At 59.7% G+C, this 112860-nt stretch carries 111 protein-coding genes (2 of these 111 running past the window's edge); 49 read left to right on the top strand and 62 right to left on the bottom strand.

The annotated features are described in order from the left end of the window. Positions 1-222, bottom strand: the beginning of a protein-coding gene (gene meaB / locus ACR0LL_RS09960; RefSeq protein WP_209598140.1) for a methylmalonyl Co-A mutase-associated GTPase MeaB. It extends 750 nt beyond the left edge of the window; the window shows 222 of its 972 coding nt (coding positions 1-222); the start codon lies at positions 220-222; the stop codon falls past the left edge of the window. Between the two features lie 173 nt (positions 223-395). On the opposite strand from meaB, the gene hrpB reads away from it, so the two are divergent. From hrpB to ACR0LL_RS09945, 3 genes are all read left to right on the top strand, one after another. After that, positions 396-2849: an ATP-dependent helicase HrpB gene (hrpB, locus tag ACR0LL_RS09955; RefSeq protein ID WP_480586260.1), complete on the top strand. Its 2454-nt coding sequence runs from the start codon at positions 396-398 to the stop codon at positions 2847-2849. Between the two features lie 192 nt (positions 2850-3041). After that, positions 3042-3500, top strand: coding sequence for an NUDIX hydrolase (locus tag ACR0LL_RS09950; protein ID WP_480586259.1), 459 nt, complete (start codon positions 3042-3044; stop codon positions 3498-3500). Positions 3501-3589: 89 nt separating this feature from the next. Further along, positions 3590-5068: an inorganic phosphate transporter gene (locus tag ACR0LL_RS09945; protein WP_480586257.1), complete on the top strand. Its 1479-nt coding sequence runs from the start codon at positions 3590-3592 to the stop codon at positions 5066-5068. 9 nt (positions 5069-5077) lie between these two features. Here ACR0LL_RS09945 and ACR0LL_RS09940 read toward each other — a convergent pair whose 3' ends face one another. Beyond that, positions 5078-6052 carry a 2-dehydropantoate 2-reductase gene (locus ACR0LL_RS09940; protein ID WP_480586255.1) on the bottom strand — a complete coding sequence of 325 codons (975 nt, stop codon included), beginning with the start codon at positions 6050-6052 and terminating at the stop codon, positions 5078-5080. A 45-nt stretch (positions 6053-6097) separates the two neighbouring features. Next, on the bottom strand, positions 6098-7093 hold the full coding sequence (locus ACR0LL_RS09935) for a pirin family protein (protein ID WP_480586254.1): 996 nt from the start codon (positions 7091-7093) through the stop codon (positions 6098-6100). 274 nt (positions 7094-7367) lie between these two features. On the opposite strand from ACR0LL_RS09935, the gene ACR0LL_RS09930 reads away from it, so the two are divergent. Next, entirely contained in the window at positions 7368-7856 is a 489-nt protein-coding gene (locus ACR0LL_RS09930; RefSeq protein WP_480586252.1) for a twin-arginine translocation pathway signal, read from the top strand. 3 nt (positions 7857-7859) lie between these two features. Further along, on the top strand, positions 7860-8456 hold the full coding sequence (locus ACR0LL_RS09925; protein WP_480586250.1) for a ferric reductase-like transmembrane domain-containing protein: 597 nt from the start codon (positions 7860-7862) through the stop codon (positions 8454-8456). A gap of 28 nt (positions 8457-8484) precedes the next feature. Here the strand turns inward: ACR0LL_RS09925 and ACR0LL_RS09920 are convergent, their stop codons facing one another. From ACR0LL_RS09920 to ACR0LL_RS09905, 4 genes are all read right to left on the bottom strand, one after another. Then, entirely contained in the window at positions 8485-8829 is a 345-nt protein-coding gene (locus tag ACR0LL_RS09920) for a 5-carboxymethyl-2-hydroxymuconate Delta-isomerase (protein ID WP_480586247.1), read from the bottom strand. A gap of 58 nt (positions 8830-8887) precedes the next feature. Beyond that, positions 8888-9814: an ornithine carbamoyltransferase gene (gene argF, locus ACR0LL_RS09915; protein WP_480586244.1), complete on the bottom strand. Its 927-nt coding sequence runs from the start codon at positions 9812-9814 to the stop codon at positions 8888-8890. A gap of 75 nt (positions 9815-9889) precedes the next feature. Beyond that, complete coding sequence (locus ACR0LL_RS09910) at positions 9890-11077, bottom strand: acetylornithine transaminase (RefSeq protein ID WP_480586242.1); 1188 nt, start codon at positions 11075-11077, stop codon at positions 9890-9892. Positions 11078-11319: 242 nt separating this feature from the next. After that, positions 11320-11580, bottom strand: coding sequence for a zinc ribbon domain-containing protein (locus tag ACR0LL_RS09905; protein WP_480586240.1), 261 nt, complete (start codon positions 11578-11580; stop codon positions 11320-11322). Positions 11581-11654: 74 nt separating this feature from the next. On the opposite strand from ACR0LL_RS09905, the gene ACR0LL_RS09900 reads away from it, so the two are divergent. From ACR0LL_RS09900 to ACR0LL_RS09890, 3 genes are all read left to right on the top strand, one after another. Next, complete coding sequence (locus tag ACR0LL_RS09900) at positions 11655-12020, top strand: MerR family transcriptional regulator (RefSeq protein ID WP_480586237.1); 366 nt, start codon at positions 11655-11657, stop codon at positions 12018-12020. Between the two features lie 52 nt (positions 12021-12072). After that, on the top strand, positions 12073-12957 hold the full coding sequence (locus ACR0LL_RS09895; RefSeq protein ID WP_480586235.1) for a DMT family transporter: 885 nt from the start codon (positions 12073-12075) through the stop codon (positions 12955-12957). Between the two features lie 106 nt (positions 12958-13063). Then, a complete protein-coding gene (locus tag ACR0LL_RS09890) occupies positions 13064-14299 on the top strand; it encodes an MFS transporter (protein WP_267363481.1) in 1236 nt (411 codons plus the stop codon). Here ACR0LL_RS09890 and ACR0LL_RS09885 read toward each other — a convergent pair. Next, entirely contained in the window at positions 14296-15099 is an 804-nt protein-coding gene (locus tag ACR0LL_RS09885; protein WP_209598149.1) for an ABC transporter permease, read from the bottom strand. The two genes, ACR0LL_RS09890 and ACR0LL_RS09885, sit on opposite strands and share 4 nt — an antisense overlap. Positions 15100-15225: 126 nt before the next feature. On the opposite strand from ACR0LL_RS09885, the gene ACR0LL_RS09880 reads away from it, so the two are divergent. Both ACR0LL_RS09880 and ACR0LL_RS09875 read left to right on the top strand, forming a co-directional pair. Further along, positions 15226-15795, top strand: coding sequence for a GcrA family cell cycle regulator (locus tag ACR0LL_RS09880; protein ID WP_267363457.1), 570 nt, complete (start codon positions 15226-15228; stop codon positions 15793-15795). A 315-nt stretch (positions 15796-16110) separates the two neighbouring features. Then, complete coding sequence (locus ACR0LL_RS09875) at positions 16111-17958, top strand: amidohydrolase (RefSeq protein ID WP_480586232.1); 1848 nt, start codon at positions 16111-16113, stop codon at positions 17956-17958. 87 nt (positions 17959-18045) lie between these two features. On the opposite strand, the gene ACR0LL_RS09870 is transcribed toward ACR0LL_RS09875, so the two are convergent. Further along, entirely contained in the window at positions 18046-19122 is a 1077-nt protein-coding gene (locus ACR0LL_RS09870; RefSeq protein ID WP_267363459.1) for a DUF2235 domain-containing protein, read from the bottom strand. Then, complete coding sequence (locus tag ACR0LL_RS09865; RefSeq protein WP_480586230.1) at positions 19100-21391, bottom strand: xanthine dehydrogenase family protein molybdopterin-binding subunit; 2292 nt, start codon at positions 21389-21391, stop codon at positions 19100-19102. Before ACR0LL_RS09865 ends, ACR0LL_RS09870 begins: the two co-directional genes overlap by 23 nt. A 164-nt stretch (positions 21392-21555) precedes the next feature. Between ACR0LL_RS09865 and ACR0LL_RS09860 the strand changes: the two genes are divergently transcribed. The 4 genes from ACR0LL_RS09860 to ACR0LL_RS09845 all read left to right on the top strand — a co-directional run bounded on the left by ACR0LL_RS09860 (position 21556) and on the right by ACR0LL_RS09845 (position 27403). Next, positions 21556-22455: a phytanoyl-CoA dioxygenase family protein gene (locus ACR0LL_RS09860; RefSeq protein ID WP_480586227.1), complete on the top strand. Its 900-nt coding sequence runs from the start codon at positions 21556-21558 to the stop codon at positions 22453-22455. Positions 22456-22549: 94 nt separating this feature from the next. Next, entirely contained in the window at positions 22550-25732 is a 3183-nt protein-coding gene (locus ACR0LL_RS09855; protein ID WP_480586224.1) for a valine--tRNA ligase, read from the top strand. Positions 25733-25867: 135 nt separating this feature from the next. Beyond that, positions 25868-27031: a benzoate/H(+) symporter BenE family transporter gene (locus tag ACR0LL_RS09850; protein WP_480586222.1), complete on the top strand. Its 1164-nt coding sequence runs from the start codon at positions 25868-25870 to the stop codon at positions 27029-27031. Between the two features lie 39 nt (positions 27032-27070). Then, positions 27071-27403: a DnaJ family domain-containing protein gene (locus ACR0LL_RS09845; protein ID WP_480507803.1), complete on the top strand. Its 333-nt coding sequence runs from the start codon at positions 27071-27073 to the stop codon at positions 27401-27403. Here ACR0LL_RS09845 and ACR0LL_RS09840 read toward each other — a convergent pair whose 3' ends face one another. Then, positions 27404-28186: a crotonase/enoyl-CoA hydratase family protein gene (locus ACR0LL_RS09840; RefSeq protein WP_480586219.1), complete on the bottom strand. Its 783-nt coding sequence runs from the start codon at positions 28184-28186 to the stop codon at positions 27404-27406. 66 nt (positions 28187-28252) lie between these two features. Continuing rightward, positions 28253-29323, bottom strand: coding sequence for an SMP-30/gluconolactonase/LRE family protein (locus tag ACR0LL_RS09835; RefSeq protein ID WP_480586216.1), 1071 nt, complete (start codon positions 29321-29323; stop codon positions 28253-28255). A gap of 90 nt (positions 29324-29413) precedes the next feature. On the opposite strand from ACR0LL_RS09835, the gene ACR0LL_RS09830 reads away from it, so the two are divergent. Next, on the top strand, positions 29414-30529 hold the full coding sequence (locus ACR0LL_RS09830) for a pyridoxal phosphate-dependent aminotransferase (RefSeq protein WP_480586213.1): 1116 nt from the start codon (positions 29414-29416) through the stop codon (positions 30527-30529). A 126-nt stretch (positions 30530-30655) separates the two neighbouring features. On the opposite strand, the gene ACR0LL_RS09825 is transcribed toward ACR0LL_RS09830, so the two are convergent. From ACR0LL_RS09825 to ACR0LL_RS09800, 6 genes are all read right to left on the bottom strand, one after another. After that, entirely contained in the window at positions 30656-31846 is a 1191-nt protein-coding gene (locus ACR0LL_RS09825; protein ID WP_480586210.1) for a pyridoxal-phosphate-dependent aminotransferase family protein, read from the bottom strand. 51 nt (positions 31847-31897) lie between these two features. After that, positions 31898-32530: a bifunctional 4-hydroxy-2-oxoglutarate aldolase/2-dehydro-3-deoxy-phosphogluconate aldolase gene (locus ACR0LL_RS09820; RefSeq protein WP_480586208.1), complete on the bottom strand. Its 633-nt coding sequence runs from the start codon at positions 32528-32530 to the stop codon at positions 31898-31900. A 4-nt stretch (positions 32531-32534) separates the two neighbouring features. Next, complete coding sequence (edd, locus tag ACR0LL_RS09815; protein WP_480586205.1) at positions 32535-34340, bottom strand: phosphogluconate dehydratase; 1806 nt, start codon at positions 34338-34340, stop codon at positions 32535-32537. 2 nt (positions 34341-34342) lie between these two features. Beyond that, the gene (gene zwf, locus ACR0LL_RS09810) at positions 34343-35788 is read right to left on the bottom strand and encodes a glucose-6-phosphate dehydrogenase (protein WP_480586202.1); all 1446 of its coding nucleotides are present in this window, start codon (positions 35786-35788) and stop codon (positions 34343-34345) included. 149 nt (positions 35789-35937) lie between these two features. Then, positions 35938-38181, bottom strand: coding sequence for a phosphoenolpyruvate--protein phosphotransferase (ptsP, locus tag ACR0LL_RS09805; RefSeq protein WP_480507789.1), 2244 nt, complete (start codon positions 38179-38181; stop codon positions 35938-35940). A gap of 46 nt (positions 38182-38227) precedes the next feature. Further along, on the bottom strand, positions 38228-39466 hold the full coding sequence (locus tag ACR0LL_RS09800) for an aspartate kinase (RefSeq protein WP_480488466.1): 1239 nt from the start codon (positions 39464-39466) through the stop codon (positions 38228-38230). 165 nt (positions 39467-39631) lie between these two features. Here ACR0LL_RS09800 and ACR0LL_RS09795 point away from each other — a divergent pair, with 165 nt between their 5' ends. After that, positions 39632-39988: a hypothetical protein gene (locus ACR0LL_RS09795; protein ID WP_480488468.1), complete on the top strand. Its 357-nt coding sequence runs from the start codon at positions 39632-39634 to the stop codon at positions 39986-39988. On the opposite strand, the gene ACR0LL_RS09790 is transcribed toward ACR0LL_RS09795, so the two are convergent. The 5 genes from ACR0LL_RS09790 to ACR0LL_RS09770 all read right to left on the bottom strand — a co-directional run bounded on the left by ACR0LL_RS09790 (position 39982) and on the right by ACR0LL_RS09770 (position 43044). Continuing rightward, positions 39982-40620: an SDR family NAD(P)-dependent oxidoreductase gene (locus tag ACR0LL_RS09790; RefSeq protein WP_480586200.1), complete on the bottom strand. Its 639-nt coding sequence runs from the start codon at positions 40618-40620 to the stop codon at positions 39982-39984. The two genes, ACR0LL_RS09795 and ACR0LL_RS09790, sit on opposite strands and share 7 nt — an antisense overlap. A 3-nt stretch (positions 40621-40623) precedes the next feature. Continuing rightward, entirely contained in the window at positions 40624-41079 is a 456-nt protein-coding gene (locus ACR0LL_RS09785) for a DUF1178 family protein (RefSeq protein ID WP_480546425.1), read from the bottom strand. Positions 41080-41151: 72 nt separating this feature from the next. Then, positions 41152-41613, bottom strand: coding sequence for an NUDIX hydrolase (locus ACR0LL_RS09780; protein ID WP_480586196.1), 462 nt, complete (start codon positions 41611-41613; stop codon positions 41152-41154). Positions 41614-41753: 140 nt separating this feature from the next. Further along, positions 41754-42497, bottom strand: a complete 744-nt coding sequence (locus tag ACR0LL_RS09775) for an EcsC family protein (protein ID WP_267363077.1) — start codon at positions 42495-42497, stop codon at positions 41754-41756. Between the two features lie 52 nt (positions 42498-42549). Continuing rightward, complete coding sequence (locus tag ACR0LL_RS09770) at positions 42550-43044, bottom strand: GNAT family N-acetyltransferase (protein ID WP_480586193.1); 495 nt, start codon at positions 43042-43044, stop codon at positions 42550-42552. A 72-nt stretch (positions 43045-43116) separates the two neighbouring features. Between ACR0LL_RS09770 and ACR0LL_RS09765 the strand changes: the two genes are divergently transcribed. Beyond that, positions 43117-43722: a flavin reductase family protein gene (locus ACR0LL_RS09765; RefSeq protein ID WP_480586190.1), complete on the top strand. Its 606-nt coding sequence runs from the start codon at positions 43117-43119 to the stop codon at positions 43720-43722. Between the two features lie 135 nt (positions 43723-43857). Here the strand turns inward: ACR0LL_RS09765 and ACR0LL_RS09760 are convergent, their stop codons facing one another. After that, positions 43858-45492, bottom strand: coding sequence for a SulP family inorganic anion transporter (locus tag ACR0LL_RS09760; protein WP_480507780.1), 1635 nt, complete (start codon positions 45490-45492; stop codon positions 43858-43860). 165 nt (positions 45493-45657) lie between these two features. On the opposite strand from ACR0LL_RS09760, the gene ACR0LL_RS09755 reads away from it, so the two are divergent. The 4 genes from ACR0LL_RS09755 (at position 45658) to ACR0LL_RS09740 (ending at position 48098) form a co-directional block, all read left to right on the top strand. Then, complete coding sequence (locus ACR0LL_RS09755) at positions 45658-46218, top strand: invasion associated locus B family protein (RefSeq protein ID WP_480586188.1); 561 nt, start codon at positions 45658-45660, stop codon at positions 46216-46218. 66 nt (positions 46219-46284) lie between these two features. Next, on the top strand, positions 46285-47157 hold the full coding sequence (locus ACR0LL_RS09750; protein ID WP_480586186.1) for an S-methyl-5'-thioadenosine phosphorylase: 873 nt from the start codon (positions 46285-46287) through the stop codon (positions 47155-47157). A gap of 74 nt (positions 47158-47231) precedes the next feature. Continuing rightward, positions 47232-47378, top strand: a complete 147-nt coding sequence (locus tag ACR0LL_RS09745) for a hypothetical protein (RefSeq protein WP_480586183.1) — start codon at positions 47232-47234, stop codon at positions 47376-47378. Between the two features lie 90 nt (positions 47379-47468). Beyond that, entirely contained in the window at positions 47469-48098 is a 630-nt protein-coding gene (locus tag ACR0LL_RS09740) for a LysE family translocator (protein WP_480586180.1), read from the top strand. Between the two features lie 8 nt (positions 48099-48106). Here the strand turns inward: ACR0LL_RS09740 and ACR0LL_RS09735 are convergent, their stop codons facing one another. After that, positions 48107-48280 (bottom strand): hypothetical protein, encoded by a 174-nt coding sequence (locus ACR0LL_RS09735; RefSeq protein ID WP_209505622.1) that lies wholly within the window; start codon positions 48278-48280, stop codon positions 48107-48109. Positions 48281-48605: 325 nt separating this feature from the next. Here ACR0LL_RS09735 and ACR0LL_RS09730 point away from each other — a divergent pair, with 325 nt between their 5' ends. Beyond that, a complete protein-coding gene (locus ACR0LL_RS09730) occupies positions 48606-49145 on the top strand; it encodes an adenine phosphoribosyltransferase (RefSeq protein WP_480586177.1) in 540 nt (179 codons plus the stop codon). A 42-nt stretch (positions 49146-49187) separates the two neighbouring features. Here the strand turns inward: ACR0LL_RS09730 and ACR0LL_RS09725 are convergent, their stop codons facing one another. The 11 genes from ACR0LL_RS09725 to coxB form a co-directional block, all read right to left on the bottom strand. Continuing rightward, positions 49188-50603 (bottom strand): FAD-binding oxidoreductase, encoded by a 1416-nt coding sequence (locus ACR0LL_RS09725; RefSeq protein ID WP_480586174.1) that lies wholly within the window; start codon positions 50601-50603, stop codon positions 49188-49190. A gap of 38 nt (positions 50604-50641) precedes the next feature. Further along, positions 50642-51460, bottom strand: coding sequence for an MBL fold metallo-hydrolase (locus ACR0LL_RS09720; RefSeq protein WP_480586171.1), 819 nt, complete (start codon positions 51458-51460; stop codon positions 50642-50644). A gap of 102 nt (positions 51461-51562) precedes the next feature. After that, on the bottom strand, positions 51563-52147 hold the full coding sequence (locus ACR0LL_RS09715; protein WP_480586169.1) for a GNAT family N-acetyltransferase: 585 nt from the start codon (positions 52145-52147) through the stop codon (positions 51563-51565). Continuing rightward, complete coding sequence (locus ACR0LL_RS09710) at positions 52147-53409, bottom strand: M16 family metallopeptidase (protein ID WP_480586168.1); 1263 nt, start codon at positions 53407-53409, stop codon at positions 52147-52149. The genes ACR0LL_RS09715 and ACR0LL_RS09710 overlap by 1 nt, the downstream gene beginning before the upstream one ends. Next, positions 53406-54794: a threonine synthase gene (gene thrC / locus ACR0LL_RS09705; RefSeq protein ID WP_480586165.1), complete on the bottom strand. Its 1389-nt coding sequence runs from the start codon at positions 54792-54794 to the stop codon at positions 53406-53408. Before thrC ends, ACR0LL_RS09710 begins: the two co-directional genes overlap by 4 nt. Then, complete coding sequence (locus ACR0LL_RS09700; RefSeq protein WP_480586163.1) at positions 54791-55468, bottom strand: SURF1 family protein; 678 nt, start codon at positions 55466-55468, stop codon at positions 54791-54793. Before ACR0LL_RS09700 ends, thrC begins: the two co-directional genes overlap by 4 nt. A gap of 156 nt (positions 55469-55624) precedes the next feature. Continuing rightward, positions 55625-56440, bottom strand: a complete 816-nt coding sequence (locus ACR0LL_RS09695) for a cytochrome c oxidase subunit 3 (RefSeq protein WP_209505605.1) — start codon at positions 56438-56440, stop codon at positions 55625-55627. Between the two features lie 22 nt (positions 56441-56462). Further along, complete coding sequence (locus tag ACR0LL_RS09690) at positions 56463-57038, bottom strand: cytochrome c oxidase assembly protein (protein WP_480586161.1); 576 nt, start codon at positions 57036-57038, stop codon at positions 56463-56465. After that, a complete protein-coding gene (locus tag ACR0LL_RS09685) occupies positions 57038-57199 on the bottom strand; it encodes a hypothetical protein (RefSeq protein WP_267363054.1) in 162 nt (53 codons plus the stop codon). The genes ACR0LL_RS09690 and ACR0LL_RS09685 overlap by 1 nt, the downstream gene beginning before the upstream one ends. Next, entirely contained in the window at positions 57196-58146 is a 951-nt protein-coding gene (gene cyoE, locus ACR0LL_RS09680) for a heme o synthase (RefSeq protein ID WP_209505591.1), read from the bottom strand. The genes ACR0LL_RS09685 and cyoE overlap by 4 nt, the downstream gene beginning before the upstream one ends. A gap of 88 nt (positions 58147-58234) precedes the next feature. After that, entirely contained in the window at positions 58235-59146 is a 912-nt protein-coding gene (gene coxB / locus ACR0LL_RS09675; protein WP_267363050.1) for a cytochrome c oxidase subunit II, read from the bottom strand. 176 nt (positions 59147-59322) lie between these two features. Here coxB and tldD point away from each other — a divergent pair, with 176 nt between their 5' ends. The 6 genes from tldD (at position 59323) to ACR0LL_RS09645 (ending at position 67013) form a co-directional block, all read left to right on the top strand. Further along, entirely contained in the window at positions 59323-60744 is a 1422-nt protein-coding gene (gene tldD, locus ACR0LL_RS09670; RefSeq protein ID WP_480586158.1) for a metalloprotease TldD, read from the top strand. Between the two features lie 239 nt (positions 60745-60983). Next, positions 60984-62111, top strand: coding sequence for a DNA-processing protein DprA (dprA, locus tag ACR0LL_RS09665; RefSeq protein ID WP_480586156.1), 1128 nt, complete (start codon positions 60984-60986; stop codon positions 62109-62111). 180 nt (positions 62112-62291) lie between these two features. Beyond that, positions 62292-64919: a type I DNA topoisomerase gene (gene topA / locus ACR0LL_RS09660; protein ID WP_480586153.1), complete on the top strand. Its 2628-nt coding sequence runs from the start codon at positions 62292-62294 to the stop codon at positions 64917-64919. Between the two features lie 123 nt (positions 64920-65042). Continuing rightward, positions 65043-65570 carry a superoxide dismutase family protein gene (locus ACR0LL_RS09655; RefSeq protein WP_267363042.1) on the top strand — a complete coding sequence of 176 codons (528 nt, stop codon included), beginning with the start codon at positions 65043-65045 and terminating at the stop codon, positions 65568-65570. Positions 65571-65682: 112 nt separating this feature from the next. After that, positions 65683-66387: a CoA transferase subunit A gene (locus tag ACR0LL_RS09650; RefSeq protein WP_267363040.1), complete on the top strand. Its 705-nt coding sequence runs from the start codon at positions 65683-65685 to the stop codon at positions 66385-66387. Further along, a complete protein-coding gene (locus ACR0LL_RS09645; RefSeq protein ID WP_267363038.1) occupies positions 66387-67013 on the top strand; it encodes a CoA transferase subunit B in 627 nt (208 codons plus the stop codon). The genes ACR0LL_RS09650 and ACR0LL_RS09645 overlap by 1 nt, the downstream gene beginning before the upstream one ends. Positions 67014-67051: 38 nt before the next feature. Here the strand turns inward: ACR0LL_RS09645 and ACR0LL_RS09640 are convergent, their stop codons facing one another. Beyond that, the gene (locus ACR0LL_RS09640; protein ID WP_480488501.1) at positions 67052-67918 is read right to left on the bottom strand and encodes a lytic transglycosylase domain-containing protein; all 867 of its coding nucleotides are present in this window, start codon (positions 67916-67918) and stop codon (positions 67052-67054) included. 353 nt (positions 67919-68271) lie between these two features. Here ACR0LL_RS09640 and ACR0LL_RS09635 point away from each other — a divergent pair, with 353 nt between their 5' ends. The 15 genes from ACR0LL_RS09635 (at position 68272) to pdeM (ending at position 83931) form a co-directional block, all read left to right on the top strand. Then, positions 68272-68499 (top strand): Flp family type IVb pilin, encoded by a 228-nt coding sequence (locus tag ACR0LL_RS09635; RefSeq protein WP_171724432.1) that lies wholly within the window; start codon positions 68272-68274, stop codon positions 68497-68499. Positions 68500-68802: 303 nt separating this feature from the next. After that, positions 68803-69030 carry a hypothetical protein gene (locus ACR0LL_RS09630; protein ID WP_171724433.1) on the top strand — a complete coding sequence of 76 codons (228 nt, stop codon included), beginning with the start codon at positions 68803-68805 and terminating at the stop codon, positions 69028-69030. A gap of 293 nt (positions 69031-69323) precedes the next feature. Then, complete coding sequence (gene cpaB, locus ACR0LL_RS09625) at positions 69324-70202, top strand: Flp pilus assembly protein CpaB (protein WP_480586150.1); 879 nt, start codon at positions 69324-69326, stop codon at positions 70200-70202. Between the two features lie 193 nt (positions 70203-70395). Beyond that, positions 70396-71802, top strand: a complete 1407-nt coding sequence (locus ACR0LL_RS09620; protein ID WP_480586147.1) for a type II and III secretion system protein family protein — start codon at positions 70396-70398, stop codon at positions 71800-71802. Positions 71803-71819: 17 nt separating this feature from the next. Continuing rightward, positions 71820-72452 carry an OmpA family protein gene (locus ACR0LL_RS09615; protein WP_480518846.1) on the top strand — a complete coding sequence of 211 codons (633 nt, stop codon included), beginning with the start codon at positions 71820-71822 and terminating at the stop codon, positions 72450-72452. A 199-nt stretch (positions 72453-72651) separates the two neighbouring features. Further along, positions 72652-73887 carry a CpaE/TadZ family protein gene (locus tag ACR0LL_RS09610; RefSeq protein ID WP_480586144.1) on the top strand — a complete coding sequence of 412 codons (1236 nt, stop codon included), beginning with the start codon at positions 72652-72654 and terminating at the stop codon, positions 73885-73887. A 23-nt stretch (positions 73888-73910) separates the two neighbouring features. Next, the gene (locus ACR0LL_RS09605) at positions 73911-75356 is read left to right on the top strand and encodes a TadA family conjugal transfer-associated ATPase (RefSeq protein WP_480586141.1); all 1446 of its coding nucleotides are present in this window, start codon (positions 73911-73913) and stop codon (positions 75354-75356) included. An 11-nt stretch (positions 75357-75367) separates the two neighbouring features. Continuing rightward, complete coding sequence (locus ACR0LL_RS09600) at positions 75368-76336, top strand: type II secretion system F family protein (protein WP_267363023.1); 969 nt, start codon at positions 75368-75370, stop codon at positions 76334-76336. 10 nt (positions 76337-76346) lie between these two features. Beyond that, the gene (locus ACR0LL_RS09595) at positions 76347-77327 is read left to right on the top strand and encodes a type II secretion system F family protein (protein ID WP_480586138.1); all 981 of its coding nucleotides are present in this window, start codon (positions 76347-76349) and stop codon (positions 77325-77327) included. A gap of 9 nt (positions 77328-77336) precedes the next feature. Then, positions 77337-77921: a tetratricopeptide repeat protein gene (locus ACR0LL_RS09590; protein ID WP_480586136.1), complete on the top strand. Its 585-nt coding sequence runs from the start codon at positions 77337-77339 to the stop codon at positions 77919-77921. 29 nt (positions 77922-77950) lie between these two features. After that, a complete protein-coding gene (locus ACR0LL_RS09585) occupies positions 77951-78802 on the top strand; it encodes a tetratricopeptide repeat protein (RefSeq protein ID WP_267363020.1) in 852 nt (283 codons plus the stop codon). Between the two features lie 3 nt (positions 78803-78805). Beyond that, entirely contained in the window at positions 78806-79351 is a 546-nt protein-coding gene (locus tag ACR0LL_RS09580; protein ID WP_480586133.1) for a prepilin peptidase, read from the top strand. Positions 79352-79468: 117 nt separating this feature from the next. Next, positions 79469-80776, top strand: a complete 1308-nt coding sequence (locus ACR0LL_RS09575) for an ATPase (RefSeq protein WP_209505546.1) — start codon at positions 79469-79471, stop codon at positions 80774-80776. A 40-nt stretch (positions 80777-80816) separates the two neighbouring features. Beyond that, positions 80817-83228, top strand: a complete 2412-nt coding sequence (locus ACR0LL_RS09570) for a ligase-associated DNA damage response DEXH box helicase (RefSeq protein ID WP_480586130.1) — start codon at positions 80817-80819, stop codon at positions 83226-83228. Positions 83229-83268: 40 nt separating this feature from the next. Continuing rightward, entirely contained in the window at positions 83269-83931 is a 663-nt protein-coding gene (pdeM, locus tag ACR0LL_RS09565) for a ligase-associated DNA damage response endonuclease PdeM (protein ID WP_480586127.1), read from the top strand. A 2-nt stretch (positions 83932-83933) separates the two neighbouring features. Here pdeM and ACR0LL_RS09560 read toward each other — a convergent pair whose 3' ends face one another. From ACR0LL_RS09560 to ruvC, 18 genes are all read right to left on the bottom strand, one after another. After that, positions 83934-84527 carry a LytTR family DNA-binding domain-containing protein gene (locus tag ACR0LL_RS09560; protein WP_480586124.1) on the bottom strand — a complete coding sequence of 198 codons (594 nt, stop codon included), beginning with the start codon at positions 84525-84527 and terminating at the stop codon, positions 83934-83936. A gap of 386 nt (positions 84528-84913) precedes the next feature. Then, positions 84914-85804 (bottom strand): bifunctional methylenetetrahydrofolate dehydrogenase/methenyltetrahydrofolate cyclohydrolase FolD, encoded by an 891-nt coding sequence (gene folD / locus ACR0LL_RS09555; RefSeq protein ID WP_209505538.1) that lies wholly within the window; start codon positions 85802-85804, stop codon positions 84914-84916. A 51-nt stretch (positions 85805-85855) separates the two neighbouring features. Continuing rightward, positions 85856-86161, bottom strand: coding sequence for a chorismate mutase (locus ACR0LL_RS09550; protein ID WP_480473724.1), 306 nt, complete (start codon positions 86159-86161; stop codon positions 85856-85858). A 55-nt stretch (positions 86162-86216) separates the two neighbouring features. Next, on the bottom strand, positions 86217-87893 hold the full coding sequence (locus tag ACR0LL_RS09545; RefSeq protein ID WP_480586122.1) for a formate--tetrahydrofolate ligase: 1677 nt from the start codon (positions 87891-87893) through the stop codon (positions 86217-86219). Positions 87894-88037: 144 nt separating this feature from the next. Continuing rightward, positions 88038-88634, bottom strand: coding sequence for an MOSC domain-containing protein (locus tag ACR0LL_RS09540; protein WP_480484072.1), 597 nt, complete (start codon positions 88632-88634; stop codon positions 88038-88040). A gap of 101 nt (positions 88635-88735) precedes the next feature. Further along, on the bottom strand, positions 88736-90652 hold the full coding sequence (gene ftsH / locus ACR0LL_RS09535; protein ID WP_267367030.1) for an ATP-dependent zinc metalloprotease FtsH: 1917 nt from the start codon (positions 90650-90652) through the stop codon (positions 88736-88738). 75 nt (positions 90653-90727) lie between these two features. After that, positions 90728-91987, bottom strand: coding sequence for a tRNA lysidine(34) synthetase TilS (gene tilS / locus ACR0LL_RS09530; RefSeq protein ID WP_480586119.1), 1260 nt, complete (start codon positions 91985-91987; stop codon positions 90728-90730). Further along, positions 91978-92802, bottom strand: a complete 825-nt coding sequence (ybgF, locus tag ACR0LL_RS09525; protein WP_480586367.1) for a tol-pal system protein YbgF — start codon at positions 92800-92802, stop codon at positions 91978-91980. The genes tilS and ybgF overlap by 10 nt, the downstream gene beginning before the upstream one ends. Before the next feature lie 4 nt (positions 92803-92806). Continuing rightward, positions 92807-93316: a peptidoglycan-associated lipoprotein Pal gene (pal, locus tag ACR0LL_RS09520; RefSeq protein WP_480586116.1), complete on the bottom strand. Its 510-nt coding sequence runs from the start codon at positions 93314-93316 to the stop codon at positions 92807-92809. A 72-nt stretch (positions 93317-93388) separates the two neighbouring features. Further along, positions 93389-94708, bottom strand: a complete 1320-nt coding sequence (gene tolB / locus ACR0LL_RS09515; protein WP_267364105.1) for a Tol-Pal system beta propeller repeat protein TolB — start codon at positions 94706-94708, stop codon at positions 93389-93391. Next, positions 94705-95808, bottom strand: a complete 1104-nt coding sequence (locus tag ACR0LL_RS09510; protein WP_480586113.1) for an energy transducer TonB — start codon at positions 95806-95808, stop codon at positions 94705-94707. The genes tolB and ACR0LL_RS09510 overlap by 4 nt, the downstream gene beginning before the upstream one ends. Before the next feature lie 9 nt (positions 95809-95817). Next, entirely contained in the window at positions 95818-96294 is a 477-nt protein-coding gene (tolR, locus tag ACR0LL_RS09505) for a protein TolR (RefSeq protein ID WP_480483970.1), read from the bottom strand. 2 nt (positions 96295-96296) lie between these two features. Continuing rightward, positions 96297-96992, bottom strand: a complete 696-nt coding sequence (gene tolQ, locus ACR0LL_RS09500; protein ID WP_209505518.1) for a protein TolQ — start codon at positions 96990-96992, stop codon at positions 96297-96299. A 109-nt stretch (positions 96993-97101) separates the two neighbouring features. Next, positions 97102-97485, bottom strand: coding sequence for a tol-pal system-associated acyl-CoA thioesterase (gene ybgC / locus ACR0LL_RS09495; RefSeq protein WP_480586110.1), 384 nt, complete (start codon positions 97483-97485; stop codon positions 97102-97104). Continuing rightward, on the bottom strand, positions 97482-98105 hold the full coding sequence (locus ACR0LL_RS09490; protein ID WP_480586107.1) for a hypothetical protein: 624 nt from the start codon (positions 98103-98105) through the stop codon (positions 97482-97484). The genes ybgC and ACR0LL_RS09490 overlap by 4 nt, the downstream gene beginning before the upstream one ends. A gap of 64 nt (positions 98106-98169) precedes the next feature. Next, on the bottom strand, positions 98170-99189 hold the full coding sequence (ruvB, locus tag ACR0LL_RS09485; protein ID WP_267364110.1) for a Holliday junction branch migration DNA helicase RuvB: 1020 nt from the start codon (positions 99187-99189) through the stop codon (positions 98170-98172). A 4-nt stretch (positions 99190-99193) separates the two neighbouring features. Further along, positions 99194-99871, bottom strand: coding sequence for a Holliday junction branch migration protein RuvA (gene ruvA, locus ACR0LL_RS09480; protein ID WP_480586105.1), 678 nt, complete (start codon positions 99869-99871; stop codon positions 99194-99196). Beyond that, positions 99868-100365 carry a crossover junction endodeoxyribonuclease RuvC gene (gene ruvC, locus ACR0LL_RS09475; protein WP_209598197.1) on the bottom strand — a complete coding sequence of 166 codons (498 nt, stop codon included), beginning with the start codon at positions 100363-100365 and terminating at the stop codon, positions 99868-99870. The genes ruvA and ruvC overlap by 4 nt, the downstream gene beginning before the upstream one ends. A 333-nt stretch (positions 100366-100698) precedes the next feature. Here ruvC and ACR0LL_RS09470 point away from each other — a divergent pair, with 333 nt between their 5' ends. Continuing rightward, positions 100699-100914, top strand: coding sequence for a DUF1127 domain-containing protein (locus tag ACR0LL_RS09470; RefSeq protein ID WP_480586103.1), 216 nt, complete (start codon positions 100699-100701; stop codon positions 100912-100914). Positions 100915-101020: 106 nt separating this feature from the next. On the opposite strand, the gene ACR0LL_RS09465 is transcribed toward ACR0LL_RS09470, so the two are convergent. The 4 genes from ACR0LL_RS09465 to ACR0LL_RS09450 form a co-directional block, all read right to left on the bottom strand. Beyond that, positions 101021-101365, bottom strand: coding sequence for a hypothetical protein (locus tag ACR0LL_RS09465; RefSeq protein WP_480586100.1), 345 nt, complete (start codon positions 101363-101365; stop codon positions 101021-101023). Positions 101366-101466: 101 nt separating this feature from the next. Then, positions 101467-102345, bottom strand: a complete 879-nt coding sequence (locus ACR0LL_RS09460; protein WP_267364117.1) for a 50S ribosomal protein L11 methyltransferase — start codon at positions 102343-102345, stop codon at positions 101467-101469. A gap of 66 nt (positions 102346-102411) precedes the next feature. Beyond that, a complete protein-coding gene (locus ACR0LL_RS09455; RefSeq protein ID WP_480488206.1) occupies positions 102412-103644 on the bottom strand; it encodes an MFS transporter in 1233 nt (410 codons plus the stop codon). 79 nt (positions 103645-103723) lie between these two features. Beyond that, positions 103724-105919 (bottom strand): primosomal protein N', encoded by a 2196-nt coding sequence (locus ACR0LL_RS09450; protein ID WP_480586097.1) that lies wholly within the window; start codon positions 105917-105919, stop codon positions 103724-103726. An 88-nt stretch (positions 105920-106007) separates the two neighbouring features. Here ACR0LL_RS09450 and fsa point away from each other — a divergent pair, with 88 nt between their 5' ends. From fsa to ACR0LL_RS09430, 4 genes are all read left to right on the top strand, one after another. Further along, positions 106008-106661 carry a fructose-6-phosphate aldolase gene (gene fsa / locus ACR0LL_RS09445; RefSeq protein WP_209505487.1) on the top strand — a complete coding sequence of 218 codons (654 nt, stop codon included), beginning with the start codon at positions 106008-106010 and terminating at the stop codon, positions 106659-106661. Between the two features lie 197 nt (positions 106662-106858). Beyond that, positions 106859-107566 (top strand): DUF484 family protein, encoded by a 708-nt coding sequence (locus ACR0LL_RS09440; protein ID WP_209505485.1) that lies wholly within the window; start codon positions 106859-106861, stop codon positions 107564-107566. Continuing rightward, positions 107563-108483: a tyrosine recombinase XerC gene (locus tag ACR0LL_RS09435; protein ID WP_480586095.1), complete on the top strand. Its 921-nt coding sequence runs from the start codon at positions 107563-107565 to the stop codon at positions 108481-108483. Before ACR0LL_RS09440 ends, ACR0LL_RS09435 begins: the two co-directional genes overlap by 4 nt. Before the next feature lie 69 nt (positions 108484-108552). Then, positions 108553-109248 (top strand): CDP-alcohol phosphatidyltransferase family protein, encoded by a 696-nt coding sequence (locus tag ACR0LL_RS09430; RefSeq protein ID WP_480586092.1) that lies wholly within the window; start codon positions 108553-108555, stop codon positions 109246-109248. A gap of 22 nt (positions 109249-109270) precedes the next feature. Here ACR0LL_RS09430 and ACR0LL_RS09425 read toward each other — a convergent pair whose 3' ends face one another. After that, a complete protein-coding gene (locus tag ACR0LL_RS09425; RefSeq protein ID WP_480586089.1) occupies positions 109271-109738 on the bottom strand; it encodes a hypothetical protein in 468 nt (155 codons plus the stop codon). A 76-nt stretch (positions 109739-109814) separates the two neighbouring features. Beyond that, positions 109815-110270, bottom strand: coding sequence for a methylated-DNA--[protein]-cysteine S-methyltransferase (locus ACR0LL_RS09420; protein ID WP_480586086.1), 456 nt, complete (start codon positions 110268-110270; stop codon positions 109815-109817). 132 nt (positions 110271-110402) lie between these two features. On the opposite strand from ACR0LL_RS09420, the gene ACR0LL_RS09415 reads away from it, so the two are divergent. Next, positions 110403-112373 (top strand): hypothetical protein, encoded by a 1971-nt coding sequence (locus tag ACR0LL_RS09415; protein ID WP_480586083.1) that lies wholly within the window; start codon positions 110403-110405, stop codon positions 112371-112373. Between the two features lie 42 nt (positions 112374-112415). On the opposite strand, the gene ileS is transcribed toward ACR0LL_RS09415, so the two are convergent. Then, positions 112416-112860, bottom strand: the 3' portion of a protein-coding gene (gene ileS, locus ACR0LL_RS09410) for an isoleucine--tRNA ligase (protein WP_480586081.1). It continues 2468 nt past the right edge of the window; the window shows 445 of its 2913 coding nt (coding positions 2469-2913); its start codon lies off the right edge, out of view — the gene reads right to left on this strand; it ends in the stop codon at positions 112416-112418.

Here is a 112860-nt window from a genome sequence, read left to right as displayed (position 1 = left end):
CAGCATCATGCCAAAGCTTTCGATGAAGGTGGACTTGCCCACGCCGGGCGTGCCGGACAGGCCGATGCGCAGCGCCTGACGGCCCGAACCGGCAAGCTGTGCCAGAAGGTCGCTGGCCTGTGCCCGGTGATCGGCGCGGTTGCTTTCAACAAGGGTGATCGCACGCGCCAGCGCCCGACGCTCGCCCTTCAGAATTCTGTCGCTCAGGCTGTCTGTCTGCATTCTTGTCCCGATCCTAGAGGCAGGAACAGTTGCCGTGCTTGGGGGGTGTTTGTCCAGACCGGAGGCGGCAGGAAGTGCGAAGATCGCGCAGCCTGCGTCATTTCGTGCGGGGCGATTTGCTGATGTGAGCGCGGAAACTGGACGCCACCTGCGGGATCGCGGATAAGGGCCGGATGACCCTACGCCTGCCCATAGACGATGCCATACCCGGCCTGCTGGACACCCTGCGCGCGCAGGGGCGGGCCGTGCTGCAAGCACCGCCCGGTGCGGGCAAGACCACGCGGGTTCCGCTGGCGATGCTGGAGGCGGGTCTGTGCGGCGGCAGGATCGTGATGCTGGAGCCCCGGCGACTGGCTGCACGGGCCGCGGCAGAGCGGATGGCAGAGACACTGGGAGAGCGCGCAGGCCAGAGTGTTGGCTATCGCGTGCGGGGCGACGCGAAAGTGTCAAAAGACACAAGGATCGAGGTGGTGACCGAGGGCATTCTGACCCGGATGCTGCAATCGGACCCTGACCTGCCGGGCATCGGCGCGGTGATCTTTGATGAATTCCACGAACGCTCACTCAACGCGGATCTGGGGTTGGCGCTGTGCCTTGAGGTCACGGGCGCGTTGCGGGACGATCTGATTCTGCTGGCCATGTCGGCCACGCTGGACGCAGACCCGGTGGGGCGCCTGATGGCTGCGCCGCTGGTTACGTCGGAAGGGCGGAGTTATCCCGTCGAAATGCGCTGGCTGGATCGGCCATTGGGGCCACAGGCGCGGCGGCTGGATGCATTGGTCGATCTGGTCGTTGAGGCCGAGCGCGAGACCTGCGCCACCGGTGGCGGGATGTTGGTGTTTCTGCCCGGTGAGGGTGAAATCCGGCGGGCTGAGGCAGCCTTGACCGGACGCCTGCCCGCCAGTTGCACGGTGCGCCCGCTGTTCGGGGCCATGCCCTTTGCGGCCCAGCGCGCGGCGATTGCCCCGGTTGAGACCGGGCGCAAGGTGGTGCTGGCGACGTCGATTGCCGAAACCTCGCTGACGATCCCCGATATCCGGGTGGTGGTGGATATGGGGCAAGCACGGCGGGCGCGGTTCGATCCGGGCTCGGGCATGTCCCGGCTGGTGACCGAGCGGGTAACACGGGCCGAGGCCACGCAACGCGCAGGTCGTGCGGGCCGTGTGGCCGAGGGGCTGTGTTACCGGCTGTGGTCAAAGGGGGAGGATGGCGCGCTGGCCGCGTACCCGCCTGCCGAGATTGAAGCCGCCGATTTGACCGGGCTGGCGCTGGAGCTGGCGCTGTGGGGCGCGGATGCCGCCGATCTGGCCTTTCTGACCCCGCCACCCGAAGGCGCGATGGCCGAGGCGCGTGCCCTTCTGGCGATGCTGGGCGCGCTGGACAGCAAGGGGCGGATCACCGAACACGGGCGGGCGCTGGCGGCGCTGCCGTTGCATCCCCGGCTGGGGCATATGCTGGTGCGGGCCGGACCGAGTGCCGCGCCTTTGGCCGCCTTGATGGCCGAGCGCGACCCCCTGCGCGGCGCGCCGGTGGATATCGCCTTGCGGCAAGAGGCACTGCGGGATGTGCGCACCTTTCAGCGCAACCGGGTCTGGCAGGTGAACTTGGGGGCCGTGGATCGGATCAACGCCGAGGCCAAGCGGTTGAGGAAACAGGCCGGAAGCAAGACGGATGATCTGAGCGCTGCTGCCATGGCCGCCCTCGCCTATCCCGACCGTATCGGACAGCGGCGCAAGGGCGATGCGCCGCGTTATGTGTTGTCGGGGGGTAAGGGTGTCGTGCTGGACAGCGGCGATTCGCTGGCCGCCGCGCCTTTTCTGGTTGTCACTGACACCGATGGCAACCCGCGCGAGGCAAAGGTGCGGATGGCCACCCAGATTTCGGAACGCGAGATCCGCGAACTGTTCGCCGATCAGATCGATTGGGTCGAGGTTTGCACCTGGTCGAAACGCGAACGGCGGGTCGTGTCCCGGCAGCAGGAGCGGTTCGGGGCGATCACGCTGGACGACCGCATCTGGAAGGATGTCCCGGACGACGCCTTGGCGCGCGCGATGCTGGACGGGGTGCGCGATCTGGGGTTGCGGCTGGACGGGGCCGCCGCACGGCTGGCCGCGCGGGTGGAACTGGTGCGTGCCGACGGGGTGGACCTGCCCGACTTTTCGGTCGAAGGTCTTATGGCCGAGCTGGACGACTGGCTGTTGCCGATGCTGTCCGGTGTCAAAAGCGCAGAGGACTGGAAACGGTTCGACCTGCTGCCCGCCTTGCGCGCGCGGTTGGACTGGACCCAGACCCAGGAGCTGGACCGCCGCGCGCCGGGATCGTTTGAAACACCGCTGGGGCGAAAGGTGCCGATCGACTATGGCGCGGCGGTCCCCGAAATATCGGTTCGGTTGCAGGAGCTGTTCGGCGTGACCCGGCATCCGGTGGTCGGCGGACAGCCCCTGAAGATCACCCTGCTGTCCCCGGCGCAGCGCCCGATCCAGATTACCCGCGATCTGCCGGGGTTCTGGGCCGGGTCTTATGCGGATGTGCGCAAGGATATGCGGGCGCAATACCCCAAACACCTCTGGCCCGAAGACCCGACACAGGCCGACCCGACGCTGAGGGCCAAACGCAGGCGGGATTAGACCCATTACTGCGTCGCTTCCGGCAAGCGGCTCGGGCTTTCGGGGCTGTTGCGCGAAATCTCACAAATCACAGTAAATTGACCGAAAATCCGGTCATAATCAGAAATAAGCGGACATTTCATTGAAGTCTGGCATTATTGTTGTTACGTCACACAGGTTTCGAAGACAGAAACAGGATTTGAAGAACATCACATGAGTGCTTGGCTGCGAAATATCTGGGAAGAGGTCGGACGCCCCTTGTTCCTGCGCCCTCAACGGGTGCAGTTTGCGGCCCTGTGTACACGCAGGCATGAGGATCGGGACGAGGTTCTGCTGATCACCAGCCGCGAAACCGGGCGCTGGATCATCCCGAAAGGCTGGCCTGTCAATGGTCTGGACGGGTTGGAGACGGCCCTGCTGGAGGCATGGGAAGAGGCTGGCGTGCGCGCAGAAGCGGTCGACAAGGAGCCCGTCGGCCAATTCACCTATGACAAGATCTTCAAGGGCGGGTCGGCACAGTCGGTCCTGACCCGTGTCTACCGGGTTTCCGTGCACGAGCTGGCGGATGATTTTCCCGAAGTGGACAAGCGCAAACGTCAGTGGTTTTCACCGGCAGAAGCCGCCAAACGGGTTCAGGAGCCCGAGTTGCAGGCGCTGCTGCGACAGATGTAGCCGTTTCGCAACAATTTGATGGCTGCGCGCTTGCCCCTGAACCGGGAAACCGTTAGCTGCGGGCGATCTGCCAATCTTTGACCAAGCCCATGTCTGACACAAATTCAAAACCGCGCTGGCAGTCGCTTGACAGCGACCTGCAACGCATCTCGCGCGTAGAAATCGCCAATCTTCACGTCGCCCGCCCGCTGCTGGCGCCGGGAATTGCACTGGCGTTCATGGTGCTTGCCGGATTGATGGCGGCGGTGCTGTTCGGTCGGGCCGACGGCACCTATGTCGTCGTGGCTGCGGCCGCGTTCGGGGCCTATATGGCGATCAATATCGGCGCCAATGACGTCGCCAACAACATGGGCCCCGCGGTGGGTGCGAACGCGCTGACCATGGGCGGTGCCATCGTGATTGCCGCCGTTGCCGAAAGCGCGGGCGCGTTGCTTGCGGGAGGCGATGTGGTCTCGACCATCTCGAAGGGGATCATCGACCCGGCCTCGGTGCAGAACAGTAACGTGTTCATCTGGGCCATGATGGCGGCGCTGATCTCGTCCGCCATGTGGGTCAATCTGGCGACCTGGATCGGTGCGCCGGTGTCGACAACGCATTCGGTTGTGGGCGGGGTCATGGGCGCGGGGATTGCCGCTGCCGGTCTGAGCGCGGTGAGCTGGGGCACGATGGGCGCGATTGCGGCCAGCTGGGTGATCTCTCCGGTTCTTGGGGGCGTCATTGCGGCGGCATTCCTGGCGCTGATCAAGACCAAGATCCAGTATCAGGACGACAAGATCGCCGCCGCGCGGCGTTGGGTGCCGATCCTTGTGGCGGTGATGGCGGCAGCGTTCGCCACCTACCTGTCGGTCAAGGGTCTGAAGCGGATCGTCAAGATTGATCTGCAGATGGCGCTGCTGATCGGTCTGGGCAGCGGTGTGCTGGTCTGGGCGCTGACGGTTCCCTGGGTGCGTCGCAAGTCCGAGGGGCTGGAGAACCGGACCCGGTCGCTGAAAACCCTGTTTGGCCTGCCATTGGTGATATCGGCCGCGTTTCTGAGCTTTGCCCACGGCGCCAATGACGTGGCCAACGCGGTCGGCCCCCTGGCGGCGATTGTCCACGCGGCAGAGTTCGGGGATTTCGCCCAAAAGGTTTCCATCCCGCTATGGGTGATGATCATCGGCGCGTTCGGGATATCGTTCGGCCTGTTCCTGTTCGGGCCCAAGCTGATCCGGATGGTCGGCAGCCAGATCACCAAGCTGAACCCGATGCGGGCGTTTTGCGTGGCGCTGTCAGCGGCGATCACGGTCATTGTCGCCAGCTGGCTGGGCCTGCCGGTCAGTTCCACGCATATCGCCGTTGGCGCAATTTTCGGCGTCGGGTTCTATCGTGAGTGGCAGTCGGATCGCAGGCGGAAACAGAACAATGGGCGAAACGCGACAGCGCAGAAGCTGGCCCCGGAAGAATACCGGCGGCGCAAGCTGGTGCGGCGGTCGCATTTCATGACGATCGTTGCGGCCTGGGTCGTGACCGTGCCTGCCGCAGCCGCCATGTCGGCCGTGATTTTCTGGACATTGACCAGATTCGTCTGACGACCGCGATCAGAGCCTGATCTGTTCCGGGGACAACGGATGATCTGGCGCGTGCTTGATCAGGTCTGACACTTTTGTGCAAAGGGGGGTGGGCACCCCGGTTTCATGCCCCAGCCGAATGATATGGCCCTGAAGGCTGTCAATTTCCGTTTGCCGCTCGGCCATCAGGTCATAGGCCATCGAGGTTCGGGCGGCGGGATCAATGGTGAGCATCCGCGCTGCGATCCGGCTGAACAAAGGTGTCGGCAGGCGCAGGATATGCGGCATCATCCACGCCGGAAGCGGCGTTGTCGAGGCCACCGGATGCCCGGCTGCCTTGAGAACCAACAGCGCCTCGGCCATCTGGTCGGCCATGAGGTTGCGCCAGTCACGGCTGAGCAGCTGATCCACAAGCGGCTGGCCCGACAGCGCGTTCAGCGCATTGTTCAGATTGATCACCAGCTTGCCCCATTGCACCGCCTCAATCCGGTCAGTTGCGATAACGGGCAGGTCCGGGCTGCTGAGGGCGGTGGCCAGATCGCCAGGGCCGTTCTGGATGACAATTTCGCCTGATGTGGCCCGGTGATAGGTGGCGGAGCCGTTCGGGACCACGTTGAAGGGGACCATACCCGCGCGCACATCCCGACCGGGCAGCGCCTTGCGCAGGGTTGCCGCATTCTCGATCCCGTTTTGCCAGGACAGGACGGGCGCGTCCCGACAGGCGGCGTCCGCGATATGACCGGCCATATCCGCCGTCGCCCCGGATTTGACGGTGACAATGACCAGCTCGGCCTGATCCAGGCAGGCAGGATCGGTGCTGAGTGTCAGGGCTTCCGCCGCAACATGGGCATTGAGGTCATCGTAATCCGTGACCGTCAGCCCATGTTCGCGTATGGGGTCCAGTACACGGGCACGCCCCAGCAAGGTCACCGCGTGCCCTGAGCGGGCCAGTAAACCGCCGCAGTAGCAGCCGATGCTGCCCGCGCCTGCGATGACAAGTTTCATGATACCCCCTCTGGTATACCAGAAAGGATCACCGCAAACGGACGGTTACACAAGCCCACCCGGCCCCGACGCCGTACGCGGGCGGGCCAGCCGAGGCTTAGTACGCTCAAACTGTTCTGAAATGGCGATAAACTCGCGGTCATCCCCTGTCGGAAGGTGGAAGGCGCCATTGACCCAATCGGCGCTTTTCCACTCATGAATCGCCGTCTCGATCTTTTCTTTCGAGGATGAGACGAAGTTCCACCAGATATAGCGATCCTTATTCAGGGTCGCGCCGCCCAGCAGCATCAGCCGCGCGCCCTGCGGGCCTGCCCGGGCCGATAGCCTGTCACCGGGGCGGAACACCATCATGCGGCCTTCGTCGAACATGTCGCCTGCAATCTCGATCGATCCTTGCGTGACATAGACACCGCGATCCTCGTGGTCGTCGGGCAGCGGGAAGGACGCGCCGGGGGCAAGCTGAACATCCAGATAGAAGGTCTCGGACAGCATCGTCACGGGGCTGGTTTCGCCATAAGCGTTGCCGAGGATCAGCCGTGCGCTGACGCCCTTGTCTTGGATATGGGGCAGCGCGCCTTGCTTGTGGTGTTCGAACTCGGGGGCCATATCCTCCTGCGCTTCGGGCAGGGCAAGCCAGGTCTGAATGCCGAACAGCTTGTGGCCTTTGCCGCGCGTTTCTTCGCTGGTGCGCTCGGAATGGGTCACGCCACGGCCCGCAACCATCCAGTTGACCTCGCCGGGGTAAATCATCTGGTGAGTGCCGAGGCTGTCGCGATGTTCGAATTCGCCCTGATAGAGGTAAGTGACGGTTCCCAGCCCGATATGCGGGTGCGGACGCACATCAATGCCGCCTTCGGTGACGAATTCTGCCGGGCCGACCTGATCGAAGAAGATGAATGGGCCAACCAGTTGACGTTTGACCGAGGGCAGCGCGCGGCGCACCTCGAACCCGCCCAGATCGCGGGCGCGGGGAATGATGAGCGTTTCCAGCGCATTTTTTTCGGAGGCGCATTCGGGGTCATAGGTGGGGTTCCAACTCAATCCTGATCTCCTTTTATTGGTCCTGCGAGACGGGCTCATGTTCGCCCATACTCAAGGTATTGGGAAAGTGTCGCATGAAAAGTGCATTATTGCACAATGATCGTGAAGCGCACGGAACGATTTGCAGATACTCACAAACGTGTGGAAGGGTGTATTTGGTTTGCTCCTTCGCGACTCTCGGAATCATGAACAATCGTGCTATCTTTAGACATCGGGTGTCGCCGGTTCAGGGAAGCCAGTCGAAGATGGGATTCAACCGACAGGAGTGGATGCAATGGCCCGACTTGAAATCAACCGCCGCAAGCTTGTTGCGACCGGGATTGGTACAATTGCAGCCGGTATGGCCGGTTTTATCACACCTGCGCACGCCGCCGGTCTTGCGCCGACACCGTCGATGCGGGGCGGGTCGAACAATTACAGGCCCGGTGCGCCGATCGTGGAGCGCATCGGCGGTGGCGGGTTCTGGATGACCGGCACCGTGCGGCGTGCGGGCGACGGAGCCCCCCTGCCCGGCCAGCGCATCCAGATATGGGCCCACACGACCGAAGGGCATGAACGTGACCAGCGCAGCCATGGGGCGACACTAACCGATGCGAACGGAGAGTTCCGGTTGGAAATGCCTCAGATTGTGCCTGCTTTTGGTCAACCGCACGGGCATCTGGCCTATGACAGCGGTGAATTTGAGACTGTGTTCCTGCGCCCTGTGATGTCGAGCGCGAAGGACAAAACCCTTGCTGCACATTTCGTGCTGCAACCTGTCTGACAGGTGTTAAAGCGCGTTGCGATCTGGGCGGCATTGATCGCCGCACTTCTGGTGCCGGTCGTCGCAGCGGCTTTCAGCCCCTATCTGGCGTGGCGAGAGCCGATTTACATCGTCGCCGGGTTTGCAGGCATCATCGGGATGTGTCTTCTTCTGCTGCAACCCTTGCTGGCCGTGCGCTGGCTGCTCGGACTTTCTCCGGTCAACAGCCGCCATTGGCACAGGCGGTGTGGCTTGGCCCTTGTTGCAAGCATTATGATCCATGTGACCGGCTTGTGGATTACAAGCCCGCCTGATGTGGTGGACGCGTTGTTGTTCGTGTCTGCAACACCTTTTTCGACATGGGGGGTCATCGCCATTTGGGCGGGATTTGCGGCAGCGGCAATGGGGATTTTTCGGCAGCGACTAAACTTGCGGTTTCGGGTCTGGCGCTTGGGCCATGCAGGACTGGCCATGGTAACCATTTTGGGTAGCGTTATTCACGCTCTGCTGATCGAAGGTACGATGGAGACGATGACCAAGGTCGCTCTGTGCGCGCTGGTGGTATTGGTGAGCGTGGGAACACTCGCCAGGTTGCGGATTTGGGAGGTGCAACGGCGTTAAACCCCCGAGGCACGCTGCCGGGTCCGCGTCAACCTGCCAGCCGCTTTGCATAGGTGGCGCGAGTCATCTCGACATCCTGCACGGTGATGCTGCCGACCTCGGGCAAGGTCTGGGCCAGAACGTCCAGAATGATGGCGTTAAGCTCGGCCCGCGTGGGCTCATCGCGGCCACGCATCAATAGCAGCGTGGCATGCACGAAGGTCTGCGGTTGCGTTCCGATGTAGGAATAGGCAATCGGCGCAGCGCGGATCTTGAGCGCTGAGGCGTCGATTTCATCATGTTTTGCGAGAACGGCGTGCAGCCGCTCGCAAATCATCTGGAAATCATGGGTGTCGTCCAGAGATTTGGAGAATTCCAGCGTTACGTGAGGCATTCAGTGCTCCGGGGGTCATGAGAGAGCCTGATGGCCCTCTCGAAACTGCATGATGATCCTAAACGCCAAGACACCAGCGCATTACGGCCTTTTGTGCGTGCAGGCGGTTTTCGGCCTCATCGAAGATGACCGAGTTCGGGCCGTCCATGACCTCGGAGGTTGCTTCTTCCTCACGATGCGCGGGCAGACAGTGCATGAACAGCGCGTCGGGTTTGGCATGTGACATGAGTTCCGCGTTGACCTGATAGGGGCGCAGCATGTTGTGGCGGCGTTCCTTGGCGGATTGGCTGTCATGCATCGAAACCCAGGTGTCGGCCACCACCAGATCGGCGCCCTCGACCGCTTTGTGCGGGTCCCGTTCGACGACGACTCTGGACCCCTTCTGGCGGGCAAACCCCATGAATTCTTCTTCGGGGTCAAGCTGGGCCGGGCCGGAGAAGGTCAGATCGAAGCCGAACTGACCGGCGGCGTGCAGGAAGGAAGCGCAGACATTGTTGCCATCGCCGGTCCAGACCACTTTCTTGCCCGCAATGGGGCCGCGGTGTTCCTCGAACGTCAAAACATCGGCCATGATCTGGCAGGGATGGGTGCGGTCGGTCAGGCCGTTGATGACGGGCACGTCGGAATATTCGGCCATCTCGGTCAGGATGGTTTCATCGAAGGTGCGGATCATGATCATGTCGACATAGCGCGACAGCACACGGGCGGTATCGGCAATGGTTTCACCGTGACCCAGCTGCATGTCCTTGCCCGACAGCACCATGGTCTGGCCACCCATCTGGCGCACTCCCACGTCAAAGGACACACGCGTCCGGGTCGAGGGCTTTTCGAAGATCAGCGCGACCATACGGTCTTTCAGCGGCTGTTCGTCGTCAGGGGCGGCCTTGGGACGGCCCAGACGCGCCTGTTTCATCGCGCCCGCCTGATCGATCATGGACCGCAGCGCGGTGGCATCGGTTTTGTGGATGTCGAGAAAATGGTTCATATCGCTTCGCTTTTGGCTAGTCGGGCGGTGGGGGCCAGCCCCCACACCCCCGGAGTATTTGGGAAAAGATGAAGCTCAGGCAGTTGCGAGCTGGGTTTCGATCTGATTGGCGGCCTTTTCGAGGCGGATCATGGCCTGGGCGATGTCATCCTCGGTCAGGGTCAGGGGGGGCAGCAGGCGGATGACGTTGTCGGCGGCGGGGACGGTGATGACCAGATTGTCATAGCACGCATTGACCACATCTATATTTGGCGCCTTGCATTTCAGGCCGAGCATCAGGCCCGATCCGCGCACCTCTTCGAAGACCTCGGGGTGATCGGCGACCAGGCCTTCGAGTTTCTGGCGCAACAGGCCAGCCTTGCGGTTGACACCTTCGAGAAAGGCGGGTGTGGCGACCTGATCGATCACCGCACAGCCCACGGCGCAGCCCAGCGGGTTGCCGCCATAGGTGGAGCCATGCGTGCCTGCAGTCATGCCGGACGCCGCGTCTTCGGTTGCCAGCACAGCGCCGAGGGGGAAACCACCGCCGATGCCTTTGGCGACCATCATGATATCCGGGGTGATCCCCGCCCATTCATGGGCGAAGAGCCTGCCGGTCCGACCGACGCCGCATTGCACCTCGTCAAGGATCAGCAGCAGACCGTGTTCGTCGCAAATGGCACGCAGGGCCTTGAGTTCGGCATCGGGTACGGGGCGGATGCCACCTTCGCCCTGAATCGGTTCGATCAGGATGGCTGCGGTATTTTCCGTGATGGCGTCGGTGACACCGTCGAGATCGCCAAAGGTGACGTGGACAAAGCCCGGCAAAAGCGGGCCAAAGCCTTTGGTCATCTTCTCGGAGCCGGCCGCTGCGATGCCCGCCGACGACCGGCCATGGAAGGAACCATCGAAGGTGATGATCTCAACCCGTTCGGGCTGGTCTTTGTCATAGAAATACTTGCGGGCCATTTTCACGGCCAGTTCACAGGCTTCGGTACCGGAATTCGTAAAGAATACCGTATCCGCAAAGGTGTGTTCGACCAGCTTGTCTGCCAGTGCCTGCTGTTGCGGGATGTTGTAGAGGTTCGAGACATGCCACAGCGCATGGGCCTGTTCCGTCAGGGCGGCCACCAGCGCCGGATGGGCGTGGCCCAGCGCGTTCACCGCGATCCCTGCGCCGAGGTCCAGAAAACGTCGGCCATCCGCCTCGGTCAGCCAGGCGCCTTCGCCCTTTACAAATGACAGGGGCGCGCGGTTATAGGTCGGCAGAACGGACGGGATCATTGGATCATCCTTTTCGGGTCGTTTGAGCCTCGTGAGTGATACACGAAAGCCCGGTTCGTCAACAGATTTGGTGAGATTTGTGCCAATTTGGCAGGCACATGGGATCAAACAGGCCGATTACGCAGAGAGGCGTCGGCGTCGGAGCAGCTGGATATGTGCGCGTTTGATCATGGCCGCTCTATAGACGTGAAAAGACAGCCTGAAAACCCTATTATTGCCGCAGGGTCAAAATTGCCGCCGGATCATCCCGCCGAGCGCCAGCGGTCGAGCTTGCCCATACCGCGGGTGAAAGCCCAGGCAAGGATGCGGGGCATGCCTTTTGCGACGAGGGCATCGACGCAATGAGACTGAAACTCTTCCAGCGAAGCGTCGGGGTGGCGGAACGCACCGTTTTCGTAACACAGCGAGCAGTAACGCGTGCTGCGCCCGCCGTCAGCTTGGGACCCGCCGCCCTGAGGATCTTTTGACAGCGGCATGCCGCAACTTTGGCATTTGGGACCCATGATGCTTGTCCTTGCAGAGAATGACTGTCTGACATAGGATCAAAACCATGGAGTTGAGTCAACGGTTTTGAAACATGCGGATCGGGGAACTTGCGCGGCGCAGCGGGCTGAGCCGCGACACGCTGAGGTTTTATGAACGGCAGGGGTTGATCCGGTCAGGCCCGGGTCCGGACAACACCAACAGCTACCGCGACTATCCCGAAGACGCGCTGATCACGCTGGAGCAAGTTGCCGATGCACAGGCGGCAGGCATCAGCATTGCAGAACTGGTCATGTTGCTGGGGCAGTTGGAAGCCGCCGATCCCGACAGCTTTGACGGCGAGGCGTTTTTGCAGGACCGGATTGACGAGGTCGAAGCACGGATTGTGCGTGCGGAGCGGTTTCTGGACAGCCTCAAACAAGCCAAGGCGGCGCTGGCGGCCGCTCCGGTTTTGCGCTGAGCGCTGAATTGCGTCTTGCCAAGGCCCCCGTTTTGGCGCACCGCTTTCGCCCATGTTCACCCCGAAGGCGCAAAATCCTGCTTTGGCCGCAGGGCTGATTTTTGTCGCGACCGCCTTTATCGCGGCGACGACGCTGTTGGCCAAGGCCTTGGGGACGGATACAATCGGGCCTCCCTTGCACGCGATGCAGATCAGTCACGGACGGTTTCTGTTTGCTCTGCTTGCCATCCTGTCGGCAGTCGCAGTGTTTCGTCCCCGGCTGGGGCGGCCCCATTGGGGGCTGCATGTCGGGCGAACCAGCTTTGGCTGGGCCGGAGTGACGTTGATGTTCGCGTCTGTTGCGTTCATTCCGATGGCGGATGCGACGGCGATCTCCTTTCTGAACCCGGTCTTTGGCATGGTCCTGGCCATTCCGCTATTGGGGGAACGCGTTGGCCCGTGGCGCTGGCTGGCGGCGGCCGTGGCCCTTGTGGGTGCGGTAATCCTGCTGCGCCCGACACCTGCAAGTTTTCAGCCCGCCGCCCTTCTGGCGCTGGCTGCGGCGGCGTTTATCGGGATGGAGCTGATCTTTATCAAGAAACTGTCGGGGCGCGAGGCCCCGATCCAGATTCTGCTGATCAACAACACGATGGGGCTGGTGATCGCCACGGTCGCGGTCAGCTTTGTGTTTCACATGCCTACGCCACAGCAATGGGTTGCGCTGGTGGGGATCGGCCTGCTGATGGCCTGCGCGCAGGTTTGTTTCATCAACGGCATGGCACGTGCGGATGCGTCATTCGTGGCCCCGATCAGCTATGCCACACTGATTTTTGCCGCGCTGTACGATTTTGCGGTGTTTGATGTGATCCCTGACCGGATCAGCCTGATTGGCGCGGTCACGATTCTGACCGGAGGGCTGATCCTGGTCTGGCGCGAGGCGGTAAACCGCCGGACCTGACTGAAAAATCCGCCCCTGCGGTTCAGGGGCGACCTTTGTGTCGCAAATCCCCATGAACGGCAGCTCGGCCGGCGCATTCTGGGCTGAGTTGATTTGCGAGTTTGTTATGCATGAACGCCGAATACCTGAATGGGTACGCCACGCACCTGCCCCATCGGTGCGCGATTTCGGGATTCTGGCCGGAATCGAAGCCGTGGTGCGCGGTATTCTGATTTCGGTCTTTCCGCTGGCGATGTACCGGGCGCTGGGCGATGCCTCGTCCGTGTCATTCCTGTATTTCCTGATTGGCATCCTGTCCCTGCTGGTCGGGTTGATGGTGCCGTTCCTGATCCGTTTTGTACCGCGCAGATGGGCCTATTCCACCGGTTGCGTCATGTTCATCTGCGGTGCATCGCTGGCGATCGTGGGCAGCCCCGAGGCCGTGGTCGGCGCATTGGCCCTGAATACCATGGCCGCGGTTGTCACTTTCATCTGCTTCAACACCTATGTGCTGGATTACATCAGCAAGATCGAACTTGGCCGGTGCGAGACCAGCCGCATGTTCTACAGCGCTTTGGGATGGACGGGCGGCCCAATGGCCGGTGTTCTGCTGATGGAGCTTTGGCGCCCTGCCCCGTTTGTCATCAGTGCCGGAGCGGCGCTGGTCATGCTGGCGCAGTTCTGGCGCATGCGTCTGGGCAATGGCAAGCTGATCACCAAGGCTCGTGGTCCGGCCAACAACCCGTTGGCCTTTCTTCCCCGGTTCTTTGTACAACCCCGACTGGTAGCCGGATATCTGTTTGCAATGATCCGGTCCTGCGGGTGGTGGATATATGTGGTCTACCTGCCCATTTTCGCCATCCAAAACGGGCTGGGAGAACAACTGGGCGGCATCCTTCTGTCATGCACTAACGCCATGCTGCTGGCCGCCCCGTTGATCCTGCGCTGGGTCCAGACGCGGTCGCTCAGGTCGGCTGTTCGCATCGGGTTTGCAGCCGCGGGAGGCTGCTTTTTCGCAGCCGGTCTGGTGGCGGGATGGCCGGTCGCCTCGGTCGCTGCGCTGGTTCTGGGGTCTGTCTGGCTGATCGTTCTGGATATCTGCGCCGGATTGCCCTTCCTTATGGCCGTTAAACCGTCTGAGCGAACCGAGATGTCGGCGATTTATTCCAGTTACCGCGATGTCTCGGGCATTCTGACGCCCGGTGTTGCAGCTCTGGTCCTGCTGGTGGCACCGGTGGCCGGTGTGTTTGCGGCAGGCGGGATTGCCTTGTTCGGGGCATGGGCTGTCTCGGCCCGCTTGCATCCGCGGCTGGGCGAACCCAAACCTGCCCTGCCGCCCGACAGGCTGGCAGAGACCGGTTAAGCCTTAAGCCGATAACCGGTACGCAGCATTTGCCAGGTGATCAGCCCGATGGCCAGCGTGGCAAAACCACAAACCGCCATGCCCAACCACGGAGAGCTGTCGGACACGCCGATCATGCCGTAACGCAGCCCATCGATCAGGTAGAAGACCGGGTTCAGATGGGTCAAACGGTTCAGGACAGGAGGCAGCGCCTCGACCGAATAGAAGGTGCCCGACAGGAAAGCCAGAGGTGTGACGATGAAGTTGGTGATCGCGGCCATCTGATCGAACTTGTTTGCAAAGATCCCGGCAAACAGGCCCAGCGCGCCCATGAAGGCGCCCCCCAGAACAACAAAGATCAGTGCAATCAACGGGTGCTGGGGCGCGATGGACAGCAAAACCAGCAACGCAACCGAAATCACCAGCGCGATCATCAGGCCACGGGCGATGCCACCGGCAAGATACCCCAGCAGGATCTCGAGCGGGGACAGCGGCGGCATCAGCGTGTCGACGATATTGCCCTGCACCTTGGCAATCACCATCGAAGAGGAGGTATTGGCAAAGGCGTTCTGGATCACCGTCATCATCAGGATTCCCGGTGCCAGAAAGACCACAAACGGCACGCCCATGACGTCAGGGCGGCTGGGCCCGATGGCGATGGTGAAGATCAGCAGGAACAGGCCAGCCGTGACCAGAGGCGCCAGAACGGTCTGAGTCCAGACCGAAAGAAAGCGCCGGATTTCGCGCTGCGCCAGCGTGTAAAGCCCCATCCAGTTGACCGCCCCAAAGCTGCGTGCGGTCTGTTCTGCGGGATTCTGCATGCTTTGCCCTCAACCTGATTCGAAGACAGCTTGTAACTCGGGCTGCAGTGTTTAGAATAGGGGGCTGAGACGAATTCCCAAGGCGGCCCGAATCCGGGGCCGCTTTCCGCTTTTGAAAGGCTGACGATGTCCTGGACAGACGAGCGCGTAGAACTGCTGAAGAAGATGTGGGGCGAAGGCCAGTCGGCCAGCCAGATCGCCAAGGAACTGGGCGGCGTGACCCGTAACGCGGTGATTGGCAAGGTCCACCGCCTGGGCCTGTCCAACCGGACAGCAGGCGCAGCCCCGGCCAAGTCCGAACCGAAAGAGAAACCGGCGCCCGCGCCCAAGGCCGAAGCCAAGCCCAGACCCATGCCAAAGACAGAACCGGCGCGCCCGGCTGCTGCTGCCGAGGCGAAACCCGCCGTTCCGGCCCGCCGCCAGATCATCCCCGCCGGTCAGCCGCTGCCGCCACAGCCCTCGGCCAACGAGATCAGCCCCGAGGCGCTGGCCAAGGTCAACGAGATCGAGAAGAAAGCCAAGAAGCTGACGCTGATGGAACTGACCGAGAAGACCTGCAAGTGGCCCGTGGGCGACCCCGCGACCGAGGATTTCTGGTTCTGCGGCCTGCCGGTTGAGGCGGGCAAACCCTATTGCGAGGCGCATGTGGGCGTGGCCTTCCAACCCATGAGCTCGCGCCGCGACCGGCGGCGGTAATTGCGAACACCAGAACCTAAATCATGTCTATAGAACGTGAAAAGGGCGCAGGCGTTTCGCCACGCCTCTTGCCGGAAGCGTTGCATAGTCAAGACCGACGCAAGACGTAACGAGCTCTTACAAAGAAAACACCCTCGCTGAATGCTGCGAGGGTGTTTTAGTTCGGAGCGTCAACTTTGCGGACGAAGCTGCCTTTGACTTTCCAAATGATTATAGCGTTAACTCGTCGCCAATCGTCTGCCAAACTGCGGCGACCACCCTGCTGCGGTTTCTAGGCGCCACGTCAAATTGAGAAGTTACTGAGAGCCGATCCAAATGGCCAAACATGTTTATGGATGCGCTTGTTGTAGCGCGGATTTCGGAAAGCTGTTTCGCTCGAATGTTGCTGTCGGCGACCTCAGGGAGAAGGCAGCATCGGGCGACGGCTGGTCCTGCAATTGGGGCTTTGATCTGGGCAGCCTCGGGCGGCGCGACTTCCTGAAAGGCGGTACGGCAGCGGCAGGCCTCGCGGCGATTGTGCCCGCACAGGTTCAAGCACAATCCAACACGACGATCGTCTTCACTGGAGGCACTATCCTGACCGTGGACGATAACTTCTCCGAGGCCGAAGCGATCGCCATCCGCGGCAACCGTATTCTGTCTGTCGGAACCGATGGCGAAGTCCGGGCCGTCGCCGGTGCAGATGCGCTTGTCGTCGATCTGGCCGGCAAGACCGTATTGCCCGGTTTTGTCGATCCGCACACCCATGTGATTGCCGGGTCAGTCGTTGACGCCGTGATGGAATATGTCGGGATGGCGCGGTTCGCCACGGTGGCTGAGGTTCTGGACCATATTGGCCAGCGGGTCGCCGAAACGCCCGCCGGGGAATGGCTCGTCTTTCGGAATTTCGATCCCGCGGTGCAGGAAGGTCTGGATGAACTGACCTTCGCCGACCTCGACCCGATCTCGACGGATCATCCGATCTTCGTCTTCAATGCCTCCGGGCACCTCGCGTATGCAAACTCGACAGCCTTCGAAGTTGCTGGAGTACCTGCAGACGTTGAGAACCCGCCGGGTGCCGAGTTCGTCCGCGATGCCAACGGCAAACTGACCGGCGTCATGAAAAACAACGTATCCTTTCTACAAGTCCTCAGTGCGTACCCGGCGCTTGCCACGACGGACCCGGTAGACGCTGTCGTCGGCCTGCTGTCAAAGTGGAGCCAACATGGTCTCACAACAGTCAGTGAATTGAGTCTGGGTGGCCTTTCGCAGTCGCCTGTGGATACGCAGGTGCTCCTTGGCGCCGCCGCCTCTGGGCGGCTTCCGGCGCGCATCCGGTCTTATCCGTTCTATACCATCGGCGTAGAGGCGTGGGACGCAGCTGGTGTGGTCTCCGGCACCGGAAACGCCATCGCGCGCGTTGCGGGCTACAAGCTGGTGGCTGACGGCTCGAACCAAGGATATACTGGGCTTCAGCGAGAGCCCTACCTGAATTCCAACAGTCGTGGACTGGCTTACACTGCCCGTGAAGACCTGATCGACCTTGCCGTGGACAGAGCGACCAAGGGCTGGCAGCTCGCGATTCATGGCAACGGCGATGCTGCAATCGACAACGTGCTCGACGCCTGTGAGGCCGTCCGCGACGCGGGTGTCGACATGTCACGGGTTCGGGCGCGGATCGAGCATTGCTCGATCCTGCACGATGAACAGATTGCGCGTATGAAAGACCTTGGGGTTTCGGCCAGCTTTCTGATCGGGCACGTGCACTACTGGGGTGTTGCAATGCGCGATGAGATCTTTGGTGAGGAAAAGGCGCAATTGCTCGACCGATGCAAGAGTGCCGAGGACGCTGGTGTTGGCTTTTCCTTGCATTCGGACTTCATGGTGACGGACCCTGTGCCGCTGCACATGATCGAGATGGCGGTCACTCGGAAAACATGGAAGGAGCCAGATTATGTTCTAGCCCCTCAGGAACGCATCTCAGTTGAATCGGCCATCCGGGCGGTCACATCCGAGGCTGCGTGGCAATTGTTCTCCGACCATGAGATCGGCAGTTTGGAGCCGGGCAAATTCGCCGACTTGGTGATCCTCGACAATGACCCTCGCGCTGTCGACCCTGACAGTCTTAAAGACATCAAAGTGGCCGAGACGTGGATGGACGGGCGGCAAGTCTACAAGGCCTAGGTTACACTGTAATTTGGGTCCTGCTTTGGGCTCGAACCTGACATTGAAGTGCCGGTGATCTTGGTGCCACTGGCACATGGTAGCCTTTCACTGCGCGGGATGTGTCGGCAGGTTCGGCATCGCCACCCAGCCCGGCAATTCATCCGGCGCGACCGAGACATGCAGGCGTTCCGACTGGTCCCGCCCGACCTTGCGGTGTTTGCGCAGCAGAAAGATCTTGCCCCAGCCGCGCCAGGTTCCAACCGATTGCGCATGGGCATCCGTGGGGAAACGGGTGCGCCAGCCTTCGGGCATCGGCAGCCCGTGCATCTCGGCCTTGTCCAGCATCCAGATCAACGAGATATTGCTGAGCGGCCGGGCTTCTTCATAGCCGTTCAGTTGGCCGCCGATATCGCCGTGGGTGCCACGGAACCAGACCTGTTCCACATGGCCCTTGAACTCGGGCTTGCATCGCCACAGAACCGGCTCGAACACCTCGCGCGTTTCGTCGAGGGCCAGCGCGTGATAGCCATGCAGAGTGGCAGGGCCCAGCTGGTGGTTGTGAAAGGCATGGCGATCCTCGGCCCAGCGCCACAGCAGCGGCAGGCGCAGGCCCAGCGCCTTGACCGTGTCCCAGACACCGACCATCTCGATCTTGACGTTGTCGTGGCAGAACTTGCGGCGGAAATCGCGGGCGGCGGTGCCGCTGACATTGCATTCATAGTGGCGGTAGGCTTGCAGGATGTTCCGCTCGGTCGCGTGTTCGGCCTTGAGCAGGCCGATCATATCGATCACCCCAGCCAGGCTGCGCACGCCGTAGGCGCCACGGGAATAACCGATGAAATAAATGCGGTCACCGGGTTTGTAGCGGGACGCCAGATAGCCATAAGCGCGGCGGATCTGGCGGTTGATGCCCCGGCCCATCATCACGTCCATGGTGGATTTCCAGCTTTCCCACTGCACGCCCGACTCGTAGAACACCGACACTTTGCTGCCCATTTCGCAGCACAGGCGATAGGTCTGACCGGCATGGGTCTCGAACCCCGGTTCGAGGGTGGACATGGTGCCATCAAGGATAATGACGTGGCTGATCGGCTCGCGGTGCCGCGTTTCGGCGGAGTGCTCGGACCGTAAGGGCCGCCCGAGCCATCCCAGAACCTTCCTACTCAGCCGCGACAGTTTCATGCGTCAGCAATTCCCAAACTTTATGAGGTGTGAAAGGCATATCCGCCTGCCGCACCCCGTGATCCCAGAGCGCATCCTGAACCGCGTTCGCCACAGCGGCCAGAGCGCCCACCGTGCCGGCCTCGCCGCATCCTTTCATCCCCATCGGGTTGGAAGTTGACGGCACCGGCGCCGAGGTAAACTTTATCATGGGTACGTCCACCGCGCGGGGCAAGGCGTAATCCATAAACGATGCCGTGAGCAGCTGTCCGTGATCATCATGCACCACATGTTCCGACAGCGCCTGCCCGATGCCCTGAACCACCCCGCCATGCACCTGCCCTTCGGCCAGCATCGGGTTGATCAGATTTCCGAAATCATCAACCACGGTGTAGCGGTCCACACGGGTTTCGCCGGTGAAGGAATCGATCACAACCTCGGCAACATGCGCGCCGTTAGGATAGCTGCGGGCATCCAGTTGCGCGCGGGACTCATGCGTCAGCAAGTCCAATCGCCCGTCAGCGCGGGCCATGGCCGCGACTTCGGTCAGGGTCGGCGTCAGGTTCGAGCCCGGCGCGCGGAATGTTTCATGGTCAAATCGCACATCACTGTCCTCGACCCCCATCTTATCGGCCAGATAAGGCGTGAATGCGGCGATCATTTTGTCAATGGTGGCGAGGGTCGCGGTACTTTGCACCGTCACCGAGCGCGAGCCGCCCGTTCCGCCGCCATGGCCAAGCCGGTCGGTATCCCCCTGAATGACGGTGATCCTGTCCATCGGAACGCCGGTCTGATCGGACAGGAACTGGGCATAAACCGTCTCATGCCCCTGCCCGTTCGATTGTGTGCCGACATAAAGGTTCACAGTGCCATCCTCGCAAAACTCGACCTTCGAGTTCTCGGAAGGGTCGCCCAAAATACTTTCGATATAGTAACAAAGACCCTGCCCCCGGATCAGACCGCGTTCGGCATCGGCGGCCTTGCGGGCCTCGAACCCGCTGGTCTGGCTGGCCGCACGGCGCAGGACCATGTCGAAATCGCCGACATCATAGGTTTCACCCGTGGCAGAGGTGTAGGGGAAATCGCCGGGCCTGATGAAGTTTTTGCGCCGCAACTCCCACGGGTCAACGCCCAGTTCGCGTGCGGCGCGGTCCATCACGCGTTCCAGCACATAGATCGCCTCGGGGCGTCCGGCGCCGCGATAGGCGTCAACCTGTGTTGTCGTGGTATAGAACCCCTCGACCCGGAGATAGGTGGTCTGAACGTCATAGACCCCCATCAGCACCTTGCTGAACAGGCTTGTCTGGATCGCCTGCGCGAAATGGCTGTTATAGGCACCCAGGTTGACTTTGCTGTGGACGCGGTAGGCGGTGATCCGGTGGTCTGCATCAAAGGCCAGCTCGGCCAGCGAGGTCAGATCGCGGCCGTGGTGATCGGACAGCATTGCCTCGGACCGGTCGGACATCCAGTGCACAGGCTGGCACAGTTTCATCGCAGCCACGGCCACGCAGAAATATTCGGGGTATGGCATCACCTTCATGCCGAACCCGCCCCCCACATCCGGGGTGGTGACACGGATCGCATCCGCATCGAGTTTCAGCTTTTGCGCCAGTTGTGCCTTCATCGCCCAGACACCCTGCCCGCCATAGGAAAAGTGCAGACGCCCGCCGGACCAGTCGGCCTGACAGCCCCGCGGCTCGAGCGAGCTGATGATGACGCGGTTGTCGTGCACGTTCAGCGACACGGTATGGGCGGCGGCCTGAAAGGCGGCCTTGGTCGCGGCCTCATCCCCCAGACCCCAATCAAACGCGCGATTGTCGGGCGCTTGCGGGTGCAGGGCCTCACCCCCCGCGTTCACGTCCAGCTTGGCGGGGCGTTCCCGGATGTCCATCCAGATCAGTTCGACCGCGTCCTGCGCCTGTACCAGCGTATCCGCGATGACAACGGCCACGGGTTCGCCCACAAAGCGCACACGGTCCTTGGCCAGCATATGCCGATCCGGCGCGGCAGAGCCGGTCCCGTCGCGGTTGGTCAAGGTTGCTGCATTCATCACCGCGTCGATGCCCGAGGCGGCAAGATCGTCCAGTGTCATGACCAGCCGCACCCCGTCAGCATCCCGCGCGGCCTCAAGATCCAGCGCTGTAATATCGCCATGGGCTACAGGGCTGCGGAAAAAAGCGGCAAACAGCGCATTGTCGGGCACGGCATCGTCCATATAGCGCCCCTGCCCGGTCAGGAACCGCTGATCCTCGGTCCGTTTGACGGGCTGGCTTTTGCCGAATTTTTCCATGCGATGCTCCTGTCACTGCCTTGATGGCGACACTAGCCCTGCGCTCGCTTATGTCCAGCGCCTTGCATGAAAGCGCGTGGCGACACCGATGTCGTAAACAGGATTGCGGGGGCCGCAGAGGGATTCGTAGGCTGTTTGAAGATACAGCCTGCCGGAGGTTCCCCATGCCCGAACCCATTTCCCTGTCACAGGGCCGCCTGGACGCCCCATCGGTCGACGCGTATTGGCAAGACGGGTTTGCCTTTCCCCTCACTGTCTTTTCGCCGGATGAGACCGCACAGTTCCGGGCCGAGCTGGAGCAGATCGAGAAGACCTGGCGCGTGGCTGACCTTCCGCTGCCGCTGAACATGTACAAACGCCTGAACGCCCATGTGGTGATGCCGCTGGTCGCCCGTATCGCACTGGATCCCAGGGTTCTGGACGTCGTCGAAGGAATACTGGGGCCGGATTTGCTGCTGTGGTCTGCGGAACTATTCATCAAAGAGCCACGCACGACCCAGGTGGTGGGAATGCATCAGGACCTGACCTATTGGGGGATGGGCGAAACACCGGATCAGGTGACCGCGTGGATCGCATTGTCGCCTGCCACGGTTGCAAGCGGCTGCATGGACTTTGTCAGGGGTAGCCACAAAAACCCGATCCTACCCCATAACGACACGTTTTCAGACAACAACCTGCTGTCGCGCGGGCAGGAGGTGGCTGTCGATGTGGCAGACGAGGACAAGACACATATCGAATTGCAGCCGGGTCAGATGTCGTTGCACCATGGCCTCACAATCCATGGCTCGGGGCCCAATATGTCGGACGATCGGCGGATCGGGCTGGCGATCCGGTATCTGAACCCGAACGCGCAGCAAAAAGTGGCGGATCGCGATTACGCGGTCTTGGCGCGGGGCGAAGACCGGGTGGGCAATTTCATCCTCATCAAACCACCGACCGAGTTGTTTTCGCCGCCAGCCTTGGCGCTTCATGCCCGCATCCGGGAGGATCAGGCCAAGGCGATGACACAAGGCGCGGCACAAAGCACGCACTTGTACGGAAACGAGGCGACCGGCACGGGGTGACTTCGGCAATCGTCGCCGCACAGGGCCTTCCCCTTCCCGTCTCCATTCGCTATTGCAGGCGCTGACCCGAATTTGTTGACGCAGGACGCATCCCATGGCGATGGAAAAGACATTCAACGCGGCCGAGGCCGAGGCCCGTATCTATGAGGCCTGGGAACAGGCCGGAGCCTTCAAGGCAGGCGCGAACCGGTCGCGCGAGGAAAGCTTTACCATCATGATCCCGCCGCCCAACGTGACGGGTGCGCTGCATGTGGGTCACGCGTTCAACAACACGTTGCAGGATATCCTGATCCGCTGGCACCGGATGCGTGGTTTTGACACGCTATGGCAGCCCGGTCAGGACCACGCGGGCATTGCCACGCAGATGCAAGTGGAAAAGATGCTGGCGGCGCAGGGCAACGAAGGTCGGCGCGAGTTGGGACGCGAGAAATTCCTTGCGAAAGTCTGGGAGTGGAAGGGCGAATACGGCGGCACGATCATTGAACAACTCAAGCGCCTGGGCGCCAGCTGCGACTGGTCGCGCAACGCCTTTACCATGGCGGGCGCGCCAGGTGACCCGCGCACCGGGCACGAGAACAGCCCGAATTTCCATGATGCCGTTATCAAGGTCTTCGTCGACATGTACGAGAAGGGCCTGATCTATCGCGGCAAGCGACTGGTCAACTGGGACCCACATTTCGAGACGGCGATTTCGGACCTTGAGGTCGAGAATATTGAAACGCCAGGCCACATGTGGCACTTCAAGTACCCTTTGGCGGGCGGTGAGACATATGAGTATTTGGAAAAAGATGAAGATGGGAATGTAATCCTTCGCGAGGTGCGGGATTATATTTCGATCGCGACGACCCGCCCTGAAACCATGCTGGGCGACGGTGCTGTGGCCGTCCATCCGTCGGATGAGCGCTACGCGCCGATCGTCGGCAAACTGTGCGAAATTCCGGTTGGCCCGAAAGAGCATCGCCGCCAGATCCCGATCATCACCGATGAATACCCCGATCCCGATTTCGGCTCGGGCGCGGTGAAGATCACCGGCGCGCATGACTTCAACGACAATATGGTCGCCAGGCGCTGCGGCATTCCGATGTACCGCCTGATGGACACCAAGGGCGCGATGCGGGCTGATGGAGCGCCTTACGCCGAAGAGGCGGGCAAGGCGCAGGAATATGCGCGCGGCAAAGCGTTCACCGAGAATGAGATCGACGCGATCAACCTGATCCCCGATCACCTGCGCGGGCTCGACCGGTTCGAGGCGCGCGCCAAGGTGGTCGAAGAGATCACCCGCGAAGGTCTGGCTGTTATGTGTCCAGCGGACGATCCGCGTCTGGGATCGAGCCGGGCTGAAGCCCGGCCTACAGAGGACGAAGACGGTGGGCAGGACTTCAGCCCGGCACTTGTCCCACTGGTCGAGAGCAAACCGATCATGCAACCCTTTGGCGACCGCTCGAAAGTCGTCATCGAGCCGATGTTCACCGACCAGTGGTTTGTGGATGCCGAAAAGGTCGTCGGCCCGGCGCTGGATGCGGTCAAGGATGGCACGGTCAAGATTATCCCTGAATCGGGCGAGAAAACCTATTACCACTGGCTGGAAAACATCGAGCCCTGGTGCATCTCGCGCCAGCTGTGGTGGGGGCATCAGATCCCGGTTTGGTATGGCCTCGATCTCTCGGCTGAGAACTTCGAGGACGACGAAAACGATGGCGACCTTGATCTAGTCGAACTGGGCCGTTTACTGAACGAAGGCGGCATGCTGAACCGTGGTAACGTCATGGAGTGTGCAGCGAACCTGAAAGCCGTTACCGAGAAGTTCCTGGATGACAATGCAAACATTCCAAGTCCATTGAGCCACGCGACGGTTATCGAAGTCGCTGACAAGCAGGAAGCCATCCATCAATTTGCGGAAAGCCTGGCACAATATGCAGTCGAACAGGATCCAACCAAGCTGGTCTACCCGGTTTGGCGCGATCCCGACGTCCTCGACACCTGGTTCTCGTCCGGCCTCTGGCCCATCGGCACGCTGGGCTGGCCCGAAGATACCGAGGAGATGCACCGCTATTTCCCGACCAGCGTATTGATCACCGGCTTCGACATCCTGTTCTTCTGGGTCGCCCGGATGATGATGATGCAATTGGCCGTGGTCGATCAGATCCCGTTCCACACCGTCTACCTGCACCAGCTTGTCCGCGACGAGAAGGGCAAGAAGATGTCCAAGACCACCGGCAACGTCATCGACCCGCTGGAGATCGTGGACGAATTCGGTGCCGACGCGCTGCGCTTTACCAATGCCTCAATGGCGGCGATTGGCGGCGTGCTGAAACTGTCCCGCGAGCGCATCACCGGTTACCGGAACTTCGGCACCAAGCTGTGGAACGCCGTCCGCTTTGCCGAGATGAACGAGGTCTTTACCGACGCCGTCCCGCAACTGGACGTGGCCGACCTGCAGCCCAAGGCGGCCGTCAACCGCTGGATCATCGGCGAAACCGCCCGCGTGCGAGAAGAGGTCGACGCGGCACTGGAAAGCTATCGCTTCAACGATGCCGCCAACGGCCTGTACGCCTTTGTCTGGGGTAAGGTCTGCGATTGGTACGTGGAACTGTCAAAACCCCTGCTGCAAGGCGACGACACAGAGGCACAGGCCGAGACCCGCGCCACTATGCGCTGGGTTTTGGATCAGTGCATGGTCCTGCTGCACCCGATCATGCCCTTCATCACCGAAGAGCTGTGGGGCCTGACCGGCAACCGCGCGAAAATGGTCGTCCACGCTGACTGGCCGACTTATGGTACCGAACTGGTCGACGCCGACGCGGATCGTGAAATGAACTGGGTGATCTCGGTGATCGAGAACACCCGCTCGGCCCGTGCGCAGATGCGGGTGCCTGCGGGTCTTTACGTGCCGATGCTGGTGACCGAGATCGACGCAAACGGACAAGCTGCGTGGGACCGCAACGAGGCGCTGATCAAACGTCTGGCCCGCATCGACAGCCTGACCAGCGCGGACGCGCTGCCCAAGGGCACCATCTCGATTGCCGCCCCCGGAGCCTCCTTCGGCCTGCCGCTGGCGGATATCATCGACATTGGCGCGGAAAAGGAGCGGCTGGAGAAAGCAAAGGGCAAGCTGGCCAAGGAACTGGGTGGCCTGCGTGGGCGTCTGAACAACCCCAAATTCGTGGCCTCGGCCCCGGATGAGGTGGTCGAGGAAGCCAAAGCCAACCTCGCCGCACGCGAGGAAGAAGAAGCCAAGCTGAACGAGGCGCTGGCCCGTCTGGCTGAGATCGCCTGATCTTCATCTTTTCAAAAATACTCATACCCCAAACCCCGCCGCTGATCCGGCGGGGTTTTCTTTTGCGCGTTCAGACCTTGCCCGTCCCTGCCGCCGCTTGTTAGCAATCACCAACCCCAACCGCCCGAGGCTGTCATGACCCAGTTTGCCCCACCGCTCCAGACAGTCTCGACCGGGCTTGTTGTCGCCATTGTCGGATTCTTCAGTTCATTTCCTATCGTGTTGCAGGGGCTGGCCGCGATGGGTGCGTCTCCGGCGCAGGCGGCCTCGGGTCTGATGATGGCGGCCATCGCAATGGGGCTGACCGCCATTGTGCTGAGCCTGTGGTACCGGCAACCGATCAGCGTCGCCTGGTCGACGCCGGGGGCGGCGCTGCTGGCGGTGTCCGCGACACCGGCGCTGGGGTTTGCCGAGGCGACGGGCGCCTTCCTGTGTGCAGGGGCGCTGACGGTTCTGGCCGGGCTTTGGCGGCCACTGGGGCGGCTGGCGGCCGCCATTCCGACGACTCTGGCACAGGCCATGCTGGGGGGCGTTCTGCTGCCGCTTTGCATTCTGCCCTTTCAGGCCGCAGTCGAATTGCCCGCGCAAGCCCTGCCGGTGATCCTGACATGGTTCATCGCGGGCCGGATCAACCGGCTGTTCGCTGTTCCGGCGGCTGTTGTCGCCGCCGCGCTGGTTGTGGTGCTGAACGCAGGCGACGCATCGGTGACCCCGGCGCGATGGCTGGCGGCACCGGTCTGGACCACGCCCAATTTTTCGCTGGCCTCGACCATCGGGATCGCCATCCCGCTGTTCATCGTCACGATGGCGACCCAGAATATTCCCGGCATCGCGGTGATGCGCAGCTTTGGCTATACACCGGCACCGGGCAGGCTGTTTTCATCCGTGGGTGGGGCGAGCCTGTTATCTGCGCCATTTGGCGCACCTGCCACCTGCCTTGCGGCGATCACGGCTGCGATGTGTTCCAATGAAGACAGCCACCCCGACCCCGCGCAACGGTACTGGTCGGCCATCATGAGTGGTGTGTTCTATGGTGTATTCGGTATCTTTGCCGTGGCGATTACCGGCTTTGCATCCCATGCCGATCCGCTGTTGATGGGGACACTGACCGGTGTCGCCCTGATCGGCGTTCTGGCCAATTCGATTTTCGCAGCACTTGAGGTTCCGGCCGAGCGTGAGGCCGCGATGCTGACCTTTGCGATCACCGCATCGGGTATCTCGGTCTTTGGGCTGGGCGCGGCGGTCTGGGGCCTTCTGGTCGGCGGGCTGGCCTATCTGGTGAGCAACAGAATTCGGTAGCCGCTTTCGTATCCCGCCCTTACCGGGTATAGTTGCGCCATGTTCGGTTCACTTGGAAAACTGGTGGAGCGCCAGATCAAAAAGGCACAGGCCGAGGGGCAGTTGCAGGGCCTTGTCGGCGAAGGTCACCCCCTGCCCGACCGGTCCGGCGAGGCGCAGGGCGATCCAGCCATCGCCGCCGGGCACCGGATCATGGCGCAAGCCGGGGTTCTTCCCGAAGAGTTCGACATCAAAAAGAAACTGGATGCGGCCCGCAAAGCGTATCCGGCCCTGACCGACCCCGCGGAACGCCGGGCCGCGATGTCGGAGATCGCTGATTTGGAAATGCGTTACAACATGGCCCGCGATGCACGGCGGGCTTTCATGCGCTGATCACTTGAACTCGGGCTTGCGGCCCTGCATCTGCGCCATCACGACCTCCATCTGATGAGGCTTGCCGATCAGCTCCACCTGCTCGGCGGATTCCGCCTTGAGAACATCCGCACGGGGCTGGGTTTCGGCCACTTCGATCAGCCGCTTGGCGGCACGGATAGCCGAGGGGCTTTGACCGGCAATATTCTCGGCAATGGCCAGAGCTTCGGTCAGCGGATCATCTGAAAGCTGCGTGACCAGCCCCCAATCCATCGCCTGCTGCGCACCGATGGGCCGGGCCGTGTAGGTCAGCAGACGCAGCACGTCCGAACGCACAAGCCGGGGCAACAGAACCATGCCGCCCATATCGGGGATGATACCCCATTTTATCTCCATCACCGCCAGTTTCGCCTCGGGGTGCGCGATACGGATATCCGCGCCCAGCGCAATTTGCAGGCCACCACCATAGGCGACACCCTGAATGGCGCAGATCACCGGCACCGGTACGCGACGCCAGATCAGGGCAAGCTCCTGCATTTCGTTGGCATCTTCGTGGCTGCGGGTCGTCAGCCATTTGGTGGGGTCCATATGGGCCATCTTGGCAAAGCTTGCCATGTCGAGCCCGGCGCAGAAGCTTTTCCCCTCGCCCGACAAAACCACGGCGCGGGCGTCCGAGGCGGCGACCTCTTGCCCGGCAGAGAGCAATGCCTTGACCATCGCGTCATCCAGCGCGTTCATCTTGTCACCCCGGGTCAGGGTGACATGGGCAACATGGTCTTGATAGGTGACGGATACGCGTGACATGGGGGACCTCCCGAAATTCAGTTGCGGCGACCATGCCCGGACGGGACGCCGATTTCCACTGCGACGTCAGGGCATATCGCTGACAGGCATCCGCCCGAACCAGGGAGAATCGAGCGTCATGACATAGAACTGATCGCCCACGATCCGGCCCCCTGTTGTGATGCCAATACGGCCCTGCGGATCCTGTAGCGTGCGCAGGATCGTGCCTTCACCATCGAACTGCACCAGCATACCCCGATGGATCGGCGCCGGACGCACAGCCGGACCCAGCCGCCAGATCACCTTGCGCAGGAAGGGGTACGGCATCAGCGCCTCGGACGGGACACGCGGGCTGGCGAAGGCCATCCAGTAGGTGCCATCGCCCTGTGCTTCGAGATTGTCGGGATAGCCCGGCAGATTGTCCAGCAAGACCTCTTGCTGACCGGCTTTCGGCCCGCTGAGCCACAGCTTGTGCACCCGTGCGCGGCCGGTCTCGGCGATCAGCAGGAAATCTGTATCGGTCGAGAGGGCAATGCCATTGGTATAGACGAATCCAGTGGCAATCTTTTTGGTTCTGCCGTCGGGTGTGTGACGGGCGACATAGCCTTTATCGGACTGTTCCCAGATGGTCAGGACCGAGGTCGGCTTGGTCCCGCCCATGGTTTCGGGGTCGAACCGGTCAGAGGAGTTTGAAAAATAGATCGTGCCGTCCGGCGCTACGTCCAGTTGGTTTGCATAGACCACGGGTGCACCGTCGATATCTGCCACCACGGATTCAAGCATGCCCGGCCCGGTCCAGCGCATCACCCCGCGAAAGCTGTCGGCAATATAGAGCGCACCATCCGGCCCGGCCCTGAGGCCCAGAGGACGCCCGCCAAGTTGGTCGACCACAACAGGTTCAGCCCCGTCAATCCGATAGAGCGTACCGGACCGGCTGGTCGTATAGACCGCGCCGTCGGGCAGGATGGCGATATCTTCGGGGCCGGTTTCCCCATCCGGCAGGCGGATCAGCTGCGCGGCGTCCAGCGCTGTGTTCTCTGCGAAATCTCCTGTGAAACCGGCATCTTCCGGCATCTCAACGGCGACGGGGATAACGGGAACGGGCCAGAACAGAAGATAGGCAAGGCCCAGAAGAACAATGGCAGACAGTATGCGCATCTGCGCTCCTTACTTTTGTTTCAATACGTTCTGACGCGCGGGATGAGGTGCGCGCTTGCCCGAAGCTCGGGCTTGGGGTTATCTGCAGGCATGACAGGACCTCGATACACCCCGCTTGCCCAATCCCTGCCCGCCACCGTGCCCTTTGTGGGCCCCGAAACGCAAGAGCGTCAGCGCGGCGCGGCGTTCATTGCCCGTCTTGGCGCCAATGAGAGCGTGTTTGGCCCCTCGCCCCGCGCGATCCGGGCCATGGAGCAGGCCGCGTCTGATATCTGGATGTATGGTGATCCCGAGAACCACGATCTGCGCCATGCTTTGGCCGAGTATCATGGGGTAACCCCCGAAAATATCGTCGTAGGCGAAGGGATTGACGGGCTTCTGGGTTATCTTGTGCGTCTGATTGTAGGGCCCGGGGATGCGGTAGTGACCTCGGACGGGGCGTATCCCACCTTTAATTATCATGTGGCCGGGTTCGGTGGCGTTCTGCACAAGGTTCCCTATGCCGGGGATCACGAAGACCCGGCGGCCCTGTTTGCGAAGGCGGCCGAGGTGGGGGCAAAACTGGTCTATCTGGCCAATCCGGACAATCCGATGGGCAGCTGGCATTCCGGCGCGGATATCGTGGCGGCGATGGATGCCCTGCCCGACGGTTGCCTGCTGATTCTGGACGAGGCTTATGTGGAATGCGCGCCAGATGGGACAGCGGCACCCGTCAGCGCAGACGACCCTCGCGTGATCCGGATGCGGACATTTTCCAAGGTCTATGGCATGGCGGGCGCGCGGGTTGGCTATGCCATTGGAGCGCCCGACCTGATCGCAGCCTTCAACAAGGTGCGCAACCATTTCGGCATGAACCGCGCGGCGCAGGCCGGGGCGCTGGCCGCGTTGCAGGATGGCGCCTGGCTGGAGCACATTCAAACACAGATCGCCGAGGCGCGTGAGCGGATAGGGACAATTGCCCGCGAGAACGGGTTGGAGCCGTTGCCCTCGGCCACCAATTTCGTGACGATTGATTGCGGGCGGGATGGCGAATTCGCCAGAGCGGTACTGGAGGCTTTGGTTGCGCGGGGTCTGTTTGTTCGGATGCCGTTTGCAGCGCCCCAGAACAGGTGCATCCGGGTAAGCTGTGGTGAAACAGAAGATCTGGATGCTTTTGCGGCCGCCTTGCCCAAGGCGCTAGCGGAGGTGCGGTCACATACTGCCTAGCACTGGTCTGTCTTGCCATCGGGGCAAAGGGGGGCTGTCTGCCCCCCATCGCGCAATGCGCGATTCCCCCCGAGGATATTTTTGGCCAGATGAAGGGGCGGATCAGCGCTGTTCGTCTGACGTGTATCAGGCGGCCAGGACGGCGGCGGCGGCCTCGAGCGCGCCTTTGCCACGGGGGATATCAAGCGCGGCCATGGCCGTTTCCATACCGCCCAGCATCGCCATCACCATTTGCCCGTTGACATGGCCCATATGCCCGAGGCGAAAACAGCTGTCATAGTCCTCCATCCCAAGGCCAATGCCCAGTGTCAGGCCCAGTTGATGTTCGGTGAACGCGCGTAGGGCCGTGCCGCGCCCTCCGGTCAGGCGCAGGGCTGTAACGGCATGGCTGCGGTGGTCGCGGTCGGCAACGTTCAGATGCAGCGCGCCGCCTTCGGCCCATGTTTCGCAGGCCGCCCAGATGGCAGTAGCCAGACGCTCATGGCGGGCCCAGACCTGTTCGATCCCTTCCGCATGGATCAGGTCGAGCGCGGCGCGCAGACCATAGAGGTGATGTGTCGGCGCGGTACCGTCGAAATACTGGTAGAACAGGTCGGGATTGGCGCGCGGCTGCCAGTCCCAGTATCGCGACACACGCGGCATGGCGGCCCGCGAGGCCTGTGCTTTGTCGTTGAAAAAAACAAAGCCTGTGCCTGCGGGGGTCATCAGGCCTTTCTGGCAGGCGGTGACCGTGACATCGACGCCCCATTCATCCATCTCGAACCGGTCGCATCCCAGCGAGGCAATGCAATCGGCCATCAACAGCGCCGGGTGGTCCAGATCGTCGAGCAGTTTGCGCAGTGCCGGGATATCGTTGCGGATCGAGCTTGATGTGTCCACATGAACCGCGAGAACGGCCTTGATCTGATGGCTTTTATCCGCGCGCAATGCGTCGGCAATTCGGTCGAGATCCCAGGCGGATGAGGTGCCGAAATCGATCAGCTGCACCTTTGCCCCGATGCCTTCGGCCATCTCGGCCCAGCCATGGGTGAACCGGCCCGAGGCAGGAGCCAGAACGGTTTCGCCGGGGGCGATCACGTTGGACAACGCGGCCTCCCACGTGCCGTGACCGTTGGCGATATAGATGGCAACGTCATGGCCTGTGCGAGCAACCCGGCGCAGGTTGCGGGTCAGGTCGGGCATCATGTCGATGAGCGCGCCATCGTAGATATTGGGCGACGGGCGATGCATCGCCTGCAGGACTGCGTCCGGCATCACCGAAGGGCCCGGGATTGCCAAATAAGTTCGCCCCTGGGAGAGGGCAGATGTCTGTGTCATGGGGTCAACCTGTCTGAGTTGACGCCCACATTACCGAGGGGCTTCGCGACGTCAATCCGCCAGCTTCGATGCCTCGCGCGCAAGTGTTTCGATCCCGGCCCAGTCACCGCTTTCGACCATCTGCTTGGGCGCGACCCAGCTGCCACCGGCGCAGATCACATTTGACAGGGACAGGTAGTCACGGGCGTTGGACGGCGACACCCCGCCTGTCGGGCAAAAGCTGATCTGCGGCAGGGGCGCACCGATTGCCTTGAGTGCGGGCGCGCCGCCCGAGGCCTCGGCCGGGAAGAATTTCAGCATGTCATAGCCTTTTTCCAGCAATGTCATCGCTTCGCTGGCCGTGGCCGCGCCGGGCAGCAGCGGCAGGCCCTCGGCCTCGCACGCCGCGATGAGCGCGTCGGTTGCGCCCGGAGAGACGCCGAACTGCGCGCCCGCCTCTTTGGCGGCGCGGACATCTTCGGGTGTGACCAGCGTACCTGCGCCGACCACGCCGCCGGGCACCTTGGCCATCGCGCGGATCGCGTCGAGCGCGGCGGGCGTGCGCAAGGTGACCTCGAGCGCTGGCAGACCGCCGGCGACCAATGCCTCGGCCAGCGGGCGGGCCTGCGCGACGTCATCGACAACCAGAACCGGAACGATCGGGGCGAGTGCGCAGATTTCACGGGTGCGTTGGGATTTGGACATGAGGTTAAACTCCGAAAATGCTGGCACCGGTGTCGGCCGAGCCGACATTCTGGCGGAACGCGCCAAAAAGATCGCGCCCTGTACCGTGTTGATTGGCGGACAGGTCGGCGGTGACGGGCGCGCGGTCCAGAACGCCAGCGGTGAGGATTTCCAGATCACCCCTGACCGCGTCAACGCGCAGGATGTCGCCATCCTGAAGGTATGCAATGGGGCCGCGGTCGAGCGCTTCGGGGACGACATGGATGGCGGCGGGCACCTTGCCGGATGCGCCAGACATGCGGCCATCGGTGACCAGCGCCACTTTCTGCCCCCGGCCCTGCAGGATCGACAGCATGGGCGTCAGCGAGTGCAGTTCCGGCATCCCGTTGGCCTTGGGGCCCTGGAAGCGCACGACGACGATGACGTCACCGGTGAACTCGCCAGCCTTGAAGGCTGCCTTGACTGCGTCCTGGTCGTGGAAAACGCGGACCGGAGCCTCGACCACCTGATGTTCTGGCGCGACGGCTGATACTTTCATGACCCCGGTGCCCAGATTGCCGGTCAGGCGCGACAGGCCGCCGGTGGGCTGGAACGGATCGCGCGCGGGACGGACGATCTTGTCATTCAGGCTGTGGCCTGCACCGTCTTGCCAGGTCAGCTCACCATTGATCAGCTTGGGCTCGCGCGTGTAATTGTGCAGGCCCTGCCCGGCGACGGTCAGCGTATCGGGGTGCAGCAAACCTTCTTCGAGCAACGTGCCGATGGTGAACCCAAGCCCGCCTGCGGCGTGGAAGTGGTTCACGTCGGCCAGACCGTTGGGATAGACCCGCGCGACCAGTGGAACAACGGCGGAGATATCGGAAAAATCCTGCCAGTCCAGCACGATGCCCCCGGCGCGCGCCATGGCAATCAGGTGGATCAGCAGATTGGTCGAGCCTCCGGTCGCCATCAGGCCGACGATACCGTTCACAAAGGCCCGTTCGTCGAGCACCTGATAAACCGGGGTATAGCTGTTTCCCAGCGCGCTGAGCGACAGGGCGCGGCGCGCGCCCTCTTGTGTCAGCGCGTCGCGCAAGGGCGTGTTGGGATTGACGAAGCTGGAGCCCGGCAGGTGCAGGCCCATGAACTCCATCAGCATCTGGTTGGTATTGGCGGTGCCGTAGAAAGTGCAGGTGCCGGGGCCGTGATAGGCGGCCATTTCGGCGGCCATCAGTTCGTCGCGCCCGACCTCTCCGGCAGCGAATTTCTGACGGACCTTGGCCTTTTCGTCATTGGGCAGACCGCTGGTCATTGGTCCTGCGGGCAGGAACACGGCAGGCAGATGCCCGAACGCCTGCGCACCGATGATCAGACCGGGGACAATCTTGTCGCAGACGCCGAGGAAGACAGCCGCGTCATAGGTGTTGTGGCTGAGTGCTACGCCAGTTGCCAATGCGATCACGTCGCGTGAAAACAGCGACAATTCCATCCCTGCTTCGCCCTGGGTGACACCGTCGCACATGGCTGGCACGCCACCCGCGACCTGTGCGGTGCCTCCGGCAGCGCGGATCGCATCGCGGATCAGGGCGGGGTACCGTTCAAAGGGCTGATGGGCAGACAGCATGTCGTTATAGGCGGTGACGATGCCCAGATTGCCCGCCGTACCAGTGGCCATGGATTGCTGGTCTTCACCCGCACCCGCATAGGCATGGGCCTGACCGCTACAGGACAGGTGCGCACGGGCGGGGCCCTTGGATCTGGCCTGTTCCATCCGGTCGATATGGGGGGCGCGCAGATCGGCGCTGCGGTCGATGATCCGTTTGGTGACGTCGGAAATGACAGAGTGAACCATGATTACCCTCCGATCTGACGCCAGCGACGCCCATCGCGATGCATCAGCATCAGTGCTTCTTCGGGGCCTGAACTGCCCTGATCGTACTTGGCGGGTTTGTCCCCGCGCTGTTCCCAGCCGTGAATGATGGGATCGACCCAGGCCCAGGCGGCCTCGGCCTCGTCCCCGCGCATGAACAGGGTCTGATCGCCCCGGATGACATCCATGATCAGGCGTTCATATGCGTCCGGGGATTGCGAGTCATCACCCAGCGCGTCGGCAAAGCTCATGTCCAGAGCGACATCGGACAGGCGGAACCCGCCCTGCCCCGGTTCCTTTATCGTCGTGCGCAGGGTGATGCCTTCGTCAGGTTGCAGGCGGATCACCAGAACGTTGCCATGCAACGGGCCGACATTGGGAAAGATCGTGTGTGGCGGGTCGCGGAAGAACACCGCGATTTCAGAGGCACGGGCGCGAAGGCGTTTGCCTGTGCGCAGGTAGAACGGCACCCCGGCCCAGCGCCAGTTGCCGATATGGACCTTGAGCGCAATAAAGCTTTCGGTGCGGCTGGCCGGGTTGCCAACGTGATCAAGGTATCCGTCACCGCCCTTGCCCGTGCGATACTGACCACGGGCGATATCCCTGGGTTCGACTGGTTCCAGCGCCTCGATCACCTTGACCTTCTCGTCGCGCACCGCGTTGGGAGAGAACTTTGACGGAGGTTCCATCGCGGTCAGGCACAGCAATTGCACCAGATGGTTCTGGATCATGTCCCGCATCGCGCCGGATTGATCGTAATAGGCCCCGCGCCCCTCGACCCCGACGGTTTCCGCCACGGTGATCTGCACATGGTCGACATGGGTCGAGTTCCAAAGCGGCTCGAACAGGGAATTCGCAAAGCGCAGCGCCATCAGGTTCTGCACGGTTTCCTTGCCCAGATAATGGTCGATCCGGTAAATCTGGTGTTCTTTGAAGCACGCCCGCAAGCCTTCGTTCAGCGCTTTGGCCGAGGCCAGGTCATGGCCGAAAGGCTTTTCGACAACGATGCGGCTGTCCGGCGTGGCCAGACCGGCGTCATGCAGGCGCTGCGCAATGCCCGAAAACAGGCTGGGACCCACTGACAGGTAAAAGGCCCGCACCACGTCGGGGCGCAGCATCTTGGACAGATCGGACCATCCGGCATCGCCCAGTGCATCCACCGGCACGTATTCAACATGGGACAGGAACCGGTCCAGCGTGCCCTTTTTGAACTTTGGCGCGAATTCCTGCATCGATGCACGAACCTGATCGCGAAACCCGTCGCTGTCGATATCCGAGCGCGCCGTGCCGATGATCCGCGCCCCATCAGGCATCTGGCCGACCTCGAACCGATGGTACAGGCCCGGCAGGATCTTACGTTGCGCCAGATCCCCGGTCGCGCCGAACAACACAAGATCGAACGGCTCTACCGGAATTACGCGTGAAACCATCACAGGCTCCTTCTCGAGTTTGCCGATATCAGTTCAGCACGGCATGAAACGGCTTTGCGGCATACTGTTACCGCTAACATTGCCTGCGTGATAAAAAGCCCGCGCGAAAAAATCAAGCATAGTTTCCCCAAAAAGCGAGGTTTTGCGGGCTATACCTGACTGCGCAGCCATTCCATCACGGCCGGGCGCACGGATTGTTCGCCACGATGGCGTGCGTCCGCGATGATTTTGCGCACCTCCATCAGGTCACACCGCAGCAACAGGCTTTTGACCGGACCAATCGATGCCGGGCGCATCGACAGGGTGCGAATACCCATGGCCGCAAGGCACAGCGCCTCGACCGGGCGGCCCGCATCCTCGCCACAGAAACTGAGCGGGGTGTCCGAAAGACCGCAGCGTTCGACAATGCGTTCCATCAGGCTCAGGAAACTGACATTCAATGTGTCATAGCGGCGGCGGACCAGTTCGTTTTCGCGGTCAGCCGCAAAAAAGAACTGCTTGAGGTCATTCCCGCCGATCGAGATGAAATCGACCTCGTCAAAGAACTTTTGCGGCGCAAAGGCCAGCGATGGAGTTTCCAGCATCGCGCCGACTTCAAGCGTTTCGGGCAGAACATGGCCCAGTCGCTTTTCGCGTTCGATGGTTTTGTTCACCTCCCAGCGGGCTTCGCGATATTCCTCGGCCTGTGCGACAAAAGGGAACATGATGGTCAGCGGGCGCCCATTGGCGGCGCGCAGAAGGGCCTGCAACTGCATCCGCATCACGCCGCGTTTGTCCAGACCGACTCGAATGGCGCGCCAACCCAGGGCCGGGTTGGGTTCGGCCACGTGTTTCATATAGGGCAGCACCTTGTCCGACCCGATATCGAGCGTGCGGAACACCACCCTTTTGTCGCCCGCCGCATCCAGTACCCGCTGATACTGGGTGACAAGCTCGGACCGTTTGGGCATCTGATTGCGGATCAGGAATTGCAGCTCGGTTCGGAACAGGCCAACACCCTCGGCACCCGACGTACCCAGCGACGGCAGGTCGGCCATCAGGCCCGCGTTCATCACCAGATTGATACGCGTTCCGTCGCGTGTGACACAGGGGGTTTCGCGGATCGAGGCATAGCGTTCCTGTGCCTTGGCCTGCATCGCGATCTTGTCGCGGAACGCGCTGACCACGCTGTCTTCGGGGCGCAGATGAACAACGCCCTGATCGCCATCCACCAGCACATGGTCGCCGTTCAGCGCTTCGGTCGTGATCCGGCCCACATGGACCACCAGAGGGATTGCCAGCGCACGGGCCACAATGGTGGCGTGACTGCCGACTGAACCTTCTTCGAGGATGATCCCCTTCAGCGCCCGCCCGTATTCCAGCAGGTCACCGGGGCCGATATTGCGCGCGACCAGAATCGGATCGGGCGGCAGATCGGCGCTGTCGGTTTTTCCCTGCCCGGTCAGAATGCGCAACAAACGGTTGCTGAGATCGTCAAGATCCGCCAGCCGTTCGCGCAGATAGGGATCGGACACCTGCCCCATCCGGGCGCGCGCCTGAGATTGTTCTTTCTCGACCGCGGCCTCAGCACTGAGCCCCAGGGCAATGTCCTCTTCCATCCGGCGCATCCAGCCTTTGGAATTGGCAAACATCCGGTAGGCTTCCAGCACCTTGAGCTGTTCGGTGTCACCATCCCGGGAAATCTCGAGCATCTTGTCGACGCCGACGCGCAGCTCTTCCACCGCCTCGTTCAGACGTTCGCGTTCCCGGTGCGGGTCTTCGGCGATCGGATTGGTGACAACCACGCGGGGTTCATGCAGCCAGACATGGCCTTCGGCGGAGCCTTCCTGCGCCGGGCCGCCGCGCAGCAGGACCGATTGCTGGTGCCGTGGCGACAGTGCCGCGCCTTCGCCGACAAAGGCGCCCAGTTCGGTCATTTCGGCCAGCACCATGGCCACCACTTCCAGCGCATAGATTTCGTCGGCGGAAAATTCGCGCGCTTTGCGGGACTGGACAACCAGAACACCCAGCTTTTCCCCAAGGCGCTGCACCGGCACGCCGAGAAAGGACGAAAACCGCTCTTCCCCGGTTTCCGGCATATACCGGAACCCTTTTTCAGACGGCGCATCCGGGGTGTTGACCACCTTGCCGGTCTTGGCGACCCTGCCCACCAGCCCCTCGCCCATGCGCATACGGGTCTGGTGTACTGATTCCGGCGCAAGCCCCTGGGTCGCACAGAGTTCCAGGGTCTCATCATCGCGGAACAGATAGATTGAGCACACTTCGCTGCGCATGCTGTCGGCGATCAGATGAGTGATCTGATCAAGACGCTCCTGTCCAGCGGCTTCGCTGGCCATCGCCTCGCGCAACCGCCCCAGCAGCTTGCGGGATTCTGTTTCCGTGCCGTCCGCCATGGCCCAACCAATTCAGTGTGTCAGGCGAAACCCTTGGCCGATCAGCTCAGGCCGCCTTGTCCAGTTCAAAGGCATCATGCAGTGCCTGAACGGCAAGTTCCATGTATTTCCTGTCGATAAGAACGGAAATTTTGATCTCGGAGGTTGTGATGACCTTGATGTTGATCCCCTCATCCGAGAGTATCTTGAACATTTTGGCCGCGACACCCGATTGCGAGCGCATACCGATTCCCACCACCGAGACCTTGCAGACACCGGTATCGGCGACCAGTTCGGCATAGTTGAGCTCGCCCTTGTCCTTGATCGCCAGCAGCGCTTTTTCGGCACGGACCACCTGATCGGTGGGGCACGAGAAGGTCATGTCCGTGCGCCCCTCATCCGAGATGTTCTGCACGATCATGTCGACATTGACGCCCTCATCGCTGAGCGCGGTGAAGATGGTCGAGGCGATACCGGGACGGTCCGCCACCGAAACGACGGTCATCTTGGCCTCGTCACGGGAATAGGCCACACCGGCCACAACATTGGATTCCATGATATCCTCCTCGTCAACGACCAGCGTACCGGCCTCGTCGGATTGTTCTTCGAAACTTGAAAGAACGCGCAGTTTCACCTTGTAGCGCATTGCCAGCTCGACCGAGCGGGTCTGCAGCACCTTGGCGCCCAGCGACGCCAGTTCGAGCATTTCCTCGAACGAGATCCTGTCCAGCTTGCGCGCCTTTTCGCAGATGCGTGGATCGGTGGTATAGACGCCGTCCACGTCGGTATAGATGTCGCAGCGTTCCGCACCAAACGCGGCGGCAAAAGCCACGGCAGTGGTGTCAGAGCCACCCCGGCCCAGCGTAGTGATGCGGCCTTCGGGGCTGAGCCCCTGAAACCCGGCCACAACGGCCACTTTCATGCCTTCGCCGAATTTCTGGTTGATGTTCGTGGTCGGGATATCTTCGATCCGCGCCTGGCTGTGCGCGCTGGTTGTCAGCAGCGGCACTTGCCAGCCCTGCCAGCTGCGCGCAGGAACATCCATTTCCTGCAATGTCAGCGCCATCAGGCCAGCGGTGACGTTTTCGCCCGAAGATACCACAGCATCGTATTCACGTGCATCAAACAGCGGCGAGGTCTCGTTCACCCAACCCACCAGCTCGTTGGTTTTGCCCGACATGGCCGAGACGATGACGATCACGTCATAGCCCTTGGCAACTTCGACACCGATGCGCTTGGCAGCACGGCGGATGCGGTCCAGGTTGGCGACCGAAGTGCCGCCGAATTTCATAACGAGTACGGGCATGGGGGCAAATGTCTCCGCGCCTTGGATTAGAGGTCCCGAGCCTCATAAGCGAGGGGCACCCCAAGAGCAAGAGCGCAAACAGGACCCGCCTGTGGCACAGGGCCGCTTTACATTGCGCAGGTGCGGTGTCAGCCTGCGAGTAACAACCAAATCAAGAGGTTCCCCATGTTTCGCCTAGCCCTTGCCGTTACTTTGTTGTCGTCGCCTGCATTGGCGCAGGTTGCCAGTGTGGCAGGCACGGACGGAAAGAATGCACTGGGCAAGGTGCCCTGCGCCGCAAATGCCGGTGACCCGATGCAAAGCTGCAATGCAGAACTGCGCCGCCATGATGACGGCACAACGACGCTGGCCGTGGCTTTGGGGGGTGGCAAGGTGCGCAACATCTATTTCAAGGATGGTGCGCCGGAGTCCAGCAGCTCGACCTCAAAGATGACTTATGAAACGCTGGGCGACGTGCTTGTGGTCTATATTGAACCCGGTGAGGTCTATGAAATTCCCAAAGCGGCGCTGACCGGTCAGTAAGCGTGCGCCTGCCCGTCATAGGTTTCGAAACAGCCGGTAGAGCTGATTGACAGGGCCTCAAAGCGTTCCATCAGGCCCGAGACGGCCTGATCGACATCAATATCGGCGGCCGCGCCGCCCATGTCGGTTTGCACCCAGCCCGGATGATAGATGCCCACGGCGATCCCGTCGGCTTTCAGATCCGTCGCCAGATTCCGCCCCAGGTTCAACGCCGCCGCCTTGGAGGCGCGGTAGATATAGCTGCCCCCCGGCGCTCGCGTATGGGACGCCATCTGCGACGAGATGATCGCGACCTTGCCGCCTGCGGCGCGCAGATTGGGCAACAAGGCCTGAACGGTCAGAAAAACGCCGGTCACGTTGGTGGCAAAGCTTTGCGCCCACATATCGGCGGGGTAGTCGTTGATCGTGTGCCCCTTGTCCAGATAGACCCCGGCATTGCAGATCAGAAGATCAACGGGCTGGTCTTTCAGCTGTTCGGCCATTGCTGCCTGTTGGGCCGGGTCCGACACGTCCAGACGGACCTGTGCACTGCCATCGCGTGCGGTTCCGGTAACCGCGTCACCGCGGGTGTCGTAGCGCGTGGCAAGGGTGCGGCCGATACCGCGATTGGCACCGGTGATCACGACATGCATGGATCAGTTGGTCTTTCTGCTGGGCAGAAACGGCAGCGGTGCCACCGGCACGCCATCTTCGATCAGCGATTTCGCCTCATCCGGTCTGGCTTCACCATAGATCGAACGCTCTGGCGCCTCTCCCAGATGCATCTTGCGCGCTTCGCTTGCAAAATCCTTGCCAACGTAGTCCGAGTTCTTTTCGACATGGCGGCGTATTTCGGCCAGAACTTTCTCGATCTCGGGCGAAGGGGTGGCGACGTTGATCTGTTCATTGGATGCAGGCGCGTTTTCGGGCTTTCCCTGCGCATTCCGGGCCGGTCGGACACGCGGTGTCATGATCGCCTTCGCAACCTGCGTACATCCGCAGATCGCGCAGGTCACCATCTTGGCAGAGGCCAGCTTGTCAAAGGCTTCTGCGGATTGAAACCAGCTGTCGAATGTGTGGCCTTCACTGCATTTCAACGCGTATTGAATCATGTTCAGTCCAAAATTACGATTGGCGAATAGATACCGACCAGACTGACAATATCAAGCCTCTCTGGCGCTATCTTAATGTGTATGGGTCTTAAAGTCGCGTAACAATTCGGCAAGCTCGGGTGATCTGACCTTTTGGGCCGCGCACTCAGGTGCAAACCACTTGCGCCTGCGCTCGTGCTTTTCGGGGAAGTCCTGCGACATTACCTGTACATGCAGCGCAAAAACATCGACCAGAATCAAGGTCGGGGGCTGATTTGGGCGGTGCTTGAGGTGCAGAAACTGCCCCAGCCCCGCTTTGCTGCATCGCCCCGTCACGCCCGCTTCTTCCCAGGCTTCCTGCACTGCGGTTTCTGATGGGGTCAGGCCGGGGATGAGCCACCCTTTGGGGACAATCCAGCGCTGGGCCCGGCGTGTCGTGATCAGCAAAACCTCTGGCTGGCAACGCCGTATCCGGTAACACAGGGCAGAGGATTGCCGCAAAACAGGGTGTTCCGCAGTCTCAGCCAATTCACGCAGTACCGGTCTTGCATTCATTGCGCGACGCACCTTTTGTTCGGGCAAAGGACCCGTTGGCGTTATAGGCCCGCAGGACACGCCTATTTAGCGCACTTCCCTTGAGAAACTACCATATGAAGTGGTGTCCGCCAAGTCCGGCGTGATGGCGCATTTGTTGATCACATACGGGCTGACAGCTGTTTCACCAGCTCGTCATGCGGGATATCGGCATCAACCGCCAATCTTCGCAGGCCGAAATGCACGCGCGCGATTTGCTGGTAATAGCGCGAATAGACATAGTTCGTTCCACCACCGGCCAACGCGCCGAGCACCGGGACGGACTGTGCCGCCAGTTTTTGCCCCAGCACGATCGAAAAGCGTGGTGCCACTGCAGCAATCAGACGCTGCATGGCAGGACCCGTCAGTGTCAGGCGCACCGAGAAAAAGCCAAGATCCGCACCGTCATCATGCGACAGCGGGCCCGATGCGGACAAAACCCGCACACAGTCGAACTTTACGTTCTCGGCAGACGGATCGAAACCTTCGCGCGCGGCGGCCCCCTGAATGGCGCGCAACAGCATGGCGGTTGTTGCAGGCAGCTCCATCAGGGCTGTTGATACACCGCCCAACCCGCCGGCCGCGCCCATGGCCGTGGCAAGCGCGGTATTGACCCAGGGCTGCTGATCAGGGATCGCACGCCGAGACCCCTGAGCCGCGTGCATCGCAAGCCACAGCGCCTGCTCGGTAGCCCCTGTCAGGCCGTTCCGAACCGGATCGGGCAATTGCTCGAGCAGTGACTCGGCTGATCCGCCCAGCTTGTTCAGCAGTTTGACACCGGCCCCTCCGGCAGATCGGTAATAACCCGCCAAACGATCCAGTTCAGCCTCGGCATCCACGTTTTCGACAAGAACCACGTTCTGCATGTGCGTCCTCCTGCCTATCAACATCGGCGTTAAGCCGTGTCGATTCAATAGGTCAGCGGGTCCAGCGGGTGACAGCCCCCTGAACTCCGGACCAGACACCGGGCATCAGTTCCAGCCCCAAAACCCGGTCCGGGTTGGTGGGCGGTGGCATCTCGACACCTTGCAGCCGCGCAAAACCAAATCGCCTGTAATAGGGTTCGTCACCGACCAGCATGACCCGCTGCCACCCGCGCTTACGCCCGGCTTCGACACCGGCATGGATCAGATACCCGCCCAGACCCTCGCCCTGGTGGGTTGGGTGTACGGCAACCGGGCCTAGCAGCAATGCATCGTGTTCACCGACATGGACCGGCCAGAAGCGGATCGCCCCGGCCAGAATGCCCTGACCGTCGCGCGCGACCAGTGACAGGGCAGAAACCGGCGGCACATCATCGCGCAACCGGTAGGAAGACAACGCCTCACGGCCCGGCGCAAAGCACAGGTCATAGAGGGCTTCGACCTCCCACCAATCGTCCGGCTCTTCTGGCCTGATCCCGAATTGCTGCACACCCGCCCTCTTTTCCTTGCTGGAAATCGCCCTAGCACTTCGTTACGCCTTGGGCAAACGCTTGGAGATATGATGTTCTACCGCCCCGAAGACGGCCACGGCCTGCCGCACAACCCGTTCAACGCCATTATCACGCCACGCCCGATCGGCTGGATCTCGACCCGTGATGCGGATGGGATCAACAATCTGGCACCCTATTCCTTTTTCAACGGGGTTGCTTACACACCGCCGCAGGTAATGTTTGCCACAACCGGCACGAAACACGATCAGATCGGCGGCAAGGACAGTATCGCCAATATCGAGGCGACAGGTGTATTCTGCGTGAATGTTGTAGCCCTAGCGCATCAGGATGCGATGAACGCCAGCTCGGCCTGCCTTCCCAGGGAGGTGGACGAGTTTGCCCATGCCGGATTAACCCCGGTCGAATGTGAAACCATTCCCTGCGCCCGCGTACAAGGCGCCCCGGCGGCGTTGGAATGCAAGTTAACCCAGATCGTCACTCTGCCCGGCGCGGCCAACCGCGTCGTGTTCGGTGAAGTAACAGGCGTGCATCTGCTCGACGACCACATCCGAGAGGGCAAGTTCGACGTAACCTCATTCAAACCTCTGGCGCGGCTTGGGTACCGGGACTATTCGGTCGTGTCCGAGCTGTTCTCGCTCAGTCGCCCGGATGATTGAGGGTGTCGGGGGCTCTGCCCCCACCGCCCGTTCCGGGCGGCTCCCCCGGGATATTTTTTGGCCAGATGAAGCAGGGATCCTTCATTCATCTGGCTTCAAATATCCCGGAGCGCGAGGCAGAGCCTCGCAAATGGATCAGTGGCCGCCCAGAATGCCGGTACGGACCGAGTAATCGACGGCAAGTTCGTAATCCGGGTCATCGTCACTGTCGACCATCAGGTGGCCTGCTTTGTTCAACAGCTTGTGACAATCCCGGCTCAGGTGGCGCAACATGACGCGTTTACCCGCGGCCTCGTATTTGGCCGCGATATTTTCGATGGCTTGCAACGCCGACTGGTCCACCACACGGCTTTCAGCGAAATCGACGATGACGGTTTCCGGGTCATTCGGCACATCGAAGAGTTCGATAAAGCCATCCGATGACCCAAAGAACAGCGGCCCCTGGATTTCATAGACCTTTGCCCCTTTTTCGGTCGCGGACTCACGGGTGACGGCGTGGATGCGCTTGGCGTTGTTCCAAGCGTAGGCCAGAGCCGACACGATGACACCGACCACAACAGCAACCGCGAGGTCTTCCATCACTGTCACGACGGTGACCAGAACGATGACAAAAGCATCTGTCAGTGGAACCTTGCGCAGGATCTTGAACGAGTTCCACGCAAAGGTGCCGATGACCACCATGAACATCACCCCAACCAGCGCGGCCAGCGGGATCTGCTCGATCAGCGGTGAGGCAAACAGGATGAAGGTCAGCAAAAACAGCGCCGCAGCGATCCCGGCGATACGGGTCCGGCCACCGGATTTCACGTTGATCATCGACTGACCGATCATCGCGCAGCCACCCATGCCTCCGAAAAAGCCGGTAACGATATTCGACGCACCCTGGGCGATACATTCCTGAGACGCCCCGCCGCGCTTGCCGGTGATTTCGCCCACAAGGTTCAGGGTCAGAAGGGATTCAATCAGGCCAATCGCGGCCAGAATGACAGCGTAGGGCAGGATGATCTCGAGCGTGCCCCAGTTCAGCGGAACCATCGGGATGTGGAAGGCAGGCAGACCACCTTCGATCGAGGCCAGATCACCGACGCGCGGAACATCCAACCCCAGACCGATCACCAGCGCAGCGACAACCAGAATACCGGCCAGAGGCGCAGGAATGATGCGCGTGATGCGCGGCACCACCCAGATCACCGCCATGGTCAGTGCCACAAGGCCCAGCATGGTGTATAGCTGCGCACCCGAGAGCCATTCTCCACCGCCCATGCCGTGACCGGTGTTTTCCATGGTACCCGGCACCTTGAACTGGCCCATCTGGGCCAGAAAGATCACGATGGCCAGGCCATTCACAAAACCCAGCATCACCGGGTGCGGCACCAGTCGGATGAAGCGGCCCCAATGCATCGCCCCGGCGATAACCTGGAGGATCCCCATCAGCACCACCGTCGCGAACAGGTATTCGACCCCATGTTCGGCCACCAAAGCCACCATGACGACCGCCAGCGCACCCGTCGCGCCCGAGATCATGCCGGGTCGCCCGCCGATCAGCGCGGTGATGAGCCCCACAAGGAAAGCGGCATATAGGCCCACCAGCGGGTGCACGCCTGCCACAAAGGCAAAGGCCACGGCCTCGGGCACCAGTGCGAGGGCCACGGTCAGGCCGGACAGCAGCTCGATCCGCAGGCGAGAGAAGGTCAGCCCCTCATCCGGCACCCAGCGCAGATCAGGTATGGCGATACGGTTGGCAAAACTTGCCAGCAAGGCTCGGGGCATTGGACAGTCCTATAGGATTTTATGTTCGCGCGAAGGGGTCGTTGTAGCGGGCGCGCCGCTGTTAAGCCACCGCAGGAGGTGGGATGCAGCCATGCGCACAGCGCATAACTTGCCTCTCGGCAACGTGATTTGCGGCACCCGGATCAAGCACCCAAATGTGAGTTCATGCGTTGGATTGCCCTTATATTTCTATCGGCCCTGCCCGCCTTTGCACAAGACTTGCAAGGGAATGACACCGCCGGAAACTGGCGTGTCACGCACCATGAAATTTTCGGCATCTGGAATTCGTTTTGTGACGAGCGTGAAGAAGCCGGTACTTTGGTGCAGCGCTGCTACATAAGGCGCGCCGAGGTGTTTTCCTTGCGTCCAAAATTTGCGGCGCAATTCATGTTCATCACACCTGAACCAGATGGTTTCAAAATCGAGTTCGGGATTGAGCCCGGCACCTTCTTCAGCCCTTCTGGATTCCGCATAGAGAAAGATCAGGATGTGATCTGGCGCACACGGCGTCCCGGGTGCCTGACAGGGTTAAGCTGCACATTCGAGGATCATCGCGCCGACGGCTTGCTGGATGCCATGCTGAATGGGGATGCGTATCGTTTTGAGTTTCGTGACAGGCATGGTCAATCGCAGGATCTGACGTGGCCGCTGGATGAGTTTGGAGCCGCGTGGGCGGATTTCAATACGCAATCTCAACAGCGTAACCTGTTGGTGAAACAGGAATAGGCCTCTTGTCAATTTCGGGCCGAACCCGCACAAATTCATTATCAGTATCTCAGGTGGAGCAGGACAGTGACCCAAACCAGGATTGCCGTTATCGGCGGATCAGGCATCTATGACATCGATGGGCTGGAAAATGCGGAATGGGTCAGTGTCGATACCCCTTGGGGGGCGCCCTCGGATCAGATTCTGACCGGGTCGCTGGACGGTGTCGCAATGGCCTTTCTGCCGCGCCATGGGCGCGGGCATGTGCATTCGCCCACCGATGTGCCCTATCGCGCCAATATCGACGCGCTGAAACGGCTTGGTGTGACGGATGTGATCTCGGTCTCGGCCTGCGGGTCGTTTCGCGAACACATGGCACCGGGTGACTTTGTCATCGTCGATCAGTTCATCGACCGGACATTTGCGCGCGACAAGAGCTTTTTCGGAACAGGCTGCGTGGCCCATGTCAGCGTTGCGCATCCGACCTGCCCGCGCCTGTCGGACGCCTGTGAAACCGCAGGCAAGGCTGCCGGTATCACGATCCATCGCGGCGGCACCTATCTGGCGATGGAAGGGCCGCAGTTTTCGTCTCTGGCGGAATCGAAGATGTATCGCGAGCAATGGGGCTGCGACGTGATCGGGATGACCAACATGCCCGAAGCCAAGCTCGCCCGCGAAGCCGAGCTTTGTTATGCCTCGATCGCGATGGTCACCGATTTTGACAGCTGGCACCCGGATCATGGCGAGGTGGATGTGACCACCATCATTGCGACCCTGACCGGCAATGCCGACAAGGGCCGTGCACTGGTCAAGGGCCTTCCCGCCCTGCTGGGGGCCGACCGCGCGCCCTGCCCGCATGGCTGTGACCGGGCGCTGGAATATGCCATCCTGACTGCGCCCGAAAAGCGCGATCCGGCGCTACTGGCCAAACTGGACGCGGTGGCGGGGCGGATTCTGTAAGCGCCGCGCGACGCATCAGGCATCATCGCCGCCAGCAGTTCGGGTTCCCGGATCACGTTAAGCTGCGTCCAAGCATGACATCGACCCTGCGCCCGAAACTGTCCGGGCACAGGGGATGCGGGTTCTTTCTGCCGGATACTCGCCGCAAGAATGCGACGGTTGTGAAGGATCGCACTGGTATCAGTTTTCGTGCAAGTCTGGGCCTGATCGGACTGCTTTGACGGGCCCGAAAGCTGGTCGCCATGAAAATTGTCAAGCACCGGTAGTTTGGCTATAGCGATACCAAAGGAACATATCGCGAGCAGACCCTTATGTCTCTGGAACTCTGGCTGGCCTTTGTTGCCGCATCCACCGCCTTGCTCTTGATCCCGGGCCCGACCGTGCTGTTGGTGCTGAGCTATGCGCTGTCCAAGGGGCGCAGCGTTGCTGTGGCCTCGGCCACAGGGGTCGCTGTGGGGGATCTTGTGGCGATGACCGCATCTTTGTTGGGGCTAGGCGCGCTTGTTCTGGCCTCGGCCACCTTGTTTTCCATCCTCAAATGGGTCGGTGCGGCCTATCTGGTCTGGCTTGGGGTTAAACTGCTGCGCAGCGCCCCGGCAAGTGGTCTGGGAACGGTCGCGACCGGGCGGGATGTCACCCCCCGCAGCGTGTTTGGACATGCGGCCGCAGTCACAGCACTGAACCCGAAATCCATCGCCTTTTTCATCGCCTTTGTGCCGCAGTTCCTGCGCCCGGCTGAACCACTGGGGCCGCAATTTGCCATCCTGATTGCCACTTTTGTCGGACTGGCCTGGCTGAATGCGCTGGCTTATGCGTTGCTGGCCGACCGGCTGCGGCGTCTGATTGGCCGTGCCAGCGTGATCACCGGGATGACGCGGTTTGGCGGGCTGACTCTGATCGGGATGGGGTTCGCCACGGCAGTTCTGCGCCGCCCGGCCTGACCCCTTTTTCAGTTTTCGGCGTTTTCCTTCATGAACCCGCGGATAAACCGGCGGATTTCGCGGGCAGCTGATGTATCCAGCTCTCTGCACAACTCGACAAACGCGTCGCGCTCATCCTTGTCCAGACGCAGAACCAGCTGGCTGTTTTTCTTCGTCGATCCCTTGCCGTCTTTCTTTGGCACGCGCGTTGCTCCTAGCAAATGCTCGTTAATTCAGGCGATGCATTGTGTATACATAGCATAGTGATTGTCGTTATCGGGCACTTAACAGCACCGGAACGGAAATGGCAATGAACCTTCAAACCGTCTGGGGCCTTTCTTTTGCGAGATCAACGCAAATGCGCAAGCCGCACCTGTCATGTTTGCCTGCCACGCTTTACCGGTATTACGGATTGCCCAAGGCTGTGGTTTCGTGCCGCTGGTGATCGCGTGAATGAATTGTTCCTTGCATGGCTAACCCTCTTGGGCCAAACACGTTTTGGTATTTGAAGCGGAAAAGGGTTGGTTCATGTCAAGGAACAAGACTGTCAAAGACTACATCCGGTCGATTGTCGACTTTCCGCATGAAGGAATTCTATTTCGCGATGTGACGACGCTGTTTGCCGATCCGCGCGGATTTCGGATGGCCATTGACCAGATGCTGCACCCCTATGCCGGGGAACGCATCGACAAGGTTGTCGGCCTCGAGGCGCGGGGCTTTATCCTTGGGGGGGCGATTGCGCATCAGCTGAGCCTGGGCTTCGTGCCGATCCGCAAGAAAGGCAAGCTGCCCGGCACAACGATCAGCCAGGACTACAAGCTGGAATATGGTGAAGCGATCGTCGAGATCCACGATGACGCCATCCAGCCAGGCGAAAAAATCCTTGTCGTTGACGACCTTCTGGCCACAGGCGGCACTGCGGCGGCGGGCATCAAACTGATCGAGCGTTTGGGCGGTGAGATCGTCTCATGCGCGTTCATTATCGACCTGCCTGACCTCGGCGGGCGCAAAGTATTGGAAGATATGGGCATGGACGTGCATGTCCTGTGCGAATTCGAAGGGCTTTAACGCGGCAACCTTCGGATTTCTTAACAAGAGTCAGAGCCGGGTTCACGCCTTCAGCACCGCGCCGGGATTCATGATGCCCAAGGGGTCCAGCGCCGCCTTGATGGTCCGCATTGCTTCCAGCTTTACCGGATCGCCATAGCGGTCCAGATCGTCCGTTTTCATGCGGCCCACGCCGTGTTCCGCGCTGACCGAACCATCAAAGGCATGGACCAAATCATGCACGGCCCGCTTGACCACAGCGCTCTGACCCTCAAAATCCGATCTGCCCTGCCCCTTGGGGGGAAAGACGTTGTAGTGCAGATTGCCATCCCCGAGATGGCCGAAGCAATTGATCCGGAACGGCCCGAGACCGGAAACCACCTTTTCCCCTTGCCGCACAAATTCCGGAATTTCTGAGATCGGGATCGAGATATCATGGCTCGACACCGAGCCGACCAGGCGGTTGGCCTCGGGGATACGCTCGCGCACGGCCCACAACTCATCGCGCTGCGCCTCGCTTTGTGCAATCACGCCATCCTGCACCAGCCCAAGCGCTTGCGCGTGGACAAAGATATCCTCCAGCGCGTCGGACGGAGACTGCCCCGTGGCCAGCCCCAATTCGATCAGAACGCTCCACTCTGGCGGTGTTTCAAACGGTTGCCGGACATCCGGCAGAACCTCGGACAAGAACTTCAGCCCCTGCCGGTGGATCAGTTCGAAAGTGCTGACAGCCTCGCCCACGCGATCACGCGCCTGGGCCAGCAGGGAAATGGCGGCTTCGGGTGACGCCACCTGAAACATCGCCGTCCCGATCGCGGCAGGCCGGGGAAACAGCTTGAGCGCGGCTGCGGTGATGATCCCCAGCGTGCCCTCGGCCCCGACCAGCAGATTGCGCAGGTCATAGCCTGTGTTGTCCTTTCGCAACCGGCTGAGACCCTGCCAGATTTGACCATTGGGCAGAACGGCCTCGAGCCCAAGGCACAGGTCGCGCGCATTGCCATAGCGCAAGACGTTGACGCCCCCGGCATTGGTGGACAGGTTGCCCCCGATCCGACAGGATCCCTGCGCCGCCAGCGTCAAGGGAAACAGGCGGTCTTGCGCCTCGGCCGCGGCTTGGACATCCTGCAAAATGGCACCGGCCTCGGCAATCAGTACGTTTTCGGTGGGATAGACGGACCGGATGGCTGTCATCCGTTCCAGCGAAATCACAAGGGGCGCGGGCCCATGCGGCATTACCTGCCCCCCGACCAGACCGGTTCCGCCGCCATAAGGCACCACCGGAACACGCATTTCGGACGCCACCTGCACCAGTACCGAGACCTCCTCGGTTGTGCGGGGCAAGGCCAGCAGGCCAGCCTGTCCGGCATATCGCCCGCGCGGCTCTTCGAGATACCGGTCGGTCACCGGGCGCAGCACGTGATCGCCCAGTTTCGTGCGGATCAGCGTGGCAATGCGGTCATCGGCGGGGTTCAGACTCATACGCTTTCAATGCCCAACCGATCCCGCCACGGCAAGCCTTATTCCAGATCAATCAGATAGCGCGGCTCCAGCACGACAACCGTTGGACGGTCCGGCAAGTCACGCAGAGAGACGTTGATCTCGGACACGCCGTCACGTTCAACCGGGAACTCATCCCGGATATCCACGAGGAAGCGATCCAGCGAATACTCCGAGAACCAGTGCATCGGAATGATCACCGAGCTTTTCAGCCGCTTGAGAACCGAGATCATGTCGGGCAAGGGCATGGTTGTTCCACCATCGACGGCCGCCATGACCACATCCAACCGACCCAGCGCAGCAAACTGTTCGTCTGACGGTACATGATGCAAATGTCCCAGATGGCCGATACACAGCCCTTCGACCTCGAACACGAAGATAGAATTGCCGCGCTCCTCAACTCCGCCATAGGCCGAGCGGATATCGGTCGGGACATTGCGTATCAGCATCTCGCCCAGATCCAGGTGATGTTCAATTCCTTGCCCGAACTCTCCCCATCCCGGCAGGACATGCGGGATCGCCGGGTCGGGATGCGCCGTCCAATGGGTGTCATGGGCATGGTTCATTGTCACCACATCGGGAATCAGATCGGCACCCCCGATGAACCCGGTAAAATCGGTCACCACATTCAACCCGCCACGGGTCTGGATCATAAAGGCGGCATGCGCGACATAGCTGATGCGCACCGAAAACTCCGGTACCGGGTCCTGCCACGCAGCTTTGTGCAGATATTCGATCCCCGGCGCAGCATCGGCGATAGCGATACAATGGCTCGGCCGCCGCTCCTGCGCCACGGCCTCGCCCGAAATCACCATCAATGCTGCAACCAACCAGCGCATACCCGAAGTGTAGCGCAGATCGCCACCAAGTCATGCCCCTTGTTCATCTGGCCGAAAATATCCCTGGGGAGGCGCGGCTTGCCGCGACGGGGGCAGAGCCCCCTAGCCCGCGTCCGTCTTGCCACGCCGGTCGGACCGCAGGCTGGCATAGAGAACATGCGTCCGCCATCGCCCGTTGATCTGTAGATAAGACTGCGCCACGCCTTCATATTTGAAGCCCGAGCTTTCCAGCAAACCGCGCGACGCCCGGTTTTCCGGCAGGCACGCGGCTTCGATCCGGCTCAGGTCCAGACGGGTAAAGGCGTGATGCAACATCGCGCCGATCGCTTCGCGCATGTATCCCTGACGGGCAAAGGATTCACCGGTCCAGTAACCCAGAGTTCCGGCCTGCGCAGGACCGCGCCGGATATTGTCCAGCGTGATCGCCCCGACCAACACATTGTCTTCACGGCGAAACAGGAACAGCGGGATTGCTGTGCCACTCGCGACCGAGCGCTGAGCCCAGTAGACCCGATTGGTAAAGGATTTGCGGCTCAGGTGATCCTTGGCCCAGATCGGCTCCCACGGGGTCAGGTAATTTTTTGAGGCGCGCCGCAACGCCGCCCAATCGTTGAAATCGGAATGTACAGGCGGACGCAAGCTGAGCCGCGCGGTCTCGAGTTTCAACTTGCGTCTGCCCAACAGCATCAGGCTGCACGCCTCTCCTGCAAGTCCGCCAATGTCGGTGCGTCTGCGACCGGTCCGTAAAGCGCCAGCGCCGCCGGGGCCTGAACGGCCATGGTTTCAGCAAAGGCGCGCACGTCGTCGGTGCTGACCGCATCGATCTTGGCAACCGTATCTTCCAGCGAGGGCACCCGCCCCCAGATCTGCACCAGCCGCGCCAGACGCTCGGCCCGATTCGACGGGCTTTCCAGCCCCATCAGCATCCCGGCCTTCATCTGGGCGCGGGCACGGGCGACCTCTTCGGGGTTCATGTCCTCGGCGGCGCGCTTCATCTCATCGATGGTGATCGTCGCCAGTTCGGCCACCTGATTGGCCGAGGTCCCGGCATAGATCGTGGTTGTTCCGGTATCGGCATAGGCACCGGTCTGCGCAAAGATCGTGTAACAAAGCCCACGTGTTTCGCGCACCTCCTGAAACAGGCGCGAGGACATGCCACCGCCCAATGCGGTCGAATAGATCTGCGCCGTATAGATCGCGTCGTCGCGATAGTCTGGGCTTTCAAGCGCCAGGGCGAAATGTGCCTGTTCCAGCTCTTTTACCTGCCGGGCTTCGCCGCCTGTAAAGCGTGCGATCTCGGGGATCAGACCCTTACGGGATTGCAGATGGCCAAACATCTCTTCGGCCAGTTTCATCAGCATGTCGTGATCCACAGCACCTGCTGCGGACAGGATCATCTGTTCGGGGCCATAATGTTCGGTCACAAAGCCCGACAGGTCTTCACGCGAAAAGGCACTCACCCGCTCGGACGGACCCAGGATCGTCCGGCCCAGAGGCTGGTCGTGATAGCTCTCCTCTTGCAGCCAGTCAAAGATCACATCGTCGGGCGTGTCATGGGCCTGACCGATTTCCTGAAGGATCACGCCCCGCTCGACCTCGATCTCGCGCGGATCGAAAACCGGGTTCAGAACGATGTCGCCGATGACATCCATCGCCAGCGCCACGTCGTCCTTCAGAACGCGTGCGTAATAGGCTGTCACCTCGCGCGAGGTATAGGCGTTGATATAGCCGCCCACATCCTCGATCGCCTCGGCAATCTGCAAGGCCGAACGGCGCTCGGTTCCCTTGAACGCCATATGTTCAAGGAAATGCGCGATGCCGTTCTGCTCGATCCGCTCATGCCGCCCACCGGCGGTTACCCAGATGCCGATGGCCGCAGATTGCAGCCCCGGCATATGTTCACTGACGATACGAAACCCGTTCTTCAGTTGATCTTGTCTGACAGTCACTCAGCGATGTGCCTTTTTATATGATCCTCAAGGGCACCCAGATCATTGGCGATGCGGGTTACCCGTTCCGGACGTTCATACAGATCAGACATGCGGGAGGGAAGAGGCGGATGTTCGCCGCTCGCCTTCTCGACCGCGGCCGGGAATTTCGCCGGGTGCGCGGTGGCCAGCGTGATCATCGGAACGTCTGCCGCGCGGTGTTCTTCTGCGACCTTGATGCCCACGGCGGTGTGCGGGCAGACCAGTTCGGCGCTGTGCGCCAGCGTGGATTTGATCGTGGCCAGCGTTTCCTCTTCGGACACACGGCCCGAATCGAAATTCTCACGCAGCGCTTCCATCGCGCCCTGGCTGATATTGAAGCCACCCTGTTTCAGCTCATCCATCAATTGTGCGATGGCCCCGCCATCTTCGCCATAGGCATAATAGAGCGCGCGTTCGAAATTTGAGCTGACCTGAATGTCCATCGACGGGCTGATCGAGGGGATAGTCTCGCCCTTGAAATACCCCTCGCCCGAGAGGCAGCGATGCAGAATGTCGTTCTGGTTGGTCGCCACCACAAGGCGGTCAATCGGCAGCCCCATACGCTTGGCCAGATAACCCGCGAAGATGTCACCAAAGTTGCCGGTTGGCACCGTGAAGCTGACCTTGCGGTGCGGCGCACCAAGGCTGACGGCAGCCGAGAAGTAATAGACGATCTGCGCCAAGACGCGGGCAAAGTTGATCGAGTTCACACCCGCCAGTTTCACGCCGTCGCGGAAGTCGAAATCGTTGAACATGTCTTTCAGCGCAGCCTGACAATCGTCGAAATCGCCATCAACGGCCAGAGCATGCACATTGCTGTCCGCAGGCGTCGTCATCTGTCGACGCTGTACTTCGGACACGCGGCCATGCGGGAACAGGATGAACACATCCACCGCGTCCAGCCCGCGGAACGCCTCGATCGCGGCTGAACCGGTATCCCCGCTGGTCGCGCCGACGATGGTCACACGGTCACCACGGCGTTTCAGCGCCACCTGGAACAACTGGCCGATCAGTTGCATGGCAAAGTCCTTGAAGGCCAGCGTGGGGCCGTGGAACAGTTCCAGCAGGAAGTGGTTCTCGTTCAGCTGCTTCAATGGCGCGCGAGCATCGTGGCCGAAACCTTCGTAAGCGCGGGCGATGATCGCCTTGAACTCATCCGCGGCGAATGAGCCGCTGACATAGGGCCACATCACGCGGAATGCGATTTCTTCGTAGGGCAATCCGGCCAGCGCCGCGATCTCGTCCTGCGACATCACCGGGATTTCGGCGGGCAGATACAGGCCACCATCGCGGGCAAGTCCGGTCAACATCGCCTCTTCAAACGTCAGTTCGGGCGCCTGCCCGCGGGTCGAGATGTATTTCATGTCGCGTCACTCTCAGAATTGGCACGGCTGCGCCACAGGAAGTATCCGGTCATCGCGGCCCAGACCAGAGCCAGACCAAACCAGGTTATTGCATATTGCAGGTGATCGTTTGGTATGCCCGCCGTGTCCACCGGCAGCGGCGTCACATTCGGATCGGTTTGCGAACGGGCGATCAGCAGAACCGGTTCCGCGCCCAGTGCACCCGCAAGCGCGGGCACATCGCGGGCGAACCAGATGTTGGCGTCGAGATCAGGTGCGGGCGTGTAACTGTCGATTTCATCTGGCCAGTGCAGATTGCCGGTAATCTCCATCTGGCCGTTGCGCCGCTCGGTCTGTTTGGCCGTGGTCGGGATGAACCCCCGGTCAATCAGAATGGTCCGGCCCCCGGTAATGAACGGCTGAATGATGCGATACCCCGCACCGACCTGTTTGAGCGAAACAAGAACGTGAACTTCCGCAGGCTCCGTCTCGCCCGACACCGTTACCGGCAGGTATTTGTCCTGATCCACCGAAACCTGCAGCGGGAGGGAAACCGGCGCAGCCGAGATCCGCTCTTCGATCTCGGCCAGCACGTCCTGCTTCCACGCCAGACGCTGCACCTGCCAGATGCCCAGCGACAGCAGCACGCCCAAACCGGCGAGGCCGAAGATTAGCAGGAACAGGATACGGCGCATGTCAGGACCAAACTTCTTTGCAGGAACCGGCGTCTTGTTAAGGGGCGCGCGGGCTGAATTGCAACCACGCAATTGTATGGGGCGCAATCTTGCGCCCCACATAGAGAAAAAGCCGCCCCTTGGGGCGGCTTTTGCAACTGATCAGCCTGACCGGCGTTACATCAGCGGAGCCTGGCCCCAGATGTAGACGGCAAAGAACAAGAACAGCCAGACCACGTCGACGAAGTGCCAGTACCAAGCGGCGGCCTCAAAACCGACGTGTTTTTCGGGGGTGAAGTCACCCTTGAGCGCGCGGATCAGGCAGACGGTCAGGAAGATTGTCCCGATGATCACATGTGCGCCGTGGAAACCCGTTGCCATGAAGAAGTTGGAATAGAACTGGTCGCCGCCGAATTCCCAGCCTTCATGCTTGAGCAGTTCGGCGTATTCATAGCCCTGAAGGAAGGTAAAGGCGATGCCCAGCACGATGCCAATGGCCAGACCATTGATCAGCGCCTTGCGGTCGTTGTCATGCACCAGCGCATGGTGCGCCCAGGTGATCGCACAGCCTGACAGTAACAGGACCAGAGTGTTGATCAGCGGCAGGTGGAACGGGTCAACCGCATGAATGTCCGGCTGGATGTATTCGGTGCCGGCATAGTCGTACATCGGGTACATGCGATGTTTGAAGAACGACCAGAACCAGGCGAAGAAGAACATAACCTCGGACATGACGAACAGGATGAAGCCGTAACGCAGACCGATGCGGACAACAGGCGTGTGATCGCCCTGACGGCTTTCCGCAACCACATCCGACCACCAGGCGAACATCGTGTAAAGCACAGCTGCCAGACCGGCCCAGAACATGAAGGGCGTGATGCCTTGCATCCAGAGAACGGCTCCGAACAGCATGACAAAGCCGCCGACGGCGCCGATCAGAGGCCAGATCGACGGGGCCAGAATGTGGTAATCGTGGTTTTTAGCGTGTGCCATCAGCGTCCCTCACCTACAGGCGTTAGTTCGTGTTTGTATCTGCCTGCGCATCGAGGGCGGCATAGCCCTCGGGCAGGTCAATTTCGTAGAATGTATACGACAGCGTGATCGTATGAACATACTTGGCTTCAAGATCCTCGACCATTTCCGGGTCGACGAAGAAAGTCACCGGCATCTCAACGCGTTCGCCGGGTTGCAGCACCTGCTCTTCAAAGCAGAAACAGGCAATCTTTTGGAAATACCCCCCCGCAGAATAGGGCGCCACGTTGTAAGACGCCTGCCCGGCAATGGGGCGGTCGGTCGGGTTAAAGGCCTCGTAAAACGCGAGACCTGTTTCGCCGATGCGCACATCCATCTCGCGCACGACCGGCTTGAATTCCCATTCCATGTCCTTGGCCTTGGACGCGTCAAAACGGATGGTAACGGTGCGATCCAGAATGGTATCGGGGGCAGTTTCGGCAACACCAGTGGTGCCGCCAAATCCGGTCACCCGGCAGAACCAGTTGTAGAACGGCACCGACGCCCAGGCCAGACTGCCCATCAGGACAACCACGCCAACGGTCTGGACAACCGTTTTCTGAGGACCGGACAACGCCATCAGTTCTGAACCTCTTGCGTCGCCCTGTTGAAATCAGTGCCCGAGACCTTGACGATGGTCAGGCCAAAGATGATCACGATAAAGGCGGCCAGCGTCAGGCCGACACCCAGATTGCGGCTGAACCGGCGCTGATGCAGCTCGTGGTCCTTGCGAAGGCTCATGACCATCCCCCCAGACCATAGGGTTTCAGCAGGGCTTCGGCCAGAACGGCACCGAAATGCAGGAACAGATACAGCAGTGACAGCTTGAAGAAACCGCGCTCGACCTTGAAATTATCTGCCTCGGAATCATCCTCGGTCCGGCGCGAGATTTTCCACGCGCCCCGCAGGAACAGGATGTTCAGAACCAGTGCAACAGTCAGATAGATCGGGCCGCCAATGCCCGAAAATGCAGTTCCAACGGCCAGCAGAGCCAGCAGAGCTGTATAGACCAGGATATGGACACGTGTCGCGCGGCGACCGTGGGTGACGGTCAGCATCGGCACGCCCGCGTCGTCATAGTCCGAGCGCATGAACAGGGCCAGCGCCCAGAAATGCGGCGGCGTCCACATGAAGGTCAGGGCAAACATCAGCCAGGGCTCGACCGACATCGATCCCGTGGCGGCCACCCAGCCGATCACCGGAGGGAACGCGCCCGCTGCGCCACCGATCACGATGTTCTGCGGCGTCGAACGCTTCAGCCACATCGTGTAGACGACAACGTAGAAGAAGATGGTGAAGGCCAGAAACGCGCCTGCAAACCAGTTGGTCGCAAGGCCCAGCATGATCACCGACAGACCCGACAGAGCCAGACCAACGGCCAGCGCCTCGCCTTCCTCGACCTTGCCCGAAGGGATCGGACGGGATTTGGTGCGTTTCATGACACGGTCGATATCCGCGTCCCACCACATGTTCAGCGCACCTGAGGCTCCGCCGCCGATGGCGATGAACAGGATGGCGCAGAACCCGACGAAGGGATGGACAGGAACAGGGGCCGCCAACAGGCCGACCAATGCCGTGAACACGACCAGCGACATCACACGTGGCTTCAGCAGGGCGAAGTAATCGCCAAAGCCGGCCTCGTCCGCCCGGGCGGTCGCAGTGCTGGCATTGATGCTTGCGTCGGTCATTTCCGGTCCTTCTGGGGCGAAAACTGCGCGGATCGCCCGCGCAGCCTGCATCTTGTGTCAGGCGGGGTTCAACCCGCCCCTATCGTACTCAGTTCGAGGCGACCTGATAGCTTTGCGGCAGACCCGCATATTCTTCGATCGCGCCCTGCAACCATTCGTCATAGACTTCCTGGCTTACGACCTTGACGGTAATCGGCATATAGGCGTGGTCCTTGCCACACAGTTCCGAACACTGACCAAAATAGATGCCTTCCTTGTCGGCCTGGAACCAAAGCTCGGCCAGACGTCCGGGCACACCGTCCTGCTTTACGCCAAAGGCCGGGATGGTCCACGAGTGAATCACGTCGGATGCAGTCACCTGCATCACGATGACCTTGCCGACCGGAACGACAACAGCGGTGTCGGTGGCCAGCAGCCATTCATCATCGCTGTAGCCTGCATCAATCAGCTTGGCGCGCATTGCGTCATCCAGAACAAACGGCGTTACATCCGCATCTGCGGGGCGTGCGCCCTCGTCCAGGGTCGCCGGGTGGCCCAGCAGATAGCTGTCGAATGCGAAATCGTGATCAACATACTCGTAGGTCCAGTACCACTGGTTGCCGACGACTTTGATGGTGATGTCACCTTCCGGGATTTCCTGCTGTTTGAAAAGAACCGGCAGCGAGAACGCGCCAATAAACACCAGAATCAAGATCGGTCCCAGGGTCCAGGCGATTTCAACCGGAGTATAGTGCGAGAAACGCGCCGGAGTTGGGTTTACGCGCTGGTTGTAGCGCACGATGCAATAGATCAACAAAGCTGCAACCAGCAGACAGACTGCGGTGATGATCACAAGAATCATGCTGTCCAGATCCCGGATACCCTGGGCAAGGCTGGTGGCCGCGGGCTGGAAGCCCATGCCGCCGTCTACCGGCTTGCCAATAATCTCAAGCTCCTGAGCCATGGCGGGTAGGCTGGAGAGGGCTGTCATAAACCCTGAAAGCATCAAAGCATTCTTCATGTTCTGTCCTGATCGTTTGATCTTTGCGTCCCTGACGGAAAGGTGTGAATCGGTCGCACCTCTCCCGTTGTCTTTGGCCGCGTTAAAAACCATATTCCAGCGGGTAGATAAAGCAAAATGCTTGCGTCAAACAGACGCTATTTTTGATCTGGATCAAACCCGAAAGGTCGCAACCCATGCCTGAAGCCCCGTTTCGCCCCTTTGAGAGCGCCCTGCCGCAAGATGAAGCACTGGCCATATTGCGCTCGGCAACGGACGGGGCCGAGGATGGAGAGCTGTTTGTCGAGCGTCGGAAATCCGAATCTCTGGTGTTTGACGACGGGCGGCTTCGCACCGCGTCTTATGACGCATCCGAGGGATTTGGCCTGCGCGCCGTTCAGGGCGAAGTTGCCGGATATGCGCATTCGACTGATGTATCGATTGCCGCGCTGAAACGTGCTGCTGAAACCGCGCGACTGGCGGTTGGCGATGGAGGCGGAACGCTCGCCGAAGCGCCCCGGCCCACGAATACGCGCCTGTACACGGACGAAGACCCAATCGAATCCGCCGCCTTCCCGGTGAAAATCGAAACCCTGCGGGAGATTGACGCCTTTGCCCGCGATCTGGATCCGCGGGTGGTTCAGGTCAGCGCAATGATCGCAGCCGCCGTTCAGGAGGTGGAAATTCTGCGACCCGATGGTGTGATGGTGCGTGACGTGCGCCCCATGACGCGCGTGAATGTCTCGGTCATTGTTGAACAGGACGGGCGGCGCGAAAGCGGGTCGGCCGGTGGCGGCGGGCGGGTTGGCCTGAGCGGGTTGATCGACCCTGCCGACTGGCAGGCCAAGGCGCGCGAAGCCCTGCGCATCGCATTGGTCAATCTGGACGCGGTTCCCGCCCCTGCCGGCGTGATGGAGGTTGCACTTGGCCCCGGCTGGCCCGGTATTTTGCTGCACGAAGCCATCGGTCACGGGCTTGAGGGCGATTTCAACCGCAAGGGAAGCTCGGCCTTTGCCGGGCTGATGGGGCAACCGATAGCATCCAAGGGCGTGACCGTGGTGGATGACGGCACGATTGCCGACCGTCGCGGCTCGATCACTGTGGATGATGAGGGCACGCCCAGTTCGCGCACCGTATTGATCGAGGATGGCATCCTGACCGGCTACATGCAGGATCGGCAAAACGCCCGGCTGATGGGGGTTGCTCCTACGGGCAACGGGCGGCGGCAGAGCTATGCGCACAAACCCATGCCGCGCATGACCAATACGATCATGTTGGGGGGCGACGCTGATCCGGCGGCTTTGGTGGCAGATATTAAAGACGGCATCTGGGCGGTTGGATTCGGCGGCGGCCAGGTCGACATCACCAACGGCAAGTTCGTTTTCTCGTGCACCGAGGCGTATCGTGTCGAAAACGGTAAGATCGGCGCGCCGGTCAAGGGCGCCACGCTGATCGGTGACGGGCCATCGGCCTTGAAGCGCATCCGCGGCCTTGGCAACGATATGGCGCTGGATCCGGGTATGGGAACCTGTGGCAAGGACGGTCAATGGGTGCCCGTGGGTGTGGGTCAACCGACGGTGCTGATGGACGGGTTGACTGTCGGCGGGTCGGCAGCCTGAGGCGGAAGAGAAGCGCAAAGGCAGGCGCAGGGTTAACCATGCGCCACTTTGATTCGATAGCATTCCAACCGACGCCATTGATTTGAGCGCCGGCTGGAAAATATTCTTTTATTTTTTTTCAGATACTTAACCGGTGTATTCTCCGAGAAATACAGATAAATCGCTGCTAATTATCTGCGATTCAGAGGCTGTTAACCCCCCGTCCCGTAAACCAGTTCTGCAATCAGGCGGAGCAACGGATGACCGAAGAGCAGCTTTCTTCCAATCACCCCCCACTCCCACCCACCACGGAAGAGGACCGGTTTTCGTGGCTTCGCCTGTTGCGTTCGCGCAAGGTCGGCCCGGCGACGTTTCGTCGGCTGCTGCGTGAACATGGCTCGGCGCAGAACGCGCTGGCCGCGCTGCCTGAAATGGCACGCGCCGCCGGAATAGATGGGTATGAAACCTGTCCCCCCGGCGTGATCGAGGCGGAACTCAGGGCCGCAGAAGCAGCCAAAGCGCGGCTTTTGTGCCTTGGGTCCGCAGATTTCCCCGACGCGTTGAACGACCTATCCGATGCCCCGCCCTTGCTTTGGGCCATCGGGGATGTGTCGCTGTTGCAGAAACCGGCGATTGCGATGGTGGGCGCGCGCAACTGTTCCTCGCTGGGCGCACGGATGGCGCGTGGTCTGGCGCGCGCCTTGGGTGAAAAGGGACATGTGATAGTCTCGGGTCTGGCGCGCGGCATTGATACGTCGGCGCATATGGCGTCGCTGGACACCGGCACTGTTGCCGTCATGGCGGGCGGTGTCGATGTCATTTACCCGGCCGAGAACACGGAACTGGCGCATAATATCGCGACCAAAGGCCTGCGGCTGTCGGAACAGCCAATGGGCGTGACTCCTCAGGCAAGGCATTTTCCACGCCGCAACCGGATCATCTCGGGCCTGGCCCAAGCGGTTGTGGTGGTCGAGGCCGCAGCAAAATCCGGCAGCCTGATCACAGCGCGTGACGCCCTGGATCAGGGGCGCGAGGTTCTGGCCGTGCCCGGCCATCCGTTCGACGCCCGCGCTGCCGGGTGCAACCTTTTGATTCGGGACGGTGCGACGCTGGTCCGTTCGGCAGACGACGTTGTCGAAGCCCTGCCGCAGCAAGGCGATCTGGTCTTTGCAAAACCCGAGCTGCCGCCCGCCATGCAGCCACGGCCTGCCGTACTGGACTTGCAGGCGCAAATCCTTGAGCGGTTGGGACCTTCCCCTATCGCCGAAGACCAGTTGCTGCGCGATATTGCGGCCTCGGCCGGGGATCTGGGGCCAGCGCTGCTCGACCTTGAACTGGACGGACGAATCCAGCGACAGCCGGGCGGGCTGTTGTCTCTGGCAGGCTGATTTGGACGGAAAACAAGATTGCCCAATCGAACGCTCTGCCTGCGATCAGGTGCGGGTATCACGCTGAAATCACGTCGCTTTTCCGCCTGCCAAAGGAACGCATTGACAATCCCCGCTTGCCCCACACATTTTGCACCACCATAGAAGGCGCCAAATTCGTCGAGCGAGGTTTCCCCTTAAATGCCCGTAGTTGTTGTAGAATCTCCGGCCAAAGCAAAAACAATCAATAAATATCTCGGCCCTGACTACACCGTTCTGGCCTCTTACGGCCATGTGCGGGACCTGCCGCCAAAGGACGGATCGGTGGATCCGGACCATGGATTTTCCATGACATGGGAAGTGGGCAATGACAGCCGCAAACATGTAAAGGCCATCGCCGACGCGCTGAAAGAAGACAACGCGCTGATCCTCGCCACCGACCCTGATCGTGAGGGTGAGGCCATCAGCTGGCATTTGCAGGAAGCGCTGACCAAGCGCCGCTCGATCAAGAAAGACACACCGGTTAGCCGGGTGACCTTCAACGCCATCACCAAAGAAGCGGTGACCGAGGCGATGAAGAACCCGCGCGACGTCGATATGCCCCTGGTCGAAGCGTATCTGGCACGCCGCGCCTTGGACTACCTTGTTGGCTTCAACCTGTCACCGGTTCTGTGGCGCAAACTGCCCGGCGCAAAATCCGCAGGTCGGGTGCAGTCGGTCTGTCTGCGCCTGATCGTCGAGCGTGAGATGGAGATCGAAGCGTTCAAGCCGGTCGAGTACTGGTCGGTTCGGGCCCTGTTCGAGACACCGCGTGGTCAGACCTATGAGGCGCGGCTGGTCACGTTGGCGGGCAAGAAACTGGACAAGCACGATCTGGCCAACGCAACACAAGCCGAACTGGCGGTTCAGGCCGTCACCAGCCGCGCGCTGCGTGTGACTTCGGTCGAAGCCAAGCCCGCCGCGCGCAATCCAAGCGCGCCGTTCATGACTTCGACCCTGCAACAGGAGGCGAGCCGCAAATTCGGCATGGGCGCGCGCCATGCGATGCAGGTTGCGCAGCGCCTCTATGAGGCCGGATACATTACCTATATGCGAACCGACGGGATCGACATGGCACCCGAGGCCGTGACGGCAACACGCGACACCATCGCGGACCGGTACGGTGCAGAATATGTGCCGGACAGCCCGCGTATGTACAAGAACAAGGCCAAGAACGCGCAGGAAGCACACGAATGTATCCGCCCCACGGATATGACGCGCGATGCCAAGGCGCTGAAGGTCACGGATGAAGATCAGCGCAAGCTTTATGATCTGATCTGGAAACGGACCATTGCCTGCCAGATGGCAGCAGCACGATTGGAGCGTACAACGGTCGAGATTGGCAGTGACGACGGTCAGGTCGGCCTGCGTGCCACCGGTCAGGTAGTATTGTTCGACGGGTTCATGCGCGTCTATGAGGAAGGCCGCGATGATGTCGCTGATGATGACGAAAAGCGCCTGCCACAGATCATGCAGGGCGACCCCGCGCGCTTTTCCAAAACTACGTTGCGTGATCAGTTTGCCAAGGCCACCAGCGAATCGGACAAAGCCGCAATCATGGCCGATAACGAAGCCGTTCTGGCGTTGCAGCATCACACGCAACCGCCCCCGCGCTATACCGAGGCCACTTTGGTCAAGCGGATGGAGGAGTTGGGGATCGGACGTCCTTCGACCTATGCCTCGATCGTGACCACGATTCAGGACCGTGAATATGTGCGCAAAGACAAGAACCGGCTGATCCCCGAGGAAAAGGGCCGGATCGTCACCATCTTTCTGCTGAACTTCTTCCATCAATACGTTGGATACGAATTCACCGCGAATCTGGAAGAGCAACTGGATGACGTCAGCGCCGGTGATCGCGACTACAAGGATCTGCTGGGCAAGTTCTGGCGCGATTTCTCGGCAGCGATTGGCGAAACATCCGAACTGCGCATCTCGGAAGTGCTGGACAAGCTGGACGAGGCTTTGGCGCCACAGCTTTACCCCCCGCGTGAGGACGGGTCCGACCCGCGCATCTGCCCGAAATGCGGGTTGGGGCAATTGCACCTGAAAACCTCGCGCACTGGCGGCTTCGTGGGCTGCGGCAACTATCCGGAGTGCAACTATACACGGCCCATCGCCGGTGAAGGCGCGGAAGGGGACGAACAATTGCTTGGCGAAGACGCCGGGGATGAGATCTGGCTGAAGTCCGGCCGCTTTGGGCCGTATGTCCAGCGAGGCGAACCCACGCCCGAGAACAAGAAGCCGCCGCGCGCCTCGCTTCCACGCGGCTGGAACAAGGATGACATGGATCTGGACAAGGCGCTGACGCTTCTGTCCCTGCCGCGTCAGATCGGTGAGCACCCCGAAGGCGGCATGATCACCTCGAACTTCGGGCGTTTTGGCCCCTATCTGATGCATCAGCTGGCCGATGAAGCCAAGCCGGTCTATGCCAATCTCAAAGACCCTAATGATGTGTTCGAAATCGGTATGAACCGCGCCGTTGAGCTTTTGGCCGAGAAACGAGCCAATCCCGGCGGACGCGGGCGCGCGGCGGCAAAACCCTTGAAAGACCTGGGCGAGCATCCAGACGGCGGCGCGATGCAGGTACTGGACGGACGGTACGGGCCATATGTAAAATGGGAAAAGGTCAACGCGACCATCCCGAAAGACATCAAGCCCGAAGACGTGACGCAGGAAATGGCCATCGAACTGGTCAATGAGCGCGCATCCAAGAAGGGCACCAAGAAAAAGGCTGCGCCCAAAAAGAAGGCTGCCGCCAAGAAGACAGCAAAGAAAGCGGCTGAATAAACCGGACTTTTGACCGGGACATGCCACCAAACGCGCGGGCCGGTTTCTGAATAAAGGAACCGGCCCGCGTGTTTACAGTCTGACGCGATACAGGATTGCGTTGTTCAGTAAAGGAGTTGAGACATGTTCAGAACCGCCATTCTTGTTGCGGCGATAAGCGTTGCGGCTGCCACGCAGGGCCAGGCCGCGCATCACGTCAAATCCGCCACAGCCGAAATCATCAACGCGCAAGGCGACGTCATTGGCCAGGCGAAGGCGACGCAAGGGCCCAATGGTGTTCTGCTGCACGTGCGCGTCACAGACCTGCCGCCGGGAAAACACGGGTTGCACCTGCACAGCCATGGTGTCTGCGAGGCCGGTGAAGGGTTCAAGACGGCCCAAGGCCATGTTGGCAAAGTTGAAGGCGCACATGGGCTGCTGAACTCAGAAGGCCCCGAGCCCGGCGATCTGCCCAATCTATATGTGGGACAGGATGGTGTGGGCGAGATGGAGGCCTTTACAAACCTGGTTTCGCTTGAGGGTGACGGGAATGCATTGCTGGATGCGGACGGGTCAACTTTCATCATCCACGAAGCTGGCGACGATCACATTAGCCAGCCCATTGGCGGTGCTGGCGGGCGCATCGCCTGTGGGATCCTGATCGCCGACTGACACTATTGTCAGCTGAACTACCGTAGAAATACCTGAACCTTCTGGTTTTATTGACTTCCCCATGACGTGGCGGCACAACCTGCCCATCACCATGTCATTGGGGGAGTTTTCCATGAAGAAAGTCTATGCCAATGCCGCCGAGGCACTCGATGGGGTGCTGACGGATGGCATGCTGATTGCCGCAGGCGGGTTTGGCCTGTGCGGCATTCCCGAACTGTTGCTTGCTGCCATCAGGGATTCGGGCGTCAAGGACCTGAGCTTTGCGTCGAACAATGCCGGTGTGGACGATTTCGGCATCGGCATCCTGTTGCAGACCAGGCAGGTCAGAAAGATGATCAGCTCGTATGTCGGCGAAAACGCCGAGTTCATGCGCCAGTACCTGAGCGGTGAGCTGGAACTGGAATTCAACCCGCAAGGAACACTGGCCGAACGGATGCGCGCCGGTGGTGCCGGTATTCCCGGGTTCTACACCAAGACGGGCGTCGGCACCGTGATTGCGGAAGGCAAGGAGCACAAGGATTTCAACGGCGAGACCTATATCCTTGAGGAAGGCATTTTTGCCGATCTGGCCATCGTCAAGGCTTGGAAAGCTGACGACACCGGCAATCTGGTGTTCCGCAAGACCGCCCGCAACTTTAATGTGCCCGCTGCAACCTGCGGCAAGATCTGCGTGGCCGAAGTGGAAGAGATTGTTCCGCGCGGCTCACTGGACCCGGACAAGATCCACCTGCCCGGTATCTATGTGCATCGCATCATTCAGGGCGATCATGAAAAGCGCATCGAACAGCGCACCACCCGCAAGAAGGAGGACGCATAATGCCCTGGGACCGCAATCAGATGGCCGCACGCGCGGCAGAGGAACTGGAAGACGGCATGTATGTGAACCTCGGCATCGGTATTCCGACGCTGGTGGCGAACTATGTCGGCGACAAGGACATCACACTGCAATCGGAAAACGGTATGCTGGGCATGGGCCCTTTCCCGTATGAAGGTGAAGAAGACCCGGACCTGATCAACGCCGGTAAACAGACGATCACCGAACTGTCCCGCACTGCCTATTTCGACAGCGCCACGTCCTTTGCGATGATCCGGGGCGGCAAGATCGCTGCTGCGATTCTGGGTGCCATGGAAGTGGATGAGAAAGGTGACCTGGCAAACTGGATGATCCCCGGCAAGCTGGTGAAAGGCATGGGCGGCGCCATGGACCTGGTTGCAGGCGTTGGGCGCGTGATCGTGGTTATGGACCACACCAACAAGCACGGTGAAAGCAAGGTCCTGAAGGAATGCACTCTGCCACTGACCGGCAAGGGCGTCGTGGATCGCATCATCACCAATCTGGGCGTTCTGGACGTGGTCGAGGGCGGATTGAGAATCGTCGAACTAGCAGATGGTGTCAGTGAAGACGAAATGCGCGCTGCGACCGAAGCGACAATCGTCGGCTGAACAAAAGAAAAGGCCCGCCGGATCGAGGCGGGCCTTTTTCAATTTGAGGTCTGGAACACGCACCCATCTGAAATCAGATCCGGCGGTGTCGCGCACAAAGCCCGCGCGATCTGGAAAGCGGCCAGAACCTTGGGGACATAATCCCGGGTTTCGGCATAAGGCGGCACGCCGCTGTGTTTACGTACAGCCCCCTCACCCGCGTTGTAACCGGCCAGAACCAGAATCGGGTCGTTGCCGAACTCTTCCATCAGCCAGTTGAGGTATTTCACGCCCCCGGCGATGTTCTGCGAGGGTTGCAGACTGTCCTTAACACCGAAGCGGGCAGCTGTGGCGGGCATCAACTGCATAAGCCCCTGCGCGCCGGCCGAACTGACGGCATCTGCGCGACCGGCCGATTCAACCGAAATGACGGCCAGCACCAGCGCTGGCGACACATTGGTTCCCACGGTTGACCGCAAAATCTCGATCCCGCGTTCTTTTGCTATGTTTTGCAGCGATTGCAGCCGGGGCGATCTTACATTCGTCGCCGCCAGCGCGTTAATCGCAGCATCAAGCCGCCCGGCCCCACCTTCATCGATATGCGGTGAAATGCGGTCCCAGAATGCCTTGTACGACCCTTTCGGGTCAGGCGCGGCACCGATTCCCGGCACTGTGGGCTGAACCACTTTGGTTCTTGCTATGATCTCTGGAACCACCAGCTCCACCCCTGTGCTGGGGGCTGAGGGCTTGGCCGCGTGTTCCTCGGGTGTGATCTGAATCGTCACACGTGGACGCTCACCCGGCTTGGGGGCCTTGATCCGCTTGTAAACTCCGCGCGGCTCAACCTCGGTCGCAGACCCGGGTGCGACACCAGATAGTAGAAACGCCAGTACACCGGCGCATTGAAGTGCGTTCCGGAGAGTCATGTGCCTGCCTCATGTATTCTTTTTACGCGATTTGAACCGCGAATCTTCGCCCAAGGCCAGAAAAACAAAGCGAATTGGGGCAATTTCGCCTCATTTGGCGTAAATTTGCACCGCTGCGGAGCTCTTGGTGTGGATTGAAGAAATTTTTTTCCGTTTTTTTACAATGATTTACGCATTTGGTGACTAAAAAGTTAAGCCGCACGAAAAAAAATCTGTGTTTGGCCCAATTCCTGCCACGCACAACAGGCAAACATTAATCCATACCGAGACGGACATGAGCGGCCTGAGAGAGAAAGCTCTGAAGAACGCCGAGGTTTGTTAAACTCTTTTTGATCCTTTAGGAGGGACGTAACATGATCAAGTTCATCAAGAACTTCCGCAAAGACGAAGACGGCGCAGTAACAGTTGACTGGGTTGTTCTGACCGCTGCAGTCATCGGCCTGGCAGCCGTTGCATACCAGCAGATCTCGGCTGGCGCGACCGGCCTGGCAACAGACGTGAACACCGCTCTGCAAGCATCGTCGATCAGCACCGGCAGCAACACCGCAACAGGTGGTATCACAGCTGCAGGCACCAACTAAGCCTCTGGTTTAGCAAGATTTCGAGACCGCGCCTTCAGGCGCGGTCTTTTTTGTTTCAGAAGTACCGGTACTTCTGAGGCAAAAATACAGGCTAATAGACATGACGCCGCCCGACACATCACGAGTGCCACCGAATTAGTCACGCCCTTTTCAGGTCTCACCGCAATAAGGAACACGAGAAAAAGTGCTGAATCTTAGATATCTTCACCAAAATCAACTTTTGGCCTGATTTCCGCCATCCGAACGAACCACTGTTGGGCGACGTTACGGGAAACACTGAATTGTCGTATTGGAGATATGTAGATGCTAAAGTTCCTTAATCGGTTCAAATCGGACGAAGCAGGAGCGGTGACCGTTGACTGGGTGGTTTTGACCGCAGTATTGATCGGTCTGTCAGGCGCGACCTACCTCGTCATCAGCTCAAGTGTTGATGGTATCGGCGGTAACATCAACCAAGCCATGAGTTCCTCTGTTGTCAGCACCGGCTCGAACACCGGGCCTGGCGGCCTCGTCACAGCGGGAACCAACTGAACCACAGCGAGTTTTCACATTCACCCACTTTCCTGAGCTTGTTGGTGAACGTGTAGGGCAAATAAACGCGGCGGCCTTTTTGGGGCGCGGCGTTTGTTTCGTTGTTCTTCGTCTGGCCTGCCGTAAGGAAATGACAGCAGTCGTTTTGCGGAATTGTGCGAAAGCTGACGCAGAATCTAACAAGCAGACATTTTTGTCCCACATTTCGACACAATTTACATTTAACACTTGGGCTGTTTCAAAGTGGCCCTTTGGCCGCTTAGTATCCGACTAAATAAGAAAGAGGTGCATGTATGCGAGCGGTATTCGGACTTGTCCTGATTGTCGGCGTTGCTCTGGCTGGGGGCGCCGTTTACATGGCGCGCAACTATATTGCGGCTTACCAAAGCGAACTGGCACGGCAGAAACAAGCGGCAGAAGAAGCGCTGGCCAATGCCAAAGTCGATGTCATTCCAACGGTAACTGTTTACGTTTCAAATCGTGCGCTGAAATACGGTGAACGCCTGACCCAGGAAGACGTTCGCGCTGTAGACTGGCCGGAAAACGCGATTCCCGAAGGTACGTTCTCTGATCTCACTGCCTTGTTTCCCGAAAGTGGCGCCAATGAGCGTTATATTCTGAGGACCATGGAAAAAGACGAGGCGATTATGGAGGTCAAGATCACACGGCCAGGCGAATCGGCCGGGCTGACCTCTCGTCTTGAAAAAGGTATGCGCGCCTTTGCGATCAGCGTCGACGTGGCCTCTGGTGTTTCAGGCTTCCTGCGCCCCGGCGACAATGTCGACATCTACTGGACCGGGTCAAGCGGGACGGTAGAAGGGAATTCTGGCGGCATCACCAAACTGATCGAAACCAACGTTCAGCTGATCGCCGTCGACCAGACCGCTGGTTCGGACGTCGCAAGCGCAACGATTGCACGCACAGTCACGGTCGCAGCCACGCCGGAACAGGTCGCAGCACTCGCGCAGGCCCAGAACACCGGGCGGCTGTCACTGGCTCTTGTAGGGGTGCAGGATGACTCAGTTGCGTCGACAATCGAGGTGGATCAGCGCAAACTGCTTGGAATTACGGCAGCCGCACCGGAACCCGAAAAAGAAGTTGAACAGGTCTGCACGACGCGCATCCGACGCGGTGGCGAGATTGTCAACGTGCCTATCCCCTGTACAAATTGACGCCAATTCAGAGTGTTACAAGATCGGAGCCGCATCTCAGATGCGGCTCTTTTCTTGTTGTTGTTGCCAATTCTCCACATAAGGAAAATTCCAGAAACCATTGATTATTGCAATAAATTCGGATTTCGCGCAGTCTCTCTGCACATAGGGCATAAGACCCAAAAAACGAGGCGTGATCGGAGAGGCAGGTCACATGACAATACGTTCCTGGATCAGCGCAACCCTGCTGGGGTTGTCGCTTGTTATGGGCCCGGTCGGCGATGCCGCCTGGGCTGAATCCCTTCGCGTGGTAAAAAAGGGCACAGTGGAAACGCTGGAAGTTCCGATGAACCGCGCGATTGTTGTGGAAAGCGAACAACCGTTTGCAGAGCTCAGCATTGCCAACGCAGGCATTGCGGATATCTCTTCGCTTTCGGATCGCACAATCTATGTTTTGGGTAAGGCCCCTGGCCTGACCACGCTAACACTGTTTGATGGCGCAGGAAATCTGCTTGCCAACGTACGTGTCCGGGTCTCGCCCGATGTAACCGAATTTAAAGAGCGTCTGCGTCAGATCCTGCCAAGCGAGCAGATTGAAGTGCGCACCGCCAATGATGGCATCGTACTGTCCGGCACGGTTTCAAGCGCCGCCAAACTGGCCCGCGCACTTGAATTGGCTGAACGCTACGCGCCCGAACGTGTATCGAACCTGATGTCTGTAGGTGGCGTGCAGCAAGTGATGTTGAAAGTACGCTTTGCCGAGATGAATCGTACTGTTGCCAAAAACCTGACAGCGTCGCTTGGTTTCGGCGGCAGTGACGTTACCGGCGGTTTCAACACACTCAACAACCAGCTTTCGCTGAACAACGCTATCGCGAACAACATCCCAAACGTTCAAACAAATACAGGCGCGATCCTGTTTGGGTTTGGCGCGGGCTCGACGCAGGTTCGCTTGTTGCTGGAAGCGCTTGAAAGCAAGGGTTTGGCCCGCAGCCTGGCCGAACCAAATTTGTCTGCCCTGTCTGGGCAAGAAGCAACATTCCTGGCCGGCGGCGAAGTTCCGATTCCTGTACCACAGGATGATGGCGTCGTAGCTATTGAATATAAGGCTTTCGGGGTCGAGATGGACTTCATCCCACGTGTTGTGGATGGTAACCTGATCAACCTTGAAATGGGAACTGCCGTTTCCAGCATCGATCAAAGCTCGGACTTTACGATCAACGGCGATTCTGTTCCCAGCTTCATTACCCGTCGTGCGACGACCACGATTGAACTGCGCGATGGGGAAAGCTTTGCCATTGCGGGTCTGATTCAGGATGATTTTGCTGATCTCAGCAATCAGGTTCCGTGGCTGGGAGATGTACCGGTGCTGGGCGCATTGTTTCGCAGCGCGAACTATCAACGCGCTCAAAGCGAACTTGTGATAATCATCACGGCGCATCTTGTAACGCCGACACGCGGCGAGGCGCTAGCCCTTCCTACCGATCGTGTCAAACCGCCCAGCGAATTTGACCTGTTCGTGAATGGTCGGGTTGCTCGTACACAGCGTCCCGGAGCCGGCGGAGCATCCGAAGTTGCCAAACAGGACTTCGGCAGCTCGTACGGCTACGTCCTAGATTGATCAGGAGGATAGGACCAATGCAGAAGTGGATCATCACACTGGGTCTTACGGTCGCCGTTGCCGCATGTACGCGCGAGGCCGGATACGAGATCGATGCCGGAACCTTCGGAAACGCGACATTGAACAATATACAGGTTCAAAACGGCGAGTTGACATATGCTCAGATTCTCGGTCGCAGATTTGCCGCAGATGTGCCCAGTCAAGTGAACTTTGCCTTCAACAGTTCGCAACTGGACGCATCAGCTCAACGCATTCTGCTGCAGCAAGCTGACTGGATCAAACAGTTCCCCGAAGCTAGGTTCCGGGTTTACGGACATACGGATGCCGTAGGCTCAACAAGCTACAACAAGAGTCTTGGGATGCGCCGCGCACAAGCGGTAGTCGCATTCCTTGAACGGCAAGGAATCTCGCGTTCACGTCTTGAAGCCGTTGTATCCTTTGGAAAAACGCAGCCGTTGATCGCGACGCCGAATCGGGACCGCCGCAACCGCCGGACTGTAACGGAAGTTTCTGGCTTTGTTGACCGTCACCCGCAACTGCTGGACGGCAAATACGCCAACGTCATTTATCGCGAATACGTTGAAAGCGCGACGTGGAAGAGCACGATTGAACAGGTGACCGCGACAGACGCATCTGATGCGGGTGAATAATATACGCGAAATGGGCGACATCGTCGCCCATTTCCCTACAATTGGTTCTTTTGCGCCCAATTCTTGCCCAACTTCAGAGCAACTTTGTGAACAATAGGGTGACCTGCGGCCAAATTTGACCGTATTGGGGCGACAGCACATCAATCTGGCGGAATTCGTTCATATGACATGCTGAGCCCTCACGACGAGGATAGTGTTTATGACCAGCGCAACGCCGCAAGACGAAACTTCTGCAATCCTGGCCTGCACCATAAGCCGGGATGTCCAGAATTTTGATCTCTTGATCGAAGACATGGAAACCATTCTGGGCGAGCGCTGGGGCGACTTGGGCTTTGCCGAAGCGCTGGCCTTTTTTAGCCAACCAGAAGCCGAAGCGCTTGAATTCGTTGCATTGGCAATCGACGGGGAAGATGAAGACAACCTGTCATTGATGGGTGAAATCATCACAAGGGCCAAGGAAAAGAAGATCAAGGTCGTCTTGATCGCCGAGGACGTCACACCTGCTTCGCTCCACCAATTGCTGCGCAAGGGCGCGGACGAATTTGTCCCCTACCCGCTTCCGGAAGGTGAATTGCAGGAAGCGGTAGAACGCATGAAGCAGCCCGATCCGGTTGTCATGGCGCAAGCCGCGGCTGTTCCATTGGCAAATGGCGAATCAAAGGAAGGCGCGCTGTTCGTCGTTCAGGGACTGGCCGGTGGCGTGGGATCCACGACTTTGGCGGTAAACCTGGCCTGGGAACTGGCCTGTGCATCGGACAAGGATGCCCCGTCCGTCTGTCTGATCGATCTGGACCTGCAATACGGCACGGTTTCAACCTATTTGGACCTGGCACGCCGCGAGACGGTGTTTGAAATGCTGTCCGATACGGATTCGATGGACAGCGAGGTTTTCTCACAAGCTCTTCAAACTTATGAAGAAAAACTTCAGGTCCTGACTGCACCATCCGATATGGTGCCATTGGATCTGATTACCCCCGAAGACATCCAGCGCGTGATTGACATGGCGCGCACGCATTTCGACTATGTGATTGTGGATATGCCCAAGACGCTGGTCTTGTGGTCGGAAACGGTCTTGCAGGCGGCGCATGTTTATTTTGCGATGATCGAGCTTGATATGCGATCGGCTCAGAACGCCCTGCGCCTCAAACGCGCGTTGCAGGCCGAAGAACTGCCCTTCAACAAGCTGCGCTTTGCGCTGAACCGGGCCCCAAAATTCACCGATTTGAATGGAAAAAGCCGCGTGAAACGCATGGGGGAAAGCCTTGGCATCTCAATTGATCTGCTGCTGCCTGATGGGGGCAAACCTGTCATGCAAAGTGGCGACCATGGTTTGCCGCTGGCCAATTCAGCCGCCAAGAACCCGCTTCGCCGGGAAATCGCGAAGCTGGCCAAATCACTTCACAGCCTTGGCAGCAGCAGCGCTGAAGCTGCGTAACATCATCCCAAGGGGGGATCGCCGTGTTCTCAAGATATAAAAAACAGCCGGCAGCGCAGCCCGTCAAAGCGGCAGCACAGCCGGTCGAAACAGCGGCACCCGCCGCGCAAGCTGCCCCCACCCCTGCAGCAACGGCCGTCGCACGCAGACCTCAGAAGAAAGCCGCCGAGGTTGCCGGGGCCGATCGTGATCGAAAACGCAAAGAGCGGCTGAGTGAGATCAAAATCGAACTGCATCGCGAGTTGCTGGAGAACCTGAACCTGGCGGCTTTGGAAACCGCAGCCGAAGCGGAGCTACGGGCCGAAATTAGCGCAATCGCCAGCGAAGTTCTGGAAACCAGAAACATCGTTCTGAATCGCGACGACCGATCGCAGCTGAACAAAGAACTTTATGACGAAGTAACAGGCCTTGGCCCGCTTGAGACGCTGCTGCAGGACGATAGTGTCAACGATATTCTGGTCAACGGACCGCATCAGATTTTCGTGGAACGTGCCGGTAAGCTGGAAATCAGCGACATCACGTTCAAGGATGAAAAGCACCTGATGCGGATCATCGATAAGATCGTGTCCGCGGTAGGCCGTCGAGTCGATGAATCCAACCCCTATGTTGACGCCCGACTGGCCGATGGATCGCGATTCAACGCCATGGTGCCCCCTATCGCGGTTGATGGGTCTCTGGTTTCGATTCGTAAATTCAAAAAAGACAAGCTTGGTATCGATGATCTGGTCAATTTTGGTGCGTTCACCGAGGAAATGGCTGCCTATTTGCAAGCTGCCGTGTCGACCCGACTGAACGTTATCGTGTCGGGCGGTACCGGTTCCGGTAAAACGACTACGCTCAACGCTCTGTCCAGCTTTATCGACGATGCCGAACGCATCCTGACCATCGAGGATACAGCGGAACTTCAGCTGCAACAGACGCATGTGGGCCGGATGGAAAGCCGACCGCCCAACGTGGAAGGCAAAGGTGAGGTCAGTCCGCGCGACTGTCTGAAGAACGCCTTGCGTATGCGACCTGACCGCATCATCGTCGGCGAGACACGCGGCGCCGAGGTGATCGATATGTTGCAGGCCATGAACACTGGCCACGACGGTTCGATGACCACGATCCACGCGAACTCCGCTCGGGATGGGATTTCACGCCTGGAAAACATGATCGCGATGGCCGGCATCGAAATGCCCATTAAGGCCGTCCGCAGCCAGATCGCAAGCGCTGTGAACCTGATCGTTCAGGCCAGCCGATTGCAGGACGGTTCGCGCCGCATGACCTCGATCACCGAGATTACCGGTATGGAAGGTGACGTGATTTCAATGCAGGAAATCTTTCGTTTTCAACGTGTTGGCCTGACACCTGACAACAAGATCATCGGTCACTTTACCGCAACTGGTGTGCGCAGCCACTATTCGGAACGCTTCCGTCTGTGGGGGTTTGATCTGCCCGCATCCATCTACGACCCAACCACAATGTAGGAGAACCGGGTATGCAATTGCCTATGGAGGCGATCATCTATGTCGCCATCTTTGTGGGGGTTCTTGCCCTGGTCGAGGGCATCTATCTGGTTGCGTTCGGCAAATCCATCAGTCTGAACAGCCGGGTCAACCGGCGTCTGGACATGCTGGAAAAGGGTGCCGGGCGCGAACAGGTGCTGGAGCAGCTGCGCAAGGAAATGCAGCAGCACATGAAATCACAGAGCATTCCTCTGTATTCGCTGCTTGCTGACAAGGCTCAAAAAGCCGCCATTGCGTTTTCACCCCGTCAGCTGATCATGATCATGGCTCTGGTCTCGGCCATGGCGTTTGTCGGTCTGAGCATCGGTACCGCGACGGATACGGCGCTGCGCATCGCGATTTCAATCGCCATCGGTATTGGCGGTGTTTACGCGTGGGTAAACCACAAGGCCAAGAAACGTATGGGCATGATCGAAGAGCAACTGCCTGACGCGGTTGAGCTGATGGTGCGTTCGCTTCGTGTGGGTAATCCTTTCGTTTCGACAATTCAGGTTGTTTCCAACGAAGTTCAGGATCCGCTGGGAACCGAGTTTGGTATTATCGCGGATGAATGCGCCTATGGACGCGATGTGGGCGAGGCGCTCAAAGATATGGCCGAACGTCTGGACATGCAGGATCTTCGGTTCCTCGCGGTTGCTGTGGGTATTCAGCAGCAGTCCGGTGGTAACCTGGCTGAAATTCTGGCTGGATTGGCACAGGTGATCCGCGCGCGGTTCCGCCTGTTCCGGCGCGTCAAGGCGATCACGGCCGAAGCCCAATGGTCAGGTAAGTTCCTGTCTGGCTTCCCAATTGCGTGTCTGATTTTCATCCTGGTCAAGGATCCGGGGTATTATGACGAAGTGTTGGATCACCCCTGGTTCATCCCTGCGTGTTTCGTTGTCGGCATTTTGCTGACGCTAAACCTGATCGTCATGAAGATCATCACCAACATCAAGGTCTGAGGGCAGCACAATGGAATTTCTGACCAACATCAATGACCTGCTGACCCAACACCTGGGTGAGTTCGGCCCCCTGATCGTAGTGGGTGTACTTGGCCTGATCATGGTTCTTGTCGCTGTCTCACTGATCATGAGCCAGCCGGAAGATCCTCTGAAAAAGCTTCAGCGGTCGAATGCGGCGCCCCGGGCGACGAAAAAAAGCAAGAAAGAGCAACTGCGAAACTCCAGCCGCAATGAGCAGCTTGAGAAATTCGCGACTTTCCTGGAGCCGAAAAACGAAGAAGAGTATTCGGCGGTTGAGCTGAAGCTGCGTCAGGCGGGATACCGGTCAAAAGATGCGGTCCGGTTCTTTCACTTTGCGCAGTTTTCGCTGGGTATCATTGGTATCGTTGTCGGTGTTCTGCTAATTACGGTCCTGTCAAACGGTCAGGAGTTCACCGGCCAGCAGATGATAATTCGGGTATTCGTGCCAGCCGCAATCGGTTATTTCGCGCCGAAATACTGGATCACGCGCCGGGTCGAAGCACGCAAAGAGGCGATTACCGCAGGCTTTCCAGATACGCTTGACCTGATGCTGGTCTGTGTTGAGGCCGGACAATCACTGGACCAGGCCATCGTGCGCGTGTCCGGTGAAATGAAATCCTCCTACCCAGATATTGCTCAGGAATTCGAAACCGTCGCACACGAGATGAAAGCCGGTAAGGACAAAGACACTGTTTTGCGCGATTTCGGAGTGCGCTGCGGCGTACAGGACGTGAACTCATTCGTCACCGTGATGATCCAGTCGGCGACTTTCGGTACATCCATTGCCGAGGCATTGCGGGTTTACGCCTCAGAGATGCGTGACAAACGCGTGATGCGCGCCGAAGAGGCTGCGAACAAGTTGCCTACCAAGATGACTCTTGTCACAATGATGCTGACAGTTCCGCCACTGCTGATCATTCTGGTCGGCCCGTCGGCGAATGTCATTTCGACTTTCGGGCGCGCAGGATGATAAAACCCTATGAAAGCTGAATTCTGGTGCTTCCCTTCCGGGTTTCGCCGAATACTTAAGGCCACCGTGGTTTGCACCATGGTGGCTTCTTGCACAGAAGGCCTGTCGCCGAACGGCCTGGATGCGCCGGGAGTTGATCCCCGGGGACAAGCTGAAGACAATATCGAGGTCGGAAACCGGCTGATGGCTGCCGGTGAATACGAACTGGCGCTTGATACCTTTACACGCGCCGCGCTGGACCAGGGTATGACGACACAGGTCCTGACCTCTCTGGGTACGGCCAATCTTGGGTTGCGGCGTTTAGGGCAGGCGGAGAAATTGCTGCGCCGCGCCGTGGAAGGCGATCCGGATTGGCCTGTTGCATGGAATAATCTGGGCGTTCTGCTGATGGAGAAACAGGAGTACCCCGAAGCGGCGCAGGTCTTTCAACGGGCTTACGCGCTGGACAATGGCGAAAGTGACGCAATCCGCGACAATCTGCGCTTAGCACTCGCAAAAATGGAAAATCCTGTTAATAATATCCCGCAAGAACAACAAGAATTTACACTGGAGCAGCTTGGCGACGGGCAATTCGCGCTACGCAAAATCCAGTAATCGAGGCAAGAGCAGTAAAGGACGCAAAAATGCGCCAGCAATTCTTGATTCCGGCAGTTATTGTCAGCGGTCTGATCCTTTCGGCCTGTGCAAAGGAAACCGAAGAGGAAAAGGTGGAACGAACGTTTCAGGAAGTGAACGTCATTGACGAAACCAACCTGAACGATGTGTTGTTGAGTGCCGCCGACCCGAATGAGGCGGTGACGTATTTCCACGGTGCCACACTCAAGAACCCTGATCGCATCGACCTTCAGCGCGGATTGGCAATATCCTTGGGACGCGCAAAACGCACCACCGAAGCGGCAGCAGCGTGGAAGCGCGTGACGACAATGAAGGGTACGAACGCCGCAGACAAGGTCGAGTATGCCGATGCGCTGGTGCGAAATGGCGACTGGTCTCAGGCCAAAACCGTTCTGGATTCGGTTCCCCCAACATTCGAAACCTTCAAACGCTACCGTCTTGAGGCGGTGGTCGCGGATTCCCGGAAAGAGTGGAAGCGGGCTGATCATTTCTATGAAACGGCCGTTGGGCTGACCACCCGCCCGGGCAGCGTGATGAACAATTGGGGGTATTCGAAACTAACCCGTGGCCAGTATGCCGAGGCCGAACGCCTGTTTACCGACGCAGTCCGTCAGGACAGCTCTTTGTTCACTGCCAAGAACAATCTGGTGCTGGCCCGGTCAGCGCAGGGCAACTATAGCCTTCCTGTGGTGCCGATGACCCAGGTTGAACGAGCGCTACTGCTGAATACGATGGGTATTTCCGCAGTCAAACAAGGCGACGTAGAAACCGCGAAAAACCTGTTCCGCGAGGCTATTGCCACTCATCCGCAGCATTTCGATGAAGCGGTTCGCTCGCTTCGCGCGCTTGAAGAGGCCTGACACATGCAAATCCCCGCTGCGGCGGCGGCATGGTTCCTGCCCTTCTTACTGCCGATCTGCTTTTACGTGGCCTTCACGGATATGCGTGAGATGCGGATCAAGAACCATGCGGTTGTTGCCCTGGCGCTGATTTATGTCGTGGTCGGGCTGATTGCCATCCCGCCCTGGTCCACCGGTGCGGTCAGCGGTCATCTGTTGCTGATCAATGTGTCGATGCCAATCTACTTCTGGCACCTTCTGCATATCCCTGTTGTGTTGATTTTCGGCATTCTTCTGAACGCGTCAGGAGCAATGGGCGCAGGTGACGCGAAGTTTCTTGCCGCGTCCGCGCCATTTGTCTGGCTTGGCGATCTAAAGCTGGTGCTTCTTATTCTGACCGCCTGTATTCTGGCTGCCGTGGTCACGCACCGTTTGGCGAAAATCACAAAGTTGCGCACCATTGCGCCACATTGGGAAAGCTGGGATCGGGGCAAACAGTTCCCCATGGGTTTCGCACTGGGTGGCTCGCTGGCCATGTATCTGATTCTGGGTACTGTTCTCGGTTCGTAAACTATCATCAGCGCGCCTTGCCGCTGCCTTTGTCCCGCCACAAAGCTGGGTCACTTTTCCTTCAAGTCGCCCTTATTCGGGCAGTTGGCGTTACAATTTGACGAACGAGCACCGCGCATGAATATGCAGACTTCCTCTGTTATGGCCCCCCCTGCCCCGAAGGGGTTAGGCGAAATGAAGCTTCCGCTGGTGATGATGCGGGATATTTTGCTGAAGACCATATTCCGCAAGAATGCGAGCACAGTGTCAGAAGTTTCTGCGGCCATATGTCTGCCCGGCGCTGTCACGCAGGAACTGATCGATATCGCGCGCGAACAAAAATTGCTTGAGGCTACGGGGACGCTGAACGCCAACAGTGGCAACGAGATGGGATATCAGCTGACTGATGCCGGCAAGGCCCGCGCACTGGATGCCCTCAGCCAGTCCGAGTATTTCGGTGCGATGCCCGTGCCGCTGGATGTCTATCGCGAGCAGGTCAAGCGCCAGTCGATCCGCAACATTCAGGTCACGCGCGACCAGTTGACCAATGCCATGGGCCATCTGGTTCTGCCCGACAGCCTGCTGGATCATCTGGGCCCGGCGGTCAGCGCAGGCCGGTCGATCCTGATGTATGGCCCGCCGGGCAACGGTAAATCGTCCATCTCGAACGGCATTCGCGATGCGTTGGGGGACAATGTCTATGTACCCTATGCCATCGAATATGCGGGGCAGGTGATCACAGTCTACGACCCGATCGTGCATACCGCGATCGAGCAGGAGGCCGACGACCCGAACAGCCTGCGCCGCCGCAAACGGTTCGACTCACGCTATGTACAGTGTGAACGCCCGACCGTAGTCACCGGCGGTGAACTGTCGCTTAGTATGCTGGACCTGGTCTACAACCCCACGGCAAGAACCTATCAGGCACCGCTTCAGCTGAAATCCACCGGCGGCATCTTTATCGTGGACGACCTTGGCCGTCAGGCCGAACCGCCGCAGGCGCTGGTCAACCGCTGGATTGTTCCACTGGAAGAGAACAAGGATATCCTTGGCCTGCAATCGGGTGAGAAATTCGAAGTTCCGTTTGATACGCTGGTCATTTTCTCGACCAACTTCCACCCGAACGAGATCTTTGACCAGGCGGCCCTGCGCCGGATCTTCTTCAAGATCAAGATCGACGGCCCGAATCAGGAAAACTTCCTGAAGATTTTCGCCATGGTTGCGCGCAAACGCGGGATGCCGCTGGATGAGGCGGCGCTGGTGCATTTGCTGAAGGTCAAGTACCCGACCATCAACAATATCTACGCCAACTATCAACCGATCTTCCTGATCGACCAGATGATCTCGATCTGCGAGTTCGAAGGCATCCCCTATCAGATGAGCCCGGAACTGATCGACCGGGCCTGGGCCAACATGTTCGTCAAAGACGAGAAAATCGTCAAATAACGCCGTGCCATTACCACTCCGGGGCGGGTAGTCTGCGTTCATGACGCAGATTCCCGCACGGATTGCCGCGTGGTTTTCCACCAAAGGCTGGTCCATCCACCCGCATCAGCAAGAGATGTTCGACCGCGCATGCAACCCGGCGACACTGCTGATTGCGCCCACCGGTGGCGGCAAGACCATGGCCGGGTTTCTGCCGTCGCTGGCTGAACTTGCGGATGCTGATCACAATGGATTGCACACAATCTATGTCTCGCCGCTCAAGGCGCTGGCAGCGGATATCAAACGTAACCTGCGCACCCCGGTGGATGAGATCGGTCTGCCTATTCGGATCGAGGATCGCACCGGTGACACCTCGGCCACGCAAAAGAAACGCCAACGGGCCGATCCGCCCCACATCCTGCTGACCACACCGGAAAGTCTGGCGTTGCTGACCTCGTACGAGGATGCGCCGCGTATGTTTGAAGGGGTACAGCGGATCATCGTCGATGAAATCCACGCACTGGCTGAAAGCAAGCGCGGGGATCAGCTAATGCTGGCGCTGGCACGTCTGCAACGCCTCAATCCCGATCTGCGCCGCGTCGGGCTATCGGCGACGGTGGAAGATCCTGTTGCGATTGCCCGCTTTCTGGCCCGCCATCCTGATCCCTGCCAGATTGTACAGGCCGACCCCGGCCCGGACCCGGATATCCGAATGCTGGAAACGCCACAGATGCCACCCTGGTCTGGTGGTGGCGCGGCTTATGCCATCCCAGCTGTGCTGGAGCAGATCAAGCATCACAAGACCACGTTGATCTTTCACAATACGCGCGCCCAGGCCGAGATATTCTTTCACAATCTTTGGCTGGCCAATGATGACGGTCTGCCCATCGGTATCCATCACGGCAGTCTGGACCGACAACAGCGCGAGCGGGTCGAGGCGGCGATGGTTCGGGGGGACTTACGCGCCATCGTCTGCACCGGTTCGCTGGATCTGGGCATCGATTGGGGGGATGTCGATCTGGTGATCCAGATCGGCGCGCCAAAGAATGTCAAACGGCTGGTGCAAAGGATCGGACGGGCCAACCACCGCTATAACGCACCTTCCAAGGCGCTTTTGGTGCCTGCCAATCGCTTCGAAGTGGTCGAATGCGTCGCCGCGCTAGAGGCCGCCAAAGCCCATGAATTGGATGGGGAACCCCGCGGTCGCGGCCCGCGCGATGTTTTGTGCCAGCATATCCTGATTGCCGCCTGCGCCGGGGCGTTTAACGCAGATGATCTGTATGCCGAGATGACATCCGCCGGGCCTTACGCTCTACTGACGCGGGCCGAGTTTGACGCCTGCCTGAATTTCTGCGCCACCGGCGGCTATGCTCTGCAAGCCTATGATCGTTGGCAAAGGCTGCAACACCGCGCCGACGGGCAATGGCAGCTGCGCGACCCGCGCGCCGCATCGCGAATTCGTATGAACCTGGGCACTATTCAGGACACGGATACGCTCAAGGTTCGTCTGAAACGCAACCGGGGCGGCAAACCCTTGGGTGAGGTGGAAGAAGCGTTCGCTGCCTCGCTGACACCCGGCGACACTTTCCTGATCGGCGGGCAAATCGTGCGGTATGAGGGGCTGCGCGAGATGGTGGTCGAAGTCACGCGGCGTGCTGACCGAAAGCCAAAGATTGCGACCTTTTCGGGCACGAAATTCGCAACCTCAACGCAACTCAGCGACCGCATCCTGAACATGTTCGCCCAACAGGGCTGGCCACAGCTTCCCCCTCATACGTCTGAATGGCTGGATTTGCAGCGCCAGATGTCCCGCCTGCCCCAGCGTGATCGGCTGCTGATCGAGAGCTTTCCCAGCGACGGGCGTGAACATCTGTGCGTCTACGGATTCGCTGGGCGCAACGCGCAACAAACACTGGGCCTGCTGCTGACCAAACGGATGGAGGAAACCGGTTTGGCCCCGCTGGGGTTTGTCGCCACGGACTATGCCACGTTGATCTGGGGTCTGGACGCGGTTACCGATCCCCGCCCATTGCTTCAACCCGATGCCCTGCGCGACGGGCTTGACACCTGGCTGGCAGGCAACGCCGTTATGAAGCGCACGTTTCGTGCATCGGCCACCATTGCCGGTCTGATCGAACGCAACATGGCAGGGCAGCGCAAAAGCGGGCGGCAGGCTACGTTTTCGTCGGACATCCTGTATGACACCTTGCTGAAATACGATCCCGATCACCTATTGATGCAGATCACCCGCGAAGAAGCCATGCGCGGGCTTGTCGATTTCGGTCGGATCGAAACAATGCTGGCCCGAATTGGCGACAGAATTGATCTGGTGCGGCTCGAGCGTGTCTCGCCCCTGTCAGCGCCTCTGTTTCTGGAGGTTGGCAAAGTGCCGGTGAAAGGCAGTGCCGAAGAAAGGCTTCTGGCGGAGGAAAGCGCGCGTCTGCTGCAAGCGGCGGGGTTGGATCAGCTTTGATCTGCTTGCGCCGGGCTCTGAAACAGGCCAAGAACGTATCATGAACGAATTTGGGTTTCCCTTTGCAGGTCAGCGCCTGTGTGCTTTGCCTTCCGGTGCGCTTTGGTGGCCAGACGAAAACCTGCTGTGCGTGTCGGACCTGCATCTGGGCAAATCCGAGCGCGTGGCGCGGAGTGGTGGGCCTTCGCTTCCGCCTTATGACAGCCGCGAAACGCTGGACCGCCTGAAGGACGACCTGGGGCATACGAACGCCAAAACCGTTGTATGTCTGGGCGACAGCTTCGATGATCTTGAGGCTGCCCGGGCGCTGCCAAAATCAGAAATGCTAAGGATCGCGACCTTACAGTCCGGACGTCAGTGGATCTGGATTGAGGGGAACCACGATCCCGGTCCTATTGAGATGGGTGGAACCCATCTGTTCGAATGGCACCGTGGCCCGCTTGTTTTCCGTCATATCGCGCAGGATCCCGCGCGACGAGAAGTTTCCGGCCATTACCATCCAAAAGTCCGGATCAGGGTCAAGGGACGTCATATTTCACGCCCCGCCTTTCTGCTGAACGATCATCGCCTGATACTTCCGGCATATGGCACCTTTACCGGGGGGCTGCGCAGTTCGGATCATGTGCTGTCGGCACTCATGGGATCGCAGGCGATGGCGATTCTCACAGGTCCGCATCCGCATATGATGCCAATGCCACAATAGGTTCAAATCAGGCCGTCCTGTTCCAGCAACGGCTTGTATTTCCGGCTGACCGGAACCAGATCGCCATTGACCAGTTTCAGAAAGGTTTTGCTGCCTTCTCTTTCGACACTTGCAATGGATGCGTCGGTGACCCAATGCGAACGGTGCGAACAATGACCCGGGACAGGCTCCATCTCGGCGATTGCATCTGTGAAACGCGACCGAAGCGTGAAGGTGCCTTCTGAGGTGACAACATCCACGTTGTGATCCCGAACAGTCAGGCGATAGATCTGCCCGTTGAACCTGGGCGGCAAGCGTTTGACAAGGCGTGGTTTTTCAGGATCGGATTCAGTATTTGCCGAGGCCTTCAGGTCGTTACGCTGAACAAGCATCAAGCCAGTCGCGAACAAAGCGCCGTACACGACAACCCGTTCGGTATCTGGCACCATATTTCCACCAAGGATGTAAAGTGCCCAGGCTAGCATCCACAAAGAAGGCGTGAACAATGCTACGGTCAAGACAACATATGTCAGGTCCCGCGCCAGAAGGTTCAGAAGTGCAAAATTCTTCTGCATCAGCTTTCGGACCAGCCCGGTCACCGTCAGAGCAAGGAGCATTACACCGGCCCAGAATACAAGCCGCAGTCCAAATGAAAGGTCAGAGTCAAGAAAGGGTGGAAACGCATATGCAAGTAAAGGAAGAAAGGCCAAACCCGCTGCCACACGCTGCGGTGAAAATGCCTTCTGTATTATACTTATTTTAGACGTCATACCGCTTTTGTGCATGAATTAGCATAGCTCAACCCGAATGCCTCAGACACAATAGTGTCTTCACCTGTAACCAACTGGGAATACAGGGATATCATGAATTGTTCGGCTGTCAAACCCATTCAGGCTGCTTTGCCCATGCTCTCATGGGGCGGTCTGGGGGCGGTTTGGCAAGAACCTTGCCTGCCAAAAAAAAGGGGACCGGTTCGACGAATCCGCTCCGGCCCCCGTGTTTATCAGGCGGTCAGGCCTTCTGGTTCTGGGAGTTTATTTGCACGGCAGCAGGCGGTGAGGGTGTTGGCCAGCAGGCAGGCGATGGTCATGGGGCCGACGCCGCCGGGGACCGGGGTGATGGCGCCGGCGCGTTCGGCAGCGCTGGCATAGTCGACGTCGCCGACCAGCTTGGTCTTGCCATCCCGCTCGATGCGGTTGATGCCCACGTCGATCACGGTGGCGCCTTCCTTGATCCAGTCGCCAGGCACCATTTCGGGGCGGCCGACAGCGGCCACGACGATATCGGCGCGGCGGACCACATCCGGCAGATCTTTGGTGCGCGAATGCGCGATGGTCACGGTGCAGCTGTCCCCCAGCAGCAGCTGCGCCATCGGCTTGCCCACGATGTTCGAGCGACCGATGACAACCGCATCCATGCCCGACAGCGACCCGTGGTGATCGCGCAGCATCATCAGGCAGCCCAGCGGGGTGCAGGGCACCATCGATTTCTGACCGGTGCCCAAAAGGCCCACGTTCGAGATATGGAAACCGTCCACATCCTTGGCCGGATCGATCGAATTGATCACCAGATCCTCGTTCAGGTGCTTGGGCAGCGGCAACTGGACCAGAATGCCATGCACCGCCGGGTCGGTGTTCAGTTTGTCGATCAGCGCCAGCAGCTCTGCCTCCGAGGTCTCCGCATCCAGCTTGTGCTCATACGAGTTCATGCCGACTTCGACGGTCATCTTGCCCTTCGAGCGGACATAGACCTGGCTGGCCGGATCCTCGCCCACCAGAACCACGGCCAGGCCGGGGGTGATGCCGTTTTCCTCTTTCAGCTTTGCAACCTGATCGGCCACCTGCGCGCGCACTTTGGCGGCAAAGGCCTTCCCGTCGATAACCTGCGCTACCATCCTTTGGTCCCTTCTTTCAAAACCCAAACGGGCGCAGAACGCGCCCGGTCTTTACTCGGGGCCGAGCACACGTTCCTCACGTGCAATCGACCAGTCAATCAGAATGCGCCAGAGCGTTTCGGACAAATCGGGGTCCATCCCCGCCGCCTGCGAACTGGCGCGCACCTTTTGCACCACATCCTCGACCCGGTCCGGGATGCGGGCGGGCAGGCCCTCGCCCGGCTTCAGCTCAGACGCGCGGTCGATATAGCTTGCGCGCCTCACCAGCATCCCGATCAGCTGGCGGTCCAGCCTGTCGATCTGAACCCGCAGATCCCGCATCGAATGGCAGTCCTGCGGCGGTGTCAGAGTGGGCATCATCGTCTCCTCATGGCCCGGGGGTCCCGGACCACGAGATGTCTTATTCAGCGGCTTAGAACAAGCCCTCGATCTCACCTGCGTCATTGAGGCAGATGGTTTCCGCGGCCGGTTTGCGGGGCAGGCCCGGCATGGTCATGATCTCACCGCAGACAACCACGATAAAGCCCGCGCCCGCGCTCAGGCGGACTTCACGCACCGGCACCGAATGGCCGGTGGGCGCGCCCCGCAAGCTCGGGTCGGTCGAGAAGCTGTACTGGGTTTTCGCCATGCAGACCGGCAGGTTGCCATACCCCGCAGCTTCCCATTCTTTCAGCTGCGTGCGGATCTTGTTGTCGGCCAGAACCTCGTCGGCGCGGTAGATGCGCTTGGCGATGGTCTCGATCTTCTCAAATAGCGGCATCTCGTCGGGGTAGATCGGCGCGAAGTTCGCAGAACCCCCTTCGACGATTTCCACAACCTTGCGGGCCAGATCGGCAGACCCTTCCGAGCCCAGTTCCCAGTGGCGCGACAGAACCGCCTCGACCCCGTGAGAGGAACAATAATCCTTCACCGCCTGAACCTCGGCATCGGTGTCGGTGACAAAGTGGTTGATGGCGACAACAACCGGCACACCGAACGACTTCACGTTCTCGATATGGCGGCCCAGGTTGGCGCAGCCCGCCTTGACCGCATCGACATTCTCGGCGCCCAGATCGGCCTTGGCGACACCGCCATTCATCTTCATCGCCCGCACGGTAGCAACCAGAACCACGGCAGAGGGCGCAATGCCCGCCTTGCGACACTTGATGTTCATGAACTTCTCGGCACCCAGATCGGCGCCAAAGCCCGCCTCGGTCACCACATAGTCAGCCACTTTCAGCGCGGTCTTGGTGGCAATGACCGAGTTGCAGCCATGCGCGATGTTGGCGAACGGGCCGCCATGGACAAAGGCCGGGTTGTTTTCCAGCGTCTGCACCAGGTTCGGCTGCATCGCGTCTTTCAGCAGAACGGTCATCGCGCCTTCGGCCTTGATGTCGCGGCAGTAGACCGGGGTCTTGTCGCGGCGATAGGCCACTATGATGTCACCCAGACGCTTTTCCAGATCCTTCAGGTCGTTGGCCAGACACAGGATCGCCATGACCTCGGACGCCACGGTGATGTCAAAACCTGTTTCGCGCGGGAACCCGTTCGACACGCCGCCCAGGCTGGCAGTAATCTGGCGCAGGGCGCGGTCGTTCATGTCAACCACACGACGCCATGCGACCCGGCGGGTGTCGATCTCGCATTCATTGCCCCAGTAGATGTGGTTGTCGATCATCGCCGACAGCAGCGAATGGGCCGAGGTGATCGCGTGGAAATCGCCGGTGAAGTGCAGGTTCATCTCTTCCATCGGAACAACCTGCGCATAGCCGCCCCCCGCAGCGCCGCCCTTCATGCCGAAGTTCGGACCCAGCGAGGCCTCGCGGATACAGATCATCGCATTCTTGCCGATCCGGTTCAGACCGTCACCCAGACCAACCGTTGTGGTCGTCTTGCCTTCACCCGCAGGCGTCGGGTTGATCGCAGTCACCAGCACCAGCTTGCCGTCCTCACGACCCTGCACCGAGTTGATGAACTCCTGGCTCACCTTCGCCTTGTCATGCCCATACGGCAAAAGATCATCACTGGATATTCCAAGCTTCGCGCCGATCTCCTGGATCGGCTTCTTATTCGCTTCACGCGCAATTTCGATGTCGGATTTATAGCTCATTGGCCGGGGTCCTTGATTGAATACCGTGCAAAACCGACGTCTAACGTCGGCGCTACGCATTCCATACCCTTGTGTACAATCTGATTAGCCATGGATTCCGACATTCTGGCGTCGCGAAGCGTCGTCAGGTCACTTCATCGGTAACTAATCGGAAACCTGCATATTTTCAGGGCTCCAGGCAGGCTGGTCCGGAACAAAGAGCTTGAGGTGATCGCCCAGTTGAATGCGCCCGGGACGTTCGACCCAGCCCGTGACACCCCGGCGTCCGACGGCAGCAGGTTTAAACCCTGCACCATACCCCTGATGATCCGCTTCGATTTCGCGACCGGGCAATACGCAGGGTGCGTTTTCCATATCCACAGTGATCGTCAGCCCGTTGACCGCCTGAAGACGCGAGGACGGCGGAATGTGCGAGAAATCCGGAATACCTTTCAGCACTATGGATGCGCCCAGATAAGACGGGTCAAGCTGGTCCAGCCCCATGTTCTGCGCGATCTGCTGCAACTCTTCCAAGGACAGCACCGACAGTTGACGAACATTGCGGATTTCAGTGCCCTTGGGATAGAGATTCGAGACCCGAACACAGGACGCACGGTTCAGACCTTCGTGCCGTTCGCCTTTCACGCCCTCAAACCCAAGATCCAGCAACTCAACGGGCTTGGCACGAAGCGATCCGCCGGCAGGAACAAGGCCCAGCCAAAGAACTTCGGCTGCAAATTCGGTTTCCCGCAAAAACGGCATACGTGCTTCCCTTCCCATTGGTGCCTGCCAGCGCATAATGCCCAGTAACGCTCTGATGGAAAGATAAAAAAAACCCGGGGCAGAGCCCGGGTTCTTGCTGGTTATGCTGTCGGTTCAGGTTCCATCCCACCCTCAGGCGGTGATTTCTTCGCCTTGGTCTTGGGGATGGCTGTCACGCTGGGCGCACTGCCCTCGTCTGACTTGTCGTTCCGGTCATCACTGTCGCCGGGCGACTCCCCGTTCATGACGCGTTTGATTTCGTCACCTGTCAGTGTTTCGTATTCCAGCAAACCTTGGGCCAGACGCTCCCATTCCTCGTTCTGATCAGTCAGAATCTTGTGCGCCTGTTCATAGCCTTGCTGGATCAGGCGCTTTACCTCTTCTTCAATCAGTTCCTTGGTATGAGCCGATACCGAGAACCCGGCAGTATTGCCCTGGTATCCCTCATGCGCCTCGGCATAGTCGATATTGCCGACCTTGTCCGACATACCCCAGCGCATCACCATGGCGCGTGCCAGTTGGCTGGCCTGCATGATGTCCCCGGCAGGACCGTTCGACACGTGATCTTCGCCATACTTGATGACTTCGGCAGCTTTACCCGCCATGGTCATCGCCAGCTTTTGTTCGCACTCATCCCGGTGATAGTTCAGGCGATCCATTTCCGGCAGCGAAACCACCATACCCAGCGCACCCCCGCGAGGTATGATTGTCGCCTTGTAGACCGGATCGCACATCGGCAGTGACAGACCAACAACAGCATGACCTGCTTCGTGATAGGCTGTTTTTTCCTTCTGATCCTGCGTCAGCACCATCGAGCGGCGCTCGGCCCCCATCATCACCTTGTCCTTGGCGTTTTCAAAATCTTCCATGGTGACAAAGCGACGACCCACGCGCGCGGCCATCAACGCGGCCTCGTTCACGAGGTTGGCCAGATCCGCACCCGAGAAGCCGGGCGTACCGCGCGCGATGATGCGCAGATCGACATCGGGGCCCAGCGGCGTCTTGCGTGCGTGAACGCCCAGAATTTTCTCGCGGCCCTTGATGTCCGGGTTGCCGACTGTGACCTGACGGTCGAACCGGCCCGGTCGCAGCAGCGCAGGGTCCAGAACATCCTTGCGGTTTGTCGCTGCCAGAATGATTACACCTTCGTTGGCCTCAAACCCGTCCATTTCGACCAGCAACTGGTTGAGCGTTTGTTCCCGCTCGTCATTGCCGCCACCATACCCGGCGCCGCGATGACGACCCACAGCGTCAATTTCATCGATAAACACGATACAGGGCGCGTTCTTTTTCGCCTGCTCGAACATGTCACGCACGCGCGACGCACCCACACCAACGAACATTTCGACAAAATCCGAACCCGAGATGGTGAAGAACGGCACGCCCGCCTCACCCGCAATGGCACGGGCCAGAAGCGTCTTACCGGTACCCGGAGGGCCAACCAGCAGCGCGCCCTTGGGGATCTTGCCACCAAGGCGGCTGAACTTCTGCGGGTTTCGCAGGAATTCGACAATCTCTTCCAGCTCTTCCTTGGCCTCGTCGATACCGGCAACATCGTCAAAGGTCACGCGGCCATGCTTTTCGGTCAGCATCTTGGCCTTGGACTTGCCAAAGCCCATCGCGCCACCTTTGCCGCCGCCTTGCATCCGATTCATGAAATAGACCCAGACACCGATCAGCAGAAGGAAAGGCAGCAGCGTGATCAGGAACGACTGAAAGCCTGATTGCTGTTGTTTTACGGCCTGAACGGGGATGTTTTCTTCGATCAGAAGCTTGGTCACTTCGGCGTCGCCGGGTTTGATCGTGACATAGCTGGCACCGCTTTGCAGGGTATAGCGAATCTGTTCACCATCCAGGGTCACGTTCTTGACTTCACCGCTTTGGACGGCACCGACAAAGTCGGAATAGGTTTTCTCGTTGCTCTGAAGCGTTCCGCCCGGTCCACTGAACAGATTGAACAGTGCAAGGATGAGCAGGAACAAAACGACCCAAAACGCGATATTGCGAGCGTTGCCCAAGGAAATTCTCCTAAAAGTTCCGGCAGGTGAGACGCTGCCAAGTTACCTCTTAAAATAGAGAGGATTGTCGTATGTTCAATGCGATAAAAAAGATGCGTGGAACTCGGGCCAATCTGACGCAAGCCTGGCATGCCAGCCATTCGCGAGACCCGCAAGCGGGGCGGCCAGCACCCTGTCCGCAATCCAAACCGCAGGCGTCGCCGTCAACGCTATTCTGGGACGCCCGGTTGCACGCCACTCGGGCACCTGTTGCAACCCCTCACCGCCCAAAGCGCGGATTTCTGCGCCCATTATTGCCGGTCCGCTGAGCCGCCATTTGCCATCCCACACAGCACCGAGCGCCGCGATCTGAGATTTCACGGCATTAAATTCCCTGCAAATCCAAACACTCCCGCCTTGTGGAACAATCAGACAACCGCCCACTGACCCCGATTGCCCATTCGCAACTGCATCCATTGCCTGATCCACTGCCGCCTGACGCGGGGGATAACCCGACCCGGCAATCCACGAGAGGATTCCCAGCAGCACACGACGCCGAATCTCAAGGGGCAACGCGGCAAATCCGGCCCGATTCACCCTCACGTCACTTTGATCCACCTGCGCCACGGACCCTGCGGATTCTTGCGTACAGAGGCCAAGTGCCGTGTGTGCCTGCGCCAGATTATCCGCCACGCGGGACAATGAAAGCGCATCAATTCCCAAAGGTTCCAGCCCACCCAAAGCTTCGCGCGCCTTGATCCGATCGAAACGGGCATCCTGATTCGAAGGATCGTCCACCCATGCTACGCCAGCCTCAGTCAGATAGGAGCGCAGCTGTTCACGGGTAATCCCCAGCATCGGACGCAGCAACGTCAGACCCCGCTGTTTCCGAATAGCCGACATGCCGGACAGGCCCGTGACCCCGGATGATCGGCCCAACCTCATCAGCAGTGTTTCCGCCTGATCATCTGCGGTGTGGCCCAGCGCAATGGCATCGATTCTGCGGCCCTTCGCCCATTCGGATAACAAATCATATCGCGCCTGACGTGCCCGGTCCTGCAAGTTGCCGGTACCGTCCCATCCCGACCAACGCAGCGTATCATGAGACATCCCCAACGCAGCCGCCTGCCGAAATACCGTTTCGGCCTCGCACGCGGATTCGGGTCGCAAACCGTGGTCGACCGTGGCAACGAAAAGAGTGATGGCCTCATCTTGCGCCACCTGATGCAAAAGATGCATCAAGGCGACGGAATCCCCGCCTCCCGAAACTGCAATCCCCAACTTGCGCGGAAGTGTTTCCGGTAGCCGGGCGCGCAGGCCTGCAAGTAGTTTGCCGGAGTGATGGTTCAAGTACATCCCAACGCGGTCATCTCCTGCGTGGCGCTCGAAAACTCTGGCGCAGAAGGAAAGCGTACTCCGACCTCATTAAGCGTGATGCAGGCCTGATCGGTCTGTCCCAAACGGCCAAGCGCCGCGCCCAGTTCGTACAGCGCCTCGGGTGCAAACGCGCCCTCGGAATCACCCGTGAAGCTGGCCAGAAATGCCCGGGCCGCTTCGCGTGTGTCGCCAATCCCTTCTAGGGCATGACCGCGTTTCAGGTTGGCTTCGGGCGCCAGCGGACTGCCGGGATAGCTTGTTTCAAACTGCGCAAACAACGTGGCAGCAGTCTGGAAATCGCCATCGGCCAACGCTTGCGAGGCAGCATCAAAATCAGCACGCTCACCTATGGCAAGTTCACCATTATCGGTCGCCGTTGGCGTTTCGATACTTGTTGGTCCGGTTATCGCAGTGGCCGTGTCACCGCCCAATGTCGAGGTCTCACCCAACGTCGACAAATCGCCGCCTTCCAGTTCAACCAGCCGGAACTCAAGGTCACCGATACGGTTGGTGCCGTCGGTGACAATGTTCTGCACCCGCTGGTTCAATTGCTCGGTCTGGCGGGTCAGGCGCTGCAATTCGGCCTCGATGGCATCCACCCGTTCAAGGACCGAACTGCCGGACAGGTTTGGTGCGGGTGAACCCGTAGTGGAAAACTCGCGTTTCAAACGCTGAATTTCCACATGTAGCACCGTCAGTTCCTGACGGATGTCCGCAAGGGTCTGTTGATCCTGTGCCTGTGCTACACCAGCCGTCGCCACAACCGCCGCCAAAACCCATCCTGCAATGCGCATCATCTTACCCCAGAGTTGACCCGGTCAGAACCGTTACCGCACGGCGGTTCTTGGAATAACATTCCTCGGTGCTGCAAATCTCGATCGGGCGTTCCTTGCCATAGCTCACGGTGTTCAGGCGGCTGCCCGCAACGCCGCGCGAAATCAGGTACTCACGCGCAGCGTTCGCCCGGCGTGCGCCCAGCGCAAGGTTGTATTCCCGCGTGCCCTGCTCATCCGCGTGGCCTTCGATCGTTGCGACAAAATCCGGATTGGCCAGCAGCCAGTCCGCCTGCCCTTGCAGCACTGTTTGCGCCTCGGGCGACAGGGTTGACTGGTCAACGGCAAACAGGACACGGTCCCCGACTGTTTGCTGGAAATACGCGGGCGAGCGCGGATCACTCGGTGATCCGGGGACAATGGATCCAATGCCTCCGCTACCACCACCGCCACCCAAGGCTGAGGGGTCATTGTTTGTGCAGGCGGCGACCACACTCAGCGCGCCCAGCGCCAGAACTTTGCTCAATACGTTCATTTCAGGTGCCTCGTGTTATGTTTATTGCCGCCTGTCTACCACAGGGACGATTTGTTGTGAACTTTGCTGCGATCAATTCTGCAATGGGCCCCAGGACGGATCACTGCCGCCGTCCGGTGTACGTACCGGGCGCAGGTTCCTGCCCGAGATATCCACCGAGTAAAGCGATGCCTTACCACTGGCCCCCTGCGTTTCGCGGGTGAACATGATGACCCGGCCATTGGGCGACCAGGTGGGGCCTTCATCCAGGAAAGAGGCTGTCAGCAAACGTTCTTCTGACCCGTCGATGCGCATCACGCCGATATGGAACCGGCCCTGGTTCTGCTTGGTAAAGGCGATCAGGTCGCCGCGCGGTGACCAGACCGGGGTACCATAGCGGCCTGCGCCAAAGCTGATCCGCGTGGCTTCGCCCCCGTTTGCTGCCATCACGTACAATTGCGGCGTGCCGGAGCGGTCGCTTTCAAAGACGATCCGGCTGCCATCGGGTGAATAGCTTGGGGCAGTTTCAATTGCGGGCGTGTTGGTCAGGCGCGTGCTTTGACCCGAAACGATATCCATCTTCCACAGATCGGTATTGCCGCCCTGAATCAGCGAATAGACAATCGACCGGCCATCCGGCGAGAACCGAGGCGAAAAGCTCATCGTCCCGTCCTGCGTCTTCAGTTCCCGTGGTTTCGGGCGCCCGACTTCAGTCACGTAAATGCGCGGGCTGCCGCTTTCATAACTGGTATAAAGCAGCCGGTCACCGGTGGGTGAGAACCGGGGCGCCAGAACGATTGCGGCGCTGTCGGTCATGTACTGCACATTCGCGCCATCGTAATCCATGATCGCCAAACGCTTCAGGCGCTGGTCCTTCGGCCCGCTTTCCGAAACAAAGGCAACGCGGCTGTCAAAATAACCGCCTTCACCTGTGATCCGGCTATAGACCTGATCGGCCACCTTGTGCGCCATGCGCCGCCACCCGTCTGTGGTACCTGCCAGTTGAAGGCCATTGCCCAGTTCCTGGCCCGAAAACACATCCCACACCCGAAACCGGACCGTCAGTTTCTGACCGGACACATTGACAGCGCCCGTGACCAGCGCGTCAGCATTGATCGCCTTCCAATCCGCAAACTGAACCGGAGCTTCGAAGCTGCTGACCCGGCTGATGAACGCATCCGAGGAGATTTCGCGGAACAACCCGGTCCCGGTCAGGTCAGCCGCCACCACGCGCGATATATCCTGCGCGAATTGAGCTGCAGCCGGGCCGTCCGGCACAAAATTCGGAACGGCAAAGGGCAAGGGTTCGATAATCCCCTCATCCAGTTCCAGGCGCAAAGGCCCGTTCTGTGCATAAACCGGCGCAGACATCAGTGTCAGGCCGACAAAGAGGCTGGTCAGAAGCTTCATCATTTGATCCGCATCCTCTCGGGGTTAAATGTAATCTCAACATCCTGCCAATGTTCGTATTTGTCAGCAGGCAAATCATATCCTTTGGTCCCGCAGCGCAAAATAGCGCGTCGCGCAGCCTCGTAGGCCTGTTTAACGGCTCCCGCCGAGCCACCAGAGCTGTCCAGCATCCGAACACTGCCACCGACGACCGTACCATCACGGTTCAGTGAAAACGCAACAACAACCACAGTGTTCAGCGCATCCGTGGACAAGGAACCCACATTCCAACATCCAGAGACAGCCAGTCGCATCGCGTCTTTCTCTCCGCTGGTCAGCGGTGGGCCAGAAGGTTCGGACCCGCTGCCCAAGGCTTCGGCCAGGGCGTCGTTGATTGCCGTTTCATCGGTTTGTTTCTCAGGTTCCGGGGTCGCCTCAGGCGTTTTGACCACAGCGGGTTCCGGCGGCGGGCTTGGCCGGTTTGGGCGCACGCGCGGCCGCGGAGATGTCAGGGGCGACTGTTCTTTGGCTTCCTCGGCCTCGGTCACAATCTCCGGGGCTGCCTCTTGTGGCGCGGTCTGATCCTGCTGTTCCTGTTGAACCTCTGCGCCTTCATCCAGGGATACCGGAGGCGTTTCAAAATCATCAGGCTTTGCCTCGGGCGGTGGCGGAGCTATTGCCTCGGGCGCGACGCGGTCTGATGGGCGCGGCTGTGCCTCCGGACCGGGCGGCGCAGGCTGTGCAACAGGTTCAACCTGAGGTTCCGTCAGAACCGGAGGCTCGTCAGGCACCTCGGGTTCTGGCGGCGCTTCCACGATGATGGGCTCTGGCTCTGGTTCCGGTTCAGCCGGTGCAACAGGTTCAGGGCGGGGCTGTTCGTCACTCTCGGGTTCCGGGGGCTTGGTCACAGCCTCCGGCTCGGGCGGTTGCTGCAACGCGGTCGGCACTTCGGGGAGTTCCGGCGCATCCCGCTGGGCCGTCATGGCCGCGAATTGTTCAGCCGTGATCACAGAGACATCCTGCACAGCCATCGGCAACGGTTCGGACCGGAAGGTGCCGCCGAACATCGCCCATCCGATCAGGCTGACATGCGCAATCGCTGAAATCTTGGTGCCGGTATCCACCGTGCGACCTCACTCTCCACCTTCATCCAGCGTCGGCCCGCCGGTATCGGTCACAAGGCCAACGTTGGAAAACCCGCCCGCGTTCAGCGCACCCATGACCTGCATCACCTGTGCGTAAGGGATTGCGCCATCGGCCCGCAGGAAAACCCGGTCACTGCTCCGCTCTGCCGCAATGGCACGCAGCTTGCCAATCAATTCTTCGCGCAACACGTCGGTGGTCTGGATCTGCACGCGGCCGTCTGCGGTCAGGGTCACGGTCAAAGGCTCTTCATTGTCGCCGGGCAGCGCACTGGCTGCGGTCTTGGGCAGATCGACCGGAACACCGACCGTCAGCAATGGCGCGGCCACCATGAAGATGATCAGCAACACCAGCATGACATCCACGAATGGCGTCACATTGATCTCGGCCATCGGCTGCGCGCGACCGCGACGCCGACCACGCCTGCGCCCATTGCCGTTCGAAGATTGCTGGATCGCAGCGCCCATCGTCAGCTGTCCAACTGGCGCGACAGAATGGTTGCGAATTCATCCGCAAAGGCTTCATAGCCGCCAACGATCCGGTCACTATCGGCGCTGAGTTTGTTATAGAAAATCACCGCCGGGATCGCCGCCAAAAGGCCCAACCCTGTCGCCATCAACGCCTCGGCAATACCGGGGGCCACAACGGCAAGGTTGGTGTTTTGCTGTTCGGCAATCTCGATGAATGCATTCATGATGCCCCAAACTGTGCCAAACAGCCCGATAAACGGAGCCGTGGAGCCGACAGTTGCCAGAATGGGAAGACCTTTTTGCAGGGTTTCCGCCTCTTTCGCGATGGCGACATCCATCGACCGGTCGATCCGCGCGGTTGCCCCGGCAATCAGCCCGCCGTCATTTCGATGCGACCTGCGCCATTCGATCATGCCTGACGCAAAGATCTTTTCCGAGCTGCCATCCGGCTGCGTCCCGATCTGCTCGAACAACTCATCCAACGGGTTGCCCGACCAGAAGCTTTCATCAAAAACCTGCGCCTCGCGTCGGGCCGCGCGATAGTTGATCAGCTTCTGAATGATGATCCCCCAGGACCAGATGGATGCGCCGGTAAGTACCAGCATCACCAGTTTGACGATAAAGGTCGCACGGGCAAACAGCCCCCACATGGAGAAGTCGATCTCCTGCGCCAGCGCCAGCGTTTCAGCTTCCATGAACCTGCTCTTTGTTTTGCCTGATGGCCGTTCGTTTGGCCTTATTTTGCCAAACGCTATCTCAGTTGGACATGAAAAGCCAACAGAACCACCCATGGTCCGCAAATTGTTACATCAATGCGCGAATCTCTGCCGGCAATCGGATCGGTTTGCCCGCTTTATTGATGCAAACGGCCGTGACAGATGCACGAAATATTTCGGTCTCACCGCGGCGAACAAGCTGCGCCATGGTCAGACGCACGCCCGAGATTTCGGTGACCTCGGTTTCAACGATCAATTCATCATCAAACCTTGCAGGCGCCAGATACTCGGCCTCGACCCGCCGCACGACCCAAACAATGCCCTCCTCCCGCATGGCGTTTTGGTCATTGCCCAGATTACGCACCCAGTCCGAGCGCGCGCGCTCGATATAGCGCAGGTAGTTCGCGTGATAGACAACCCCACCCATGTCGGTGTCTTCATAATACACGCGGATGGGGTAGGTGTGTTTCATTGCAACGCCTCCAGTCGGGCAAACAGCCTTAACGCATGCGAGGCATCCTGTGCCGCCCGTGGCAAAACCGGATCATAGGCCGCCCGGATCAAGGACGCGATGTCGGGACGCAGGATCGTGGCCTCACCTGCGATTGCCAGTGGAGATTGATTGCGAAATGCAGTGTCCGACCAGAGCAAGATGGTCTGCACGACCTGATTGAGCGCAAGGGTTTCCGCCGGAACCTTGGACAATTCCTTGTCCATGCGCAGAAACACAAACGCCGCGCGGATCGCGCCATCTTCTTCGAACCGGAAAACGCGGTACTGGTTTGCATCTGCCGCGACCAGCCGCGCAACCAAAGGTTCCAGATCCGGGATCAAGCGATCAAGGTCCGGTACCTCCAGCAGCTCTTGCCAGCCCCGGAAGAAGAAAACCATGCAATTCGCGCCAAGCTCAGGGTCCGTCTCGGCCATTTGGTGACCGGCCAGCGTGACAACGGCTTCGAAAGCCCCCTTTACGGTGGCCAGCGTCTCGTCTTCGACGCCGAAAACGATCGGAACAATAGGCCGCCCCCAGCGCGCAAACAGAAACTCGCCGCTTTCGCGTGTGAACAGCGCTTCAATTTCTTCCGGAGTCACCGCCAGCCCTTCATCTTTTCAAAAATACTCTCGCCGAAAGGCATAAAATCTAAGCGCGCTGGCTTCAACCGAACAGATCGCTTTGCCGCTTGGGCGCGGCCATCCCAAGATGCGTCCACGCCTTCTGCGCCAACATCCGCCCACGCGGAGTACGTTGGATCAGCCCCTGTTGCAGCAAATAGGGCTCAATCACTTCCTCAAGCGAGTCGCGGCTTTCGGACAGCGCGGCAGACAGGGTTTCAATCCCCACCGGGCCACCTGCATAGTTTTCGGCAATCAGCTTCAGATACCGCCGGTCCGCACCATCAAGGCCCAAATTATCGACGCCAAGACGGGTCAAGGCACCATCGGCAAGGTCCCGTGTGATCCGCCCGTCCCCTTCGACAATCGCGAAATCCACAACACGCCTCAGCAATCGCCCGGCGATACGTGGCGTTCCGCGCGACCGGCGCGCGATTTCGCGCGCACCATCGTTATCCGCGGGCGCGCCCAGTTTCCGCGCGTTCCGGGTTACAATTTCGTGCAATTCATCAACCGTGTAGAACTGAAGCCGGGTCGGGATACCAAACCGGTCACGCAAGGGCGTTGTCAGCAGGCCCATCCGCGTGGTGGCCCCCACCAGTGTGAATGGCTGCAACTCGATCCTTACAGTGCGCGCAGCAGGGCCTTCGCCGATAACAAGATCCAGCTCGAAATCTTCCATCGCCGGGTACAGCACTTCTTCCACCGCCGGGTTGAGCCTGTGAATCTCGTCGATGAACAACACGTCCCGCGATTCAAGATTGGTCAGGATCGCCGCCAGATCCCCCGCCTTGGCCAGAACCGGGCCAGAGGTCATGCGAAAGTTCACCCCCAGTTCACGCGCCATGATCTGTGCGAGGGTCGTCTTACCCAACCCCGGAGGTCCGTGAAACAAGGTGTGGTCCATCGCCTCGCCGCGTTGCCGGGCGGATTGAATAAAGATGCGCAAGTTGGCACGCGCCTCAGCCTGACCAATGAATTCATCCAGCCCCTGAGGACGCAAAGCGCGGTCATTGTCTTCCGGCAGGGGCTCCGGGCGCAGGGTGGGATCAGCGTCAACCATTCACTTACCCTTTCGGAGCCAGCAGCCTGAGGGCCGCGCGGATCAGATCAGCCTCGTCCGCATCCGGCTGGCTTGCAGCCGCTTCAGCCACGGCACCTGCCGCCTCGGATGGCCCATATCCTAGGTTAGCCAGCGCCGACAACGCCCCGGCAGACGCGGCCGCGGCACCCGATGGCGGTTTCGATACTCGTCTCGGCGCGGGTGTAGAATCATTCGGCTCAACGACCTCAAGTTCCGGCCCGTCCATCGCCTGAGCAATCGTGCCGCCCATGGCCATCACTCCGGGTGCCTTGTCCTTGAGGTCCAACACGATCCGCTGGGCGGTTTTTGGCCCGACGCCCTTGGCCGCCTTGACCGCACCCCAGTCCCCCAGGGCAATTGCGCGGCTGACACCGTCGGGCCCCAATGCACTCAGGATCGCCAGCGACACCTTCGCGCCGACCCCCTGAACCGAGCACAGCAGGCGATGCCACTCTTTCTCGACAAGCGACAGAAACCCGTAAAGCTGCATAAGGTCTTCGCGGACGACCATGTCAGTGTAGACCGAGACCGCCTCGCCCGCCCCCGGCAATGCCGCCAAGGTTCGGTCGGAACAATAGACAAGATAGCCGACGCCCCGAACATCGATCAGCACATGATCCACCGCGCGGTAATCCAGCCGCCCTGTCAGTTTGCCGATCATGCCCGCACCTCTTTCACACGCGCCTGTTGCGTTTTCCCGTAATAGGCATGGCAGATCGCAATCGCCAGTGCATCCGCCGCGTCGGCCCCTTTCGGCAAACAGCCCGGCAATTGCAGTTTGACCATATGCAAAACCTGCTCTTTCTCGGCATGACCCACACCCACCACGGTCTTTTTCACTCGGTTGGGGGCATATTCGCCCACCGGCAGACCGGCCTGTGCCAGCGTCAGCAAAGCCACGCCACGCGCCTGCCCCAATTTGAGGGTTCCGGCCCCATCCTTGTTCACGAATGTCTGTTCGATGGCAGCCTGGTCGGGTCTGTGATCCGCAATCACTTCGACAATCTGATTGTGCAGCGACAGCAGCCGCTCGCCCAGATCGTCCCCATCCGATTTGCACAATCCATTGGCCACATGGCTTAGGCGGCTGCCATTTGATTCGATGACGCCCCATCCCAGGGTTCTAAGCCCCGGATCGATGCCCAGAATTCGCATATTTTGCCTCGGCCTGCTCGGGTTGTGTGATCTTTTTTCAACGCCTAGCACGAAGCGTGAACATTTTCCAAGCGAATTGACCCCAGGGCTGAAAACGACACGCGTGTCACAGGCGCGACTTCGGGCGCGTTTTGCGACCCAGTGAAGTCTGAATTCGACACTTTCCCAAAGGCTTTTTCACCAATTGTTAAAGGGGATTACAGCTTCGTGAAGCCTTGCAGAAAACGCATAGGACACATGCAAAAACTGAACTTGTGCGAACGAAATGACAGCACTAGATGCCCCGCAGATCGCAGAAATGCAACGTGAACACTAACCAGAAGGAAACAGGATATGGCTGCACTGGACACAACCCGCGTCGCTACCACTGGCTCGTTCGGCCTTGTTGGCCGTATCGGCGCATTTTTCGTATCGGCCGTTAACGCCGCAGTTGAATGGAATGACGCCCGCGTAACCCGCAACGCGCTGACCGGTCTGACCGACCGCGAACTGGACGATATCGGCCTGTGCCGTGGTGACATCGACGCCATTGCCGAAGGTCGCCGCTAAGAACCGGCCACTACGCTTATTTGCCCCTTCCTCCTCCCTTGAGGGGCACACAAAAACACCGCGCACCATAAGGGTACGCGGTGTTTTCTTAATCCGAGGGAGCGGATTAGTAGAAAACTTTGTTCAGCTGAGCGGCGAGGGCTTGCGACACAGGGTCGATTTGCATCACCCAGGCACCGGCTTTTTCGACTGGCGTACCTTCGTTCAGGCTGTCGATCCGATATTGATAGCCGGTCGGGCCAAGGTGGGATAACAAAAACGCTTTGAATGCGAAGAAACCCACAAGCGTAAGCAGCAGTACCTTTGCTGGCACCGCCGAACTCACCCGCTGCGGCCTCATCACCACCAGGCCATCCTTGCGCATCGTCGCGCGATAGCCACGGCTCATCTTTTGGTGTTTCTTGTTCAGGCGACTTACGCGCTGATTGAACTCCAGTTGTTTACCCGTCATGGCAGCCTCCAAAAACCGCCCCCCTCGACTTCATTCAGAAAACGGTAAAAAGAGATTGCGACAAAAACGTGGCAAAAACCTATAAAACTCCTGCAAATGGCCTAATTCGCGCCCTGTTTGGTTAAAATTAGGGTCGTCCACTCACCAATCTCGGCCCTATAGGTCTGATTGAACCCGTTTTGTGAATAAACGGAAACCACGTCATCGGCCTGTTCGTTAAGGATTCCCGACAGGATCGCGTGCCCACCTGGGCGGAGATTCGCTGCCATTTCGGGTGATAAAGCTACCAAAGGCCCTTTGAGGATATTGGCAAAAATCAGATCGTAGGGTGCGTGCGCCTTGAGGTCGGGATGATCGAAACCTGCGGCTTCAACACACTGAACCGCGCCGGACATACCGTTTGCCTTCAGGTTGGCTTCGGCCACTTCAACGGCCACCTCGTCGATATCGCTGGCAATGAAATCGCCATCCCATACCCGGGCTGCCGCCATGGCCAGAACGGCCGTGCCGCAACCGATATCCGCTACTTTCGAGGCACTGAACCCTTCATCCAACAACCGGTCCAGAGCTTTCAAACATCCCAGCGTGGTACCGTGATGTCCGGTACCAAAGGCCATTGCCGCCTCGATCAGCAGTGGAATGCGACCGTCGGGCAGCTTGTCGGCATCGTGGCTGCCATAGACAAAAAAGCGGCCCGCCTCAACCGGGGCAAGCTCTCGCCGCACATGGGCCACCCAATCGGTTTCAGGCACTTCCGACACAACAAAAGGTTTGGCTTCAAAAGCAACTGCCAGAACGGCCAATGCGGTCTCGTCAGGGGCTTCGGTAAAGTACCCGCCCACTTCCCACAGGCCCGAACCGTCTTCGACCTCGAACACACCGACGCCGGTTGGTTCGGGCTCCAGCCGCTCCATCGCTTCGCCCAGACCTTCGGCGGCTTTCTTACCTGTCAGCGTGGTCAGCGCAGTGAATGTGGGCATCCGGAACTCCTGTGTCAGTTGGCACTGCGCGTAGGACGGTGCGCCGCCAACGTCAAGCTTTGCGGCCTATTCCGCCGGGGCTGGCGCGTATTTGCTCAGGACGGTCTCATTGCCCGGTTCCGGGTGGCGCGGAACCAGCAGGGACAACAGCAGAGAAACGACCGCCATCGCCGCCGCAAGGCCAAACACGGCACCTGGCGACACGACCCAGAGCAAACCCAGCAACGCGGGCAAGAAAACCGCGGCGATATGGTTGATCGTGAACGCGACTGCGGCAGTTGGCGCAATATCCGCCGGATCGGCGATTTTCTGAAAATAGGTTTTCAGTGCAAGCGCCAGCGCGAACAGCACATGGTCGATGACATAGAGTGTCGCCGCCAACAGCACGCCCCAGCCAAACCAGTAGATCCCACCATAGGCTGCGAACACGATTGCCAGACCGGTATATTCAAAGATTAACGTACGCCGTTCGCCAAACCTGGCCACCGCTTTACCCAGCAACGGAGCAACCATCATGTTGATCATCAGGTTGATCAGATACAGGCTGGTCAGCTCATGCACTTCAAAGCCGAACTTCTCAACCATCATGAACCCGGCAAAGACGACAAAAATCTGTCGCCGCGCACCCGCCATGAATTGCAGAGCGTAATACAGCCAGTATCGACGGCGCAGGATCAGTTTCTTGGTTTGCGGCGTGGGGGCATCGAATTGCGGGAAGGCGAACAGGCAAAACAGGGCCAGCAAAGCTGTTGCACCGCCAGCGGCCATGAATACAAAGTTGTAGGACAGATCGAACCGCTCCCAGGTCAGAACGATCAGCCCGTACACCACCATCGTTGCTGCCGAGCCCATAGCGACCAGCCACCCCAATACCTGCGGTGCGCGATCCTTGGGAAGCCATTGCAGCTGAAGCGACTGGTTCACAGTCTCATAGTAGTGAAACCCGATTGAACTGAACAAGGTCACGAACAACAATCCGCCAAGGCTTGGGAACCAGGCCGTCAAAGCCGTTGCGACCCCAAGCATCATCAGCGAGATCATGGCCAGCACCTGCTCGCGAATGAAAATGATGACGGCAATCACGCCGACCGCCAGAAAGCCCGGAATCTCGCGCACAGTGTGCAGCAGGCCGATATCGGCCCCATCGAAATTCGCTGCCTCAATGACGAAGTTGTTCAACAGCGCGCTCCACGCGTTGAACGCGATGGGCATGGTCAAGGCCATCACGAACAGAAGCGTGACAGGACGACGCCAGAACGGAAGGCTCTGCGCCTCGGCAAGGGGCATGGGTTTCAGCATGAGAATCCTCTACGCCCATTTCCCGACTTTGGCGAGGGGGAAGCGACCAGCGCACAATGGCCCTGCGTTAATGCAATAGTCAGTAAAAGCTTTGTGGATCGATATCGACGGTCAGGCGGATGTCGCCCTTCAGACGCAGCGGGGCGATCCAACGAGCGATGGCGTCCTGGATTGGTGCGCCCTTGGGGGCCTTGACCAACAGGCGGACACGGTGACGTCCGCGAATACGGGCAATCGGCGCTGGGGCGGGGCCAAACACCTGCGCGCCAATCTGGCGCAATGGGCTGTCGTTGCGCGCCATGGCGTTGCCAATGTCAAAGACCGGTCCGACCTCGGGGCCCGACAACACGATCCCCGCCATACGTCCATAAGGCGGCACACCGGCCGCTTGCCGACCGGCGGCCTCGGCCTTCCAAAAGCCCTCTTCGTCACCCGACAGAATCGCCCGGATCACCGGGTGTTCCGGCTGGAAAGTCTGTAACAGCGCCTGCCCCGGTTTTTCAGCCCGACCAGCACGCCCTGCAACCTGTCGCATCAGCTGAAATGTTCGTTCAGCGGCCCTCAGGTCTGCGCCATGCAGACTGAGATCCGCATCGATCACCCCCACCAATGTCAGCTTGGGAAAGTTGTGCCCCTTGGCCACCAATTGCGTTCCGATGACGATATCTGCGTCCCCTGCCGCAATCTCTTCGATCTTGGCCTTTAGTGCCCGGGCTGAGCCGAACAGATCGGAACTCAACATGGCAATCCTGGCCTCGGGGAAGGTTGCTTCGGCCTCTTCGGCTAAACGCTCAATGCCCGGCCCCACCGGGGCCAGCTTGCCCTCGACCCCGCAGGAAGGGCATATCTCGGGCATCGGCTTGGTCTCACCGCATTGGTGGCACATCAGGCGCTTCAGGAACCTGTGTTCCACCATGCGCGCGTCGCAATGATCACAGGCGATCTGTTCCCCGCAGGCACGGCACAGGGTTACCGGAGCATATCCACGGCGGTTGATGAACAAAAGCGACTGTTCGCCTTTCTCGATCCGCTGCTGCACCGCTTGTCGCAAAGCCGGAGATATCCACGTTCCGGGCTGCATCTGTTCGGCCCGCATGTCGATGGGCTTCATCTCGGGCAACACCGCCGCGCCGAAACGCGAAGTCAGGTCGATCCGATCATATTTACCTGCCTCAGCATTCGCCCAGCTTTCCAGCGAGGGGGTTGCGCTGGCCAGAATCACCCGCGCGCCGCAGATGGCCGACCGCAGGACCGCCATGTCTCGCGCGCTGTAATGCACCCCGTCTTCCTGTTTGTACGAGGTGTCGTGTTCCTCATCCACCACGACAAGCCCCAGATCGCGAAATGGCAGAAACAGGGCTGACCGCGCGCCAACAACCAGTTGAGCTTCCCCCTGCCCGACCATCCGCCAGACCCGCCTGCGTTCAGTCATGGTTGCGCCCGAATGCCACTCGGCAGGGCGCGCGCCAAACCGCGCCTCAACCCGCGTCAGGAACTCTGCGGTCAGCGCAATTTCCGGCAAAAGGACAAGCGCCTGCCGCCCCATGCGCAGCGCTTCGGCCACGGCCTCCAGATAGACTTCGGTCTTGCCGGAACCCGTCACGCCTTTCAGCAGCGTTGTGCCGTAATTCCCCGTCCGTTGCCCGGCCCGAAGCTGCGCAACCGCACTTGCCTGATCTTCGGTCAGGTCCTTTCCCGGCAAATCGGGATCAAGATGCGGATACGGCAGGTCGCGCGGGCTGTCTTCTTCACGAACCGCGCCTTGCTTGACCAAGCCTTTGACAACGGACGAAGTTACCCCGGCCTGTTCTGCCAGTTCCTTTAACGTAAATGCCAACCCGCCATAGTCGCGCAACACGTCAAGTACACGAGTTCTGGCGTCGGTCATCCGGTCTGGCAAGGTGGTTCCCAAACGATAGATCTTGCGCATGGACGGTGGGTCACCCAGCCCCGGCGCGCGGGTCGCCAGTCGCAACATCGCGGGCATCGGCGTCAGGGTGTAGTCGGCAACCTTGCCGAGGAATGCCCGCATTTCCTCGCGCATGGGCGCAACGTCCAGCACACGGATCACCGACCGCGCCTTGTTCAGATCGAATCCGCCCTGCCCCGGCCCCCAGACAACCCCCAACACCTTGCGCGGACCAAGTGGCACCTCGACAAACGCACCCAGAAAGCATCCTCCTTCCGGCGCTTTGTAATCCAACGTCCGGTCCAGCGGTTGCGTTGTCAGCACCGCAATCAGCTCTCCCTCGTCGAAAAATCCGTTAGCGCTCACAGCATATCCTTTGCAGGGGGTTCCAGCATGGCTCTCTTTGAGGTAAAGCCATCCGCGACCAAGGCCAACCCATCAAAGGACTGCCCTCATGAAATTCTTCGTAGACACTGCCGAGATCGACGCCATTGCTGAACTGAACGATCTGGGCATGGTGGACGGCGTGACCACCAACCCCTCGCTGATCCTGAAATCGGGCCGCGACATTCTGGAAGTAACAAAGGAGATCTGCGATCTGGTCGACGGTCCCGTTTCCGCCGAAGTTGTCGCCACCGAAGCTGACGACATGATCGCCGAGGGCCGCAAGCTGGCCAAGATTGCCCCTAATATCGCAGTGAAGGTTCCGCTGACATGGGCCGGTCTGAAAACCTGCAAGACGCTCAGCGACGAAGGACAGATGGTCAACGTCACCCTGTGCTTTTCGACCAATCAGGCGATTCTGGCTGCAAAAGCGGGTGCGACCTTCATTTCGCCCTTCATCGGCCGTCTGGACGATATCAACCTGGATGGCATGGATCTGATCGCCGACATCCGTCAGGTCTATGACAATTACGGGTTCGAAACCGAAATTCTGGCCGCTTCGATCCGTACCGTGAACCACGTCACCGAAAGTGCCCGCATTGGTGCCGATGTCATCACCGCGCCGCCAGCCGTGATCAAGAAACTGGCCGATCACCCGCTGACCGACAAAGGTCTGGAAACCTTTCTAGCCGACTGGGCCAAAACCGGTCAGAAAATCCTCTGATCTGGTTTGCGACCGCGCGGCGCCGTCCGGCGCCGCGCCCGGCCCAACAGCCCAAAGCCTGATCTGCGATCAGGCGTGGCAGGCGGGAGCCTATCCGCCACAGCATCCGGGGAAATCCACTCTTGCGTGCATTTTTCCCAAGGCAAATCCGGTTCGGCATGTTATAAGCCGCCCAACAAAAAAAGACCGGACAGGACATGAGCAGCAATCCAAAACTCGAGGATAATCTCCGCGCGGCAATTCTTGCCGAGCCCGACGTCGTTCTGGACGACAAGGACCTGATGCAAGCCCTTGTGGCCGCGAACGAACGCGCCCGGGGTGATAATGTGATCGATCTGCGCGGCATTGCCATGCAGCGGCTTGAGGCGCGGTTGGACCGGCTGGAAGATACCCACCGCTCGGTCATCGCTGCGGCCTATGAAAACCTTGCAGGCACCAATCAGGTTCACCGCGCGATTTTGCGCCTGCTGGAACCGGTCGAATTCGAGGATTTCCTGCGCGCCCTTGGAACCGATGTCGCAAATATCCTGCGGGTTGACCACATCACGCTGGTTCTGGAAACCACCGTGGTTCAGAACGATCCTGCCGTCGACAGGCTTGGAGGCGTTCTGACGATCGCAGAGCCCGGCTTTATCAATCAATACCTGACCAATGGGCGCGGCGGCCCTGTCCGCGACGTGACCTTGCGCGAAACTCATCAGCCGAACCGACGTGTTTTCGGCGCGCTGGCGGATCAGTTGCGCTCGGAAGCCTGCCTGAAGCTGGACCTCGGTCCGGGTCGCCTGCCGGGCATGATCGTCATGGGGGCCCGCGATCCGCGGCATTTCACACCGCAACTCGGCACCGATCTTCTCACCTTCTTTTCCGGCGTATTCGAACGCTCGATGCGCCACTGGCTGTCGTGAACCTGATCTCACCCGCTTGCCGCGACGCGCTCCAGCACTGGCTGGACACTCTGGGCGCGCTGTCGGGGCGGTCGCAAAACACGCAAACCGCCTATCGCGGCGATGTCACCGAGTTTCTGTCTTTCATGACCCTTCATCACGCGGAGCGGCAGGGGCTGAAGGCGCTGGAACGGATCACCGTGTCGGACATGCGCGCCTGGATGGCAGATCAGCGCAGCGGGGATATCGGCGCGCGATCCCTTGCGCGCAAACTGTCCGCTGTCAAAAGCTTCTATCGTTGGCTGGCCGAGCGAGAGGGGTTTGAACCCACCGCCGTTCTGTCGACCCGCGCGCCCAAATTCACCAAGAAACTGCCCCGCCCTCTGGCCGAAGACGCCGCCCGCGCCATGATTGACACGGTCGAGCTGCAATCTGAGTCCGACTGGGTTGCGGCCCGCGATGTTGCGGTTGTCACGCTGCTTTATGGATGTGGTCTGCGGATATCCGAGGCCTTATCCCTGACCGGTGCAGACGCGCCCCTGCCCGAGACGTTGCGCATTGTCGGGAAGGGCGACAAGGAACGGATCGTTCCGGTTCTTCCAGCCGCCCGAGACGCGGTCGGCCGGTATCTGCAACTTTGCCCCCACCCGCAAGCGAAGAACGCCGCCCTGTTCCGGGGTGCCCGTGGCGGTCCGCTGAACCCGCGCGCGATTCAGGGCGTCATGGCCAAGGCACGAATGCAACTGGGGCTGCCTTCAACTGCCACGCCTCATGCCATGCGACACAGCTTCGCCACCCATCTGCTGTCCGCCGGAGGAGATCTGCGGGCCATTCAGGAACTGTTGGGGCACGCCTCATTGTCAACCACACAGACCTATACCGCCGTGGATACCGCACGGCTGATGGAGGTCTACAACCGTGCGCATCCAAAGGCGTGACCGACACATCGAACAGAAACCTCGGGCTTTTGGTTTGCATCTCTGGCGTGCATCGGTCATGACCCTAGCATGTCACTCAGATTCAAAGCTCTTGCCGTACATCTCTTCACTGCCACTGGTGCTGTTTTCGCAATGCTGGCCATGCTGGCCGCCGTGGAAGAGAAATGGAGCCTCATGTACCTTTGGCTGGTTGTATCCTTCATTGTCGATGGCATCGACGGCCCGTTGGCGCGGCACTATCACGTCAAGAAAAACGCACCCGAGTTTGACGGCGTCTTGCTGGATCTGATCATCGATTATCTGACCTATGTGTTCATCCCAGCCTTTGCGCTGTTCAAATCCGGATTGATGGATGGATGGACCGGCTGGTTCGCAATCATCGTCATCACCTTTGCCAGCGCGATGTATTTCGCGGACACCCGGATGAAAACAAAGGACAATTCCTTTTCCGGCTTTCCCGGATGCTGGAACATGTTCGTTGTCGTGATCTTCGCACTGGAGCCCAATTTCTGGATCATCCTGCTGCTGGTCACGCTGCTGTCGCTTGCGATGTTTCTACCTTTGAAATTCGTTCACCCCGTGCGCACCGAGCGTTGGCGCAGTCTGACCTTGCCGGTCGCCCTTGCCTGGACGTTCTTTGCGGGCTGGGCCGCATGGGTCGATTTTCATCCCGAAAGCTGGGCCCACTGGGGTCTGGTCATCGCCAGCCTGTACCTGACATTTGCGGGTATCGCACAACAGGTTGTTCCGCAGCGCCGTACCTGACACGAGCGCTGCCGGACCGGATTTAAAGAACGTCCTGAACCTCAAATTCAGTACCGTTATGGGTAAAGACGTCGCCCGCTTTCAGACCGGCCATGGCTAGGTAGATCGGGCTTTGTGTCGAGATCCCCATATATGTATCTCCACCCACCTCGAACCGGGTCGTCGAAACGCAGACGACAAAGCTGCGGTTGTTAAACCTGATCACCGATCCCGGCCTGACTGTATCTGTCAGACCAAAATCGGTATTCTCGATCACATCGATTTTGGCATGATGCGCATGAACAGGCGCGTCAAATGCAGCTGCCAGATCGGCATTTTCGCGCGATGCGGCTATGTCATCCTTGTCGTGGCCTTCCCGGTCATCCAGTTGGGCATCCTTCAGAAATGCATCGTAATGGGCCTGCGCCGTTGCAAGCTCCTCTGCCTCAAGCGACATCAACCGGTCGATAATGGCCTTCTTCTGGGCTGCGCGATCTTTTTCGGTGCTCATTCAATGCGATCCTTCAAATTCAGCAACTGATATAAGTTGTGCTTCCCAGAACCGGATTGCAACCGAATTTCGAGGCTTAGATCAAAAGACCCGCCGCCCGTTCATGCCGTAGCAGTGCAACCTTTGTCTCGATCCCGCCGCACCCGGAAAACCCGCCCAGCCCATTGGCAGCCAGCACCCGGTGGCAGGGAATAATAACGGGAATCGGGTTTGCCCCACAGGCCTGACCGACCGGTTGCGCCGGTTGTCCCAGCGCCTTGGCGATATCCCCGTAGGTGCGCGTTTCTCCAAGGGGAATGGCATACATAAGATCACAGACCTGCCTTTGAAACTGCGATCCATGGATGCGGTAGGGCAGATCGAAGCGGTCAAGCCGTCCAGCGTCATAGGCCATCAACTGCGCCGCCGCCTCGCGCAGCAGAGCTGTTGGTTCGCCGTCGTCCTGACCGTCCCAGACCAGCCGCGTGAGGGCACCATCCGTTTCCTCGATCCCAAGTCTTCCGAACTGAGTATCAACTGCAATCATCGCCATGGGCTGACGGTTTCAGATCAATCCTCCAAGTTCAAGTGGCGAAGCCGTGGGGCTGCGCGACGCGCGGATTTTGCGAATTGCGGCAATCATGTTAGCCTAGCCGCATTGTCAAAAAGAGATTTGGAGCATGAGATGGGTCGTCATTTGATCCTGACGGTTCACGGAATTGGCGAACAAATACCCGGTGAGACCGTCGATCAGGTCGTCGGGGCCGCGACAACCTGGCTGGATGGCAATCCCGAACCCCCGATTGAGGTTCAGCGTGGGATGATCGAGCTGGCCGAAACAACCTTCGACGGCACCCCCCGAAGCGCGAAACTGTTCCCGGTCAACCTGCGCAAGGTGACGAAACCGTCAGCACCGCAGGACGAGGCCATGTTTGCCGAGGTTTTCTGGGCCGACCGCTCACCCGCCCCGAAAGGAGCCATTAAGACAGCATTGGACCTGATCTGGGTTGTTCTGGCGCTGGGTTATCTGGCCATGGACAATGCCGAACAAACGCATAGCCGCGCGGATGTGGCCTCGGACCAAGCCAACGGCAGGAACACTTTGGCCGCGCGGCTGGTTCACCTTTTTACTTGGGTTTTCTTCGGCGCAGTTGCGACCCTGAATGCCTATCTTCTGATCGGTGCCATAGCCGTTATGGTTGATCGCGTTCCCGGGATCTTCTTTCAAAGCACGATCCTGCTGTTCTGGCTCTTGTTCACGCTTTATGCCGGAGGGGCCGCATACGGACTAAGGCGCAGCTTTGCAGCTCCGACTTATCTAAGACGCGTATTCTGGCGCGGCATTTTCGGGATGGGGTTTTTGCTGCTGATCTGCCTGGTCATTGGTCCGCTTGGTATGGAAATACGAGCTTGCACACCCTTGCCGGACAGCCCGGTTTGCCCTTCGGCGCTGGAGCAGTTTGTAGCTTTTCAGGTCTACCTGCTCGCGTTTTTCTGGGCTTCTCTGATCTTCATGACAATCATTTTGTACGTGCTTTCTGCAACCAGACTTGATGAAAAGGTTCAGGCAGACAATCTGAAAGAACACAGGCGGCTGTACCCCAGCATTTGTGCAGGCATGTTGGTGTTCTGGATGTTCTTCATTGCCGGGTTGTGGCTAATGCTGCGGGAAATGCTCGACACGGTTCCGGGGCTGTCGGATGGAAAACTGACCGGTCTTTTTGACAATTTCCTCAGTGACTCCATCGAAACACTCAGTGTTGCCTTCGCGGCAATTGTCCTGCTTGCGTTTGTCGGTGTTGGGCTGTTTGCCGGTCGCAGAAGGCTGAAGGCAAACCTGCATGTCCGCGACGGGCTGATCAGCCGCGCCATCCTCAATCGTTTTGCACAATGGGTCTTTTTGTTCGGTGCAATCGTACTGGCGATGGTCACTATCCGAGAAATCGCGTTGAGCCAGCACGTCGATCCCCTGTGTCAGATCGGAACGGACAATTGCAACCTGATTGGCCGGGTTTTGAACAAACTGGCAAGCAAACAAGGCGAGATTGGCCTGATCGTCCTGGGTGCAACAGCATTGATGTACCGCTTTTCCGATTTCGTCGCAGCAGGGCTGGGCGTAGCAAGGGACATCGTCACCTATGCCATTCGCGACAAGTGTTTACTGAAAGCGGACCTGAAAACGAGGCTGCGCAATCATCCGGATCGCAAGGCGATTGATGAACGATTTTATCGTGCGCTGCATTATGTGGTGGATATCTTTGCCGCGGACCACATCACGGTGATCTCACATTCACAAGGCACCGTGATTGCCACGCAAATGCTGGCTGATCCACGCGTGCAAAAGCTTATCAACGGGCGCAACGTGACGCTGATTACGATGGGCTGTCCTGTGACCCATATTTATCAGCGCTATTTTCCCGAGATGTTCACAGTCGTTCCCAAAAACCTGAACGCCGCATGGTTCAACATCTTCAGGCAGGATGACTTTGTAGGGACCGAGATTGAAGGCGGGCTGATTTCCGCAAACCGCAACATTCCGGTCGAGCCCGGTGGTCACACCGGATATTTCACGGATTATCAGGTTTGGAAGGCCCTGAAGGATTCAGCCATAGGCTTTGACCTGTTTAATCCAACACCGCAGTCCGCGCAGACGTGAAACGAAAAACGCCCCCTCGAAGGATCGAGAGGGCGGTTTCAATCAGCTTAGCGCCTCATCGCAGCGCCGGCAAACTCCGACATGGGCGTGGCGGCCCACGTCAGGAAGGATTTTCCAACAGCGCTGACATTTCTCGCCTTCGGCCTTCTCGAACACGACCGCAATGCCTTCGATTTCGGGTACGCGGAACGCTTCGGCCGGGGCCGGGTCGCCGGTCACGGTCAGGCCTGACGTGATGCACAGATCGTCCACGTCAAAAGTGGCCAGCAGATCAAGGGTTTCACTGTCCTCAACATGCACAATCGGTGCCGCCTCGAGGCTGGAGCCGATCACCTTGTCCTGCCGCTGGATCTCAAGCGCAGCTGTCACTGCACGGCGTACACGGCGCACTTTGGCAACGGCCTCTTCCAGTTCGGCGAAACGCCAATCCGCAGGCGTTTCCGGGAAGTCGACCAAGTGGACCGAGCTATCGTCGCCCGGAAAGCGC

Source organism: Ruegeria sp. AI2 (assembly GCF_056541275.1).
The sequence above is the reverse complement of the archived record's forward strand: the minus strand, read 5'-3'. Positions and strand labels throughout refer to the sequence as shown.

What these genes read in the sequence shown, in the direction of transcription:
- ACR0LL_RS09950 (WP_480586259.1), top strand. Translation starts at nt 3,042, where the DNA reads ATGAGTGCTTGGCTGCGAAATATCTGGGAAGAGGTCGGACGCCCCTTG.
- ACR0LL_RS09560 (WP_480586124.1), bottom strand. Translation starts at nt 84,527, where the DNA reads ATGCTCCTTGCTCTGACGGTGACCGGGCTGGTCCGAAAGCTGATGCAG.
- ACR0LL_RS09455 (WP_480488206.1), bottom strand. Translation starts at nt 103,644, where the DNA reads ATGCTGAAACCCATGCCCCTTGCCGAGGCGCAGAGCCTTCCGTTCTGG.
- ACR0LL_RS09740 (WP_480586180.1), top strand. Translation starts at nt 47,469, where the DNA reads ATGTCTCTGGAACTCTGGCTGGCCTTTGTTGCCGCATCCACCGCCTTG.
- ruvB (WP_267364110.1), bottom strand. Translation starts at nt 99,189, where the DNA reads ATGGTTGACGCTGATCCCACCCTGCGCCCGGAGCCCCTGCCGGAAGAC.
- ACR0LL_RS09775 (WP_267363077.1), bottom strand. Translation starts at nt 42,497, where the DNA reads ATGCAGAACGTGGTTCTTGTCGAAAACGTGGATGCCGAGGCTGAACTG.
- ACR0LL_RS09910 (WP_480586242.1), bottom strand. Translation starts at nt 11,077, where the DNA reads ATGATCCCGTCCGTTCTGCCGACCTATAACCGCGCGCCCCTGTCATTT.
- ACR0LL_RS09830 (WP_480586213.1), top strand. Translation starts at nt 29,414, where the DNA reads ATGACAGGACCTCGATACACCCCGCTTGCCCAATCCCTGCCCGCCACC.
- ruvC (WP_209598197.1), bottom strand. Translation starts at nt 100,365, where the DNA reads ATGCGAATTCTGGGCATCGATCCGGGGCTTAGAACCCTGGGATGGGGC.
- tolQ (WP_209505518.1), bottom strand. Translation starts at nt 96,992, where the DNA reads ATGGAAGCTGAAACGCTGGCGCTGGCGCAGGAGATCGACTTCTCCATG.
- ACR0LL_RS09930 (WP_480586252.1), top strand. Translation starts at nt 7,368, where the DNA reads ATGGCCCGACTTGAAATCAACCGCCGCAAGCTTGTTGCGACCGGGATT.
- ACR0LL_RS09540 (WP_480484072.1), bottom strand. Translation starts at nt 88,634, where the DNA reads ATGCCGTTTTTGCGGGAAACCGAATTTGCAGCCGAAGTTCTTTGGCTG.
- ACR0LL_RS09550 (WP_480473724.1), bottom strand. Translation starts at nt 86,161, where the DNA reads ATGCCCACTCTGACACCGCCGCAGGACTGCCATTCGATGCGGGATCTG.
- ybgC (WP_480586110.1), bottom strand. Translation starts at nt 97,485, where the DNA reads ATGAAACACACCTACCCCATCCGCGTGTATTATGAAGACACCGACATG.
- ACR0LL_RS09570 (WP_480586130.1), top strand. Translation starts at nt 80,817, where the DNA reads ATGACGCAGATTCCCGCACGGATTGCCGCGTGGTTTTCCACCAAAGGC.
- ACR0LL_RS09840 (WP_480586219.1), bottom strand. Translation starts at nt 28,186, where the DNA reads ATGTCACGCGTATCCGTCACCTATCAAGACCATGTTGCCCATGTCACC.
- ACR0LL_RS09890 (WP_267363481.1), top strand. Translation starts at nt 13,064, where the DNA reads ATGCATGAACGCCGAATACCTGAATGGGTACGCCACGCACCTGCCCCA.
- ACR0LL_RS09845 (WP_480507803.1), top strand. Translation starts at nt 27,071, where the DNA reads ATGTTCGGTTCACTTGGAAAACTGGTGGAGCGCCAGATCAAAAAGGCA.
- folD (WP_209505538.1), bottom strand. Translation starts at nt 85,804, where the DNA reads ATGGTAGCGCAGGTTATCGACGGGAAGGCCTTTGCCGCCAAAGTGCGC.
- ACR0LL_RS09870 (WP_267363459.1), bottom strand. Translation starts at nt 19,122, where the DNA reads ATGAAACTGTCGCGGCTGAGTAGGAAGGTTCTGGGATGGCTCGGGCGG.
- hrpB (WP_480586260.1), top strand. Translation starts at nt 396, where the DNA reads ATGACCCTACGCCTGCCCATAGACGATGCCATACCCGGCCTGCTGGAC.
- ACR0LL_RS09695 (WP_209505605.1), bottom strand. Translation starts at nt 56,440, where the DNA reads ATGGCACACGCTAAAAACCACGATTACCACATTCTGGCCCCGTCGATC.
- cyoE (WP_209505591.1), bottom strand. Translation starts at nt 58,146, where the DNA reads ATGACCGACGCAAGCATCAATGCCAGCACTGCGACCGCCCGGGCGGAC.
- ACR0LL_RS09595 (WP_480586138.1), top strand. Translation starts at nt 76,347, where the DNA reads ATGGAATTTCTGACCAACATCAATGACCTGCTGACCCAACACCTGGGT.
- ybgF (WP_480586367.1), bottom strand. Translation starts at nt 92,802, where the DNA reads ATGCGCATTGCAGGATGGGTTTTGGCGGCGGTTGTGGCGACGGCTGGT.
- ACR0LL_RS09920 (WP_480586247.1), bottom strand. Translation starts at nt 8,829, where the DNA reads ATGCCTCACGTAACGCTGGAATTCTCCAAATCTCTGGACGACACCCAT.
- ACR0LL_RS09875 (WP_480586232.1), top strand. Translation starts at nt 16,111, where the DNA reads ATGGCCAAACATGTTTATGGATGCGCTTGTTGTAGCGCGGATTTCGGA.
- ACR0LL_RS09465 (WP_480586100.1), bottom strand. Translation starts at nt 101,365, where the DNA reads ATGACGGGTAAACAACTGGAGTTCAATCAGCGCGTAAGTCGCCTGAAC.
- ACR0LL_RS09620 (WP_480586147.1), top strand. Translation starts at nt 70,396, where the DNA reads ATGACAATACGTTCCTGGATCAGCGCAACCCTGCTGGGGTTGTCGCTT.
- ACR0LL_RS09545 (WP_480586122.1), bottom strand. Translation starts at nt 87,893, where the DNA reads ATGAGCTATAAATCCGACATCGAAATTGCGCGTGAAGCGAATAAGAAG.
- ACR0LL_RS09895 (WP_480586235.1), top strand. Translation starts at nt 12,073, where the DNA reads ATGTTCACCCCGAAGGCGCAAAATCCTGCTTTGGCCGCAGGGCTGATT.
- topA (WP_480586153.1), top strand. Translation starts at nt 62,292, where the DNA reads ATGCCCGTAGTTGTTGTAGAATCTCCGGCCAAAGCAAAAACAATCAAT.
- ACR0LL_RS09430 (WP_480586092.1), top strand. Translation starts at nt 108,553, where the DNA reads ATGTCACTCAGATTCAAAGCTCTTGCCGTACATCTCTTCACTGCCACT.
- coxB (WP_267363050.1), bottom strand. Translation starts at nt 59,146, where the DNA reads ATGAAGAATGCTTTGATGCTTTCAGGGTTTATGACAGCCCTCTCCAGC.
- ACR0LL_RS09800 (WP_480488466.1), bottom strand. Translation starts at nt 39,466, where the DNA reads ATGCCCGTACTCGTTATGAAATTCGGCGGCACTTCGGTCGCCAACCTG.
- ACR0LL_RS09580 (WP_480586133.1), top strand. Translation starts at nt 78,806, where the DNA reads ATGCAAATCCCCGCTGCGGCGGCGGCATGGTTCCTGCCCTTCTTACTG.
- ACR0LL_RS09835 (WP_480586216.1), bottom strand. Translation starts at nt 29,323, where the DNA reads ATGCGCATACTGTCTGCCATTGTTCTTCTGGGCCTTGCCTATCTTCTG.
- fsa (WP_209505487.1), top strand. Translation starts at nt 106,008, where the DNA reads ATGAAATTCTTCGTAGACACTGCCGAGATCGACGCCATTGCTGAACTG.
- zwf (WP_480586202.1), bottom strand. Translation starts at nt 35,788, where the DNA reads ATGGTTTCACGCGTAATTCCGGTAGAGCCGTTCGATCTTGTGTTGTTC.
- ACR0LL_RS09615 (WP_480518846.1), top strand. Translation starts at nt 71,820, where the DNA reads ATGCAGAAGTGGATCATCACACTGGGTCTTACGGTCGCCGTTGCCGCA.
- tolR (WP_480483970.1), bottom strand. Translation starts at nt 96,294, where the DNA reads ATGGGCGCTGCGATCCAGCAATCTTCGAACGGCAATGGGCGCAGGCGT.
- ACR0LL_RS09860 (WP_480586227.1), top strand. Translation starts at nt 21,556, where the DNA reads ATGCCCGAACCCATTTCCCTGTCACAGGGCCGCCTGGACGCCCCATCG.
- ACR0LL_RS09715 (WP_480586169.1), bottom strand. Translation starts at nt 52,147, where the DNA reads ATGCTGTTGGGCAGACGCAAGTTGAAACTCGAGACCGCGCGGCTCAGC.
- dprA (WP_480586156.1), top strand. Translation starts at nt 60,984, where the DNA reads ATGACCGAAGAGCAGCTTTCTTCCAATCACCCCCCACTCCCACCCACC.
- ACR0LL_RS09415 (WP_480586083.1), top strand. Translation starts at nt 110,403, where the DNA reads ATGGGTCGTCATTTGATCCTGACGGTTCACGGAATTGGCGAACAAATA.
- ptsP (WP_480507789.1), bottom strand. Translation starts at nt 38,181, where the DNA reads ATGGCGGACGGCACGGAAACAGAATCCCGCAAGCTGCTGGGGCGGTTG.
- ACR0LL_RS09610 (WP_480586144.1), top strand. Translation starts at nt 72,652, where the DNA reads ATGACCAGCGCAACGCCGCAAGACGAAACTTCTGCAATCCTGGCCTGC.
- ACR0LL_RS09420 (WP_480586086.1), bottom strand. Translation starts at nt 110,270, where the DNA reads ATGGCGATGATTGCAGTTGATACTCAGTTCGGAAGACTTGGGATCGAG.
- ACR0LL_RS09585 (WP_267363020.1), top strand. Translation starts at nt 77,951, where the DNA reads ATGCGCCAGCAATTCTTGATTCCGGCAGTTATTGTCAGCGGTCTGATC.
- ACR0LL_RS09645 (WP_267363038.1), top strand. Translation starts at nt 66,387, where the DNA reads ATGCCCTGGGACCGCAATCAGATGGCCGCACGCGCGGCAGAGGAACTG.
- ACR0LL_RS09905 (WP_480586240.1), bottom strand. Translation starts at nt 11,580, where the DNA reads ATGGGTCCCAAATGCCAAAGTTGCGGCATGCCGCTGTCAAAAGATCCT.
- ACR0LL_RS09700 (WP_480586163.1), bottom strand. Translation starts at nt 55,468, where the DNA reads ATGCGCCGTATCCTGTTCCTGCTAATCTTCGGCCTCGCCGGTTTGGGC.
- ACR0LL_RS09460 (WP_267364117.1), bottom strand. Translation starts at nt 102,345, where the DNA reads ATGCCCACATTCACTGCGCTGACCACGCTGACAGGTAAGAAAGCCGCC.
- ACR0LL_RS09885 (WP_209598149.1), bottom strand. Translation starts at nt 15,099, where the DNA reads ATGCAGAATCCCGCAGAACAGACCGCACGCAGCTTTGGGGCGGTCAAC.
- ACR0LL_RS09865 (WP_480586230.1), bottom strand. Translation starts at nt 21,391, where the DNA reads ATGGAAAAATTCGGCAAAAGCCAGCCCGTCAAACGGACCGAGGATCAG.
- ACR0LL_RS09690 (WP_480586161.1), bottom strand. Translation starts at nt 57,038, where the DNA reads ATGGCGTTGTCCGGTCCTCAGAAAACGGTTGTCCAGACCGTTGGCGTG.
- ACR0LL_RS09725 (WP_480586174.1), bottom strand. Translation starts at nt 50,603, where the DNA reads ATGAGTCTGAACCCCGCCGATGACCGCATTGCCACGCTGATCCGCACG.
- pal (WP_480586116.1), bottom strand. Translation starts at nt 93,316, where the DNA reads ATGAACGTATTGAGCAAAGTTCTGGCGCTGGGCGCGCTGAGTGTGGTC.
- ACR0LL_RS09850 (WP_480586222.1), top strand. Translation starts at nt 25,868, where the DNA reads ATGACCCAGTTTGCCCCACCGCTCCAGACAGTCTCGACCGGGCTTGTT.
- ACR0LL_RS09785 (WP_480546425.1), bottom strand. Translation starts at nt 41,079, where the DNA reads ATGATTCAATACGCGTTGAAATGCAGTGAAGGCCACACATTCGACAGC.
- ACR0LL_RS09820 (WP_480586208.1), bottom strand. Translation starts at nt 32,530, where the DNA reads ATGTCCAAATCCCAACGCACCCGTGAAATCTGCGCACTCGCCCCGATC.
- ACR0LL_RS09685 (WP_267363054.1), bottom strand. Translation starts at nt 57,199, where the DNA reads ATGAGCCTTCGCAAGGACCACGAGCTGCATCAGCGCCGGTTCAGCCGC.
- ACR0LL_RS09780 (WP_480586196.1), bottom strand. Translation starts at nt 41,613, where the DNA reads ATGAATGCAAGACCGGTACTGCGTGAATTGGCTGAGACTGCGGAACAC.
- argF (WP_480586244.1), bottom strand. Translation starts at nt 9,814, where the DNA reads ATGAACCATTTTCTCGACATCCACAAAACCGATGCCACCGCGCTGCGG.
- ACR0LL_RS09825 (WP_480586210.1), bottom strand. Translation starts at nt 31,846, where the DNA reads ATGACACAGACATCTGCCCTCTCCCAGGGGCGAACTTATTTGGCAATC.
- ACR0LL_RS09795 (WP_480488468.1), top strand. Translation starts at nt 39,632, where the DNA reads ATGTTTCGCCTAGCCCTTGCCGTTACTTTGTTGTCGTCGCCTGCATTG.
- ACR0LL_RS09630 (WP_171724433.1), top strand. Translation starts at nt 68,803, where the DNA reads ATGCTAAAGTTCCTTAATCGGTTCAAATCGGACGAAGCAGGAGCGGTG.
- pdeM (WP_480586127.1), top strand. Translation starts at nt 83,269, where the DNA reads ATGAACGAATTTGGGTTTCCCTTTGCAGGTCAGCGCCTGTGTGCTTTG.
- cpaB (WP_480586150.1), top strand. Translation starts at nt 69,324, where the DNA reads ATGCGAGCGGTATTCGGACTTGTCCTGATTGTCGGCGTTGCTCTGGCT.
- ACR0LL_RS09470 (WP_480586103.1), top strand. Translation starts at nt 100,699, where the DNA reads ATGGCTGCACTGGACACAACCCGCGTCGCTACCACTGGCTCGTTCGGC.
- ACR0LL_RS09640 (WP_480488501.1), bottom strand. Translation starts at nt 67,918, where the DNA reads ATGACTCTCCGGAACGCACTTCAATGCGCCGGTGTACTGGCGTTTCTA.
- edd (WP_480586205.1), bottom strand. Translation starts at nt 34,340, where the DNA reads ATGGTTCACTCTGTCATTTCCGACGTCACCAAACGGATCATCGACCGC.
- ACR0LL_RS09880 (WP_267363457.1), top strand. Translation starts at nt 15,226, where the DNA reads ATGTCCTGGACAGACGAGCGCGTAGAACTGCTGAAGAAGATGTGGGGC.
- ACR0LL_RS09900 (WP_480586237.1), top strand. Translation starts at nt 11,655, where the DNA reads ATGCGGATCGGGGAACTTGCGCGGCGCAGCGGGCTGAGCCGCGACACG.
- ACR0LL_RS09635 (WP_171724432.1), top strand. Translation starts at nt 68,272, where the DNA reads ATGATCAAGTTCATCAAGAACTTCCGCAAAGACGAAGACGGCGCAGTA.
- ACR0LL_RS09650 (WP_267363040.1), top strand. Translation starts at nt 65,683, where the DNA reads ATGAAGAAAGTCTATGCCAATGCCGCCGAGGCACTCGATGGGGTGCTG.
- ACR0LL_RS09940 (WP_480586255.1), bottom strand. Translation starts at nt 6,052, where the DNA reads ATGAAACTTGTCATCGCAGGCGCGGGCAGCATCGGCTGCTACTGCGGC.
- tldD (WP_480586158.1), top strand. Translation starts at nt 59,323, where the DNA reads ATGCCTGAAGCCCCGTTTCGCCCCTTTGAGAGCGCCCTGCCGCAAGAT.
- ACR0LL_RS09425 (WP_480586089.1), bottom strand. Translation starts at nt 109,738, where the DNA reads ATGAGCACCGAAAAAGATCGCGCAGCCCAGAAGAAGGCCATTATCGAC.
- ACR0LL_RS09575 (WP_209505546.1), top strand. Translation starts at nt 79,469, where the DNA reads ATGAATATGCAGACTTCCTCTGTTATGGCCCCCCCTGCCCCGAAGGGG.
- ACR0LL_RS09765 (WP_480586190.1), top strand. Translation starts at nt 43,117, where the DNA reads ATGTTCTACCGCCCCGAAGACGGCCACGGCCTGCCGCACAACCCGTTC.
- ACR0LL_RS09790 (WP_480586200.1), bottom strand. Translation starts at nt 40,620, where the DNA reads ATGCATGTCGTGATCACCGGTGCCAATCGCGGTATCGGCCGCACCCTT.
- ACR0LL_RS09730 (WP_480586177.1), top strand. Translation starts at nt 48,606, where the DNA reads ATGTCAAGGAACAAGACTGTCAAAGACTACATCCGGTCGATTGTCGAC.
- tolB (WP_267364105.1), bottom strand. Translation starts at nt 94,708, where the DNA reads ATGATGAAGCTTCTGACCAGCCTCTTTGTCGGCCTGACACTGATGTCT.
- ACR0LL_RS09720 (WP_480586171.1), bottom strand. Translation starts at nt 51,460, where the DNA reads ATGCGCTGGTTGGTTGCAGCATTGATGGTGATTTCGGGCGAGGCCGTG.
- thrC (WP_480586165.1), bottom strand. Translation starts at nt 54,794, where the DNA reads ATGAAATACATCTCGACCCGCGGGCAGGCGCCCGAACTGACGTTTGAA.
- ACR0LL_RS09440 (WP_209505485.1), top strand. Translation starts at nt 106,859, where the DNA reads ATGAGCAGCAATCCAAAACTCGAGGATAATCTCCGCGCGGCAATTCTT.
- ACR0LL_RS09755 (WP_480586188.1), top strand. Translation starts at nt 45,658, where the DNA reads ATGCGTTGGATTGCCCTTATATTTCTATCGGCCCTGCCCGCCTTTGCA.
- ACR0LL_RS09745 (WP_480586183.1), top strand. Translation starts at nt 47,232, where the DNA reads ATGACATCGACCCTGCGCCCGAAACTGTCCGGGCACAGGGGATGCGGG.
- ruvA (WP_480586105.1), bottom strand. Translation starts at nt 99,871, where the DNA reads ATGATCGGCAAACTGACAGGGCGGCTGGATTACCGCGCGGTGGATCAT.
- ACR0LL_RS09855 (WP_480586224.1), top strand. Translation starts at nt 22,550, where the DNA reads ATGGCGATGGAAAAGACATTCAACGCGGCCGAGGCCGAGGCCCGTATC.
- tilS (WP_480586119.1), bottom strand. Translation starts at nt 91,987, where the DNA reads ATGTACTTGAACCATCACTCCGGCAAACTACTTGCAGGCCTGCGCGCC.
- ACR0LL_RS09600 (WP_267363023.1), top strand. Translation starts at nt 75,368, where the DNA reads ATGCAATTGCCTATGGAGGCGATCATCTATGTCGCCATCTTTGTGGGG.
- ACR0LL_RS09945 (WP_480586257.1), top strand. Translation starts at nt 3,590, where the DNA reads ATGTCTGACACAAATTCAAAACCGCGCTGGCAGTCGCTTGACAGCGAC.
- ACR0LL_RS09590 (WP_480586136.1), top strand. Translation starts at nt 77,337, where the DNA reads ATGAAAGCTGAATTCTGGTGCTTCCCTTCCGGGTTTCGCCGAATACTT.
- ACR0LL_RS09760 (WP_480507780.1), bottom strand. Translation starts at nt 45,492, where the DNA reads ATGCCCCGAGCCTTGCTGGCAAGTTTTGCCAACCGTATCGCCATACCT.
- ACR0LL_RS09655 (WP_267363042.1), top strand. Translation starts at nt 65,043, where the DNA reads ATGTTCAGAACCGCCATTCTTGTTGCGGCGATAAGCGTTGCGGCTGCC.